Raw genomic sequence first — 115,343 nt, forward strand, 5'->3', positions numbered from 1 at the left:
CTTGCCAAGCCAAGGAGCGAGTGTTCTGGGGGAGGACATAGAAAGGATTGTAGCACGGGAGAGTGCATGGAATCAACGATCCTCTGTATTTAGTCTGTCTAATATAAGGGAGGGCATTTTCTAGATGTCGGAGCTGCGTGTGAAATCCCACCTTGATGAAGTTTCTGGGGTGATGGTGTTGGTGGGTAGTGTGCTTTTACTTAACTATTGATGAGATGATACAGATGGGTTTTGTTTGTGTATCCTATGATCTTTTGCTTTACGTGATAGGGGGGCTTGTTAGGGTGCTTGGGTATTTTTGAAGGGATGGCACTAGTAGAGAAAAAGATTGATACCCTGCAGGCTGTGGAACTCGGCGATGGGGTAGAAATTACTTTACGAGTGGCGGGGCCATTTGCTCGGGCGATGGCTTTGGTGATCGATTACCTGATCATTTCTGGGGTGTTGATTGTGCTGGGGATTGTGACTTCAATCGTGGCGATTGGGGCCAATGGGAATATTGCGACAGGATTGATGTTGCTGGCCTTATTTGTGCTTTCATGGGGGTATTTTAGTTTGTTTGAAATTGGCAAGAAGGCGGCGACCCCTGGCAAGCGTACGATGGGGATTCGGGTGGTGGATCGCTCGGGGAATCGGGCTAGTGGGGGGCAAGTATTGGTGCGGAATATTTTGCGTTATGTGGATATGTTGCCCGGCTTGCCTTCTGGGTCGATGGGGATTTTCATAGGGGGGTATGGTGCGGGTTTGATGACGTGTTTTTTATCTAAGAAGTTTCAGCGTCTTGGGGATCTGGTAGCGAATACCGTGGTGGTCTATGACAAGCCGGTGAAGCACGGGCAGTCCTTGTTGCCTCCCGCGTTGGAGTCGGTGGCTCCGCCTGTGGCATTGAACCGAGAAGAGCAGGCGGCGATCGCTGCATTCAAGAATCGTGCTGGCTTGTGGTCGGAAGAGCGCCGTATTGAGTTGGCCAATCACGCATCGACGGTGACAGGTGAGAATGGGCGTGCAGGCTTCACGAAGCTTTTGGGGATGGCGCATTGGTTAGATGAAGGGAAGTGATGAGATGAAGGTGCAAGATTTCGAAGAGCAACGGGCGGAGAAGTGGCGCGCCTATGATCTCAAAATGCAGGCTATAGAGTCAGCTAGAGACCGCAAGTTGCAGGATGTGGATGAGGTGCCTAAGATGATTCGCGAGCGTTGCCACGAGCTGACGCTTGCGCGTTATCGCATGTACGGCGAGACGGTCTGTGAGTATCTCAATGAACAGGTGATCCGAGGGCATAAGTTGCTGGCGTCGAACCCTGGGAGCTTTGTAGAGAAGTCGCTCAAGTTTGTGGCTGTGGAATTCCCTCAGGTGGTACGCCGTGAGTGGCGGCTACATCTTCTGTGTTGGGTGTTTTTTTTGGTGCCTCTCATCGGCATGTGGATTTCGATTTACCATGATTTGAATTGGGTGCGCAGCATTTTAGGCAGTGATGGGATGGCGAACATGGATGCGATGTATGGGAAAGGTGACGAGGCGAATTTAGACGGTCGCGATGAGGTTGGAGCGAACTTCATGATGTTTAGCTTTTATGTGAACAATAACATCGGGATCGACTTTCAGATCATTGCTGGCGGTATCCTAGCGGGTGTTGGTAGTTTGTTTATTTTATTGATGAATGGCTTAGGCATCGGCGGGGCGATGGCGTATGTGATTGAGTATGGTGACCCGGTGAAGTTCTTCAGCTTTGTGTCTGGACATTCATCGTATGAGCTTGTGGGGATGGTGGTTGCAGGAATGGCGGGAATGCGGATTGGTCTTGGCTTGCTCAACCCTGGGCGCATGACACGTGGAAGGGCATTGCTAGAGAGCGGGAAAAAGGGCTTACCCTTGGTGTACGGTGCGTTCTTGCTGACTTTATTAGCGGCGGTGGTGGAAGGATTTTGGTCGGCTCATGACTTTGCTCCATCGGTGAAGTATTCAGTGGGGATCGCTGGGTGGGTGGCGTTGGCCTTGTACTTTGGTTTTGCAGGAAGGAGGTCAGGTGCAGCTTGAGAAGGTGACTGCTGAGATTCGCCCGCGAGGCCGCTGGGAATCGATCGATCTAGGGTGTGCGCTGGTGCGTGCAAACTACGGTAAGGTCATGAGTGCTTGGCTGCTCACTGCAGTGCCTTTATGGTTTATCATCGTATCCCTGTGTCAGTTGATCTCGAATGCTGAAGTGGGGGCTTGGTTGGCGGGTGTGTTGTGTCTTTGGGTTGTGCCTTTTTGTGATCGCATTCCATTGTGGGTGCTAAGCCGCCGTTTATTTGGTGATGATCCGAGTTGCATGGATGTGTTGAAGTCGCTGCCAGGATTGTGGTCAAAGCGGTTGTTGTTGACTGTGTTGTGTGGGCCATTGGATCTGGGGCGTGGTTTATCTCAGCCGGTGATGCAGCTCGAGGGCTTGAAGGGTAAAGCTTACAAGCATCGCGTGCGAGTGCTGGCTCGCAATGGTGGCGAGGGGGCGAGCCAGGCCTCGATGATTGGGCTGGTCTTGGTTTTGGCCACGATGTTTTCGATGCTCTTTGTATTCTTCACCACGGTGGGCTTGTTTGGGGATGAGATTTTGATTGAAGAGTTTTGGGTAGACCATGTCTTGGGGAGTGATGCGGTGTTTATGCCTGCACCGTATGTATGGATTTTGGTGGGGTTGATGCTCTCAGCGATCACGGTGATCGAACCCTTCTGCGTGGGTGCGGGATTTGCCATCTATATCAATAGCAGGACGGTGACCGAGGGTTGGGATATCGAGCTGGCGTTCAAGCGCATGAGTGAGCGTGTGAACGGGATGATGCAGACTGCGGGTAAGGTGCTTACTCTGGTGATTGCTGCGGGGCTTTGTATTGGCGAGGCTTGTGCCTCAAATGAGCGCTTGGAGCGGGTGATGGCAGATGGTGACTTTGAGGTGCATACTGAGGTGATTGAGGTGCCTGTGGACCGTGAGCGATGGTCATGGTGGGATATCGGCGATGGTTGGCAGCTCGAAGGGTTGGGGGCGATTGCTAATGTGATATTTTACCTTATTGTGGCCTCACTAGTGGCGGGGTTGATCTGGCTTATTCATTCGAATCGGCACATTTTTTCAGGAGCTGCGATTGCGCAAGATGGGGGGAGAAGCAGTGCCAGGGTTCGTAGTGTGATGGGCATGGTGGTTTCTCCTGAGAGCCTGCCGGACGATATTGCTAAGGCTGCTAGAGAGGCCTGGGATACTGGTGAGCACCACCTGGCGATGAGCCTTCTCTACCGCGGTTCGATCTCTGCCTTGATTCATCAGGATGAGGTGGTGATCGAGAGTAGTGATACTGAGTCTGATTGTTTGCGCGCGGTGCTGGGTCATGTGGCGGATGCACGTGGGCAGTATTTTTCTAGACTCACACAGGCATGGATGCGGCTGGCGTATGGCAATATGCTGCCGAGTGACTCAGCGGCGGATGAGATGATTGGGGCCTGGCCATTTGGGAAGGAGCAAGGATCATGAAGTGTGTGGTGTTCCTTTTGTTGCCGCTCTTGTTGTTGTGTTCATGTAGTCGCGAGACTGAGGAACACGAAAATGTGTTGGGCTACATGGGACTAGCGCGCAAGAATCCCTTCCTTGCTGCCGAGCGTTATTTGCAATCGGATGGTCACATGGTGACAAGTAGCACTGGGGTGCTAAAGTTGGATGCCGCCGAGGCTACCGTGTTTGCTCCAGCGTCGAGTGTCCGCTCGGTGGCGGATGCTGAGAGGATTCTGGAATGGGTGGCTGAAGGGGGGCATTTTGTGTGCTTCTTGGAGCGGGCCGAGGATTATTGGAGTGATCTGGGTGAGTACACGGATCACGATCCCAGCACTTGGAAAGACGATGTGGGGGAAGACGATAGAGCGCTGTCTCTGGGATTGGTGAGGCTTTTTGCGGAGGTGGATATTGAGTGTGTGGCCTTGAACGAGGAAGCAGAGGAAGCAGAGGAAGCAGAGGAAGCAGAGGAAGCAGAGGAAGCAGAGGAAGCAGAGTTGCGCGAAATTGCTATGGGCACGAAGCTGCCCAATGCGCAGACGGTCATGATTGAGGTGGGGCTGGAGGCCGAGTATCAAGCGTTGTTAGGAGGCAGCATGGGAATGCAGGTGAAGGATGGGTATTATGATGGTGATTGGTTTGATAGTGGGCAGCAAGAACACCGTTTTTTGAGCCGTTTGTATGGATATATTGAAGATGAAGGTGTGGATCTGGGGCGGATGACCTTCGTGAGTGACGCGCGACTTTTCCGCAATCCTTATTTGGTGATGGGGCAGCATGCTGAGTTGTTGGATGTGCTTGCCGATGGCGATGGGTCGGTGGTTTTTTCCTTAGGCACGGTGCGAAGCTTTACTTCGATGTTGGGCGAGCATGCCTCTAAGGCGCTATGGTCTTTGTTGGTCTTGCTGGTGTTGTGGCTGTGGAAGAATTTGCCGCGCTTTGGCCCTATGCTGGATGTGCAGGCTGGTCATTCGAGGAGCTACTTGGAGCATGTGAGTCAGGTCGGGAGATTCTTCTGGCGCCACCAACGTGCAGACATTTTACTGAAGAGTCTACGCGGCGCCGCGTTGCGTGGTGCGGGCCAATCTCACATCGAAGAAATGGACTCCGATGTGCTAGCAGAACGACTTGCTGAGAAGGCGGGGGTGGAGCGGGACTTGCTTCATGAAGCGCTGCATGCTGAGCAGATCAAAGACGCCAATGACATGGTGCGGATTACGAAAATTCTACAAAACCTATTGAAACAATGATGAATGATTCCGAAGAAGTTCAGGCTGCTGTGGCGCAGCCTGCGAACGATGTGCAAGAGCTAGGCTTGTTGGGCTTGGTGCAGCAACTAAAGTCTGAGCTGCGCAAGGTTGTGTTTGGCCAAGACTTGATCATCGATCAGGTGATTGCCACGTTTTTAGCTGGTGGTCACGTGCTGTTGGAGGGGAAGCCTGGCTTGGGGAAAACCCACTTGGTGGTGGCCTTAGCGCACACCTTTGGTGGGAGTTTTGGGCGGGTTCAGTTCACCCCGGATTTGATGCCGGCAGACGTGACTGGCTTCACATTGTTTGATATGAAGAGCCAGGTGTTTCAGGTGCGAAAGGGCCCAATCTTTACCAATCTTTTGCTGGCGGATGAGATCAACCGATCTCCAGCCAAGACTCAGGCGGCTTTGCTGGAGGTGATGCAGGAGCGTCAGGTGACGATTGATGGTGAGACCTTGTCTTTGGAGCCTCCATTCATGACTCTGGCAACTCAGAACCCGATTGAACAAGAAGGGACCTACCCGCTACCTGAAGCGCAGCTGGATCGTTTCTTGATGAAGGTGGTGATGGATTACCCGAGCCCTGAAGACGAGGCTCGGGTGGTGCAAGACGTCACCAGTGGTGCTGGGCTTCGGCCGGGTGCGGTGGCGCAGCTTTGTTCTCCCGCCGACATTCTGGCGATTCAGAAAACTGTGGCACACATCAAGTGTGTGGATGAGGTGGTGGAGTATGCGGTGAATATCGTGCGTGCGACGCGTGGTACTCAGGGCATCAGCCTGGGGGCGGGCACCCGTGGTGCGATTAGCTTGGTGCGCATTGCAAAGTCCTACGCTTACATGGAGGGGCGTGATTATGTGGTGCCTGATGATGTCAAACAAGCGGCCCTACCGGTATTGCGTCACCGGGTGCAATTGGCTGCTGAGCTGGTGATCAGCGGGCAAAAAGTAGATGATGTGCTCAATAAGATTGTGGCCGCTGTGGAAGCTCCACGTCAGTAATCGATGAGCGACCCTATCCACGTGCTTGCCATGAGCGGCTTGAGCTCCTTCCTGATCGGGGTGATTACCTACGTGGGGCCATTGTTGTGTGTTCTCGTCTTGTGGAGACGATACAGCTGCAAGCCAACGGCTCTGTCTGTGGCTGTCGGGGGGGGATGGTTTCTGTTGGGGGTGTTGGTGTCGATTGTGCCAGGGCTGGAGCTGCTTTGGTGGATTGCATTGGCGCTATGGGCTGGCTTGATGGTGATTGATTTGTTGGTTTTATTACGGATGGCTCCACTCTCGGTTGAACGGGTACTGCCCGGCCGTTTTGCCATCAATCAAGAGGCTGAAATCACGTTGAAGCTGATCAATGCATCGCGCCTTCCGCTGCGCCTTCGCGTGTACGATGGGTTGCCAGAGGTGGCTGAGGCGCAGGGGCTGCCTTGGCTTGGCAAAGTGGATGCTCGCGCTTACGCAGAGATCAGCTACAATGGGCTGTTTCGAAAGCGTGGTGAGTGGCAAGTGGATGCTGCGCACATTGAGCATTCTGGCGCCTTGGGTTTTTGGAGCCGACAAATTCGAGCGGGTGAGGTGCAATCGACTCGTGTGTATCCTAATTACGAGCCGGTGATTCAGTTTTCACTGTTAGCGATGGAGAATAAGCCGGAGCAAATGGGAATTGTGATGAAAGACCGGGCTGGCATGAGCAAGGAGTTCCATCAATTAAGGGATTACCAGCTGGGTGATACGCTTTCGAGTGTGGATTGGAAGGCTAGCTCTAAGAAGCTCCAGTTGATTAGCCGTGAGTTCCAAGAGCAACGCGATCAGACTTTGATTCTCGCTGTTGATTGCGGCCGGAGGATGCGGGCGATGGATGGTGATATCCCTCAATTTGACCATTGTTTGAATGCGATGCTGTTGCTGGCCTATGTGGCGCTGAAGCAGGGCGACAAAGTTGGGATTTTGAACTTTGGTGGCGAAGATCGCTGGTTGGCTCCAGTGAAGGGGATTCATTCGATGACGGCGATTCTCAACCACCTGTATGATTACCAAACGACGACTGCACCCAGTGACTATGCCGAAGCGGCTGAGCGTCTATTGATGCGTCAGCAGCGACGCTCGATGGTAGTTTTCCTGAGTAATGTGCGTGGTGAAGACGGTGCCGACTTGATTGATCCGCTGCGTCAGGTGCGGATGAAGCATGTGACGCTCTTGGCAAACCTGCGTGAGGCTGAAGTGATGCAGCGGCTGGATGAGGAAGTGCGGGGCTTGGATGATGCGCTCGCCGTAGGAGCCACGCAGCTGTACCTTGATGAGCGTGCGGCGTTGCTCAAGCAGCTAGAGCAGCATGGCATCATCGCACTAGATGAAACTGCGCAGGAGCTCCCCATCGCATTGTCAAATGCTTACTTGATGATGCGCGACGCAGTTTGAGGGGCGTTCGAAAAATGCGGAAAAAGCTTCATCCTGATCGAGCATCTGCTTATGGTGTCGGCGTGCTTCAGATTGTCTTTAATGAAATTAGTGCTGCGGAGATGTCGCAGTTGGATACTTTGGATCAATTGGACTTATTGAGTTCTTTCCAGGTGACTGAGGAAAAGCTGACCAACCTAGATGGTGGTGAGTTTGCAAAGCTTGAGCGCGATGGGGTTTCGCTGTATCGCTTCCGCGCCGACGAGCATCGTATTTACTTTGGGGTGAAGGATGAGAGTGTGATTGTGTACCGTGTGCTCAGCAAGAACACGCTGAGCGATTTCTTGTTCCGTTCGAAGATGCCGCTGAGTGAGGATGAAGCAGTGGTAAACTCGAAGCACTTTTGGAAGTTGATCGACGAAGGTCGTAAGGCTCGCCAAGTCTAGAGGCAAGTTGCCGATGCTCACGCCCTCCAGTCGCAGACGGAGGGCTTTTTTGTGCCAGAGACCCAGCTTGTATTTAGGTGCCTTGCTCGGGGCTGGGTGCTGCTGAGACAATGCGTGCTTCCCAAATGAAGCGGCGAAAGAGCACTTTGAGCGCTGCGGTCAGAGGGACGGCAAGCAGTGCTCCGATGAAGCCGCCTAGGATCAGCGACCAGAAAAGCATGGAAAAGATAACGGTCATCGGGTGCAGGCCCACGGAGTCACCCACGATTTTCGGTGCTGTGACCATCGAGTTGATTTGTTGGACAATGAGGAAGATGGCGACGACGGCGACGACGTAGATCCAGGGATTGTGCCCGAGCAACCAGCTCAGGGACTCACGGTTGGCCTCTTGGTTGAAGTGGACGTAGGCGATCAGGCAGGATGGGATGAGGCAGAGGATGTTTCCAATGAAGGGGATGACGCCGAGGATGGCCATCGCCACACCGATGACGAGAGCGTAGGGGAGACCAAAGAAGAAGAGAGAAATGCCAACCAACAAGCCATCGATCAGAGAGACCAGGATCTGCCCTCGGAAGAAAGAAATGAGGTAGCCATTGATCTCCTGGAGGGTGTCGACCACTTCATTTTTGAATTCTGAGGCGCGCAGTGGGACGTACTCGTGCCAGTGGGCCTTGATCGCGGATGACTCTTTGAGGAAGTAATATAGATAGATTGGCACCATGACGACACCAACGACAAATCCGAAGGTGGTGAGGATCGAGCGGGTGCCTGCTAGGATGAAGCGGTTGAGGTACTCAGTGATTTCTTGGGCATGTGAGGTGAGGTGGTAGGCGATGTTGGTCTCACTGAATGGGACATCGAGTTCGGTCGCTTGGGCTGGCTCGGAAGAAGGGATGGTTGTGCTTGGGGGCGACTGAGTAAGTTCGGAGTCATAGGGTGCTAGTGCCCAGTCCGCCGCTGGCTTGATCCAGGAGATTTGGCTCAACTCGGTGATCGTCTGAGTCACGTTTTGGCCCATGCTGGATTCTCCTTCTGATTTTTCGAAGAGGTCTTTCGCTTGGTTAACGATTGGAGGCACGGTGATCAGCAGCATGATGACGATGAACACAGTGAAGGAGCTAAATACGGTGATCACGGAGGTGAGGCGGCTCATGCCTTTGCGCTGCAGCCAGCTGACTACGGGGTCGAGCAAGTAGGCGATCACGCCAGATACCGCTACGGGCAGAAGGACTGGCTGGAGGTAGGTGAGCACATCGCCGATAAGCCAAATGAATCCGCAGAGGATGGCTCCGAGGGTGCAGATGCTCAGGCCAGTGAGGGCGCGCCAGAGGGTACGCTTTTGGAAGGTGGACGGGTATTCAGTGCTCATATGTGATATGTCGCTAGAACTTAGCTACACATCTTATGCACTGATGTTAGTGAGCAATCAAGCGCTTACTAACAGGCGACGGTGTCGCGTGAATCAATGATCGTGATTGCCTCTTCCTTCTTGAACATCTTGGCGAAGGTGCTGCCCATGTTGGCCGCTTCGGTGAGCGTTTGGGTGGTGGCGACGTCGGAGACATTGCCGTTGTCGTCGTATTGGACGCGGAATGGCGGGACGAATCGTTCGCTGAAGGCATCGGGTACGAGCATTTCTGAGACGTACTTGATCTGCGGGAAGTGCGCGTCGCAAAGCTGTTGCAAGGCTGCATGGAGTTCATGCGGGACCACTGAGTGGAATGGCATGACCTCGGTGATTTCTTGGTCACTACCGACGACATCGAAGGCGTAACTGAAGTCCGATGGGTCGGCAATCAAGCTGATGCTGATTTCCTTGCCTTCATATTCGAAGTCGAGGCGCACGCCCACATTGTAGAGTTGGAAGTCTAACGGGGACTCGAAATCGAGCAATGTGACATCCATGCCAATATCGCAGCCGAGGGCGCACTTGGTGAATTCGGAGAACACAGGAATGATGATATCATCGGTGATGCGTTCCATCTCAGAGCAACCAACAACGAAATTTTGACGCAACACAATCTGTGCATCGATTTCTTTTTGAGTGAGCTGGGGGTCTTCAGCTGTGTTGTCTGTGGTTGCCATTGGTGAGAAAGTTTCGAACCTGTGTGTCTCGAATTAAGTTATCGAATATATAATTTAGCACAAAAAATCTAGAACGAAATCATTAAAATTTGATCTCGCTTAGTTGGTTGCCACATTTGAACATCCGTTTGTCTTATTCGGGGTGGCAGCGGTATTATTTGATTGTCTATCGTTGAATAAAGCCTGATTGTGTATGGTGTCGCGGGGACTCGCCCGTTTGACACTGCATATTGCAGTTGCAATTATGGGTATTCTCGTCGTATGTGGTGCCCAGATGCACATCACCCTCTGAGCCTCAATATGTCTACTGCAGAACAAGTTCCTAATTTCGAAGATCTTTATCTAGGTGGCGACGACCAGTCGCTCCGCGATGAAGAGGCGCGGTATAAGCAAGCCGTGCGAATCGGTTTTGTGGAGATGGAGCGTATCGTTGAGGAAGTGATTGTGCCAGAGTTTGAGAAAGTGGGAGAGATCCTCTACGATGCTGGCTACGCTCTGGAGTTGGTGGTGTTTGATACGGATTCTCATGTGTCTGAGGATCTTTTTGTGTGTGGTGCTGGATTGCACGTGCGGGTAGCAGGAGTGGACCGAGCGATCGTTTACACCGGTGATCCCTATCGTTTTGAATTCACGCTGCAGACACTGGACTGCACCGGCAATGTGGAAGAACGCAATGTGGAATACCACAAGCTCAACCCGTATTGGTTTTACAAGAGCATCTTAGATTTCCTTGATTTGACCTTCCCAGACGTGGATTTTTCCAAGTATGTGGAGCTTGAGGAAGATCAATGGCAGCTGATGGAGGGGCCGTTCACGGTTAAGCTCAAGCCTGATGATGGAGACGAGCAAGTGATTGCTCAGTCGGCGACGATTGAGGAAGCGATGCAGATGGCGTCACGTTTTTGCGCTGGTTTCACTACGGAAGAGATGTTGATTCTGGAAGATAGCCAGGGTCGCCAGATTTGTTAAGCGATTCGATGGACTGGCAACAACGCTATGTAGCGGGCGACACACCTTGGGATAAGGGGATGTGCTCTCCGGGGTTGAAGGATTTGATTCAGTCGAAGCCGGTATTATTTGGCGATGATGCGCGTGTTTTTGCGCCTGGCTGTGGTTTTGGGCACGATGTGCGAGAGCTCGCTAAGGTGAGTGGTTTTGTACAAGGGGCTGACATATCGGAGTTTGCTGTTGCGCGTGCACGCAAGGAAGCGCCAGAGAATGTGGCGTTTGATCAATTGGATATTTTTGACCTGCCTGGGTCGATGCATGGAAGCTATGAGATGGTGTGGGAGCACACCTGTTTTTGCGCGATTGCTCCGGAGATGCGCCAGCAATACGTGGAGTCGATGTGGCAGTTATTGAAGCCGATGGGGATGGTGCTGGGGGTGTTCTTTGTGGATCCGAATCGGGGCTTTGATGGCCCGCCGTTTTTGTTGCAGCGCGATGAGGTGATGGCGGCATTTTCCAGCCACTTTGTGCTCGAGTGGGATGAGGAAGCCGCGACTAGTTACCCTGGTAGAGAGGGCCGAGAACGTTTGATGCTTTTCCGTCGCCTCGCTAGCTGCGGAGAGTGAGCTTTGGCTCCCTCATTTGAGAGAACGGTAGACTTTTTGGGGTCGCTTGGCTGAAACCGCTAGATAAATTTTAATCTGGGGACATAATGGTGGTATGTCGATGCAGCTCAGCCGACTCAGTGAGTCCAGTAAGCAATTGTTGTTTGACGCGATGTTCGGTTTGGAAAAAGAACATGTGCGTGTGGATATGGATGGGAAGCTGGCGCGCACGGCGCACCCGGCAGCGTTTGGTGACAAGCTGGACAATCCATACATCACGGTTGATTTTGCGGAGAGCCAGCTGGAGCTGATCACTCCGCCTCTGGAGTCGACTCATGAGGCGTTGGGGTTTCTGGAGACTTTGCAGGATGTGGTGGTCGAGCATCTCGATGGTGAGTTACTGTGGCCACAAAGCATGCCGCCGGAGCTCCCGGAGTCCGCGGAGGAGATACAGATTGCGGACTTTGGAGATGAGGGCAAGGATCTCAGTGCTTATCGGGATTTTTTGGCTGATGCTTATGGGCGCAAGCGGCAGATGATTGCTGGGGTGCATGTGAATATGAGTTTTTCTGAGCCCTTGTTACGCGCTTGGTTTGATGATTTCGCTGGCCTTGATGAGGATTATGAGGGGTTTCGTGAGCGGGTGTACTTGAGGGCGCTTCGCACGATGCTCAAGCAGCGTTGGATGATGTTGGCGCTTTTGGGAAATAGCCCGGTGATGCATCTCAGTTATGCGGAGGTCTGTGGTGACTTTCCGGTGCTTGGGGCGGAGCTTTGTGGCAACGACCGCAGCGTGTCGATCCGAGCCAGCCTGTGTGGTTACCGCAACAACGAGGAATTTGTACTCGATTATAGTAGCGTGGCATCGCTGGAACAAACACTTGGTGAGTTGGTTGATCACGGTAGATTACATTCAGCGAAGGAGCTCTACAGTCCGGTGCGTTTGAAGAAGTCTCCAGAGACTGGGAGGATCACTCATCTCGAATTCCGCATGCTAGATTTAGATCCATCGGTGAAGGTGGGGGTTCGAGAATCAAGCCTTCACTTGCTCCACGCTTGGATGATTCAGGGGGTCTTTTCTGAGGAAGGTGCTGACTTGAGTGTCGAGGCTCAATTACGAGCTACGGCGAATCAATACGCCTGTGCTTGCTGTGGATTGCATGGGGGACTCAAAGATGTTGATGGGCGTGAGTACGGCGAGGGTGAGGCTCAGGCTGAGCTAGTTGCCATGCTGCAGCGCTTGCTGGAATTAACGCAGCTAAACCCCACTCAGGGATATGCCTACCGTGAGTCTCTGGAGCTTTATCAATCATGGTTGGAGATGGAACGTCACCCGCTACGTGAGCATGTCCGCGATCAGTCGCACGCTCAGGGATTCATCGCTTACCACCGAGATTTGGCCATGGAATATCGGCGCGAGAGTCTTGAGCATGGTTTTGGCTTCAAGGGGATGGGGGCGGTAGAGCTTTCCACTCAGTTGTTGTTACGCGATGCGGTGCGGCGCGGGGTGCGCTTCGAGTGGATGGATCGTGCTGAGAACTTTGTCCGATTGTCACAGGGGGGGCATGAGGAGTATGTGCAACAAGCGACCAAGACCTCGCGCGATCGCTACAGCGCGATCTTGATGATGGAGAATAAGTTGGTGACGAAGCGGGTGCTTGCTGCTGCTGGGATGCTAGTGCCACAGGGGGAGGTCTATGCTGATTTGATGCATGCCTTGTCTGGTTTTGGGAGCTTTTCGGGAATCCCTATCGTGGTGAAGCCAAAGACTACGAACTTCGGGCTCGGTATCACCATTTATCCAGAGGGCGCGAATAGCCAGCAATATGAAGAGGCGCTGCGGTGTGCCTTTGCGGAAGATTCCGAGGTCTTGGTAGAGCATTTTGTCGAAGGGAAAGAATATCGATTTTTTGTGATCGATGGGAAAGTGCACGGGGTCTTGCATCGCGTGCCGGCCAATGTCATCGGCGACGGGGTCGCCAGCATCGGGCACTTAGTCGAGCGAAAGAATCTCGATCCCATGCGTGGGGTGGGCTACACTCGACCGCTGGAGAAAATTGCTCAGGGGCGTGAGGAAGAGATCTTTCTCGCGCAACAAGGGATGGATTTTGAGAGCATCCCGGGGAAGGGGCAGCAGGTCTTTCTTCGTGAAAATTCTAACATCTCTACTGGTGGAGACAGCATCGACTACACGGATGAGATGCATCCCACATACCTAGCGCTCGCGGCGCAAGCTGCGGAGGTGATGGGGGTTGCCATTGCCGGTGTGGATATGATGGTACACGATCATGCGGCGGCTGCTAATGGCATGAATTATTCGATCATTGAGATGAATTTCAATCCAGCGATTCATATCCACTGTTACCCACACCTTGGGACGAATCGACAACTTAATTCCAAGTTATTAGACTTCTTGGGCTATTAAAGAGGTCGGAGGATTCGATGGTGTGCGCGGGTGTTTGTTTCATTGTAAATTATTCAATGTTAGTAACTTGTTGAGGTGTTGGGAAGGTGTGTTTATACTAACGTTTGAAAAATCCTCCCTAATTCCCCCCTATCATCTAGGTTCGTCCTCGATAATGCTGCGCTTACAATCCCAGGGTTCCCTCACTTGGGGGTAGGCGCAGCCTCTTGATGGTGACGGTTTAAGCATTCTTGCTGAGGCTCAGGTCTCAGCTTTTTCGGTCCTGCTAGCGGTTGGTACAGATGCTGTGGTTTTTCCCTATATTTGCTTTGATCCGTAGCGGAAGCGGTATAGCAAAGGGGCATGGCATCCGAGGCACATGACATCGTAGGTATTGATCTGGGGACTACCAACTCAGTGATTGGGGTGGTGGAGAGCGGGTTTCCTATTTTACTAGCTGACGCCAATGGTAGTCGCATCACGCCAAGTGCGATTCATTATGATGGAGATGATGTGGTGGTGGGGGCTGATGCGCTGCGCCAGCGCGGGATTTCTAGGCAGGTGGTGACGAGTGTGAAGCGCTTCATGGGAAAGCGTTATAGTGAAGTGGCTGACGAGGATTCTCATTTGAAGGTCGAGCAGGCAGCGGATGGTGGTATTTTGATTTTAGGGCGCAAACCAGAGGAGCATAGTGCCGAAATCATCGCGACATTGAAACGCCTTGCTGAGGCACAGCTCGGCCGCGAGGTGAAGCAGGCTGTGATCACGGTGCCGGCGTACTTCAATGATGCTCAGCGCCAAGCTACCAAGCTGGCTGGTGAGCTTGCAGGTCTTGAGGTGATGCGCATTGTGAGTGAGCCCACTGCTGCAGCGTTGGCATACGGTTTGGATAAGTTGGGGGATTCCTCCAAGGTGGCGGTGTATGATTTTGGTGGAGGCACCTTTGACGTTTCTGTTTTGGAGATGCGAGACGGAGTCTTTCAGGTTCTGGCGACAGATGGAGACACTCAGCTGGGTGGCGATGACATTGATCACGCCTTGGCGCAATGGATCTGGCAGCAGGCTGGTGATGCATCAGAACTGCAAGCTTATGAGCTCGATCGATTGCAGGGCGAGGCCCGCAAAGTGAAGGAAAGTCTTTCGAAGGAGGAGACGCATAGCTTACAAATCCCATTTTTTAGAGAAAACCTCCATCTAGAGCTGGCGGTCACTCAAGAGCAATTTGAGCGCGTGGTGGCTGGGGTGATCCAGCGTACGGAGTCACATTGCCGCCGAGTCTTGAATGACGCAGGAGTGGAGTCTGTAGATCTCGATGCGGTGGTGCTCGTGGGGGGGAGTACCCGTATTCCTGCTGTACGCCGCTTGGTGGAGCGAGTCTTTGGCATGAAGCCGGATCTGAGTCAGCATCCTGACGAGGCGGTGGCTTTGGGAGCGGTGATTCAAGGAGGTGTGCTTTCTGGGGCTTTGCGCGACATCGTCCTGCTCGATGTGACTCCCTTGAGTCTGGGGATTGAAACGTTTGGAGGATTGATGAATGTGTTGATTCCACGGAATACCACAATCCCATGCAAGGCGGGTGAGATGTTTACCAATGCGGTGGCGAACCAGAAGGAAATGTGTGTTCGCGTGCTGCAGGGTGAGCGTGAGATGGCACGGGATAACTGGGAGCTGGGCCAAGTGAATGTGCTGTTTGAGCCAGCGAGGAAAGGTCAGGCCCGGGTTGGCGTCCAGTTCGCCATCGATGAAAATGGCATCCTTGAGGTGCTCGCGCGCGACACTCAAACCGGCAAAGACACGTTGCTGCAGATTGATAGCGCCGCAGTCGATGTGGATGATCAAGCGGTAGAAGATATGGTCAGCGAGAGCGTCGATTATGCCTTTGACGACATGGCGGAGCGTGTGTTCACCGAGGCAAAGCTGAAAGCTGAGGAGCTCCTCCCTGCAGTGGATGTGGCGATGCAGCAGCTTCAGGAGGAATTATCGGAACAAGACGTGGTGGAGATTCACGCTTCGGTAGAAGAGGTGCGACAGGCGATGGTGGCTGGAGAAGCAAATCGTTTGAAGGCTGCGGTTCAAGTGCTCGATAAGGCCACAGAACAAATGGCTGCTATTTTAGTCGAAAAAGCGATGGAAGCCGCGTTGATGCAATCTTTAGAAGAAAATTAATTGCCCTCAATCGTTGATGGAATAAGGGATTCAGAGTGATCTAAAAAAAAGATCACATTTTTTCTCACAAATTAGACAAAGAAACAAATCATGGGCGCTTCTTTGTTGTAGTTATTCATAGCGAGGATAGCGGGGGTGAGAGCCCCACAGTCCAAACTAATTTTTCATGTGTAGGTAATAAGCTCGTCCTGAGCAATCGGGGCGGGCTTATATCGTTTTAGGGTCTTAAGTTTTTGGAGTGTGAATGGGTAGTCTTAGGGGTTGCCTTTAGAGGGAAATCGGTGCAAGTTTGCGGCGCCGTACACACACAGACGATATGGGAAAGACACTTTACGATAAGACCTGGGACGCGCATAGCGTGGGAATCTTGGAGGATGGACGCACACAGTTGTTCATTGGTTCACATTTGATTCACGAGGTGACCTCGCCGCAGGCCTTCGGTATGATCCGAGACCTAGGAATGAGTGTGAAATTTCCGAATCGCACCTTCGCGACGGTGGATCACATTGTGCCCACTGACAATCAGCAGCAGCCCTTCCAAGACAACCTGGCTGAGGCGATGATCAACGAGCTGAAGAAGAATGTGGAAGAGTATGGCATCAAGTATTTCTCATTGAGTACAGGGATGCAGGGTATCGTCCACATGGTGGGGCCCGAGCAAGGGATCACCCAGCCAGGTACTACGATTGTGTGTGGAGACTCACACACGGCGACCCACGGGGCCTTTGGGGCGATTGCCTTCGGTATCGGTACCACTCAGGTGCGTGATGTGCTTGCGACTCAGACGCTGGCGATGGCCAAGCTTAAGGTGCGCCGCGTCAATGTGAATGGCAAGTTGAAGCCTGGAGTGTATGCGAAAGATGTGTCTTTGCATATCATTCGTCACCTTGGTGCCAAGGGGGGGATTGGATTCGCCTACGAATACGGCGGCGATGTCTTTGATAATTTCACCATGGAGGAGCGCATGACGGTCTGTAACATGGCGATTGAAGGTGGTGCTCGCTGTGGATACGTGAATCCGGATGCAAGCACATTTGAATACCTTAAGGGGCGCCCGTACGCTCCTAAGGAAGATGAATGGGATGCTGCGGTGGAGCGTTGGAAGGGCTTTGCCTCCGATGCCGATGCTGATTACGACGACGTGGTAGACTTTAACGCAGAAGACATTGAACCAACCGTGACTTGGGGGATTTCACCTGATCACGGGGTGGGTGTCTCTGAGCTCATTCCAGATCCAGCCAAGGCTAAGACGCCGGAAGAGAAGGCTAGTATCGATGAGGCGCTTGCGTACATGAAGCTGCCAGCGGGCACTCCCGTGAGTGAGATTCCGGTGGATGTGGCCTTCATTGGTTCCTGCACGAATGGCCGCCTTTCAGATTTCCGTGAGGCAGCAAAGCTGCTCAAGGGGCACAAAGTCGCAGATGGGGTGAAGGCAATTGCCGTTCCCGGTTCGCAGATCACGGCGCACCAATGCGAGCAAGAAGGAATTGCTGAGGTGTTCCGCGAGGCTGGTTTTGAATGGCGTCATGCAGGTTGCTCTATGTGTCTTGCGATGAACCCAGACAAGTTGGTAGGAGATCAAATTTGTGCGAGTTCCTCGAACCGCAACTACAAAGGCCGTCAGGGGTCACCCACAGGGCGCACGATTCTCATGAGCCCTGCGATGGTGGTGGCTGCGGCTGTGAATGGCAAGGTGAGCGACGTGCGCGCCCTCAGTGCCTAAGTCCTAGCTGCTGGGGTTGCTCAGCCTACAAAATATTTTTCACCCCCTCTGGATGTTCCAGCTGGGGGTCTTTTTTTGTCGTGAAACGAACTTATTTGGGGCTTTTAAAACGATTTGTTTAAGAGCTTCTCATCAGGAAAATGCAAAGTGTTCTTTTTTTGAAAGAAGTGATGAGTACGCTTGCGTATTAAATCACATGTAAGAGGCAATGCGCTTCTTCATGTTTTCATTGTGTAGGATACAAAGCCGTTTCGGAGAGCGATCTCCGGAGCGGTTTTCTTTGTTTTTGGGAGGCTTTTAGCTGTGGAGATGATTCTGGAGGTAGGTGATTTCTGACAAGTGGGGGCTGAACGCGCTGATGCTCTTCAGGGTTTCTCTCGCCGTGGGAATCTCAATCTGCTCTCTCTGAATCTGAAGGAGGTCTCTGGAGAAGCCTCGCTCAGGAAATTCTTGTTCGGTGAGGTGGAGGCAGGCCCAGGCGCGGGCAATCCGTAGTTCTGGTTGTGCTTGCTTGGGGTTCATGCGCGTGGCGAGGTGCTGGAAATGCCGCACTGGGTCGCCAAGGAAGTGCTCATCACGAGCATGCTTGATCATCCAAAGGATCGCATCGTAGGGGATCGGGTGGCTATCGAGTATGGAGTGGTTGTCTGGGAGTACAGCCATCATTGCTTTGTCTAGCTGGAGGATGGCTTGAGCGGGCTTTTCATGGAGCCATTGCGATTGGGCTAGCTCGAGGCAGCTAAAGTAAAAATGAGGGCCACATTCTTCTCGATGCACACGCGTGTGTGTGACGGGAACTGGGCTGGAAATCTCGGGTAGCAAAGGGCAGGGTGCTGGCGCGTGACTCGGCATGGCGTGACGATACCCCAGTGCTGCTGAAGATGGAATGCGTAATGTAAATGATGCTTGTTGTCTGCGGGGCGATGATAGATGCTGTCTGCAGCGAGCAATGAGTGACAATTTAGAAGATCTCGAACAGTGGGGAGAAGACGTCATTTTTGGGCGTGTGAAGGGCTTTCGCGCCTCTCTCATGCGTTGCTTTTTGCGTGTGTTGTCTTGGGTGTACCGCTTTGGGGTGAAGCAGCGCCTTCGCCTATATCGTTCGCATTGGAACCAGCCAGTACAACTTGGCACTACTGTGATTAGCATTGGCAATATTACGGTGGGAGGTACCGGCAAGACGCCTGTGGTGGAGTTGTTTGCCAAAACACTGCGTGACCGAGGGCGCGATGTGGCGATCCTTTCACGTGGGTACAAATCAAAGAAGCTAGATAGCCCGCAGACCTGGCGCAGCCGTGAGACTGGCGAGGAAATTCCTGAGGAAGATATGCCTAGAGTGGTGAGTGCCGGTCGGGGCCTAGAGTTGGACGTGCAATATGCTGGAGACGAACCATACATGCTGGCCAAGAATCTCGATGGCGTGGCAGTGGTGGTGGACAAAGATCGTGTGAAAGGCGGGCGCTTTGCGATTTCAGAGTTGGAGTCTGATTTGTTGTTGCTGGATGACGGTATGCAATTTCTGAAGCTAGGCCATACGATTGATGTGGTGCTTGTTGATTTTAATGCTCCATTCGGGACGGGTGCAATCCTGCCGCGTGGTACCTTACGCGAGCCGCCGCGCAATCTTTGCCGGGCGGATTACGTGTTCATCACGAAGTGCTACAAGGCGGGGAATACTGAGTTGATAGAAAAGATCCGTAAGTACAATCCAGTCGCTGAGATTATCGAGTGCACTCACGGGCCGCAGTACATTGAGAATGTGTTTACCGGCGAGGTGCTGCCTTTGGATTTTTTGAAGGGCAAGTATGTTGCTGCAATCAGCGGGATTGCGGTGCCGCAGAGCTTTGAAGAAAAGCTCACCGACTATGGGGCGAACGTGCTATTCCATCGCACCTACGCTGACCACCATTCCTTTAGCCAGAAAGATATTGATCGCTTCATGCGCCGCTGTGTCAGACGAGATGCCGATATCATCGTGACCACGGAAAAGGATGCTGTGCGTTTTCCGCGTCCTGAGGAAATGGATGTGGAGGTCTACTTCCTACGCATCGAGGTGGATATCCTCAGTGGGCAGGAGGTCTGGGATAAGTTGGTCGATCGTGTTTGCGGCGAAAAGATGCCCATTGATCCCCTGTTGATCAACGAGCGCGCTTTTGCTTCCTGATAGATTTTCCAAATTTTACAGGCTAGTATGTTAGGCTCAATTGTTGAGTCCTATGGAAAAACAAGATTTAGTTCATCTGCTGAGAGCTGCTGGAAAAATTACGAATTCTCGAGAGATTTACGTATTTGGCTCGCAGGCGATTCTGGCGGCAGACATTCACCATCATGAAATTTTACACCGTTCAATGGAAGCGGGTCTGGCGGTGCCAGGCGACAATGGATGCATGCCAATTTAGTCGCTGAATGGGATGAGGTGGCGCGTTTGATGAGCAATCATCCGTTTGCATGCATTATAGACCAAAAGAGGCGTCAGGAAATCCTCTATGGTGTGCCACTTGATGGGAACCAGCCCACGAAGTGGCGTGACTTCGGCTTGGCCGATTTAGCTTAACTAAATGCAGCAGCTAAGTCAGCGAGGGAGTCGCCGTCTGGCTTGTCAGCATCGGCGATGGCTTTTTTCTGTAGCTCGGTGATTTGTTGAACACCCTCGGTAGCGAGCTCAATCATTTGTGCCATTTGTTGGGCGCTGAAGGTGGCTTCTTCGCCGGATCCTTGGAGTTCCACAAAGTTGAGGTCCTCAGTCATGACGACATTGAAGTCGACGCTGGCATCTCGGTCTTCAGGGTAGTTCAGGTCGAGCACCGCGGTGTCTTTGTAGATTCCGGAGGAAATCCCTGCTACCAATTGCTTGAGTGGGGATTTCTTCAACTTCCCTTCGGCTACTAGCTTATTGAGGGCAATCGCCACTGCGACACAGCCTCCGGTGATGGACGCAGTGCGTGTGCCGCCGTCGGCTTGGAGCACATCGCAGTCGATCCAGAGAGTGCGGTGGCCAAGTGCTTTGAGGTCGACCACCGAGCGGATGGATCGGCCAATGAGGCGTTGGATTTCAGAGGAACGTCCATCGAGCTTACCCCGCGTGATGTCGCGTGCTTTGCGGTCCAGGGTTGAGTATGGGAGCATGTTGTACTCGGCAGTGAGCCAGCCACCTTTGACTTTTTGGTATTTCATCCAGCGCGGCACATCCTCTTCGATGGTGCAGGCGCAGATCACGCGTGTGTCACCGAAAGAGACGAGCACCGATCCGTTGGCATGGGGCGCCACGTTGGCTTGGAAGCTGATCGGGCGAAGGGCATTGTTGGCTCTGCTGTCTGGACGCTGCATAGTCACAGTCATACTGAAGATGCCCGAGGATTCAAGGAAATTGGGAGGCTTCTTGGCGTCAATAATGGGGGTGAAAAGCGCCGAATTACTTGAGGCTTTCGAGTGTGTTGGAGATTGATTCGATAAAGACTTTGGCGGCGGGATTGGGGTGCGTGCTCGGGCGTGTGATGAGCTGCACGCTACGCGAGGCGTCTGTAATTTCTTCCACGCTGATGCTGGGGGGGATGGGACGTGGCACAGCCATGGAGGGGATGATGGCGGAGCCGACACCGGATTCTATCAAGGACAATAAGGTGGCGATCTGATCGCAGACGATTCGGTGTTCGATCGTCGGGTCACAGTAGGCGAGGGTTTGATCTCTGAGGCAATGTCCGTCTTTGAGGGTGAGCATGTAGTTTTCCTCACCGCTATCCTGCATGGTGGGGCTCACGGTGTAGAGTTTTTCATTGAAGAGAGGGATTTCTTCGAAGTGGGAAGCTACGGATTTATCTAGGGTGTTGAGGTCGCTTGTGATCGCGAGATCGAGGTGACCTTGGTGTACCTTACGGGCGAGTTCCTTGGTGGTGTCCTCGTGGATTTTTAGTTTGATCTCTGGGTGTGCCGCGATGAAGGGGGGGAGGATTTTGCTGGTTAAAAAGGGAGCAATGGTGGGAATGATGCCGAAAGAGAGATTTCCTTGTTTTAGCAATTCGGTTTCAAGCAATTCCGCTTCAATACTGCGTGTCTGTTGTAAAATGAGCTTGGCTCTGCCTAGCAATCTTTCACCGATATCTGTCATGGTGAGCGGGCGGGTGTCTCGGTTGATGAGCGGGAGACCAACGGAATGCTCGAGGCTTTTGATTTGCTGGCTTAGAGCGGATTGGGTGATGCCTAGTTTGTCGGCTGCGTTGGTGAAGTGGCGAAATTCTGCTAATGCTTCGAGGGCTGAAAGTTGCGAAGTGGTTAAATTGATAGCCATTGGGTGGGGTCTAGGTGCAGGTTTGGGGTGATTTAGCTATTAGTGTTAGCTTGTGCGTGTGCGAGCTATCATTAGTTAGTTTTATTCCATCGGAACTGTAAAAAATTGTATGGAATGGCACAAAAATAGCCACAGTTTTGCCGTGGCTATTCAGGCATTGAGGGGGGCTTGATTCAACGCTTTCTGCGCAGAGTGACTGCGGCCAGGCCAAGTCCGAGCATTACCGTACTGCTCGGCTCTGGGATCACGTCGACAGCCATTACGTTGGTAATCTGATCTCCTGCGGCCGTGGCGATGAAGACGTTGACTTGCCCGCCTGGGGACACGTTGTTGACTTCCTCTAGTGTGGTCAAACTGTCGAGAGTGACTATAGGGCTGCTTGGGATGTTGATGGTAGTGAAGAGCGTGGCATTAAAGTCACTCACATTATTAATCACGAAGCGCACGTGGAGGTCTGGACCATCGATGTCACCGCCGGAGAAACCACGCTGCACTTGAGATGTTTCGAAGTCCCAATCCTGAGTTAAACCACCCACCCGTTCAGCATTTACAGAAATGGTTGGGCCTGAGGCTCCAGTGAATTCGCTGCCGCCTAATCCGGTGTAGGCGTCTTGGAATACCAGTTTGTAGCCGTTCGTGCCGATGGTTGAGGAGCTTCCGTCAGCGACGGTGAAGGAAAGAGGGGCTGTGAGAGTGATGCCTGTCAGGTAGCCACCGGAAGAGGTGAATAGGACAGCTGAATGGGAGAGGGAACTGAGGCAAGCTAGTGCGCCTAGCGTGAGAAGATGAGGGTATTTATTCATGGTGATTGAGGGTGAATCACGGTGAATATAACCTATTGATCACTCGTTAGTCTAGATGAATGTCAATCAGTCGTTGCAGCATGCTCACGAGAGTTTGGCCTGATCCCTTAGTGCTCCGCGTGCATGCATGCGCTCTAGGCGTAGTGATTCATCTATCTCAAGGTGGTGGATCTCAATCTGGCACCCGTCAAAGCGTTCAGCAAGTAGGGCCTGCCATTTTGCTTTGTCGCGAAGCTCAGTGGTGAACGGGCCTGCTAGGATGACGTCGGTGTGAGCTAGGTTGTCGTCGGCGAGCTGAAACAATGTCTCGTAGACGGGCTCTCGATACGTGGTCTTATAGAGGGCTGAGTCACGATCGTGTGGGTCGAGTCCAGCAGCGCGGTGAGCTGCTTGGATCATCAAGTCCGTGGCTGAGTCACTATCAAAATAGGCAGCGTGGATTTGCTTTGCTAATTTTTTAGCAAAGGTGGTTTTTCCTGAGGCGGGAAGGCCACATACAATGTGTAAGCGGTGCATCGTGTTGTGTTGGGTGAGCAATGGCTGAGTGCATTGCTATTCTAAATGGAAAATCATGGATCGCATTGTAAAACTCAATGGAAATGTCATTATTGCACTCGGTTTGAAACTTTGTTTGAAAATAGTCATAACGCGTCACATGTTGTGCTTATTGTTTATTTTCATCCTAAAAACTATCCACTGCTAGATTGAGTGTAAGTTCACGATGACTATCTAGATATGCATAGTACTTTCGACAGCTTGTCAGCGTGAGTTGAGCCTTTTGGATCAGTCTGAAACCTTAGTTTAGGGTGTTTGATGGAGAGATGTGGTCTTTTGTTATGTGTTTGATTGTGCCTTATGTTGTGGAATTGTGATTTGGCTTTATGGTCCTTGTCTAATTTTTTCTCAGGACTGTCTAATTTTTTAGTGTGATACCTTTCACGGTGGCTTGTCATTTTTTTGTGTGTCATAAATCGTTCGAGTAGTGATTCTAATACTAGTTATTATGGTCGGTGTTTAACGAAAACACACAAAACTTAATTTTTTCTTAATGTTTTTTAGCTATATTGAGGGCGTCTTCAGGAGTTCCTTTTGGAGGCACAATCATTCAACACAAGTAGACACCCCACCCCCGAACTTTCTATTCATGGCGATGATTGCATGAAGTATAATAAACAATCAAAAATACCCCTTTGAAAATCTGAGCATCGACTCTGGGAGGAAGTCTAGCCAGATTGATAAATGCGATGGCACAAGGATCTGATCCTTGTGCCATCTCTGTTTATTATGGTAGATTTGAGGATCGTGTGATCAGTCCACGTAGGTGATTTTTGAGTGTTTTGAGCTGAACGAGGATAGGATGAAAGTATTGATAGCGGAGAGTGATAGGCAAATGCGCGAGCAACTCGTAAGCAGCCTAAGGCAAGCCAAGTATGTGGTAGATGTGGTAGGCGACGGCGAGGAAGCGTTGTACATGATGAAGAACTATCCCTATCTGGTGGTGCTTCTCGCAGATGATTTAAGGGGGGAGGGTGCTTTAGATGTCTTGAAGCAAGCACGCGCTGCCAAGGTGCGCAGTTGTATTATGATGCTGGGCGCGACAAAGAGCCCAGCGGTGCGTGTTCAGGGCTTGGATAGTGGGGCTGATGACTACATGGTCAAACCGCCTAACCTCGAAGAGCTAAAAGCACGTGTGCGCGTGATGGTGCGCAGGCAAAGTCTTGAGGGGAATTCATTGATCAAAGTTTCGGATGTGGAGTTTGATCAGAATTCGGGCCGAGTGATGAAGGGTGGCGAGGAGGTGTTGCTCACTGGGCGTGAGTTTAAAATTTTGAAGGTGCTCTTAATGCATCTCGGCACAGTGGTGCCCAAGTCCTTGGTGTATGACGCGATTGAAAGTGAATACGAGCACTCGATGTCAAACTTGCTCGAAGTGCACCTGTGTAGTTTGCGTAAAAAGCTTGGGAAGGACTTTATTCTGACCTTCCGTGGGCGAGGTTACATGATCGATCGAGATTAAAAAAATACCCTGAGCGGGCAATGCCACTCAGGGTATAGATTCTGATAATACGTGTTTGAAAGCGCGAGCTACGTCTAGACGCGGCGCTTGCGCTTGAGGTTGATCTTCGCAAGGTTTTGAGCGATGACACCTTGGAGGTGAGCAAGCTCTTCGAGGTCCTTGCTGTGATCGAGACCTTTGAGTGCCTCTTCAGCGCGCTCTACAGCGGCTTGGGCAGTGGCTTCATCAATTTCTGCTTCGCCAAGAGCCATGTCTGTGAGGATGGTGATCTTGTCGTCAGAAACTTCAGCGAAGCCGGAGCCGATCGCAAGTTCGTGAGAAGCACCGTCTTTTTGGTAACGGAGTTCACCTGGTGCGAGAGCAGTGACGAGCGCAGCGTGCAAATCAAGCACACCGATCTCTCCTTCTGCTGCCGGAAGATAAACGTCGGATACCTTTTCAGAGAGCACTTTTTTCTCAGGAGTTACGATTTCGAGATGAAGCATGATTTAATTTGTGATTTGTAATTTGTGATTTGAGATGAGCTGACGACCAGTGATCGCCAGCTGTGCTCAAATTAGTCGCGGGATACCTTGTCGATGGAGCCCTTCATGTAGAAGTTGGACTCAGGTACGTCATCCCACTTGCCGTCGAGGATCTGTTCGAAGCCTTCGATCGTTTCTTCGATGGATACGTAGACACCAGGAACGTTGGTGAATACTTCACCCACGAAGAATGGCTGAGTGAGGAAACGCTGGATCTTACGTGCGCGGTATACAGACATTTTATCTTCGTCAGATAGTTCGTCCATACCGAGAATCGCGATGATGTCTTGAAGATCTTTGTAGCGCTGAAGCACGCCTTGTACGCCACGAGCTACGTTGTAGTGACGCTCGCCTACTGTGTCAGGAGCAAGTGCCTTAGAGGTAGAAGCAAGTGGGTCAACCGCAGGGAAGAGAGCTTGTTCTGCGAGGGAACGCTCAAGTACCACTGTTGCATCAAGGTGAGCGAAGGTGTTTGCAGGAGCTGGGTCAGTCAAGTCATCCGCAGGAACGTAAACCGCCTGGAGGGATGTGATGGAACCCTTTTTCGTAGAAGTGATTCGCTCCTGGAGTCCTGCCATTTCCTCAGAGAGAGTTGGCTGGTAACCCACAGCAGATGGTGTACGGCCGAGAAGCGCGGACACCTCAGATCCTGCCTGAGAGAATCGGAAGATGTTGTCAACGAAGAGAAGAACGTCCTGACCTTCTTGGTCACGGAAGTACTCAGCCATGGAGAGAGCTGAGAGTGCCACACGGAGACGTGCTCCTGGAGGCTCGTTCATCTGACCGTATACGAGAGCAACCTTGGAGCCTTCTGGCTTGAGAACTGGTGTGCCGTCAGCATTGATGATTGGCTCGCCGTCTGCGTCTTTTTCGACTGCGATCACGCCAGATTCGATCATTTCCCAGTAAAGGTCGTTACCCTCACGGGTACGCTCACCCACACCTGCGAATACGGAGTAACCACCGTGTCCGAGAGCGATGTTGTTGATGAGCTCCATGATTACCACGGTCTTACCAACACCAGCACCACCGAAGGCGCCAACTTTACCACCCTTGAGGAATGGGCAAACAAGGTCGATTACCTTGATCCCTGTCTCGAGGATTTCAGTGGAGGATGCTTGGTCTACAAGCTTAGGTGCTGGGCGGTGGATGCCTGTGCGCTTGGATGCGTCTGCAAGTGGCACGTTTTCATCAACGAGCTCACCGGTGACATTGAAGATGCGGCCGAGAACTTGCTCGCCCACTGGTACTGTGATTGGTGCGCCAGTATCAGTGATCTTCATGCCGCGCTTGAGGCCGTCAGATGTGCTCATTGCAACAGCACGAACCCATCCGTCACCAAGGTGCGACTGCACCTCGAGTACGAGCTTGGTTTCTGTACCAGCGAAGTCGTATGTGACTTCGAGAGCGCTAAAGATGTCTGGAATGTTTGCTGCGTCCGAGAAGTCGGCGTCGATGACCGCACCGATGATCTGAACGATTGTTCCTACGTTACTCATGGTTTTGTTGTATTATCAGTTAGTAAATTTAGTAAAAGTGATCAGAGAAGTGATCTGGATTATTCCATTGCCTTCATGGCAGTGGTGATTTCGAGAAGCTCGGCGGTAATGGCTGCCTGACGAAGCTTGTTGAATTCTAGTGTGAGTGCGTCTTGCATGTCCTTCGCGTTGTCGGTAGCCGCTTTCATGGATACCATACGAGCTGAGTGCTCGGATGCGCGTGATTCTACGAGCATCTGATAGACTTGGAAGTTGACGTACTGTGGCAGGAGGGTGTCGAGCACCTTGGCCGGTGATGGCTCGAAGGTGTATTCTTTTTCAAGAGCCTTATTTTTATCGGTTTCACCGACGGCTCCTTTACCGACGCCTTCGTAGTCTTGCTTTTCGCCGAGGCTTGTGGACTCGATAGGGAGCAGCTGAACCACTGTAGGAACCTGGAGCATGGTCGACTTGAAGTCGTTGAATGCAACCTTCACACAATCGTAATCACCACTGAGGAATTTCTCAGTGAGAAATTTGGAGATTGGGCGGGCCTCTGCAAATGGCACAGGGTCCTTCACTACGAAGTCGGCCTTGGTGTCATTGCCAGACTTAGCCAAGCTGATACGCAGTTTACGGCCAACAGTGACGTATTCAGTCTCATTTGTATGTTCCTTAACAACCTCTTTCAAGAGATTGCCGTTGAAACCACCACAGAGACCTTTGTCTGCTGAGATGACGAGTGTGAGTGTCTTCTTGCCATCGCGCTTCTCAAGAAGTGGGTGAGCATTTTCATCCACATTTTCTTTGAGGTTTACGAGGACCTTGTTGAGCTCATCTGCGTAGGCACGACCAGCGATTGCTTGGTTCTGAGCCTTTTTCATTTTGGCTGCAGCAACAAGCTCCATCGCGCGTGTGATCTGCGCTGTGTTTTTTACCGATTTGATTCGGCGACGAATGTCTCTCAGATTTGCCATTGTTTTTCTTAAGTAGCGTCTAGCGAGTAGCTATTAGCGAGTAGTTAGAAAGACGGACGCCGCGCTTGCGGCGTCCTCCTTAATTGGAAATTACTTCCAAGATCCTTTGAAGTCTTCGATAGCCTGAGTGAGGCCAGACTTGACTGCGTCAGTGATCGCTTTGTCGTCAGCGATGAGCTGAAGAACGTCTGCTTTGCGCGTGTTGAGGAATTCCTCAAGTGCTGCTTGGCATTCGCCCATACGCTCCACGTCCACATCGTCGAAGTAGCCGTTCTGCATTGCGAAGAGAACAGCAACCTGGAGCTGCATGGACATTGGTGAGTATTGGTTTTGCTTGAAGAGCTCAACAATGCGCTGACCACGTTCGATTTTCGACTTTGTCGCGTCATCGAGGTCAGAACCGAACTGGGCGAATGCCTGGAGTTCGCGGAACTGAGCAAGGTCAAGCTTGGTGGTACCAGCAACTTTCTTGGTGGCCTTTGTCTGAGCGGATGAACCCACACGAGATACGGAAAGACCCACGGAGATCGCTGGGCGGATACCTTGGTTGAAGAGGTCAGTTTCAAGGAAGATCTGACCATCAGTGATGGAGATCACGTTGGTTGGGATGTATGCGGATACGTCACCAGCCTGCGTTTCAATGATTGGAAGTGCTGTGAGTGAACCGCCACCTGCGTTCTCAGAGAGACGTGCAGAACGCTCAAGAAGACGGCTGTGAAGGTAGAAAACGTCACCAGGGTATGCCTCACGACCAGAAGGACGCTTAAGAATGAGGGAAACCTGACGGTATGCTACAGCGTGCTTGGAAAGGTCATCAAATACGATGATACAGTCGCGGCCTTTGTCCATGTGGTATTCAGCTACTGCACAACCGGTGTACGGTGCGAGGAACTGGTTGGCTGCGGAGTCAGATGCGGATGCGGAAACGATGGTCGTGTACTCCATGGCGCCAGCCTCTTCGAGAGTGGCGATGGTACGAGCTACGTTGGACTGCTTCTGGCCGATTGCGACGTAGATACAGTACATTGGCTTGTAGCCAGGAAGTTTACCAGCTTCTGCAGCTTTGTTCTGGTTGGACTGAGAGATGATGGTGTCGATGGCGATGGTAGTCTTACCTGTCGCGCGGTCACCAATGATAAGCTCACGTTGGCCACGGCCGATGGGCACCATGGCGTCGATGGCCATAATACCAGTCTGCACTGGGACAGAAACGGACTTACGCTTAATGATACCAGGAGCGATTTTCTCAACTGGGTAGTCGACTGTGTCTGCGACTTCGCCTTTGCCGTCGATCGGTGCACCGAGGGTGTCGATCACGCGACCAAGAAGGTTTTCACCAACTGGTACAGAAAGGAGTTCACCTGTGCACTTACACTCATCACCAGCTTTGAGGTCGCGGTAGTCACCGAGGAGAACCACACCGACTTCACCTTCTTCAAGGTTGAGTGCGAGACCGGTAATTCCGCCTGGGAATGAGATCATTTCGTTGAGTTGAACGTCGCTGAGACCTTCTACTTTTGCGACACCGTCACCGATTTCACGGATGGTACCTACATTGCTTTTACCGACGGATGTCGATACGTTTGCGAGCTCTTGTTCGAGTTCCTGAAGAATGCTGCTCATGGCTTACTTATTGGTTAGATTGGTTAAATTACCCTAGTGTGGGATTCGTTTATTTGGATTTGGTTAAAACGCATTGGCGATGTTTTCGAGGCGGCTCTTGATGGTGCCGTCCCAAACGTCATCACCCTTGCGGATGCGAATTCCACCCAAGAGGGCAGAGTTGACTCGGTATTCGAATGTGAGGTCGTCGCCGAACTTGGCTGTGAGTTTGGTCACGATGCCTTGTTTGGTGGTGGTATCGAGTTCTGCAGCGCTATCCACGGTGACGTGTTTGGCTGCGAGGTCGATTTCAAGCAAGCGCTTGAGAGTGACCAAGATTCCACGGAAGTTGCGCGGCTTACGTTCTGCAATTGTTTTAACAACTTTGCTGAACTTGGCTTCGTCCACTTTGCCGTCTGCTTTGCAGAGGTTGTAAAGTCGGCGTGCAGCTGCTGCGGCGTCTTTAGATACTTTCATGGTTTGATAGGTTGGCGATCGACGTTCAAAAAGTGTTTGGTGAGATTAGCCCTCGACGCTTGCGAGTGCTTCCTGGTTGATGCGCTTGTTGTCTTCTTCAGTGAGCACCTTGCCTGTGACAGCAGCGGTGGTTGAAGCAACGAGCTTGCCGAAGTCCTGCTTGAGCTCAGTGACCATTTGTTCGCGCTCAGCTTTTGCGTTAGCTTCAGCTTTAGCGAGGATGTCCTGTGCTTTGTTGATTGCTTCCTGTGTCTTCTCTTCTGAGAGGGCAGCAGCGCTTTCTTTAGCTTCTTCGATGAGGCGTTGTGCATCAGCATTGGCTTTCTCAAGAGCAGCTGCGGTGCGCTCTTCGGAGTCGGCCAATTGGGTCTCGATGCGCTTTAGCTTTTCTTCACCTTCTGCAATACGCTTTTTGCGCTGTTCAAGCATTGCGGTGATTGGGCCAAAGGCAAACTTCTTAAGAACAAAGATCACGATAGCGAAGTTGATAAGCTGGAACGTGAAAAGCTTCCAGTTTACGCCGAAAGTGTCGAGTAGGTTAGCGTCGGCTGCAACGTCTGCACCTGCTGCTGCAAGAATTGTGATCATTATCGTAAAAGTTTTGGTGATGAAGTGTTGGGTAGAAATCCGCTGCCGCTCATCGTGCGGCAGCGGATGAATAAAGTGTTTCCGTTACTGATTACTTAGCAAGGAACAATGTGAGGATGAAGATACCTTCACAAAGTGCTGCAAGAATGATGGAAAGAGTAAGGATTGGGCCAGCTGCGCCTGGGTTGCGACCAGTTGCTTCTGTTGCCTTGAATCCGATGAGGCCGATGCCGAGTGCTGCGCCGATTGCTGCAAGTGCGATGGATGCGAATTTAGTTGCCATAATATTATGTATTCTATTTTTGTTTTGTTGTTGTGTTCATGGCCTCCTCCACGGTCGCTATGCTATGGATCCGAGGCCTGAGAGTGTTTAAGAATTAGTGTGCGTGCTCGTCGTCGTGGTCGTCGTGCTCACAGATGAGCTTGAGGAATACCGAGCAAAGGAGGGTGAATACGAGAGCTTGAACGCCACCCACAAGAAGCTCCATGAAGTAGAATGGAAGAGAGGTGAGCCAGCCGAACCAGCTTCCACCGATGAACATCAAGACTTCAAGTGTTTGCTCACCACCGTAGATGTTGCCGAAGAGTCGGAAGGAAAGTGCTACTGGGCGGATCGCAATGGAGACGATTTCAAGCACGCCTACCACGCCGAAGATGAAGATCATCAATACAGCCATGAGGCCATTAAATTTGCCTTTGGGGGCGAAGATGTGAGCGAGGAATCCCTTGAGTCCGTTCTCTTGGATGGCCCAAACGAACCAAAGTACGGCGAATGTGAATGCCATGGCTGCGGTCATGTTGACGTCTGCGTTTCCGCCGCGCATCAATGGTTCTGCAAAGTGACCATGTGAATCCATTCCCCAACCTAGGGTGCCTACACCTGGAAGGAGTCCGAGGTAGTTGGTGAGGATGATGAGAAGGAAAGTAGAGCCGAAGAACCAGAAGGTCTTCTTCACAAGGTGGTCACCAAGGATGCCGCCAAAGAAGTTGTAAAGGGACTCGATCACAAATTCAGCGAAGTTTTGTACTCCAGCAGGGACCACGGTGATTTTCTTGGCAGCGATGCGGCAAAAGAGGGTGATGAGAGCAACCGCAATCCAGACACTCACGGTGGAGTTAGAGATGAACCCTGAGTCACGAAGCTCAATGGCTGTCTTTGGGAGAACTGGAGCTTCTCCGCCCGCTGCGCCTGCTAGGGAAGCGAGACCAAGGCTGGTGCCGAGGATAGCGAGGGTGCTGAAAAATGATTTGTTAGTCATGAGATTAGGTTGCCGGTTCGGCTAGCGCCATGTGCAATAACCTCCAAGCAACTATCGAGCAAGCCTATTTGTGAAAATTTTCACAAACTATCTACCCCTTCGGTGTAACTTGCTCAGGAGGAGTTTGTCACCCTCTGTTTCCGGCTTTCTCAGCGATGTCTGTATATCGTTAGAATTTAACTGTTCCGTAGTAAAATTGAGGGGCTTAATCTCTTGGTGAGATCTGTATGATAGCTGAGGTGCTTGTGGCCCAAGTGTTAGTGCGTAAATTTGTTAGTTTGGACTCCTAATCTAACGTTTTAGGAACATGAAATGTTAGCGCATTGATGGCAATTCCCGTGAATCCCTTGAGGAATATAGAGTTTTTCGCTTTTTTTACCTTTACAAGGTCGTGGATATCCGTGAAGAATGTAGCGCTATGAATAAAGCTGAACTTGTAGAAGCAATCCAAAACAACCTCGGGAAAGATGCAACCAAGCGCCTCGCTGAAGACGCACTTTCTGCTGTGCTCACCTCCATCACGGAAGGTGTAAAGAAAGACGGCAAAGTCCAACTTATTGGCTTTGGTACTTTCGAAGTAAAGACTCGCGCTGCGCGTAAGGGTCGCAACCCTAAGACTGGTGAAGAAATGCAGATCAAAGCCTCCAAGACTGTTGGCTTTAAGGCATCTTCATCCCTCAAAGGTTCCCTCTAATCACTACACATTAAGTGAATTTGTAAGCCCTCTTGCCTATTTGGCGAGAGGGTTTTTTTGTGCCTAGGCCTCAGCTTTAGAGTGGGAGCGCGAGCTCCAATAGTGCGGGGAGGATGCGCGGGGGCTAGCGTTCGAAGCGGCTCTCGTAGAGTTCTTTGAGGAGTTGCTCCACTGGGGTGACCTCGCCACTTTGTTCCCAGGTTTTCACCTGGTCTTGGAGTGCGGTGAGTGAGTGTTTTACTGCGGGGAGTTCTTTCTTCCATCGAGGGGTGTCTAGGATGAGGTTGAGGTAGCGATGGCCAAGCTGGTAGGCAATTTGGCGGTCGCTGGGTGAGTTCTCGGTAGCTGGAAGATTGCGTTCCCAGGTGATCTTGCAGAGCTCGACCATGGCTGGGGCTGAGACTTCTAATTGGGTGGTGTGGTTGGTGAAGATGTGGGTGTATTGCTCGATAGCTCCGTCGACGAGTTGGTTCTGCTGGTAGCTTTGGCCCATGAGTAGGCGCACGCGCCCTTTGTGTTTGGATTGAGGGAATGTTTCAAGGAAGGAGGCTGCAGCTTGCGTGAGTGGCTGGTGTTGCTTGAGGTGGCGTTGCGCTTCGATGAATTCGAGCTCCAGGGCTTCGGTGAATCGAGGGTTGTGGAAGTAGGCTTGGCTGTTTTGTCCCAGTTGCTTGAGGTTGCCCGGCTTGAGGGGCATGTCTTGGAGGCGCTTGCTCTGGATGGTGAGCATTTGAGTTAGGGCGCGTTGTTCTAGGGTGCCGTTGCTTTTGACTTTTGCTAGAACTGGTAGGCTCTGGGTGGCTCCGCGGGTGGAGCGGTTGAGTTCGCCGGCGAGGTCATTGAGCAAGTAGCTTGGTAGCCATTCCGAGCTCAACTGGTGTTGGAGAGTGGCGTGTATTTGACGGATGCTGGCAAGGTAGGCGAGTTTGGCGCCCCAGCTCGTTTTCTGCTTCTCTAGGTTGATGGTGTAATATTCCAGTAGGGCATGCAATGTGCAGCTAGCGGCTGTGGTGCTGAGGTTCTTGCTGAGTTCTGTGAGTAGGGCGTTGGGGGATGCTTCGCTAAGGTGTTCCCAAGTGCGGTGGCGGAAGGCGAGGTCCAGGCCGGCTTCGAATTGTTGCTCGATCGCATAGTCGATGCGTGCTTGTAGATCTTTGGAAGCTTCTGCTTGCTTGTCAGAGATGACGAGGCTGTCGTAGGCGATGCTGATGATTTGGCAGCCATACTCAGACTTGGGGAAGGCTTCGCGGAATGCTTGGTAGTTCTCTGTGATTTTTTGATGGTAGCTAGCTGGGTTGTCGAGTTCTTGCGTCTCGATGGCGTGGCTGAAGTGGAGCAGGAGTTCAAAGTACGCCTCTTGGTGGAGTGTGCTTTTGCCTGCTTCTTTGGCCAGGAAGATGGCTTTTTGGAGCTTGGCTTGCGCCTTGTCGTTTTGCTCAAGAACGGAATAGGTTTGTCCGAGGAGGATGAGGCATTTGATTTTTAGGGCCTTACATGCGGGGTTGCTGCTTAGCTCAAGGAGTGTATCTAGGGCCTCGTCATAGCGATCGGTGAGATAGTAGATGTAGGCCATTTGGTATTCGGTGGACTCTAGCAGTTCTGGCGTGCTGATCGCCTGGAGGAGTGTGAGGGCCTCGCTTGTTTCCAATAGCGCGACTTGGCTTCTGGCTGCTAGGTAGCGTAGTTGGTCTGCATCGCTTGCGTCTGGCCATTGTTGTAAATAGCGTTCAGCGATGGTGACGGCCTGGCGGTAGTTTTCATTCAGGAACTGGAGTGTGGTCTGGGCCTTCCATGCGGCCTGTTGCTGCGCGGGGCTGGGCTGTGGGGTGGCTAGGATGGATTCGGCCAGGAGCTCGGCCTTGGGGAGCTCTTGTTTGCTAATGTAGTAATCGAGTGCGAGACTCTGATAGCTGGCAAGGTTCTGCGATTGTTGGGCGGCGTTGAGTAATTCTGCTAGTGCGTCACTCATGTTGCGCGCGGGGTCTTTGAGGTAGTGGCTGAGGAGCTCAAAGGTGAAGCCGAGGGCGCTAGGGACTTCTTTGGATTTGAGTAGGGCTGTTTCTAGCAGTTCGCTTTGGGCGTCAGCTGGGAGTTGTCGTGCGAGTGCGGCGAACTGTTTGGCTGTGGGGGGGGATGCGCTGATGAGTACTGGGGTGCTGAGTAGCTTGCCCAGGTATTCTAGAGCTAGACTTGTTTGTTTGGCTTCAATGGCTGCGCTTGCGGCTAGGAAAAAGCTTTCTCGCAGTGGGCGGGAGCTCAGCAATGGATTGTGCTCGCGGAAGTATTGTTGGAATGTGCTCAGCGCTTGTTCCGCTTGTTTTTGTTCCAGCAGGTTTTTGGCGAGCTGAAACTGAGCTCTGAGACGGAGGCTGCCATTGTTGGTGTGTTTTAGTGCTTGTTGGAAGTTGGCCGTGGCTTTGTCTCCTAAATCTAATTCTACCAGGCACGAGGCGAGGGCAAAGTAGGTGGTGGCTTTTTTTTCTGCGGGGGTGGCGTCATCGAATGCGAGCACTTCACGTTGCAGCGTCTCGGCAGCGCGCATCCAATCTTTTGCTTCTAGTGCTTGGAGGGCGCCTGGGCTGAGGAGTTTCGCTTGGCTTTCCTGAGCCTTCAGTGGTGCGGTGAGAGCTAGGAGCGTGGCTCCGAGGCAGAAGTATAGCTTGCGAATAGGTAGCTGCATGATGGGGTGAGGTGGTTGATGCTTGCGCATGATGATGAACCAATAATCAATAAATGTTTAGGAAGAAAGGCAAGAGCTAGAATTTTCCTTGAGTTTGTTTGAGTCATGAGGATGCTGGTTAGCGTTCATGAATGCGAGAGAAATGAAGCTGGTGGTGGCCTGTGGTGGGACGGGTGGACATTTGTTCCCCGGGGTGGCTGTGGCTCAGGAATTGAAGCGTAGAGGGCATCAAGTGCGCTTGCTTATTTCTGAGAAGAAGGTCGATGCTCAGGCGTCATCAAAGTATGGTGATCTCGACTTTGATTCTGTGCCAGCAGTGGCGAAGCCCGCGACTCTTTCTCCGAAGATGATTCCCTTTCTATGGAAGCTTTGGAAAACCAAAGTACAGTGCCGGAATATTCTCAAACAATTTGGTGCGGATGCGGTGATTGGTATGGGGGGCTTCACCTCGTTGCCTCCTGTGATGGCGGCCAAACAGTTAGGTTTGAGAGCCTACGTGCACGATTCTAACGCCGTGCCAGGTAGAGCAAACCGCATGACTGCAAAGTGGTGTGATAAGGTGCTTCTGGGGATGGGGGAAGCCAAGTCATTCTTTCCGAATTCCGAAGTAGAAGTGACCGGTACACCAGTGCGTGAAGAGATGCAGCAACTTCCTAGCAGGGCTGAAGCGGCTGCTAGATTAGACATCGATCCTGAGAAGCAAACGGTGATGGTGATGGGTGGCAGCCAGGGAGCCAAGCAGCTCAATTCATTGGTGGTGGAAGCGGCGAGTGGGATGCCGAGCATCCAATTCGTGCACGTCACCGGGAATTTTGATTACGAGCGGGTGTGCGGTTTGATCTCTGAGCAGACAAGCAACCACAAGGTGATGGCATTCTGTGAGCAAATGGCAGATCTCTACGCTGTGGCAGATCTTGCGGTGATCCGTTCAGGAGCCTCCAGCTTGAGTGAAATTTCATACTTAGGTATCGCTTCATTGTTGGTGCCATATCCCTATGCTGCCGATGACCACCAGACGAAGAACGCGGAGGTGTTTGTGAAGGCTGGGGCGGCTAGTATGCTGCAGGAGTCGGAGATGGACGGTGGCGTTTTACTTGCAGAGTTGAATGCTCTTCTCAGTGATGAGGAGCGCCTGGAGAAGATGAAAAAGATGAGCCATGCTGCTGGGGTGCAAGATGCGACTGCTCAGGTGTGTAATGTGATAGAGGCAGGATAAGATGACTGAATTTAGTAAGAGATTGATGCAGCGCAACACGCCGGCCAGGGTGCACTTGATTGGTGTGGCTGGTTCTGGAATGAGTGGGCTTGCCACGTTGCTTTTGGAGATGGGGCATGCGGTGAGTGGATGTGATCGCGTGACGAGTTCCGAGACCGAACGCCTTCAGCGTGCGGGTTTGCAGTTTTCTAGCCCGCACAATGCCCTGTCGGTACAGGATGCGGAAGTGGTGGTCTATTCTTCAGCGATTCGTTCTGAAAATGTGGCTCTAGCTGCTGCCAGAGAGTTGGGCATTCCTACGATTCGTCGCGCTGAGTGCCTTGCGGCGATTTTGGCGACCAAGGATGGCGTGGTCATTTCTGGTACGCACGGAAAGACAACGACCTCTGCAATGAGTGCGCACTTGTTGCGTCAGGGGATTGAACAACCTTCACATTATGTGGGGGCTGAGATTCCAGTGCTGGGTTGCAATGCACACTGGGATGAGTCTGGAACGGTCATGGTTGCGGAGGGTGATGAGAGTGATGGCACACTCGTTCTCTATGCTCCAGAGCACAGTATCGTCCTCAATGTGGAAGAGGAGCACCTAGATTTTTACTCAGGCATCGAGCAAATCAAAGAGGTGTTTACCACCTTGCTGGATAAGACATCTGGTTCAATCATTTACTGTGGTGAGTGCCCTACTGCTACGGAGCTTTGTGCGTCACGCAGGGGAGCGATCTCGTATGGTTGGAATGATGCCGACTACGTCGCTGAAGAGGTGGTGGAGCAAGGCGGGCGCGTGAGTTTTAATGTCGTGGTGCAGGGGGAATTCCTGGGCCGTGTGGAGCTTGGGGTGCCAGGTAGGCATAATGTGCTGAATGCCATGGCCGCGATCGCGCTGGCGCGTGCTTGTGGTGTGAATATGGATGGTATCACTCGGGCCTTGGCGACCTTTGCAGGAGCGAAACGTCGCTTTGAGACCAAATACGTCAGTGATCAATTCCGCATCATCGATGACTATGGCCACCACCCGACTGAATTGGCGGCTACTTTGCAGACCGCGCGCTCTCTGCAGCCTAAGCGTCTGTTGGTGTTATTTCAGCCGCATCGATTCAGCCGCACGCAAAAGCTTGCTGCTGAATTTGGGGATGCTTTGCAACTGGCGGATCGAGTTTTTGTGACTGATGTTTACGCGGCGTCTGAGTCCCCAATCGAGGGCGTGGGCGGACAGACAATTGTCGATGCTGTGCATGCCGCTGGCGCAACCAAAGCAGAATTTGTTGGCGCTGTGCCACAGGCGCATTACGTGGTGGGCAATGCGCTTAAAGAAGGTGATGTGTTGATCACTCTGGGAGCTGGCAATGTCCACGAAGCGGGTACGAAAATCGCGAGAGATCTGACACTGCTAGAATCATTTAATCTGGGGTTTTCGGCGGATTCTCTGGTGGCCCGCCTCTACGAACCGATGCGTAAACACAGCACGATGTTGGTGGGTGGGCCGGCTCAGATTTGGCTAGAGCCTGGGACGACGGAGGTCTTTGCCCATGTGGTTAGCTTTTGTCGTGAGCGCGGGATCCCGCTGCGAGTGGTCGGCAGAGGCTCTAACTTGTTAGTCCGCGATGGGGGCATTCGCGGTGTGGTGATGCATCCTACTCGTGGGGAATTTGGAGAGGTCCGCGTGGAGGGAGATGTGATTCACGCTGGAGCTGGAGTGCGCTTCAAGAAATTGGCCATGGCTGCGCAGAAGGCCGGCCTATCAGGTTTTGAGTGGATGGAGGGCATTCCCGGGAATGTGGGTGGTGGCATGCGGATGAATGCTGGTGCCATGGGTACAGAGACCTTTGATCAGGTGGTGACCATGAAGTTGCTGATGGAAGATGGCGAGGTGCGTGAGCTGCGCGGCGATGAGATCGAATCACACTACCGCAATGTGCCAACTCTACGCCTCAACTATGTCCTTTCTGTTTGCTTTAAAGGGGTGCCAGCCCCAGCTGAAGAGATTGCTGAGAAGATGGAGGAGTCCATGCAGAAGCGTCGTCGAAGCCAGCCCCTCGCCGCTAGCGCTGGTTGTATTTTCAAGAATCCAGAGGAGATGCCGGCCGGTATGTTAGTGGACCGATTGGGTTTGAAAGAATCCTCCATTGGCAATGCCATGGTTTCTACGGAACATGGCAATTTTATCATCAATACTGGCAAAGCCACTGCTACAGAGGTGTTGGATTTGATTAAAACAATTCGAAAGAAAGCTCATGAGGAGATGGGGATCCAGCTAGATACCGAGGTGCAAATCATCGGTGAAGATGAAGCCCAATTCTAGAAAAGAAGAGAGAGAACGACTATGAATGTGAAGGAATGTAATTTGGTGGTGGCCATGGGTGGCCCGGGATCAGAAAAAGAAGTTTCGATGGCGACCGGGCAGGCTGTGGCTGGCGCCCTGCGTGAAGCTGGCTGTAAGGTGGAAGAATTGGTGGTGGAGACCCACGATGTGACACTGCCGGAGCATGTGGATCTGGTGGTGAATACGATCCATGGTACCTTTGGCGAGGATGGACAATTTCAGTCTTTGCTCGAAGAGGCTGGTATCGCCTACACAGGAGCTGGCTCTGCTGCTAGTAAGCTGGCCTTTGATAAGGTGGCTAGCAAGGAGCGCTTTATCGCTGCTGGAGTGCCAACGCCGAAGTCAGAGATTCTCGATAGCAGCCAAGAGGTGAGGAAGCCAAGCTTTGACCTCCCCTATGTGGTGAAGCCTCCATGTGAAGGCTCAAGCGTGGGGGTGCACATCGTGCAGTCAGAGGAGGACGTGGAGCCTGCACTCAAAGACGCGGCAACATTTGGCGAGCAGATATTGGTGGAGCAATTTGTCGAGGGCAAAGAGCTCACTGTCGGTGTGCTTGGGGATGAAGTTTTGCCAGTGGTGCATATTGCTCCGCGCAGTGGCTTTTACGACATGGCCAATAAGTACCCTTGGATGACTGGCGATGGTGGCACGGATTATTACTGCCCTGCAGATCTGGATGAAACAACGACTGCTAAAGTGCAGAAGGCCGCTCTTGAGGCGCATCGTTCGTTGGGTATCGAGGTCTACTCACGGGTGGATGTTTTGCTGGGGACAGACGGTGAACCTTATGTGCTCGAGGTGAATACAATTCCCGGCATGACGGCGAGTAGTTTGTTGCCCAAAGCGGCTGAGCAAGCTGGTTATTCTTTCCCTGAGCTTTGCTTGAAAATTGCTGAGCTGTCAGCCCAAGTTGATAGGAATGGCTAGAAAAAAAGACAAGCGCGATGGGGATCGTTTTCTAACGGATGAGCGCAAGTTGTACTTGCGTGTCACCTCTCCGCGTATCGTCTTTTATCAATGTGCCGCGATCTTCAAGCGGCTTTTCAAGCTGCTTTTGGTGCTGGGTGTCATTGGGGGCTTAGTCTACTACCTCACCGACTCGATCACGAAGCATCTGAATACCAACGAGAAGTTCACCCTGCGCCATCTTGATTTTGAATCGAATGGCCACATGACTGCGGAGGAGGCTGCTCAGATTGCAGGTATCAGCCTCACAGAGTCGATCTTTAAGGTGGACATTGACGTGGCTGAACAACGGCTTCGTGAGCTCCCTGAAGTGGTGTCGGCCGAGGTGGAGCGTCGTCTCTATGACACGATCAAGGTGCGTGTGGTGGAGCGCGTGCCTGTGGCCTGGATTGAGAGTTCGCTTCTCAAAGTGAGAGGGAGGTCCCAGCAGGAAGGGCTTTTGGTGGATGAAAAGGGTGGGCTGTTTCTCTGTGGTGCAAGCCTGTGGAAGGTGGCGGAAGCTCTGCCTGTGATTGTGGTGAAGAAGGCTGACCCTGATGAATTCCCTCTAGGTGCTGAGATGTTGCACAAAGATGGCAAGCGCGCGCTCGATTTGGTGAACCGCGTGCAGCAAGTTCCCGAGAAAGACTGGGCACTTGATCGCGTGGAGGTACTCAACTTTTATAGCCTCAAGGCGACCAGCGATGATGGTGTGGAAGCCACCTTTGGCATGTATGAACATGAACGTCAACTTGAGGACTTGTTAGCGGCGCGACGGCATGCTAGGGAAACAGGTAGAAAGTTGGATTGGATCAATCTTCTCCCCGAACACAACATCCCAGGTGGTTTCAAGGTGCCAAAGGCCGTGCCAGTGGATGGAGTGAGTGAGGAAAACGACTAAGAATTGGTGACGAAGTAAATGGCAAAATCGAAGATCTATGTTGGCCTAGAGATTGGCACGAGTAAGACCTGTATGGTGGTGGGCGAAGTAAAGTCTGACCATACGGTGAAGATTTTAGGTGTCGGTGAGACGCCGACGACTGGCGTGCGCAAAGGTGAAATCACTGACATGCAGAATGTGCGTATCTGCGTGCGTGAGGCTCACCTCAAGGCTGAAGACGTGAGTAATGTCAGCATTGATAACATTCTGCTCGCGGTTACAGGCAAGCACATCATTGGTGAAAACTTTTCCGGCAAGTTACGCCTCGAAAATGAAGGTAGAGCGGTGACTTATGATGACATCGATGAAGTGGTAGAGCGCGCCCGCGATGTGGCGATCCCCGCTGATCATGTTTGCATTATGGATATTTTGCGCCAGTTCCGGATTGACGAGCACGACAACTTGATGACGCCGCTGGGCTTGATGGCAGAGACGCTTGAGGCGGATTACCACATTGTGCACGCCATCAAGACGCGCATCCAAAATAGCATCAAGTGCGCTCGCGAAGACAATTTGAATGTGGAGCAGGTGGTGTTTTCACCCATTGCATCGGCCTTAATCGCGCTGCCGATGCAGGCCAAGGAAGCTGGTGCTTTGGTGATTGATATTGGTGGTGGCACCACCGATTACGTGCTCTACCAAAACGGTGGCGTGGTGGCGTCTGGGTGCATTCCAGTCGGCGGAGACCACGTTACCAATGACATTCACATCCTATGCGAAATCCCGTTGTCGAAGGCGGAGAAGATCAAGTGCCTGGAGGGCGATGCTTCAGGGGATCCGGCGAAGTCTGTTGGCATGGCGACGATTCCCGACGAAAAAGGGTTTCAAGAGATTCAAATCTCACGAGATCTCTTGAATAGCGCGATCCATGCACGCCTTCATGAGGTGCTGAAGTTGGTAAAAGCAAAGCTACCTGCTGATGCCTTGCAGGATGTCGGCCATGGGGTCTACCTCACCGGTGGTACCAGCTTGATGAAGGGCTTTGGTGAATTGGCTAACAAGGTGTTCGATCTTGAGGTCTATCGACTTGAAGAGCCTCAGTTCAGCGAGATTCACGAGTATTACAAAGACCCACGTTACTCGACAGCGCTGGGCTTGATTCGTTACGCTCAGTACCGTGATGCCGAGCAACGCGATACCCGCGGCTTCCTCAGAAAACTCTGGGGCTGGGTTTGGGGGGCTTAGCGGATCAGTGCGAGTTTAGAGCTCCTCTTCGATGAAGTCGTTTAGCAGCTCTGTGAGGTCTTGAAGGGCCTCAAAGTACTCTTCCTCAATCCCACTGATGTATTCGGCTTCAGTGCTCGAGTATTGGCTACGATCTTCGATCGCAGCTTGGCACCATTGGCTGGCGTTTAAGGTGTCCACGATGGTGCTTGCTCCAATCAATTCAAAGGAGTTGATGGCCCGGCTGTGGTCGGTGCCACTCAACCAGAATTCATTCAGGCCCTCGCCCTCCGCGATGAGCTTCACGGTGTCGACCACATCAATCACGGCGCGTTCCTCGCGGCTTAGAGCTCTGTCATTAGATGCTTCCTCAAGCTGATCTACCAGCTCTTCGACTTCTTCACTCAATTCAATACTTTCGAACATGTTTACTATTGCTTGCTATGGGGATGCCGCAGCCAATGACAAAGCCGCGCCAGTGACCAGAACATTTTTGATGGTGGTCGATGATTCTCTCACTGGAGGCTATTCTATTTATAATCGTTGATTGGTTGTGCATCGTGTTCATTTAGATATCTAAATGTTTTATTCCCATCATTTAATGATGTTTACTAAGTGACGGTTCTCCCCTGATTTTCTGGGGTTTTATGATTTTTAGTCTGGTGCATTTATTAGGTGTATGTGGCTTAAGTAGAGGATTTTATTGACCGTGTTAGGTGATGTTGTTAAGTTGTTAGTAATCGTTATATTTAATGAACCCTCCCTTATTTTGAAAAACTACTCGCTACCCATCTTCTCGGCCCTCATCTGCTCATTGGTTTCTGTATCTTCCGCATTTGATCGAACGGTCCTGCCTATCAAGGCTCATGAGTTTCAGGGGGAAATTGGGAAAACGTATAAAGATTCTAAGCAAGATTTCCCTCGGACAGTGTCGGCTCCTGAGGGCGCTCCGAATGTGATCATCATCTTGCTAGACGACGTTGGGTTTGGGCAGATTGGCGTCAATGGGAGTCCCATACCCACACCTGAGTTGGATAAGTTGAGAGACAGCGGGGTGCTCTACAATCGTTTCCACACCACGAGTATCTGTTCTCCGACTCGCGCCTCATTGTTGGCTGGACGCAATCACCATCAGTTAGGCTTTGGTACGATCACTGAGATGTCTACGGGCTACCCTGGATACAACAGCATCATTCCGCCAGAAGCTGCGTTACTACCAAAGGTTTTAAAGTACAACGGGTATAGCACCTCGTTGTTTGGGAAATGGCACAACACGCCAGATTGGGTGGTGACCGAGATGGGGCCCTTTGACCTGTGGCCCACAGGCTTTGGATTTGAGCATTTTTATGGATTCCTTGGCGGGGAGACTAGTCAGTATCAGCCGCAGTTATTCCTTAACACCACAGCGATTGAACCCAAAAAGACGCATCAAGAAGGGTATCACCTGACTGAAGATCTCGTAGAAAAAGCCATGAGCTGGATGGATCAACAGAAGGCAATGGCTCCCGATAAACCGTACTTCATGTTTTTCTGTCCGGGCGCGGTGCACTCGCCGATCCATGCCCCAGAGGAATGGATTGCAAAATTTAAGGGGCAATTTGATGACGGCTGGGATGCGTTCCGTGAGAAAACATTCAAGCGCCAACTGGAGCTTGGAGTCATACCCAAAGACGCGAAACTCACCCCACGTCCTGAAGAAATCCCGTCATGGGATAGTATCCCAGAAGATCATAAAATGGTCTATGCCCGCCAGGCGGAAGCTGTTGCAGGTTACTTAGCCCATGCAGATCACCATATTGGTCGCCTCATCGACCATGCACATGAGTTGCCCGGGGGGGAGAATACACTGATCTTTTATATTACAGGTGACAACGGTGCGAGTCCTGAAGGGTCGATGACTGGAACTGACAACAACATGATGACTCAGAATGGGATGAAGGTGGACATCAAAGACCAGTTAGAGATTGTCGATGAACTGGGGGGGTATAAGCACGAAAACCACTACGGGGTACCGTGGGCGTGGGCATTTTCTACTCCCTTTCAGTGGATGAAAAGGGTGGCAAGCCACTATGGCGGTACATGCAATAGTATGGTGGTCCATTATCCTGGGAAGCTGGAGCAAACCGGGTCGGTTCGCCCTCAGTTTCATCATGTGGTTGATGTGGCACCGACAGTGTACGAGTTGGCAGGTATTCCTGCACCGAAGGAGGTGGAGGGGGCTCCACAGATCCCCCTCGCTGGCGTCAGTATGGCATACAGCTTTGAGGAACCAGACGCAAAGGACCAGCGAACCACGCAGTATTTTGAAGTCGAAGGCAGGAGGGCCATTTACCATGAAGGCTGGGTCGCGGCCGCGAGGCACAGCTTGCCCTGGGAATTGGTCAATGCCACAGGGGATTTCGAGAACGATACCTGGGAGCTCTACCATGTTGCAGAAGACTTTTCTCAAGCGAACAACTTAGCGCAGAAGCACCCTCAGAAGCTAGAGGAGCTGAAGCAAGTGTTCGCGCAAGAAGCTGAAAAATTCAATGTGTATCCACTGGATGACCGATGGGCTCAGCGGGCAATCAATCCACAGCGTCCGGCACTGACTGCAGGCGTTTATGAATTCACCTACACCCAAGACACGAAGAGGATCACGGAAGGCAGTGCTCCGCTCCTGTTTCAGCGCTCACACTCGATCACTGCAGATATCGAAGTAAAGGATGGGATGACAGACGGTGTCATAGCTTGCATGGGAGGGAGTACTGCAGGGTACAGCCTCTACATCAAAGATGGCCTCCTGTGCTATGAATACAACTACTACACCCGCGAATATTACCTCACGCAGGCCAAAGAAAAGATCAGTCCAGGCAAGCACACGATTCGGATGGAATATGAACAAGAGCCCTTCAGACCCTTTGTTGATACCACAGGCGGGACCGTGAAATTGTTTATCGACGATACTCTAGTGGCCACTGGCAAGACGGATAAGATGGTTTTTGCTCGATACGCTCTCACCGAGACATTGGATATCGGCCGAGACCTAGGAGCTTCAGTCTCCAAGCGCTATGAGGATCAAGCTCCCTTCGCATTCAGCGGAAAGATTCATCAAGTACATTATAAACTCTCGCCCACACGCCCAGAGATCACAGAAGGTGAATAGATAAGCGATTAATACTAGAATTATGGAAAATACCCCCCTATCACGCATCAATCTCTACGATAAGGTCAACGCCACCGTTTTGGGGTGGGTGACTTCGGAAATGCCCAAATTAAATCAGCTGCGCGCAAAAAATGCTTACAGCGATTCCCCCACGATGCCCGACCTGGTGGATATGCAGCTCAAGGTGGTGCAGATTGATGGCGTGAAGATCCGATACAGCCGCGTGGAGAATCCTGGTAAGCCCAAACTCGTCCTACTGAGCCCGTTCCCGCAGAGTATTGTCGGCTTTGCCACTATTTGGACAGCATTGACTCAGCGCTATGATGTCTTGGCGTACGACTTGCCCGGCTTTGGGATGAGTGAGGGAGGGGTGCCGTTTATGAATTTTAAAGCTCAAGGGGATTTCCTGCCCAAGGTGCTAGACCACTTTGAACTCAAAGATGTCCATTTGCTAGGCCCAGACGTTGGGATGCCGACCGCTCTCTACTATGTGGCGGTGCACGAGCACCGGGTGAAGAGTGTGATGATCGGTGATGGGCCGGGGATTGCGCCCTCGTCGAATGCCAGTGTGATTCGCAAGATGGTGGACTCGGCATTCTGGAGAATGGTATTTCGTGTCGCGGGCTCTGGAGCTTTGATCGAAGCTGGCACACGTATTTGTAACGTGAGGTACACACCGAATGTGTATGAGCTCTCTGACTACAAGAGGTCTTATCAAGGCAGGGTGGCCACTGTGTTAGAGTGGTTCAGAGGGTACCCTGAGAGCTTGGCCGTTCTGGATCCACTGTTGCATCAGGTTTCGGTGCCAGCGTTAATTTTTTGGGGGAGCGATGATGCCATCCTCTATGTCGACAATGGCGAGCGATTGCATGAAAGGCTGCCGAATAGCCGCCTCAAGGTTTTTGAAGATTGTGGGCATTTTGCCTACCAAGACTGCCATGAAGAGTTTGTTGGCATGGTGGAGTCATGGATAGAGGAACACGAAGGTTAAAGATTATCTACTACTGGAATGCGTTATTTATATTTTGTTATCTGTTGTTTTGGCATCGCGGCTACTGGAATTGCGGAACCTACGAAGCGCCCGAATATTCTGCTAGTTGTGAGTGATGATGTGGGCTTTTCTGATACGCAGCCATTTGGCGGGGAGGCGAAGATGCCAGCCTTGCAGCAACTGGCCGCTGAGGGGGTGATGTACACAAACTTTCACGCAGCTCCGAGTTGTTCGGTGACTCGTTCGATGTTGTTAACTGGTGCTTATTCTCACGAAGTTGGGATGGGGACATTCGACTACGCTGTGTATCCAGATGCTGTGGGGAAGCCCGGCTATGAGGGGTATTTGAATGACCGAGCCGTGACGGTGGCGACATTGTTGCGAGATGCTGGGTACAATACAATGATGGCCGGCAAGTGGCACTTGGGCAAGAAAGAGAAAAAGATGTACCCGCCTGCTCGAGGCTTTATGGAAAGCTACGGAGTGCTTAGTGGGGGCTCACACCATTACACCCGAGAAAGGATGATGCCTTTGCCAGTGGAAGAGGGGATGCCACCAAAGACGATAGAGCCAACCTACCGCAATGGTGTTCAAGTAGAGGACGCGTTTGTAGGTACCTTCTCCGATGATGTGTACACGCAGCAAATCATCGAGATGATGCAGAAGCATGAGTCTGACGGTAAGCCGTTTTTCGCCTATCTGGCACTGACAGCGCCACATTTTCCTCTGCAAGCACCCAAGCAAAAAATCGAGAAGTATGCGGCAACGTATTCCGAGGGCTGGGATGTGCTGCGCCAGAGAAGGTTCGAGCGCATGAAGCAACTCGGCGTGATAGATTCTGCCGCCCGATTGTCGACAAGAAATCGTTATGTCCAAGCATGGGACACGCTCACGAAAGAACAACAACTCTGGAATGCCAAAAAGCAGTCCATTGTGGCGGCCATGCTCGAAAAGACGGACGACAATATTGCGAAACTTGTCGAGTACCTCAAAGCCAGTGGTCAGTACGATAACACGTTCATCATCTATCTGTCAGACAACGGTGCCGACGCCCTTGACGTCCTGGGTGACAACAGTTCAGAAGCCCTTACGCAATGGATTAAGCACCACTATGACAACAGTTATGAGAACTTGGGCAACCCGGACTCCAATGTTTCCTTGGGACAAGGCTGGGCTTCCGCAGGGGTTGGAGGATTGTCCTGGTACAAGCTCTGGAATGGAGAAGGTGGGATCAGGGTGCCCCTGATTGTGAAGCCGCATAATCAGGTGAAAGTTGCTAGTTTGTTAGGTGGCAAAGAGGCTGGCCTGACTCAAGTCAGAGACATCGCCAACACTATTTTAGACTTGGCCAATGTGCCAGCCCCTCAGGGCGAATACAAAGGACGCTCGGTTGCCACCGCCAAGGGCACGAGTTTGTTGTCTCATTTACGTGGCGAATCCTCGCAAGTGCACCCTGATGATGAAGCGATAGCTTTCGAGCTTTTCGGAAGTGGCGTGTTGTTCATGGGAAACTATAAAATCATCAGAACCTCTGAAGGAAATGGTGGTGATAATCAATGGCACATGTACAATCTAACAATAGACCCCTGTGAGACGACGCCATTGGAGGGGGAAGAACCGAAGAGATTTCGAGTGATGATGGCAGCCTATGAGAAGTATGCAGAAGACTATGGAGTGATTGCGGTGGACCCAGCATGGAATGTTGGCAGAAGCATCAAATAATTTACCAAGCAAAACCCTAAACTATGAAAATGAATAAAAACAAAGTTGGATCGCTCTGCGCGATGATGATGAGTGTGATGGTGTCGCAAACTACCCTGGCGCAAAATCAGGGAGATTGGGCTGATTCTAAGCATGTGAGTGTTGCCGTGGAGCCGGAAGATAAATGGCAATTTACCGTGGCTCCTTACCTCTGGGCTGCTGGCATTAACGGCAAGATTGGGATCAATGGATTTGTCAGTGAGGCGGATGTGCCGTTTTCCAAGGTGTTCAAGTCACTCGACTTTGCCGGTTTTTTAGCGGGTGAGGCACGCAAGGGAAACTGGATTGTTCTCGGCGACTTCCAGTATGTGAAGAATAGCTTGAGCAACGATCTGACCCATGGCGGGCTGGGAGCTTCGGTAGACCTATTGTCAGAGCAAGTGAAAGTGGCGATGGCACTTGGATATGTGTTGTATGAGGACGAAGCGCATTTCTTGAGAGCGCATGTGGGCGCACAATATTCTTATGTGAATTCTGAGGTGACCTTCAACGGCCCTGGCCCCTTAGGTGGGTTAAAGTCTAGCAAAGGATGGGTAGATCCATTCATTGGGATGAAGTACGATTATCGTTTCCACCCGAAATGGTCGCTTGGTTTTCTAGGGGATGTGGGGGGATTCGGTGTGAGTTCAGACGAACTCTGGCAGCTCATGGGGATTGTAGCCTATGACCTGAATCCCAAGTGGAAGTTGCTCGCAGGTTACCGAATCCAGTCGATCGATTACTCTGAAGGCGGCTTCTTGTTTGATGTGGATACCGAGGGCTTCTTGCTCGGTGCGAAGTACCAATTTTAATGTAGAGTGAGTGCGCTTCTGGGGCTAACTCAGGAGGGTATTTAGATTGCCACGCCCATGGCTCATGTTCAATGAGTGTGGGCGTTTTTTCTGCGTAGTTTGAAGCGAGGTAGGTGACCTCGCCCGCATTTTATCCTTGTTGAGCGGAGGAATTCGCCAGCGTTTCCCAGCCTCATGGCCTTACGTCTGGCTTGGTCAGCTTTGTCACATTCAATAGAATTGTTTGACTATACCACGATATCTGCTGATCTAAGTGGAGCGTTCTTTTTGCGCGAAACCTTAAGTAATAACTATGAAGATTTGTTGTATTGGAGCTGGCTATGTGGGTGGTCCGACGATGGCCATGATTGCTGAGAAGTGTCATGATATCGAGGTGCATGTGGTAGATTTGAATGCCGATCGTATTGCTGCATGGAATAGCGATACCCTGCCAGTCTATGAGCCCGGGCTCTCAGAGATTGTAGAGCGACGTATCAACAAAAACCTTTTCTTCAGCACCGAGGTGAAGCCTACTATTAAGGATGCCGATGTGATTTTCATTTCAGTTGGCACACCGACCAAGAGTTATGGTGTTGGCGCTGGTAGCGCAGCGGATATGGGCTTTGTAGAAGGATGTGCACGCATGATTGCCGAGGTTTGCGAGGGTCCTAAGATTATCGTGGAGAAGTCTACCGTTCCCGTGCGTACCGCAGAGCTCGTGCAAGATGTGTTCAATGGTTATGACAAAGGGCACTTGTTCCAGATTCTTTCAAACCCTGAGTTCTTGGCAGAAGGTACGGCGATCTCCGACTTAGAGTCCCCTGACCGTGTGCTCATCGGTGGCGAAATGTCCGAAGCTGGTAAAGAAGCGATGGAGACCGTGGTCAGCGTCTACAATCGTTGGGTACCCCGCGAGCGCATCATCACCACCAATGTTTGGTCCTCAGAGCTTTCTAAATTGGTGGCCAATGCCTTCCTTGCTCAGCGCGTCTCCTCGATCAATTCCATTTCTGCCGTCTGTGAGGCCACTGGAGCAAACGTCGATGAGGTGGCCAATGCCATCGGCATGGATAGCCGAATTGGTTCCAAGTTTCTCAAGGCCTCTGTTGGCTTTGGTGGTTCTTGTTTCCAGAAAGATATTTTGAATTTGGTCTACCTCTGTGAGCACTTTGGGCTTCCTGATGTGGCCACATATTGGCGCCAGGTGCTCGACATGAATGATTACCAACGCCAACGTTTCACGCGCAACGTCATCCATAGTCTCTACAACACGGTGCAGCGCAAGCGGGTTGCCATCCTAGGCTTCGCCTTCAAGAAAGACACCAATGACACGCGGGAGTCAGCCGCCATATACATCTGCCGCGATCTCCTCGAAGAAGGGGCCAACATTGCAGTCTACGATCCACAAGTCTCCGCCGATGAAATTCACGGGCTCACCAGTGATAAAGTGGAAGTTTGTAGCTCTGCTGAAGAAGCGGTAGCTGGAGCACACGCGATTCTCGTGCTGACCGAGTGGGACGAGTTCAAGACTCTCGATTACAAGGCCATGTATGAAACCATGGTCAAACCCGCCCGCCTCTTCGATGGTCGTAATATTCTCGATATTGAAGCCTTGCGCGAATTGGGCTACGAAGCTTCTGGTATCGGCAAGGGCTAAAAGGCCCAACCATCCATGCAACAGCGGCGCACAGGCTTCATCCTTGTGCGCCCTTTTTTTGTCTGTTTTTCGTGAACAGGGTACTTTGGAGTTCTTAACTAAAGGACTCCAGCTCATTGAATTTTCGACGATTCTATGCCTCCTAGCTAGGGCGTGAAATCGGCGTTCTTGTGGCGAGTGACAAAATCTTCAATTTCAGGTGCAAGAATCCTTTACAAAAGCATTGGGAGTAGGCATGAACACCTCAATTTACGAACCAGTTTCATGCCTAAGGATACCTCGATTAAAAAAATTCTCGTGATTGGCTCAGGTCCAATCGTTATTGGACAAGGATGCGAATTTGACTACTCAGGCGTTCAGGCCTGTAAAGCGCTCAAGGAAGAGGGGTACGAGGTGATTCTCGTGAACTCCAACCCGGCCACCATCATGACCGACCCTGAGTTTGCCTACCGCACGTACATCGAGCCGATCACTCCTGAGGTTGTAGAAAAAATCATTATCAAGGAACAGCCAGACGCACTTCTCCCTACACTCGGGGGACAGACAGCATTGAACTGCTCCATGGATCTCTTCAAGTCTGGCACACTCGACAAGCACAAGGTGCGCATGATCGGAGCCAAGGCCGACGCCATTGATAAAGGGGAAGATCGCCTGCGCTTCAAGGAAGCCATGCTTAAGATCGGGCTCGACCTTCCTCAATCAGGCGTGGCGCACACCATGGAAGAAGCCCGCGAGATCGCCAAAGAAATTGGCTCCATGCCATTGATTATCCGTCCAGCATTCACCCTCGGTGGCACTGGCGGCGGAATCGCCTACAACGTGGATGAATTTGAAGAAATTTGTGCACGTGGCATCGACCTCTCACCGGTCAGCGAGATCCTTGTGGAAGAATCGCTTCTCGGCTGGAAAGAGTACGAGATGGAAGTCATGCGTGACTGCGCCGACAACTGCGTGGTGATCTGTGCTATTGAGAACTTCGATCCAATGGGTGTGCACACCGGAGACTCCATCACCGTGGCTCCAGCGCAGACCCTCACCGACCGCGAGTACCAGATCATGCGTGATGCCTCCTTCGCTTGTATCCGTGAAATCGGTGTCGAGACTGGCGGTTCCAATATCCAGTTCTCAGTGAACCCAGAGGACGGCCGCTGCATCGTGATTGAGATGAACCCACGTGTGTCGCGTTCCTCAGCACTTGCATCCAAGGCAACCGGTTTCCCAATCGCCAAGATCGCAGCTAAGCTCGCAGTCGGCTACACGCTCGACGAGCTGCGCAACGACATCACGCGTGAGACCCCAGCCTCATTCGAACCTACCATCGACTACTGTGTGACGAAGCTCCCACGCTTCACCTTTGAGAAGTTCACCACGGCAGACTCCGTGCTCACCACCCAGATGAAGGCAGTGGGCGAGGCCATGTCTATCGGAAAGACCTTCAAAGAATCGATGCAGAAAGCACTGCGTTCTCTAGAAACTGGCCGCTTCGGCTTTGGCTTCGATGGTAAAGGCGCCAAACAACCATCACGCGAAGACATCGAGCGTAAACTCCACGTTCCTAACGCAGAGCGTATCTTCTGGCTCAAGACTGCCTTTGACAACGGCTGGTCCGTAGAAGATGTCTTCGAAGCCACCTCCATCGACCGCTGGTTCCTCGAGAACCTCAAACAAATCGTTGATGAAGGGCTCGCGATCGCCAAGCAGGAAGACATCCTAGAGGATGCATACCAACTGCGTAAGGCAAAGAAGTACGGCTTCTCCGATTACCAAATCGCACACCTGCAGGGCTGCCATCAGGACGACGTCCGTGCGGCTCGTAAGAAGCACAGCGTGATTCCAACCTACCGCCTGGTTGATACCTGTGCGGCCGAGTTTGAAGCCTACACGCCATACTACTACTCAAGCTATGGTGATGAGAATGAAGCACGCGAGACAGATCAGAAGAAAATCATCATTCTCGGTGGCGGCCCCAACCGTATCGGCCAAGGAATCGAATTCGATTACTGCTGTGTGCACGCTGCCTTCGCGCTCAAGGAGCTCGGTTACGAGACAGTGATGGTCAACTCCAACCCAGAGACAGTTTCCACCGATTACGACACCTCAGATAAGCTTTACTTTGAGCCACTCACCCTTGAAGACGTGCTCAACATCTGCGACCAAGAGAAGCCAGACGGCGTCATAGTCCAGTTCGGCGGCCAGACCCCACTCAATCTCGCAGCAGACCTCAAGCGCCATGGTGTGCCAGTCATCGGAACATCACCTGAGTCCATCGAACTAGCAGAAGACCGCAAGCACTTCTCCGCACTCCTCGATAATATTGGCCTCAAGCAAGCGGAAGCCGGCACTGCAGTCACCCCGGATGAGGCGGTAGAAATCGCAGACCGTATCGGCTACCCAGTACTCGTTCGCCCATCCTTCGTCCTCGGGGGGCGCGGTATGATGATCGTGTACAATGACGACGAACTTCGCCGCTACATCTCCGAAGCCGCAGACGTATCACCAGACCGCCCTATCCTCGTGGATCGCTTCCTCGAAGGTGCGGTTGAGGTAGACGTTGACTGTATCTCTGACGGTGAAACATCAGTCGTGGGTGCGATCATGCAGCACATTGAAGCGGCTGGTATCCACTCGGGCGACTCCGCCTGTGTGATCCCTGCGCCATCACTCTCCGAGTCCATCACCGAACAAATCATGAAGGGTGCCAAAGACCTCGCTCGCGAGCTCGACGTACGCGGCCTCATGAATATCCAGTTCGCCGTAAAAGATGGAGAGCTCTACGTGATCGAGGTCAACCCACGTGCATCCCGCACCGTGCCATTCGTCTCAAAGGCGATCGGTATCCCACTCGCGAAGCTAGCCGCTAAGGTAATGGCGGGTAAGTCGCTGAAGGAACTTGGCTTCACTGAGGAAGTGCTTCCTGATCATTACTGCGTCAAAGAAGCCGTATTCCCATGGCCAAAATTCCCTGGGATCGACATCGTGCTCGGCCCTGAGATGAAATCCACCGGTGAGGTGATGGGCATCGATGCCGACCTAGGCCTCGCCTATGCGAAGTCTCAGATCTCCGCGTTCAACCCACTCCCAACCAGCGGCAACGTGTTCTTCTCCGTGAATGATCGCGACAAGCCACAGGCAGTAGGAGTCGCCAAGGAGCTCGTCGAGCTAGGCTTCACCATCTACTCCACTGGCGGAACCTACAAGTTCTTCCAAGACAATGGTATCAAGGTTGAACGAGTCTACAAACTCGCCGAGCAGAGACGCCCGAACGTGATCGACATGATGAAGAACGGAGAGATCTCCTTCGTTATCAACACACCAAGTGGTCACGAAGCGCGTGAAGATGAAATTCGCATCCGCTCCGGCGCTGTGGCGAACAAGATCTCACACTGCACCAACCTCGCTGCAGCAGAAGCATCCGTTCGCGCGATTCGCTCCCTTCAGAACGAGAAGTTCGAAGTGAAGCCGATCCAGGCATACCACGGCCTCATCTAGCAAACGCTAACAAGCAATACTCAATAAAAATGCGCAACGGTTCGCCGTCGCGCATTTTTTTATTGTCCATCAACTAGGCTTTAACACGCATGATTAACACGTATGGTGACAGGCTAGATCAAGGGCGCTGGCTACAAAAAAGCCACTCAGGTGCTTTCTGAGTGGCTTAGTGGATAGATAGTTTGGTGCTGCTTGAGCTTACTTTTTCTTGTAGACTGCGTCGGCGTCGTAGGTGTGAGCCTCGGTGATTTTGAGGGTCACTGGCTTTTTGTCTGCCTCCATGTCGATCTTTCGATAGAAGCAGGAATTACGGCCAGTGTGACAGGCTCCCGCACCTTGTTGGTCGACGTAGACGATGATGGCGTCTTGGTCGCAATCGGTGTACATTTCGATGACTTTTTGCGTGTGGCCGGAGGTGGCGCCTTTGTGCCAGATTTCTTGGCGGCTACGTGAGTAGTAGACGACTTCACCAATCTCGATGGTCATCTTGAGTGATTGCTCATTCATGTAGGCTAGCATGAGCGGCTTTTTGGTGATGTGGTCGATCGCGACGCATGGCATGAGGCCATTTTCGTCGAATTTTGGTGCGAGCTCAAAGCCTTCTTCCAGAGCCTTCTTATCGCCACGAAGTCCAAATTTGATGATGTCAGACATGGTTGTTGTGAGCGTTTGGATTCCTTATTCAGCAGAGAGCTTGAGACGCTCATCTGATGCTAGAAGGTCGGAGATAGAATCCCATCCGTCATCTGTTTGGATGTTGAATACGTTAAGGTAGAGACTGACGAGCTGAGCGTCGAAGGATTCAAGAAGCGTGTCTACTGCAGCGGAAAGTTTGTCCGCGTCGAGTGTTTCAGGGAGTGCGCCTTCCACGGAGCCTTTGCCGTCGTGCTCGATGTCCATGGCGTCACAGAACTTCACGAGAAGGTCTTGTTGGCCCTGCATGAAGTAGACTTGGAAGATGTGCTCGCCGACCATGTCGCTGGACTTGAGTTTGAGGGTCTTGTGTAGCCATGCGATTTGTTCTGCCACGGATTTCTTTTGGATGAAGACTGGGCGCAGCTTGCGCTCGTTCGCCAAAGTGGAGAGTGTGGTTTTGTACAAGTCGCGTTCTTCATCGCGCATCCACTGGAAGAGGTCAACAATGATGGATGGCTTGATGTTTTGGTAAATCTCGTATGCGTTCACGGTAATGAATTGGTTGCTTGTTCGGCGGGCAGTGAAGCAGTTCGCTGCAAGAGGTCAAGGGTAGAGAAGTGCTTGGTGTCTAGAAAATTACTTCCAAGACATGACCACGGCGGAGTCATCATCCTCTTCTTCACCGAGGGTCCAGATCAATGCCTTGCGGCCGCGGATGTCTTTAGCTGAGCTAGGCACTCCAGCTGGCTTACGGATTTCGCCGTCGTAGTCGCCATCGAGGATGACGTAGACGTCGCCGCCGAAGCTACAGAAGAAGCCATCGATGTCATCGCCGGAGCCGTAGCGGATACCATTGCGGTCATTCTTGGCGGTTGGGATTCCTTTGAGGTAGTTCTTGCCTTTGGTGTTACGTTCTTTGCGTTGACCTGCGAGCTCGCGCAGCATGTTGATGGTTTCGATATTACTAAGTTTGGTGTCTGAATTGGCTTCGCTGGGGAGGTAGTTGTAATCGCTGTAAAATTCAGTGATGGCGCTATCGAGCGCTTTGACGATGACACGGTTCTTTTCGATGTCGGCAGATTTCATGACTTTACCCGCGACTGGAAAGGAAACGGCGGCCAATACGGCAATGATGGCGATGACGACAAGCACCTCCACGAGTGAGAATGCCCTGCGTTGTTGAGATGGTAAGAATGAACGATAGGTTTTCATAATATGTAGTGCGAGAGACTATGCACTCAGCCACCGAGATTCCAATGAATATTTTGGCTCAAGCATGGAATCAAACGATTGCTGCTGTGCTACGGGGATCATCAACCGTTACTGCAGCTTGGAATTTCTGTGGTGTTGACAAGTCACGAATTGGCTCACTACATTGTAAATACAAAATCCTCGGCATGTGTCGGTGCGTCGATGACGCAAAATACGAAAAAAGTATTTCCACACTGACATCAAATCCATAGATTTCCTAACACCACATGAAAAACTCATTGAGAAAGCGAAATGCTACATCACCTTCTGGCTTTACTTTGGTAGAAATGCTGGTCGTTCTTGTGATTGTTTCCACCTTGATTGGCGTCGGCGCAAGCGTGATGAAAAAAGCCTCATCGGCCCAAGGCTCTGACACCGGTGCCACCATGGCGGAGAACCTCTTTTCTGAGGCTCGTAGTTTGGCGCAGTCTAGTGGTGCGGGAACGCGAGTGGTGATTTACAAGGCGGGCGGCAAGGGGGACGAGCGTGAGAAGCACCTGCGCTATATGGGCATTGTGCGCCAGATTCCTACGAACTCGAGTAACTCTGGCCAGCAATCATATCAATGGAACGATCAGCTGATTGCGCGAGGTGTTAGTCTGCCTCAGAATGTGTTTTTCAATGCGCGTCTCAGCGGCAACCCTCCAGAAATGAGCGTGAAGATTCCCGGCTTTAAGACACCGCAGCGATGCTATTACTTTGAGTTCAACTCTGAGGGCTTATTGGTGAACAATAGTGGCACCACGCCAGCCTCTTTCGTGGTGCAGGCAGGCGTACTCTACCCGAATGACGACCAACCTCGGGAAGCGAAGAAAGGTAGTCGCGACGTCTCAGGCTTCGCGATCTGGAAGCGCGGCAACACGAGCCTCTTCAGGAATCCCGATCAAATCCCGACGCTCGGCGATCGCGATCCGATGTTCTAATTTAAAGCACGCATTTGACACTGATGAAATTACAGAAATTCAAGCCACATTCGGGATTCTCACTAGTGGAAGTGGTGATCGCTATAGGAATTGTAGCGATCCTCCTGACCACATTCATGTCGGTCTTTGGTCCGGCACAACAGAAGATTGGTAAGGCACTATCGATTGCGGATGCAAACCGCTTGGTCTCGACCCTAGAGGGGGAGATGGCGACTTTGCGCCCTACTGAGCAAAGCGACTACGTAGCATCTGGCACTGGCGCATCTGCCTTTGAGAAAGCATTCCAGTGGATCAAAGATAGCCACAGCCCAAGCTCAGCTATCCTAGTCTACCAATATCAGGCACAGCCTGATTCTGAAAACAACGACGGCACGCTCAAGGCGGCTGCCAATCAGATGGTGGCCGATGATTCCTCACTTCCAGGCGTGGACTACATCACCCAGACGATCGCCCGGCGCATTGATAAAGCACCCAGCGGCACGCTTCAGGATGAACTCGTGCCCGGGGTAGTGGAAGGAAGAGTCTACGTGGTGCGGATGACACAACTCGTGCGCCAAAATGGAGCCATGGGGCTTGGCGACGCCGGCCGCATCCTCAATCAATCCAACAGCGGAAGTGGTACTGGAACGGAAGCATCAAGCACCGGCGATTATGATGAAGCGTTCATCGCATTCCGCGCCGAGTTTTTTGAACTCAATAATAATCTATACAGTTACGTGACCGGGGGAACCTGGGACTTTGATAAATTAGGAGCACCTGTCGTGTCTCAGAACATTGCCATCCGCCGATAAGACCATGATGAAAAATCAGAAACTCAGAAAAGGCTTCACCTTGGTTGAAGTGATGACTGCCATGACGATCACCACGGTGATCATCGCGGTGTTGGTAGGCATGACACGTATCTCCATGGATTCCTGGAAGGAAAGCCGCGATAAGACGCGTGCTGGCCGACTTGCTAAAGAGAGTCTTGAGCTGATGGCGCACGACCTCGAAAGCATGATCATCCGCTCAGGCAACACGTATGAATGGATGTACGCTAAGATGGACGGGAGTGGCGAGCTGGGGCCATCGCAGAATGCTGAGATCAAAAACCCGCTAGAGTTCAGCTTTTTCACAGCAGCGACAGATCGCTATGATGGCCAAATCGGCACCAACCAAGACAAGGGCGGAGATGTTTCTCTGGTTACTTACCGCCTGGCCTACCGCGATCAGCTAGATCCAGCGGGTAAGTCCTTTCCTGTCTACTCACTCTATCGCAACTTGGTGAACCCTGATGAGACTTTCGACACCTATCTCGCGCAGTCATCGATCCAATCACTGGTGAACGGAGCGGACGTGGTGAATGATACCAACAACTTCCTAGCGGAGAATATCTACAATCTCACTGTAACGTTCATCTTTGAATACACACTGAATGGCAACCTCACTCAAAAACGCATTCCCGTGATGCAGAGTGGCTCACAGTTCAACGAAGTGAGCGTGCGTGGTGACTCGATTGAGCCTCAGATCCTGCCCGACGACGCGCGCCTGACCTCGATCGAGCTCGGGGCCCTTGTGGTGAGTGATTCTGCGATGCAGGTCTTCAACAACAAGCGCTTCAAAGACAACGAAGCCTTCGCCGCTGCTCTCAAGGAAAATAGTTCCTACTTCACGAAGTCAGTGGCATTGCCGCGTCCGTAGCCAGCGGCGGGTTATTTGCCGAGCAGATCTTGCATCAGCGAGTCATCTAGCTCGGGCTGCATGTTACGGGTGTCTAGGATGCTATTGGCAATGCCGTGTTTTTTATCCTGCATTTTCTGAATCCTTTCTTCCACGGTGCCCGCGCAGATCAGCTTGTGCACCATGACCGGCTTTGTTTGGCCGATACGGTAGGCGCGGTCGGTCGCTTGGTTTTCCACGGCAGGATTCCACCATGGATCGTAGTGGATGATGGTGTCGGCCTCAGTGAGGGTGAGACCGGTGCCGCCAGCTTTGAGTGAGATCAGGAAGACGTCGATGCCGCCAGATTGGAATTCTTCCACCATTTCTTGGCGGTTCTTGCTGGCGCCGGTGAGCTTGAGGTAGCTGAGTTGTTTCTCGATGAGGACGGCTTCGATGAGGTCGAGCATTGAGGTGAATTGTGAAAAGATGAGGACCTTATGGCCCTCGGCCTTCAGGGTGTTCAACATGCCGCTGAGGTAGTCGAGTTTGGCAGATTCTGGGGTGTTGTGCTGAGCGCGCTCGGGCACCTGGCTGAGGTTCACGAGTGCTGGGTGGCAACAAACTTGGCGTAACTTGAGTAGGGCGTCGAGGAAGACAATCTGGGCTTCTTGGCCTCTAGCCGCCATTGCCTGGCGGACTTGCTTGTCCATGGCTGCACGCACGGTTTCGTAGAGGTCGCTTTGCGCTTCGTTGAGCTGGATGCTGTGTGGGATCTCGGTCTTTGGTGGGAGTTCTTTGGCAACATCATGTTTGGTGCGGCGCAGAATCAATGGAGCGAGCTTGTTCTGTAAGCGTTGGCGTTTGTCCTCATTGTGGTCTTTTTCAATCGGGTGGCGGAAGCTTTCATTGAAGGTCTCGCGGCTGCCGAGGAAGCCAGGCATGAGGAAGTCGAACTGGGCCCAGAGTTCGCCTAGGTTGTTCTCGATTGGTGTGCCTGAGAGGCAGATCTTGAGCGAGGCATCGAGTTGGCGCACGGCAGCTGAGACCTGTGCTCCAGGGTTTTTGATGTGTTGGGCTTCGTCGAGCACGAGGAGGTGGTAGGCGTGCTTCTGGTGCTGCTCGAGATCGCGGTGGATCAAGGCGTAGGAGCTGAGCACGAGGTCGTATTCTGCTATGCTAGCGAAGTTCGCATGGCGTTTTCCCCCTTGGAGGATGAGAATCTTGAGGCTAGGGGCAAACTTTGCCGCTTCGCGCTGCCAATTGACCACCACCGAAGTCGGCGCTAGGATCAAGCTGGGCTTGCCCGCGCTGCGGCCAGATTCGATTTCTTTTAAAAGATGGGTGAGTGTTTGTAATGTCTTGCCCAAGCCCATGTCATCGGCAAGCACGCCGCTGAGCTGATTGCTAGCGAGGAATTGCATCCAACGGAAGCCCTCGAGCTGGTAGTCGCGTAGCGTGGCGCGGAGAGTGGCTGGCACGGCGACATCCGCCTGAGCTTCGCCATTCTGTAGGGTGATGGCGAGGTCTGCGAGTTCTTCGGAACCTTCTATTGCGAGGTCTTCTTCGCGGCTGAGTTGGGCCGCTTCGAGCTTGCTCATTTTGATGGGGCCGTCCGTGAATTTGAATGAGAGGATTTCGCCCAAGTTGGTGAGCATCGTGCGGAAGCGCCCGACTGGTAGGACGAGGCCGCGGCCATCAGGAAGGTAGACCATGAATTCCTGCAGGGGCTGCATTCCTTCTGTGGCCTCAAGGAACTGATGCTTGAGGAGGGTGGCGAGGATAGGCTGGATTTCAAAGTCTTCACCATCAATGGAAAAGCCTGCGCTGAGGTTGAACCACCCTTGCGCTTCCTCAACCATTTCGGCTTTCCAATTTTCTGATTTAAAGATGAGTGGCTCGTGTCCGACATCGGGGGCGATATCTACCCGCCAGCCACGGCGCTCTAGTGGAAGGATCCCTTGAAAGCGGAAGCGTTGCCAGTAGAGGTCTGGGTGTGGCCACTGCTTGGTGTTGGGACGCCATTGAATCTGCTCAGGATTCTCAATACGAGCCAGAGCGCGCGCGAATTCTGAAGCTTTTCTGGGTTCGAGCTTGTAGGCGTAGAGTGTCTGGAGCGCCGTCATTTCTGCCTCACGGTCGCGTTTGATCTGCGTACCGTCCCGACTAATGGCTGGGGTGTTCCCTGAGGGATCGAGAGGAAAGCGCTCGCCTTGGTACTCGACATAGCAAAGTGCGTGCACAGAGCGCAGGGTGTCGTGGCTCTGCTGGCCTGTGACCCTTCGGAGTTCCATGAAGAAGGAAATTTCAGGGTTCTCAGGGCTGCTGGCTGGTGGGACAGCGGGTGTCTCGGTGACGACCATCTCCTGGGGTTCAGCTTCCAGAGATCCTTCTCCAAAGCTGATCGCGAGGCGCTCGCCTTTGCGTAGGTAGAAGAGTAAAGCGGCAGCGTGCTCGCAGTCGCTCTGAACCGCACAGGAGCAGGAGCAATCGGCCACCACGTCGAGGTCTTCTAGCCACAGGGCAACCGTGGTGACGACAGGGTCGCCTTGCTCGGGGGTCACTGTGGCCACGATTTCCGCGTCACCGGTATCGAGGAATTCACCTTTGACTGAGTGAAGGAGCTGGCGGTGTGCGATACGCTTTGCAGATACGGTATCCGCTGCGCTGAAGCTCGATTCCCAATCACTGGATTGGAGGTGGTCTTGGATTTGCTCTAGGTTGATGCTTGCTTCCATAGCGCTTGCTTGGCGTGAGCATATACTAGAGCGGATGGCTGGGCACAAAAAAAGAACGAGAAACCGGAATTTCTCGTTCTTTGTTGATTATGGAGTCGTGACTTCGGTGCCATAGGCTGAGCTCACGACTCTTGGTTTTTATCTAACTGAGGGGATGCTAGTAAAATGGTTCCGCTTAGGATGCGAGTTGTTCAGCGAGAGCTGCTTGGCTCGGTTGATCCATCTTTTGCAGGCTTTTGCGCATCTTGGTGAGCGCAGCATTCTGAAGCTGACGGATGCGTTCGCGTGTCACGCCGAATTCTAGTCCGATTTCCTCGAGGGTTTTCGGAGTTTGACCGGTGAGGCCGAAGCGAGCATCGATGATGCGTTGTTCGCGTTCATCCAGTTGGCCGAAGAGTTCATCAACCTCGGAGTGCATGTTCTTGTTTACCAAGTTCATTGCTGGGTCGACCATCTTTTCGTCGCTGATGATGTCTCCGTATTCGCCAGCTTCTCCTTCTAAGATGGGAGCATTGAGCGAAGTCGGGCGCTGAGCTGATTGCTTCAACAGAGCGAGCTTCTTGCGTGGAATGCCTAGCTCGGTAGCAAGTTCAGCATCGCTTGGTTCGCGGCCCAGCTCTTCAGCCATCATCGCAGCGATGCGGCGCATTCTAGAGATCTTATCGATCATATGAATCGGAAGGCGGATGGTTTTGCTTTGATTAGCAAGAGCGCGTTTGATGGATTGTTTGATCCACCAGGAAGCGTAGGTGCTAAGCTTGCCGCCAAGTTCTGGGTCGAATCGTTCGACAGCCTTCATGAGACCGATGTTGCCCTCAGAAATGAGGTCCTGCAGAGAGAGTCCGTAGTTGGAATAATCTTGTGCGATTTTAACTACCAAGCGGAGGTTTGCCTTGATCATCAGCGTGCGAGCATCCTTGTCGCCTTGCTTGATTTTGCCAGCTAATTCAACTTCCTGCTCTGGTGTCAAAAGATCGGTTTTGCCGATTTCATTCAAGTAGAGACGTAATGAAGTGTCACTTTCCTTTGTGTTCATGATTTTGGGTAGTTTGGAGTTTTCGATGAGGTCGGGTATCTTCCTCGGTTCTTACTCACTAAGCGTCTCAGTTGCGGAGACTTGTTTAAAAAATTAAAAAAGTTATTTAAAAAGTTAGATTTATACTTTGTTTGATTGTGAATCCCTTGATTTTACGTTGATTGAATTTAAAAGGATGTTTGAAAATGAGGCGGAAAAAAGAGGAGAGCAGTGCTGAATTGTCGGGGTTTGCAAATGCATCATTTTTCGAGTACAAGTGTGGTCAATCACACCGAGTGTGACGATGATGCTAAGAGGTTTATTCCAAGATATATTTGGTTCTGGTTCGGATGGGTTCGAAGCAGGAAAGAGCTTGCCCTCGATTGAGCTTTGCGACCAAGCGGGCGAGCTCGTAGCCTTGGATGCAATGATGGCGGAGGGGCTGACTTACGTTTTCTTTTACCCAAGGGCTGAGACGCCAGTGTGTACTGCCCAGGCATGCGGTGTGCGCGATGAACTAGCAGATTTTAAAACACGCGGCCTTCGCGTGGTCGGTGTGAGTGCCGACTCCCCTCATAGGCTGGCGGGTTTTGCCCAGCGCCATGGTTTTGATTACCCCTTACTTTCAGATCCCGAGGGGAAGGCGATGGAGGTCTTTGGGGTGAAGCGTGTCTTTGGCCAGTTTGCCTCGCGCCGTAGTTTTTTGGTACGCGATGGAGTGATCCTGTGGAAGGCTGACTCGAGTATCCCGTCGCGCCAGTTGGCGGAGCTGGATGCAGTGCTGCGCTCGCTTGAGCAAGAAAGCTAAGTGGCGCTAGTCTGGACGATCGAGCTGGAAAATCGAGGTGGTTTCGCAATACCAATTTGGCGAGGCCATGCGGCCGATGGGTGCGTATTGTGCTTGGTTGATTTTGGCGTCGTCTGGGTTGGCGATGCCATCTTGGACATGCACGGTGTGAACGAGGCCGATGATGAGTCGGTTTTGTCCGATTTCGAGGCAGCTGTGCTCGGAGCATTCCATGGCTACTGGGGCGGCCGCGATGCGCGGCACATCGATGGTGTCTGAAGCGGTGAAGTGTTCAGCACTGAGCTCTGGTATCTCGTAGGGCAGTGTGGCGGCGCTGTGATTCATTAGCTCGAGCATCGGCTGATCGACCATGTGCACCACAAACTGCTTCTGCCGCTTGATGTTACGTGCGGTGTCCTTGAGCTCACCAGGCCCTTTGTTGCCCGGCGCAAAGACAATCATCGGCGGGCGCGAGCCAAAGACATTGAAGAAGGAAAAAGGTGCAGCATTGACACTCCCGTCTTCATTCAGCGTGCTCACCCAGGCGATCGGACGCGGCGTGATCAGGCTGGAAAGAATTTGGTAGGCATTGGTGCGGTGCTCACCGTCGAGGTCAAAGGTTACTGACATGTCCACAAGCTAGCAAGCAGAGTATCCTTGCCAAGGGGAGAGTTGGGCCGCGTGACTAGCATATTGAACATGCAGGGGAGAGCGATGACTCTATAAATCGAGAGTCCATCTCAGCGCGGCTTTGATTTGTTCAAAGGGTTCGCCAAAAATCACCCCCACTTTGTCGCCTAGTTCATGATCTTGAATCGCCATAGACCCTGTACATTGGCATAGCTCTTTACTCTGAGGAAGTGTGAGCTAGGTAGTTCGATTTCGTATCCAGACCCACGATAGGCAGAGGTAACGGGAACCCAAAGAGAGAGTGCTCTGGGGGCGTCAGGATCATGTCGTGAAACAATAACCATCATGCGCACCTTCGCGCCCAATCCTAAGTCGACCCATTACACTTCCCCGGGTTTAGTCATCGTACAAGGAATCTAATGCTGCTTGTCGCTTGTCTGATGAACGTAAAATATCCTGATTGTCACTTGGTAGAACCACATCGAAGGGTAAGCCGCCTCTGAGCCTCACTTGCGCAAGGAACATGCGGATCGCTTCGGTGGTTGTGAGCCCCAAGGCATCGAAGACTTTTTCGGTGTCTTCTTTCAGTGCTGAACTCACTCGCGCTCTAACTACTGTATCTTGCATGAACTGAATGTAGCACAAATGAGCTACGTGTCAATCTAAGGTCCTTTCTCTAGCGGATGTGTAGAAAGGGAATCCTGCAAACCGTGTGATTTCTTCTCTTTGAAGCTCTACTGCCAAGAGCTCCGTTTCAAACATTTGGTGAGGGGGCCCTTCATAGATGATCAGAGAGTGAGCATTTTCCAGAGAGAGCCTGAGCTCCTTGGTGCTAGAAACGCTGGGTTGCGTGGGGAAAAAGAGAAGAGTTCCAAGGGCTGCGATGAGCAAGGCGACGATTGCAGCAAGAATTTAGAGAGCTTTCAAGAGGCAGGCGCTAGGGGTGGGGTGAGCAAAATGTATGTTTGGTGGTGCAATGTCACTGATTATGACCTTTTTCAGCATCGATCGATTTTTTGAGCCGGTCCATTTCTAACCTTAAGTTCTCAATTTCATTTTGTTGTTCTTTGAGCTTCCGTCTAACAAGGTCTAACGCTGTTGCCCCAACTACGAGGGTGCCGCAATAGACAACCCCGAGCTTCAAGTCGTAGAGAACTGCGATGAGTCCATAGCAGATGGTCACGAATACTAATAGTATCTGCTGTTTCTGAGTATCAGTTTTCATGTCAGGGATTTAAGTTAGCGTCAGTTTCAAACTCTCGTGTTCCAATATTTATTTGTTAGGGTGGGGGCTGTAAATGAAAAAGCACCGCCTCGAGGTGAGTGCGGTGCTTTTAAAAGTGAGTTGGTTGAGTGCCAGAGAAGCGATTAGCTGGTGGCCAATTGCTCGATGCGGAAGACCACGGGCTCGTCCTTCACGCAGTCGAGAGCTTCGCACTTGGCGAGGGTCTCGGTGAGTTTCCCGAATGGGCAAGTGTGGAGGAGGAAGACCATATCGCGGAATTCTTTGTCCGGATTCTCTGGGTCGACCGGTGAATGTGTTCCGGAGATTCCGATGCCGTCGTCTGCTAAGGTGTTGGCGATCTGGGCGATCACGCCAGGGCGATCGTCAACTTCAAAGCGCACGTAGTATGAGGTTTCGGTTTCTTCAATCGGAAGGAGTTTACCTGCGTCTGTGTATGGAAGGAATCCACGGTGACCTGCAGTGTGAACGAAAGTGTAGGCGGCTTCTACAAGGTCGCCGACCACTGAAGAGGCGGTTGGTTCCTTGCCGGCGCCTCTGCCGTAGAAGAGAGCTTCTCCAGATGCGTCGCCGCGGACAGCTACCGCATTGAAGACTCCATTGACAGAGGAAAGGATGTGGGATTTGGCAATGAAGGAAGGCTGGGTGCGTAGCTCGATGGCGCCGTCTTCATGCTCGCGAACCACGGAGAGAAGTTTGACCACGTAGCCTAGCTGGGTGGCAAAATCGATGTCGATGGTGCGCACGCGCTCGATCCCGCGAACGTAGACTTGCTCTGAGGGAATGGTGAATCCATAGGCGAGTGTGGCGAGAAGGATTGCTTTGTGTGCCGCATCCCAGCCGTTGACGTCGAGCGCAGGGTCTGCCTCTGCGTAACCGAGTTCTTGAGCTTCCTTGAGGGCGGTAAGGTAGTCGAGGCCGCCGCAGGTCATGCGTTCTAGGATGTAGTTGGATGTGCCATTGATGATGCCAGACATGGTTTCGATGCGGTTACCCACATAGGAATCCTGCACCGCTTTGATGACTGGAATACCGCCTGCCACTGCAGCTTCGAAGTGGATCGGGGTGTCGTACTCACTGGAGAGTTTGAAGAGCTCTTCGCCGCGCTCAGCGAGGAGTGCCTTGTTGCCGGTGACGACTGGCTTCTTGAGTTTGATTGCTTCGGCAACGATGTCGAATGCTGTGGTGGTGCCACCGATGAGTTCTACGACGATGTCTACATCTGGGGCATGGACGACTTCCATCCAGTCCGTGGTGAAAAGCGAATCTGGCGCATTGGGCACACGCTTTTTGGTAATGTCGCGCACCGCAGCTTTTTTGATGCTGAGCGAGAATGCGTCTTTGGCTCTGTTGGAGATGAGTTGGCTATTGCGTTCGAGTGCTTCCCAGACGCCTGTGCCAACGGTTCCAAAACCAGCCATGCCGATACCAATGTGATGCGTAGCCATAATGATGATAATTAAAAAAAATTTCTGCTTGATTGCTTCAAGCGCGCCCATGCTGCGGAAGAATTGCTATTAGTCAAAACATTATGCGCTTTTTTGAGTTTGTGTGGGATGTGGCCAAAAAATGACTGGCTCATGCACCGGAATGCATGAGCCAGTCGAGTATCTAGTAGCGCAACCACACATTGCGCTATCTGGCTGGCCCCACCGTGGGTACCCACCAGCTAGAAAGTGTTATTCGGAAGCTGTGTCGCCGCCGCCTTTGTTGTTGCACTTCTTTTTTCGGTGCATGGGAAATTTTTCTCCGGCGTCGCGCGCGAGTTGTCGTTCGTCTGCGCTGAGTTTGCCGTCGCCGTCGGTATCGTATTTGGCGAGGAAGGCCTCTTTGGCGGCCTGTTTTTCTTCATCGCTGAGTTTGCCATCACCGTCGGTGTCATGGCGTGCGATGAACTCTGCACGGCGTTCCTTCATGGCGGATTTTGCAGCAGCTCTCTCGGTTTCATCGAGTTTGCCGTCGCCGTCGGCATCAAATTGTTCAATGAGCTTGGCGCGCATTTTTTTGCCGTTGCGTTGTTTTTGATTGTTTTCATCTTGGGCGTGAGCGGCCCAAGGCATTGCGATCGCGGCGAGTGTTAAAATAATGGATGTCTTCTTCATAAGTTCGTATCGGATTCACGAACTGAAACTCTGCACCTTGGTAGAAGTTGCAAAAAAAAACACCCAGCACTTCTTGCGAAGGCTGGGTGGGTTGGTTTTCGAAGATGTATAGGGTCTGTTTAGGCGCCGGTTAGGAAGTTGATGACGTCGCCGTCCTGGACAACGTATTCCTTACCTTCTGCTCGTAGCGCTCCAGCATCGCGAGCGGCGGACACTGTCTTGTGCGTGACATAGTCGGTGTATGCGATGACTTCGGCACGAATGAATTGCTTCTCGAAGTCGGTGTGGATGACGCCGGCTGCGACTGGTGCTTTATCCCCTGCGATGATAGTCCATGCGCGGGTTTCTTGTTCGCCAGTGGTGAGGTAAGTGCGGAGGCCGAGGAGGTGGTACACGCCCTTAATCAGGGTTGAGACACCAGAGTCGGACACGCCCATGTCAGAGAGAAATTCTGCTGCTTCTTCACTGTCGAGGTCGATGAGTTCTTCCTCGATTTGCGCGGAAATCACGATGGCTTCTGCGCCGTGGTTGTTCTGAGCGTATTCGACTACCTTGGCAACGAGCGGGTGTGAGGATGGATCCTCAGTGGCTGTAGCGAGGTCGTCTTCTGAGACATTACAAGCAAAGATGGAGCGTTTGTTGGAGAGGAGGAAGAAGTCGCGAAGGAGGAGGCGTTCTTCGGGGGTGAGTTCGAGGGTGATGGCTGGATTGCCATCTTCGAGGTGTGGCATGAGTTTGTCGATGAGTTCGACTTCTGCCTTAGATTCTTTGTCGCCGCCTTTGGCTTTTTTGGCGCGCGATGCACGGCGCTTCTCCATGGCGGCCATGTCGGCGAGGATGAGTTCGCCGTTGATGATTTCGATGTCGCGAATCGGGTCGACGGAGCCGAGCTCGTGGATGATGTCGTCGTTCTCGAAGCAACGGATCACTTGGACGATGGCGTCGACTTCACGGATGTTCGCGAGGAACTTATTACCGAGGCCTGCTCCTTCTGAGGCACCTTCTACCAAGCCTGCAATGTCTACGAACTCGATTGCTGTAGGGATTTGTTTTTTCGAACCAGAAAGCTCGCTCAGAACGGCGATGCGCTCGTCTGGTACGGTGACGACACCGACGTTAGGATCGATGGTACAGAAGGGGTAGTTCGCAGCCTCGGCTTTGCGCGTGCGGGTGAGCGCGTTGAAGAGGGTGGATTTTCCGACGTTAGGTAGACCTACAATTCCTGCTTGGAGCATAATGAGGGACGCTAGTACGCGAATCAGAAGATGCAAGAAAATTGGTTTTCCATCTTTATCGCTAACTCCTTTAGTCTGCCTGCTCGATGTTACTCTTTGGCTTTCACCACAGGAATGTTGATGTGGGTCGGGTGCTCTTTGCTGAGGTGGATCGTGTTGGTGGCGACGGGGGAGTCGTTGAAGTTGTTTACCTGCTGGAAGGTGTTCGGGTGCACGTCGTACTTGATGCTGTTGCTGCTGGAGATTTGGACACCAATCTTGTGACCTTTATTGATCACGTAGGCGGTGCTCCAGAGGTCCATGTCCAGTTTGTAGACCTTGCCCTTCTCCATTGGCACTTCGTTATCGAGGCCTTGGTGGAAGCGTCCCATGACGATGGAGTCGCGGATGATGGCTTCGTAGCCGTCTGGGTAGATGTCGACGAGTTTGGCGGTGAAGGTTGTGTCCTCGACGTCGGAGCTGACGTAGAGCTCAGCCGTTACCTTACCGGTGATTTCCATCGCTTCGCTGAGTGGGGCTGAGCTGAAGTGCAGGATGTCCTTGCGGTCCTTGAGCTCACGCTGGTCACGCGGGCCCACCCCTTCATGGATGAAGACGTCGCCTCCTACTGAGGGTACAGGGTCGCGAGGGTCGTACTTAAAGCTGAGCGATGCCGCATCCTCTTTAGGTGCGTCCTTGCTCAGGCTGCCGTCTTGGTGAACGTAAAATGAAATATCGTCGTGCGGTACCGGCCATACATCGGTCATCTTGTACTCGTTGCCTGGAGCACCTGGTTCGCCACTGGCGCCCATGAGGTAGTAGACCATGCGGGATTTGCTGTCGCGGTATGAATCTGGATCGGCCATCACGTCGTTGGCTGTTGGAAGCGTCCATTCGGCTGGCACGGCTTTACCAGGGAAGGGCTTGCCTTTCATGTTACCGTGGCCGGAGGCATCGACCTGGATGTAGACGTGGCCGTCTTGGGCAAAGTCTTCAAAGTAATCGAGTGCTGATTCGGCGAAGATGTCGTACCAGCCAGTCTTGGCGACAAAGACAGCAGGATTGTTGTCGTTGGCTTTTTCGACTGTTTGAGCATAGCCGGCGCGGTCAAATGACTCCGTGACGGGCTTTGGCCAGTTCGGGACTGGGACGCCGCGCTGAGACATCCAGCGGTAGTGCATTTCACGGCGAACGCCATTATGGAAAGTCCAGTAGAGGTGGGCATTGCCACCACTCACGTTGGTGTCGGAAACGACGAGGTTTGGGTGGTTTGCGAGGTAGGCCATGTAGGCGGAAAACCCATGGCCGCTCTGCCCAAAGATGCCGATCTTTTGGTTGGACCACGGTTGTTTAATAATCCAATCGAAGGTGTCGTAACCGTCTTGAATCTCGTTGTCGAAACTCATGAGGTCAACGGTGCCAGCTCCCTCGGATTCGCCATCGCCGCGGAGGTCTTGGCAGATGTAGACGTAGTCGCGCTTGGCGTACTTGTGGGTATCGAAGAAAGCTGCAGCCCAGATGCCGTAAGCAGTGCGGCAAATCATCGTGTTGAACTTACCCGGCTTGTTGGGTCTGAAGATACCAGTGGCCAGCTTTACGCCGTCGCGCATCGGCACCATCACTTGCTCGTAGGTGTAGTTGCCGCCGAGTAGCTCGATGGCGTGGCCGATTGAGAATTCTTCTTTTTCCTTAGAGGTTAGAATTCCGTCTTTATTGAGGTCAGAGTCCGGGTATCTCTTCAAGAAATGTGCCGCGCCGGGCACCGGGGAGGGAAGCTCATCGGCGATTGCCAAGGGACTAGCGAGCATCACAGTGGCGAGCATCACGGTGAGTGACTTCATGAAACATTGCATGATGCAAGTTGTATTTTCTTATCCCCGCTACGGAAAGAACATAGCGCGTGGCTGGTATAAAATGGGGACTTGTTAGTAAGATCACCCATTCTCCCTCGGTTTGAAAAGAGCTCAAACCGAGGGAGGGTAAGGTTATGGGGGATAACAGCTTGTCGGGGGTTGTTGCGGGTTCAATTAGAGTGAGTCGATGGCGACGCAGCGTTTTTCGCGGATCGAGAGGTCTGCTGCTAGGCTGACCTTGAGGCTCTCCGTGGCGTCGTCGAAGGTGGAGTGGATACCATTGTGGTTGCCATTACGCAGTGCCTGGAGGAAGGCGGTGTTTTCTGCGATGAGCGGGTTGTCGGCTGAGAGGAGTTTCTCGCGATGTTGCGCGTTATGCTGGATTTCGAGGTCCATGCAATGGTTGCGGAAGCGGAAGGTTTTCTCGCGCGAGGCCATCTCGAGGTAGATGCCGAGTTCGCCGCCGCCGTGGGCGTGGCTGAAGCAGGAGGTCTGCACGGTGCCAATGGCTCCGGAGGCGAGGTGGAAGTTCATGACCATAGCGTCGTCGACATTGAAGTCATCGACCTCGGTGATGAACCCGCGAGTGGCGTAGGCGCTGACTTCGCTGATCTCGCCGCTGAGGTAGCGGATGCTATCGATGAGGTGGGTGGCTTGCTCGGTGAGCTGGCCGCCGGATTGCTCGCGACGTCTCCACCAATACGGGGGTGGAAGTTCGCCACTCCACGCGGCATTGATGAGGATCGACGTGTTGCTGGCGAAGTGCTCTTTGGCCTTGAGGATGTTCTCGCGGTAGCGGTACATGTAGCCCACGCTGACGATATTGCCTGCTTGCTTGAAGCAATCGTTGAGGCGGCTGGTGGTGGCGAGATCGAGAGCGATCGGCTTTTCAATGAAGAGACCTTTGACGTGTTCGGCGCAAGCGATTTCGATATCGCCGTGGAGGTGGGGTGGGAGGCAGATGTAGACGGCGTCGAGCTGCTCTTTGCGTAACATCTCGAGGTGGTTCTCGAAGGGGTAGTGGGTGATGCGGCCGTCGGCGAGGAGGTGCTGGATGCCCTCACTGCTGCGGCTGCTGATTGCTACGACTTCATTGCCGGGGACTTCAGCGAGGGCGCTGATGTGTTCCTGGGCAAAGCCGGAGCCGATAAATCCAATGCGTTGGTTCATGCTGTTCGTGCGTGAAGTTAGAGTGATGCAGAGGCGTATGATTCGATGCCAGCACCTTGGGCGCTCCGGCAGATAAATGCGGTGGTGTCTTTGCCTGTGGCCTTGGTGTAGGCTGCGATGGCATGGTCACAATATGCTTCTGCATCTGTGCTGCGCACGAGGTGGATGGAGATGCCTCCAAAGCCGCCGCCACTGAGGCGGGCACCTAGGCAAAGGGGAGACGCTGCTGCGATTTCGACGAGGGTGTCAAGCTCTGGGCAGGAGTTCTCAAAGTTGAGGCGCGAGCTTTCGTGCGAGGCGAAGAGCAACTTACCAAAGGCGTCGTAGTCGGCGGCGCTGAGGAAACTCTGCGCTTGGTGGACGCGGTCGTTTTCTCCCACAACGTGGAGCGCTCGCTTGTGGTCGTATTCTGCTAGGCTTGGCTTGGCTGCTTCTAGCAGCTCAAGGTTCACATCGCGCAGCGCCTGCACCTCTGGGTGTTCTTTTTGAATGGTTGCCACGGCGTCTTCACATTGTTGGCGACGCTCGTTGTATTCTTGGCTGAGGTCGTGGGCGACATTGGAGTTGATCACGACGAAGCTGAGCTCGCTTGGCAATGGGGTGTGGCTGATACTGATGTTTCGGTACTCGCTAACCACCATTTCACCGTCTTTGCCGGAGAGTGAAGTGAGTTGGTCCATGAGTCCGGTGTTGGCGCCGATGTAGTCATTCTCACAAGCCTGGCCGACTTGGGCTTTTTCCTGGGTGCTGAGGTCGAAGCCAAAGAGTGTGTCGATGCCGGTGACGAGAGCCATTTCGAGTGAAGCGGAGCTACTCATTCCTGCTGAGAGGGGGATGTCTGAGGTGATCAATGCCTGAAAGGCGCCGACTTTGTGATCGCGCTTTTGCAGCTCAGTGACGATGCCGCGCACGTAGTTAGTCCAGTCCTTGCTCGGCAATGGGGTGCTGATCGCGTCGAGCTCAAATTCGCGCACGCCGTCGCTCATCATTGGGCTGAATACTTGGCAGCGATTTCCTTCAATCTTCTTGAAGGAAATTTGGGTGCGACGGTCGACGGCCATGCTGAGCACGAAGCCTTCATTGTAGTCGGTGTGATTTCCTAAGATTTCGAGACGTCCTGGCGCCTGAGCGAGGAAGTCTGGTGCCGTGCCGAAGACTGTTTCGAACTGAATGATGTTTTCTTGAATCATGTTGAATTATTCGGTGCTGTTGGCCTCGGGGACAGGAGCCGGCGGGATGTTGTGGTCTTTGCTTAGTGCTGAGAAATCAGCAAATGCTCCGTAGATGATAAGGACGAGCACACAGAGTGCTGCGCCTACGGCTTTAGCGTGTTTCCAAGGGGTCATGTCCACGGCTTCCACGTCTTCCTGGATGAAGTCGCTATCGCGCGGCTTGACCAGGGTGACGATGAGCATGCTGAGTACCACGAGTGCAAAGCCGACGCCGAGAAAATGGAAATCGTTGAGCACATCGCCAGAGAGGAACTTACTGACGGATTCGCCGTCGGCCATCTTGGTGCCGATCGGGATGAAGTAGCCAAATGGGATGACGGTAAAGCCAACTGCGAGGCCGACCTTGGCAGCTAGTGGTGGTACGCGCTTGGTGAGCATTCCGACAAGAATGACGGCAAGCAAAGGGATGAAGTAGATGCCATTCATCTTCTGGAGGTAGCCGAAGAGGCTGTCTTGACCGGCAAGCATCGGGGCGATGATCATCGCGGAAATGGCAATCACGAGACCAAACCATTTACCGGATTTGACCAACTCCGCTTCGGAGGCTTCCTTGTTGAAGAAGTTTTTGTAGAAGCCGAGACTGAAGAGGGTGCAGGTGGAGTTGAGCGCTGAGTTGAATGAGGAAAGAATCGCGCCGATCATCACTGCGGCAAAGAAGCCTGTGAGCGGCTGAGGCAGCACGTCGCGGACGAGCATGCCGTAGGCGTCGTCATTGCCGACTTCGACCAGCTTACCATCTTGCATGACGCCATTGGCGTAGAGGTGGTAGGCGATCATGCCTGGGATCACCAAGTAAAGTGGGCCGAGGAGCTTGAGCCCACCAGTAAGAAGCACGCCCTTCTGGCCTTCCTGTAGGCTGGAGGCACCAAAGGTACGCTGGATGATTTGCTGGTTGGTGCACCAGTAGAAAAGGTTGAGCAACATCACGCCAGTGAAGATCGTGGCGACCGGGACGTTGTCTTTCTTTGCCCCCAGTGAGTTAAAGCGCTCAGGAGATTCTGCGGTGAGCTTGTTCCAGCCTGCAAGCATGCCTTCGCCATCTCCCACGGCGGAGAGGCCGAAGTAGGCGATCAAAAAACCGCCGATCAAAAGGCCGGCGCCATTCAGTGTGTCTGACACGGCGACCGTGCGTAGGCCGCCGAAGAGGGCGTAGATTGAGCCGATCACTCCAATGAGAATGACCATGAACCAGAGCACGCCAGTCTCGCTTTCAATGCCAGTCAGAGCCTGGACGTCGAGCATGGCAGAGAGACCCTTCGCGCCGGAGTAGAGGACGATGGGAAGTAGGATTACCGCGTAGGCGACGAGGAAGATCATGTCCACAATCGTGCGGGTGCGTCGGTCGAAACGGACTTCCAAGTACTGCGGTACGGTGGCAATACCACTACGTAGGAATTTGGGCAGGAAGAAGAGAGCCATAGCCACGAGCGTGACGACGGCAAAAACTTCCCAAACCATGACGTGGAGGCCGTGTTGGAAGGCGGCTCCATTCAAGCCCACGAGTTGTTCTGTTGAAAGGTTGGTGAGGAGCAGGGAGCCGGCAATGAAAGGGAAGGTGAGGCTGCGGCCGCCTAGAAAGTAGCCGTCGCTACTACCGTGGTCATCCTTACGCGTCATCAGCCAGGTGATCAAACCTACGAGGGCTGTGAAGAAAATGAAGGAGATCGTGATGCTATTCATGGATGGATTTTTTTAGGTTTGGGTCTTATGGCTTCACACGATAACTCTCAGGTTTACACGTGTAAAGTAAATCTCTAATGCTGAGCATTACAGTGGGTGGATCAAGGGATAGGGGGGAAGCTTTATGCCTGGGGGGGGCTGGCCACTGACTGGCGTTCAACCAGTTTGGGGTAGAATACCTTTTGGAGGGATTCTGGGCTCTCTTGGTTTTCAATGCAGGAGAGAAGCTTGCGTGCGGCTTGCTCCGAGACGTGGTTGATCTCGAGGCTCATGGTGGTGAGTGGTGGAGCGAGAATCTCGGTGAGGTCAATGTTATCGAAGCCGACGATCGAGATGTCTTGGGGGATTTTGAGTTCGAGCTCGAGGGCGGCACGGTAGAGTCCGATGGCAACGAGGTCGTTGAAGCAGAGGATCGCAGTGGGGCGAGTCTGAGCGTCACGCAGGAGTTCGAGCCCTGCTGCGTAACCGTTCTCTGAGGAGGAGCCGCAGGCGACGAGCGATTGGTCAGTTTCTTCAAGACCGTGTTCGCGCAGGCAGCGGAGAAAGCCTTCGCCACGTTCTTTGGAGGCAATAGAGATATCGGGGCCTGCAAGGTAGCTGATCTTGCGATGGCCTTTTTGGTAGAGGTGCTCTGTGGCATCGTGAGCGCCCTGCCTATTGCGGAAGCCGATGTAGCCAAGCTTGAGGTCGGCTGGTAGGCGGTCGAGCATGATGACTGGTATCTCCTTTTGGATGAAGTAGTCGAGCAGCTTGTAGGAGTTGTCCTCGCGGATGAAGGGTGAGAGGAGGAGTCCGTCGATATTATACGAGAAGAGCGTTTTGATGGCGGCGTCCTCGCGCTTTGGGTCCTCATTGGTATTGAGGAGGAGGAGGCTGTATCCTGAGCTGCTGACGACTTCATCGATGACCTTGATCATCTGCGAGAAGAAGGGGTTGGAGATATCGCGCACGAGCATTCCAATGAGGTAGGAGCGTTCCCCTTTGAGGGCAGCAGCCATTTTATTGGGCGTGTAGTTGTGTTCTTTTGCTTTAGCGAGTATTTCTTCACGGACTCTATCGGAGACACCTGACTTTCCATTCAGTGCAGCAGATACGGTTACGCGTGAGTAACCGCAGATCTCTGCGAGTTGTTTCATTGATAGCATGTTGGAGTCAGTTAGTGAGGAGTTAGGTCCAGCTGGTAGAGGAGATTTGACGCCAGAGAGATCTGGTCTGTCAACGTTGAAAGCGAGGCGGTCACCTCTCTTACTCTGAGATCATGTGGGCTTCTGGTGCTGGCTTGATACCGTGAAGCAGATGAGCAAATGCTTGCCAGTGTAGTCTCGTGAGGGCGGTTGAAAGGCTGTCTTTGGGGCTCAGGGTGCTCGGTCGTGGTGGCTCCGGGCTGGCTGAAAAACGCAAGGTGCTCGCGATGCTATCAAAGACTGCTTGGTAGAGTGTGGCCTGGTCGATTGGGGCCACGCTTGCTTCGGGCTGCGAGTCTTCTTCAGAGGGCTTGATGAGTACGGCGTCGACGAGTTTGATTTTATGCGAGGTGCTTCCTTTGTCGCTAGGGGCTTTGAGCCATACTTGGTGGCTAGGTTCTTTGTGTCGCCATACGATGTTGGGGATGACTAAGTAGCCTGAACCATCGCGGATCGACTGGAGTAGTTGCTTGGTGAACTCCTCTTTGTCAGTAAGTGATTCCTCTGGGACGGAGATGTGGACATCGAGGAGTAAGGAGTTGTGGGTGTCTGCCCACCAAGCTGGCTGGTGTTGAGCGAGCTGCAGAAGGCTTGTTTCAGCGAGGTGGAGTTCTTGCGTGTCGGGCTTCCCGGTGTCGATGGCACGTTCCCATGCGAGGGTGGCAAAGACTCGGTGCTCTGGGGTCTTGCTGAGTGACTTGGCGAGCTGGATGAAGCTTGCTGAGGAGAAGGAAGCGTGCTCGGTAAAGTGGTTGAGAGCAGGAGAGAATGCGAGACTTCCTATTGGGATCTCTGGGGGAGCAGGTTCCTTGGCAACTGGTGTGTCGATGCTTGGTATGTCGACAAGTTTGTGTTTTACCACCTTTGGTTTATCTGGGAGTGGAGGGTAGTTTTCCTTCCATGCAGCTACGGAGGTGTCGACAGCCTGTGCTGTGGGGGGCGAGGTGAAGTCGGCTTCGCGGATCGACAACCACGCGCCGGAGATAATCACTCCAAGGGCGAGCAAGGTGACGATATACCAAGGAATGCGCATGAGTCCTTAATGACTACAAGGATGTCCCGTGGAATCAAGACTGAGTTCCCAGGAAACAAAAAACGGCACACAGTACGAGTGACTGTGTGCCGTTTTCTCTAGAAAAGAGATGGAACCTTACTTCTGGTCTGCGGACTTCACGAGAAGAGCGCGCTTACCGATACGGTCACGAAGGTAGTTGAGCTTAGCGCGACGTACTTTACCGCGGCTTACTACTTCGACCTTGGCGATACGTGGAGTGTGTACTGGGAATACACGCTCGACACCTTCGCCGTAGGAAATCTTACGAACGGTGAATGAAGCATTCACGCTAGAACCTTTACGACCGATGCAGAGACCTTGGAAGATCTGGATACGCTCTTTACCACCTTCAACAACGCGAGTGTGTACCTTAAGAGTGTCGCCTACGTTGAAGTCTGCTACTTCGTCCTTGAGCTGTTCAGCTTCGATTTTGTCAATGATGTTCATCGGTTTACCTTCTTTGAAATGGATCGTGTCGCCTTCAGCGGCGAGTGCGGGGGCGGATTGCTACAGGAATCTCGCGGGGAATGCAACTGGTTTTTTACGAATGAAGTAAAATAATTGCCAGCGGATGATGAGATAAGTCGCTGGAGTCTGGGTTCATGGTGGAATCCAGAGTTGCTAAATTGAGCTACAGGGGATAGAGTCGCCGCAGTAAAAGTCAAGACCAAGCTGCTACCCTTTAAGTGATCTTAATTACTTCGATCCTTGGGCGAGGGGCTTGCCGTTACCAAATAGAAATTATGAGCCAAGACATTCAGATTACAGCGTACTTAAAGACATACTGCGGGTGGAGTGAGGGTGTGCGTGCCATCATGCGTAAATATGACCTCGCGTTCGAAGAAAAAGACATTATCAAGAATCCTGCGTTTCGCTGGGAGATGGAGCAGAAAAGCGGTCAGCCACTGAGTCCATGTGTCGAAGTGAATGGTACCATGCTAGCGGACGTCTCGGGAGACGAAGTGGAAGCTTGGATGATTGAGAATGGTTTCATTGCCCAGAATAATCAAGAGGCTGATTCGCCTACTGACTCAGCATGCACGGATGAACAACATGAGGCGATGGCGCGTGGAGAAATCCCAGGTACAACACAAAAAATTAAGTTTTTAGATTAAGTTAGATACTTGATAGAAATCTTTCTGGAGCCCTAGGTTTTTCTTGTGAAAGCCTAGGGCTCTTTGTGTTACGTGAGGGTGGTGATGGGGGTTTTCATCAAGTGATATTGAAAATAATGATCGACTCAATATCATACTTATATACGATGCTTCATCACGCTCTTGTGTCTAGCATATGTAGGGGCGTAAACACTGCAATTGAACCCATGAAAAACTACTCCTCGATTAAATCTTCGGCTCAGTTCCTAACTATTCTACTAGGGCTGAGCGTGGTACCCGCACATGCTGCATCCTATTATTGGGATACAAATGGCGCAACGGCTGGCTTTGGCGCAGCAACTGGCACTTGGGCTGACCCGACCGCTGGCCCAACGGAGGGTTGGTCCACTGACACAACAGGTGGATCTGCGATCAACTCGGTAACGACGACATCTAGCGATGACGTATTTTTTGGTACGGACACGGTAGGTCTGACAACTGGCACAGTCACCCTTTCAGGAGGACAAACTGTTGCAAATTTACGTTTCGGCAAGGCTTCAGGTGACATCACCTTGAGTGGTGACCAACTCACCATCGTAGGAGGTTTTCAAACGATTGCAGCCTCCTCTGGAGGAGGTACGGCATTGGGAAGTCACACGATCAATAATGACATTTTGATCGCAAGTGGGGCAGTAAATTTTGGTACCCAGAATACTGCGAACGAGCAGATTACTGCGAATGGTGTCATTAGTGGTGGTGGCTCTGTCTATTCTCGAGCGGTCAATAATTCGGGTGTGATCACCTTCACAGGCTTGAATACGTACACTGGTTCTTTTCAAGTGATTACAGGTCAGGCAAACGTCAATAGTGTCGCCAACATTGGAGTTGCATCGGCGATTGGTGCTGGCTCTATGGTGCAGCTCGGCGGTGGGGGCGGACAGGTTCCAAACTTCAACTACACCGGCGCGACTGCCGGATCAACTGATCGGGCGTTCAACATTAATTCATCGGGTGCGGCAACGATTATTGCCCAGAGTGGCGCGCTTGAGATTTCGGGAGCTGTCTCGTCTCTCCTTACGAACGGTCACCTCCAACTTTCTGGTACAGCGGACACTGGGGTGAATACCATTTCTGGGGTTATTTCTGATGGCACTGGTGACCTCAGGCTTACTGTGGGAGACAAAGCACCTACCAATGGTTCTACTGAGGATAGTTACTGGAAACTCTCCGGAGACAACACCTACACTGGCAGAACCATCCTATCAGCAGGTACCTTGGAAGCTGACCATGTCAATGCTTTGGGTGTTGGTGGCGACATCGAATTTGAAGGTGGTACTCTTAAGTTCACATCAAACAGCGCTGCAGCTGACTACAGCTCGCGCATTGTGAACAGTTCTGGTGATCTGAACATCGACACCAATGGACAGAATGTGACCTTTGCCACAGCCATAGCCAACAGCAACACCGGGGACTTGGTCAAGGAAGGTAGTGGGACACTCACCATACAGATTGACAGTGCGCATGGTGGTAGCACCATTGTGAATGGTGGAACACTTCAGATTAAAAATATTGCTGACTTGTCTCAACCATCCCAGTCAAATTTTGAGATCAACAATGGAAGTACTTTAGAGCTGGAGTCCAGCATTGGAGGCAACAACCGCACTGTGTTTAACGCGAAGACAGTGACCTTTGGCAGTGCTGGCGGTGGTACCTTAGACTTCAAAGGCGGTAACAACTTATTGCAGGGAACCGGACACAATATCGTCACCACTGGAGGGGCAAAAAATACGGTTTCTTCCACCAGTGGTGGATTCATGAACATGCAGAGCACTGGGGTTGTGAACTTCAATGTGGCTGATGGCACCGATGACGTGGATCTCGAGCTTTCAGCGACCTTTGCCAATGGCTCAATCAATAAAACTGGTGCTGGTAAGATGGCGGTGACTGGAACGCATACCCAGGATGGGAATATCACCATCGGTGCTGGCACCCTAGAAGTTGCTGGTAATGCGGCGCTGAACGGTGGTAGCTACGCTGGCAACATTGCCAACAGTGGTACCTACAGCCACAATAGCACAACAAATCAAACCATCAGCGGGATCATCAGTGGTACTGGTGACCTTGTGAAAGATGGCACTGGTGACCTCACCCTCACTGGAACCAACACCTACACTGGCAGCACGACTGTCAATGGTGGGCTTTTGGATATCGATGGCGACAATTCCTTGGTTACCGGCTTAACCACTGTAAATACTGGTGGTGCACTAGGTGGTGTAGGAACTATCGGCGGTGATGTACTTGTCAATGTAGGAGGTCAGCTCGATCTCACAGATCTTTCGATCGCAGCCGCATTGACCATTGATGGTAACCTCAACCTCGAAGATGTGGATACTGGAGCCTTGAAGTTTGAATTGGGAACTCCTGGAGCTGGCGACATGATCACAGGGATTGATGCCTTGTTGATTGATGGTTTACAGCTCGATAGCTTTGCATTCACCGACTTAGGTGGTGTGGCTGAGGGGTTATACACCTTGTTTGATGCGACAACGGTTACCGGTTCATTGGGAACTGGTGTCAACGGTACGCTCTTTGGTTATGATGCGAACCTCAGCATCGACGGAGCGCAGAATGTGGTTCTCCAGCTTACTACTGCTGTACCAGAACCATCCTCAGCTGTGATGCTTGCGCTTGGCGCTGGTGGCCTTTTGATGCGCCGCCGCCGCAACGCTTAATTCAAGTTTTCTCATTTACTTTCCTGTTCAGTGGTAGCGTCGCGTGACGATGGCTAGACTGAGCAGGGAGCTGAGAGGCATAAGGATCGCTGCAAGGAGTGGCGACATGTGACCCGAGCATGCGATACCTAGAACCATTAGGTTGTATATGATGGTGTATGCAACGAGGGTCAGCTTGCGTCTGCGACGTTGGGATTTGATGTCAAAGAGCTTTGCCAGAAAGCCCATTGATTCGTCGGTGAACAGGAAGTCTACGTCACTGGTGAGCATATTGATATTGGCAAAAGGTGCCCCACTTAGAGTGGCGCGCTGAAGCGCGGGCAAGTCATTCACACCGTCGCCAATGTAGAGAACGGGGCTGGGGTGCTCTTCGAGCTTCTGAATGGCCAGTTCTTTCTCCTGAGGCATTAATCCTCCGTGGTGTTCGGCGATGCCGAGCTTGTTGGCGAGGCGCTCGACGCGTTCTGGGCTGTCGCCTGAGAGGATGCTGGGCGCGTTGGGTAGGAGTTTCTTGATTGCGGTGACCGCGGTGGCAGCCGATTGACGTGCTGCTTCGTGGAAATGGAAGTCACAGATGACTGCCTCATTCAGTCGTAGCTGGCAGTGAAGTTCTTCAGTATGAGAGCTGTGGTGCCCGCGACCGAGGAAGTAATGGTCTCCATTAGCCAGCTTCAAGCTCGTACCCATGCCTGCGGTTTCGTCGGCGCCTTCAGGGATCGATGTGTTGGTGATGCCAGCCTTGATCAAGGCGGAGAAGATGGAGCGGCTCAAGGGGTGGTGGGAGCGCTTTGTGAGTGTGAATAGTGCTTCTTGATGGCAGTGGGGGAGCGCATGTAGCTGCTCGAGATCGACCAGTTCAGGCTTGTCTAATGTCAGGGTGCCAGTTTTATCGAAGACGACTTTATGGACTCTATTGAGGTTTTCCCAGAAGCGGGTAGTCAGAGGGAAAATGCCAAAGTGGTGGGCGAATTCCGAGCTTCTAGTGTCGAGTAAAGGGAGGGCCAAGCCGATACCACACGGGCATGAGACCACGTAGATGGAAATCAATACTTGTAATGCTTTGACCCAGTCTTGGGTGAAGTACCACCATGCGGCACTGGCCAGCAGGCCTGCGAGGAGAATGATGCCGAGATAGATTTGGATCGCGCGTTGTTGTGGCTGATTGTCCGTTTGGTCGACCTGGCGTGATTTTGAGCTGAGCAGGGTGTTGATGGCGCTGTCTTTACTGCTTGCTTCGTTGGTCTGAATCTCAATCGTGTTCGAGCTTTGGTTGACCGCGCCGGCTGGTAGAATGGCGCCGTGCTGGAAGCATTGTGAGCTTGGCTCCCCGGTAAGCCAGGCGAGAGAGATATCAGCTTTATCCGAGAGTAGACTTGCTTCGAGCGGCACCACGGTTCCCGGCGGTATCTGCAGCACGCTATCTTCATCAATGTCTTCGGTGTCGATCTGCAGGCCCTCACGAGAGGTGTAGAATTCAGGAATTGTGGTGTCTGCTTGAAAGCGGCGATTTGCTCGATTCAACGAGGTGATTTGTACCTGCTTTCCCGTGAGCATGAGGAAGGTGAATATTGCGACAAAATCGAAGTAGAATAGGTTTTCGTGGTCGGCTGCCCAACCGACGATGGAGCCGATGTAGGAGATGATGAGACCCAGTGAGATCGGGAGATCCATGTGGATGCCGCCCAGGCGCAGGGCTGTCCAAGCGCGCTTAAAAAAGTATGAGCCACCAATGAGAAGCGCCAGTGTCGATGAGGCTACCGAAATGGTGGTGAGCAGGCTGGATAGGTCTTCACTTGTTTCCATGCCATTGTAGCGCGGTAGGGTGAAGGCCATGGTGTTCATGGCAAGCGCGCCGCAGATGCCTAGCCGAACAACGAGTGATTCGGTAACGCCCTGGTGTTTGCCGAGCTTTTTAGGAAGGACCTCATAGCCTAGCTTGAAGAGGGCGTCGGCAAGCTCGGAGATATCGGTTTGATTCGCTTGGTAGCTGAGCTCAAAGGAACCGTTGGCATTGTTGGCGCGTGTTTCGATAACGCCTTCGTGTTGTTTTGCTGCAGTTTCAACCAACCAGACACAGGCCATGCAGGACATGCCGCTCAGGCCAAGGTCTAGAGTGATGAGCTCGAGGCCGTCATCGACCTTTTGTTGTTCGGCTTCCTTGAGCCAAGTCCAGTCTTTTTGCTGGAAGGGACGTTCACGAAGAGGGGATAGGGTGTCGTTCGATTTGAGATCGTAGAATAGTCCCATCCCTCCTTCGTGGATCAATTGGAAGACGCTTTCACATCCGCGGCAACAGAAGCCATCATCGGAGTGCAGTACTGGAGAGGAGCAATGTTTACAGGTGTGGGACAAGGACGCGGTGGATTAAAGGTGAGGCGTGAAAAATGGGCTCGTCTAGCGAGCAGAACCAGAGTCCGGGCAACAAGACGGGAGCTTGGTGCGATCAATCTCACGCGTGATTGTGGTGCTCTGCTCGGACTGTTCTGCAGCCGGCTTGTTTTCCGCTTGAGCGTCTGTGATGAATGGGAGTGTGCCCTGGAGGCGGATGGCTAACATCACGGTGATGACGACTAGAAAGCTTTTGCGCAGGCGGTTGCGCCATGGCCCTGGAATCCACTTGGTGAGGACGTGAGTGGATGATTGCGCGGCCCAAAGTAAGGGTACGGTGCCCAAGCTAAAGCACAAGGCGAGTTGCGCACCGGTGAGTGCAGAGCCTGAAAGTAACGAGACCCCAAAGATGAGGTAGAGTGGGGTGCAGGGTAGACAGGGTGAAATGAGCCCGAGTAACCCGCCCGCCACACCAGGTGGCTTGTCTTGCGCCCAAATTTTCGCCTTGTAGTAGGGCCGAGCAAGAAAGCGTAATTGCGGGATTTTGATGATGTTTGGGAAGGCCGTGATGATCAGAAAGGGGATCATCAACCATGGCAAGATGACGGCGGGTGAGTGGAAAAAGTAGCTGAGTGGTTGGTGGCCGATGGCGCCTGCCAACCCTCCAATGAGGGTGTAGGAGGTGATGCGGCCAGTGTGGTAGAGCAAGGTCTCTAGAAGTGCGTGGTCGCGGTTTTTAGCACGGCTGGTGACCGAGCACGCAAGGGGGCCACACATCCCCACGCAATGGAGGCTGGTGGCGATTCCCGCGCTCAGGGCAGCGATACTACTCATTTCAGTCATAGGAACGGTGTGTTTAGCTATTGGCGATACGGATGATGGTGAACCATGCTCCGATGAGAAGTAGGTGCATTAGTATAACCCAGAACCAGAGGCTTTTGGTGAGTTCGAGTAACTTCATTTTTGTGAGATGTCTTCTTTGTAAAGTGATGGGTTGGGCCCAAGGAAGCGAGCGGCAAGCTTCTGAGAGGAATCGTCGTCTGCTGTGACTTTGAATTCGATGTCCAATGGCCCGTTGTATTCAGCGATAGGTGAGAGCACCGAGAGGGTGATCGAATCGTTTCCTAGGGCGCTGACTTCTAGTGTGCGATTCTCGACATTGAGGCCCGCGTGCTCTGAGTCTAAGAGCTCGATGGAATAAGTCGCGCTGCGGTTGCGCTTGTTGGTGATGTGGATGACAAAGGTGTTGCGGACGCCTTCTGCGCTTGCGCTGTAGGTGGTCTGACGCATGCGCGTGAGTCCGGCATAGAAGGGCTTTGCTTTGCTCACGAAAGTGGCACTAAGGGCTCCTAGGCCGAAGAGGGTGAAGACGAGGTAGAGCAGGATGCGCGGTCGGATGATCTTGCGCTTGCCAGTATTGATGCCGGCGCTGGAGTCATAACGGATCAGCCCGGTAGGGCGCTTTACTTTGCGCATGATGTCATTGCAGGCATCGATGCAGGAAGAGCAAGCCACGCATTCGAGTTGCAGGCCATTGCGAATATCGATGCCGGTTGGACAGACTTGGACGCAGCGGCGGCAATCGATGCAGTCGCCTTTCTCAGATGTGTCATTCTTGCGGATTTTACCACGAGGCTCGCCACGTTGGTCGTCGTAGAATACTGTGACCGTTTGGTCATCAGTGAGCGCCGACTGGAAGCGCCCGTAGGGGCAAAGGATGATGCAGAATTGCTCGCGGAACCAGCCGAAGCAGAAGGTGAAGATGCCGGTGAATGCGAGGATGAAGAGGAACTGGGAGATGTGTTCTCCCGGTGATTGGCGCATGTTCTCCCAGACCTTGGGAATCGAGATGAAGTAGGCCAGGAAAATGTGCGCCAGGATGCAGGAGGCGATGATGTAGAGCCCCCATTTGGAGATGCGTTTGAAGGCTTTGCTTGAGCTCATCGGCGCGGCGTCGAGCTTGCGGCGTTTGGGTGCATCACCATCGATGAAGCGTTCAATTCTGCGGTAGAGGTGTTCGAGAAAGACAGTGTAGGGGCAGAACCAACCGCACCAGACGCGACCTACCAATGAGGCGAGAACGAAGAGTGCGAAGGCTAGCCCAGAAACAAGGAAAAAGAAGACCCAGAAGTCTTGTGTCAGCAGGGTGAGTCCAAAGAAGTGAAAGCGTCGTTCGGCGAGGTCAATAAACACCGCAGGATATCCATTGATTTGAATCCAAGGTAGAATGATGTAGACGGCGATGAGAGCCCAAGCGGTGAGGCGGCGGCGGATGGTGAAGGAACCCTTCACATCGGCTGGGTGGATGTTGAACTTTGAGCCGTCTTTGTTGATCGTTGAGAGGCTGTCTAAGTTCGGTGCTTTTTGGTGCTGATCCACAGATGGAATTTGAAATTGATAGGGTGGTTGAGGTGAGGTGCCCCCGCTACGGTATGACACCCCACCTCGTTTGGGAGGAATTGGTTGAAATCGGTTTATTCCTTGTAGGTGGCAAAATCGTCAGGATTTTGCTCGATCAAGTAGGCGGTGACTTGCGCGACTTGCTCGGCGCTGAGGCCTGATTTCCCCCAAGCCACCATTTTTAGGCCATTGAGGCCATTGCTGCCCTCTGGAGTGCCGTCGTTGATGATTTTAAAAACATCCATGGGCTTGCCTCCATAGAACCACTCACCATCGTTGAGTGGGCGGCCTGTGGTGCCGCCATTGGCTGCGAGGTCAAGGCCGTGGCAAGCGGCACACATCTTGGAGTAGATGTCTTTGCCGGCTGCTACCACGCTGTCGTCAGTGGCCCACTGATTGACCAGTGTGTTGTCGTCCATATTGTTGAGCAGCTGCTGGAGGGCGGATGCGCGTTGTTCTTCGATTTTGGCGACACGCTCATCCATGACTTTGCTTGATGATGGTAGTAGGTCGAGGGTGTAGTAGAGGGTGTAGTATATGAAGAACGCAGCGATGGCTGCCCAGAGGGTGAAAAGCCACCAGTTTGGGAGCTTTTGATCGTACTCTTGGATGCCGTCGTACTCGTGGGTTCGGAGTACGATTTCACCTTTTTCGCGAGCATAGTCTGCGCGCTTGATTGCTTCATTTGACGTGATTTCGTCTGGTTCCATTTTGTCCATGTGTGAGAAGATGGTTGGAGTTTAATCGTCGAGTTCGATGGCGTTTTTGGCGATCTCTTGAGCCTTATCTTTATCCATCTTGATGGCGTAGACCATGTTGAAGACAAAGAGGCCGAGGGTGAGCAAGAAGAAGGTGATCTGAGCGAGCTGCTCGGGGTTCTCTAGAACGTATTGTTTGAGCATGGATCTGATGGGTTAGCGTTGAGCGGTTGCTTTTTTCATTTTGCGGTCAGGGTCCTCGAAGGGTGCCGGTGCCGGTTCCTTTGGCTTGCCGTCCTCGTCGAGTGGCACTTCCCAAGCGCCTAGCTTCTGCATGTAGGCGATGAGTGCCACGATTTCCTTTTCAGCCAGCTTTGCTTCGATTTCGCTGCGGTCCATGTCGTTGCTTGCCCATGGAATGAATGGGTTCTGATTGACGATGGACTTGGAGATTTCTAGTGCTTGATCGTAGGCGTGTTGTTCGATCTCATCGTCGGTCATGGTTGGGTAGGGAACATTGAGCATCGCCTGGACTTTGATCTTTTTCGGGAGCCCTTTGATATCGGTTTCTTTTGACACCAGTGATGAATAGGATGGCATGTTGGATTTCACGTCGATATCACGTGGATTCATGAAATGACGGTAGTGCCAGAAGTTGTCGCGAATTCCTTGGCGCATGACCTTGGAGCCATCGACGATGTCGCCACCCTCACGAGCGAGGTCTGGACCGGTTCGCTTGGAGCCCCATTGGAATGGGTGGTCGTAGAGCGATTCACCCAAGCGTGAGTAGTCGCCATAGCGCACGTAATCGGTTTCCAGCATGCGAATCATCTGGGAGTGGCAGTTGTAGCACCCTTCAGCCACGTAGATGTCGCGCCCTGCGAGTTCAAGTGGGGTGTAGACCACTTGAAGGCGATCATCGATAATCTCCGCCTTGGCCGTGAGAGTGTTGGGGATGATCTGCACTGCGCCACCAATGGCTGCGGCAAAGAAGGTGACGATGGTGAATGGTAGGTAGTTGGCCGTGATGGTTTCGTGCCAATCTGCCCAGGTCTTGGCGTTGCGCTTGAAGCGGACAAACGACAGGACTCCGAAGAATAGGAGGCCGGCAAGGGCGAACCAATTCCCTGGGCTGGTGACCCAGAAGACGAGGGCGAGGATGAAGCCAAGCACTGCAGCGAATGGATCTTGCTTGACTACCGTGCCGACGGTGACGCGGTCTACTTCGGAGCGCTGGCGCACCACGACTTCGACTTGTGCGTCAACTGCTTTTCCTTGCTTACAAGTCATGAAGAGGTTGTAGGCGAGAAGGAAGAAGCCGAGAAGGTAGAGTGTGCCGCCGAGTGAGCGGGTGACAAGCATGAGTTGTGCTTCATCGAGTGTCTCGACGAATTGCTTCACCACATAGCCATTCTGCGTTTCATTGAGTGCGAGTGATTGGCCAATGCCTGCTACCCACATGGAGGCGATGTAGAGCAGGATGCCGATGAAGCCGATCCAGAAGTGTGCGTTGGCTAATGACTTGGAGTAGAGTTCGGTCTTCCAGAGGCGCGGTACGAGCCAGTAGAACATACCGGCGGCCATGAAGCCATTCCAGCCGAGGGTGCCTGAGTGTACGTGGCCGATGGTCCAGTCGGTGTAGTGCGAGAGAGCATTCACGGACTTGATTGAGAGCAGTGGCCCCTCGAAGGTGGCCATGCCGTAGAAGGTCACGGCTGCAGCGAAAAACTTGATGACCGGATCGGTTTGTAATTTGTTCCAAGCGCCACGGAGCGTGAGTAGTCCATTGAGCATGCCGCCCCATGATGGCGCCCAGAGGATGACCGAGAAAAGCATCCCGAGTATTTGCAGCCACTCAGGGAGAGCGGTGTTGAGCAGGTGGTGTGGGCCAGCCCAGATGTAGATGAAAACCAGGGCCCAGAAGTGAATAATCGATAGGCGATAGGAATAGACCGGGCGGTTCGCAGCCTTCGGCAGGAAGTAATACATGATCCCAAGGATCGGGGTGGTGAGGAAGAAGGCCACGGCATTGTGCCCGTACCACCACTGCACCAGTGCGTCCTGGACCCCGGCAAAGACTGGGTAACTGTGCGTTAGACTGGTGGGGATTTGTAGGTTGTTCACCACATAGAGCATGGTGATAGTGATGATGGTCGCGATGTAGAACCATAGAGAAACGTAGAGCGATTGTTCGTTACGTTTGATGAGGGTCCAAAAGAAATTCCATCCAAAGATCAACCAAGTGATGGCCACCAATAAGTCGATAGGCCAGATGAGTTCAGCATATTCTTTTCCCTGAGTGAGGCCGAGCGGGAGGGTTACTGCGGCGGCTACAATGATCAATTGCCATAGCCAAAAGTGCAGGCGAGTCAGGGTGTCTGAGGCGACACGGCAGCGACAGAGGCGCTGGGTAGAATAGTAAATACCGGCGAACATCATGTTGCCAACAAAGGCGAAGATCGCAGCATTGGTGTGCACTGGGCGGATGCGGCCAAAGGTGATGTAGGGGATGCCTTCGCTCTCTAGTGTGCCGCCAGAGAAGAACTCAATGATCGGGCGCAATGCAGCCGAGTCGCGGATGAATTGCCATGAGATGTTGAGTTGAAGCGAGGCTAGAACGCCCGCAGCCATGCCGACGAGGCCCCAAATGATAGCTGCCCAGATGAAGTAGCGGACGCACTTGTCGTTGTAGGTGATGGTAGTTTGATTCATGTCGGAATCAGTGGTGCTTGTTTTCGGTATTTGTGTGGTGATCTTCATCGTCTTCCAATAGTGGGAGGAGCGCAGAACGCTCCGTACTATTACCTTTTTTCCTCCACGACTCGGCTGCAAAGCAGACAATGAAGATCCCCGCTAAAAGCAGTGATATGAAAATTGTGAGATGAAGGACAGGCATGGAAATGCTGAAGATTGCGTTAGGGGTAATGTGGCAAAACAGGAACTCGGATACTTAGCCAATCTTGCACATCACCGTATAAGATATGCGATGTGTACTCGCAGGGAAAGATAAAAGGATGGCAAAGTTGTTAGTTTTCACATGTCTGGATTTCATCTAGATGATTTATTTAGAATGTTTTGAAGTGATGGGGTGTTAGGTGTGATCTGGCGTTTTCCCAGTAGTTAGGTGCTTGTGTGATCGAGTGCAAATTGAGGTATTTTTCATTCCCCATTTTGCTCATGCTCTGCTAGCAATTGGGCATGCGGATCATAGCTGGGACAGCAAAGCGGAGGGAGATCAAGGTGCCGAAGGCTGTGGTGCGGCCAACCACGGATAGAACGCGTGAGGCCTTGTTCTCGATGTTGCAGCACCATACTGCCGAGGCAAAGGTGCTTGATCTCTTTGCAGGAGCAGGATCACTGGGAATGGAGGCGCTCAGCCGAGGTGCGCAAAGCTGCGATTTCGTGGAGCAACAGGGAGCGTGTCAGAAGGTGATTCGTGAAAACTTAGCAAGCCTTCAATTGCCTCATGGGCAGGTCATTGGCATGGACGTACTGACTTTTGTGAAGCGCAACCAGAGCGTGTACGACATTGTGTTTGCCGACCCTCCGTATTACAAGGTGCCTGGTGACCGCGACTTTGCATCGGAGCTCTTTGAGATGCCTGAATTGCTTCGAGCCTTGGGCGAGGGTGGTCTTTTTGTTTTGGAGGTAGATGTGAAGCATGAGCCAGAGATTCCGAAGAGCTGGGAGTTAGTGGATCGCCGGAAGTACGGTGGTTGTTCGATTCTTATTTTACGAGCCCAGTCATGATGCGTTGTTCTCTTGGTTTTTCTGTGCCGCAGCGCTTGTTGCATCTTGGGTACAACTTGTTGCTCCCAGTGGTGTTGCTGCTTGGCGTGGGGCCGTGGTTGTTGAAAATGAGCAAGCGAGGCGGCCTGAGTATGCGTCTACTTGAACGTGTGGCGATCTATGATGATGAGGCGGAGTTCGCGCTTGGAGGTGTGGTTTATGTGCATGCGGTTAGCGTTGGGGAAGTGATGGTCGCTCTCAAGCTGATCCGGGCCTGGCAAGGTATTTACCCGAATGAACGCTTCCTTTTGGTGCCAACGACTTCCACTGGATATGATGTGGCGCTTCGTATGGCGCCTGCGAATGTTTCCGTGGTCTATAGTCCTGTGGACTTACCTTGCGTGATTCGTCGCGTGCTTAAGCGCTTTGAGCCGAAGCAAATCGTGCTGATGGAATCGGAGTTGTGGCCGAACTTGCTGGTAGAGGCGCGGCGTGCAGGTGTTCCCGTTTCCGTGGCGAATGCCCGCCTTTCTGAGCGTTCTGAATCGCGTTACACCAAGTTTGCTTGGGCGAGTGCTGGGTATTTTGCATTATTCAATAGATTCGCAGTGCAGGAAAGCCGCGACGTGGCGCGGTGGCGTGGCATTGGAGTCCCGGCTGAGGCTATTGAGGTGACGGGAAGTGTGAAGTTTGATCAACAAGGCGCCGATGCAGTGGAGGCTATCAATGAAGCCTTCCAAGAGATGCTTTCTGGGCTGTCTTCAGGGAAGCGGGTGGTGATGGCTTTGTCCACCCATGCGGGTGAGGAGGCCTTGATTGGTGAGGCTTGTATCGACTTGGAAGAGGTGTTTTATGTGGTCGTGCCGAGGCATGCCGAGCGTCGTGCGGAAGTGAAGCTGGAGCTTGAACAGCTAGGGTATGAGGTGGTGTTGCGGAGTGAACTTGAGCAGGTAGGCGGCTCCCGCCCAGCTTGTTTGGTGATCGATAGTACTGGAGAGATGAGAGACTGGGTTGCGCTGGCTGATCTCGCTATTGTTGGTAAGAGCTTTATCGGTAAGGGAGGGCAGAATCCCTGTGAGGCAATCGCGGCATCAGTGCCCGTCATCGTGGGGCCGGCGATGAATAACTTTGAGCCACTCGTCAGTATGCTGCATGAGCGGTCAGCGATTTTTCTTGCTCAGGCTAGTGTTGCGAGCCTTCGTTCGACTGTCTCAGTTGCTCTCCAAGACCGCGCGCAGTCAGAGGCTATGGTGTCTCGAGCGCAGGCAGTGCTCTCTGCACACGACGGCGCTACATTGCGGACTGTCGAGGCGCTACGCATTGGCTCGTCATGAATGAAAAAGGCGCACCATTTGGTACGCCTTCGCCATGATGAAGTGCTGTGACACGCACAGCATGTGCTTAGACGCCTCAGCCCAAAGCGCAGGCCTCGGGCCTCTGCTTGGCGGGTCGGTTCCATGGCATTTTTGCTAAGAGGATACCCATGCCGCAGAAGCCTGTGGCTCCCGCAATGAAGAGCCCTGCGCCGGTGCCTACGAGTACCCAGGCCCATGAGCTGGATACAAAAATGGCTAGAAGTGCCGCAGTGAGGTTGATCGTGCTGACGCAGAGGTGGACTTGTCGAATGAGCGGGATGCCGCTAGGTGTGCTACGTACCACCGGCTGGCCAGCTGATTCCCACCCCATAAGAGAGCCATCGAGTTGTGCTAGCTTGAGATTAGAGCCCGCCAGTTCGGAGGCTGCTTTTTGACAACGAGCTCCTGAGAGGCAGGTTAAAACGACTTGCTTCCCTTGTGACTTGAAACTGATCTCGGATGGGTTCAAGGAACCTAATGGATGGTTCTGAGCTCCCAAGATATGCGCTTCCTCAAACTCTGAAGGCGTGCGAACGTCGACCAAGTAATAGTCTTCTGGGCTTTGAGTGAAATCTGAAATAGGGATCGTTTGCATTTGTGTTGTTGCGGTTGTTGCATTATAACTATATCACGATTTAGGAATATGCAAGAGCTTGGAGTAAAAAAAAGAATGACAGAGGCTCAACTTGAGCAGGTGGCGGCGATGTTTAAGGTGCTCTCGGAGCCGGCTCGCCTGCGCTTGATCTCTTGCCTGATGGCGGGCGGGCAGAGTGTGACTTCTTTGGTCACGCTCAGTGGATTGAAGCAATCGAATGTTTCGAAGCATCTGAAGATCCTCTGTGAGGCCGCTCTTTTGTCGAAGGAGAAGCAAGGGAACTTTGTGATTTACGCGATTGCCGAGCCCTTACTCTATGAGTTGTGTGGGCTGATGTGCCAGCAAGTGGAGAAGTCTGCTGAGGAACAACTGCGTAAATTGACTTCTGGCTAATCGCTCAGCAGGATTTGTGGCATTGGCGGATCAGGCCTTCAAGGTATTGAGTGATTTCAATCAATCCTTCGGTGTATTTGTTGTCGGGGAGGCCATGGAGCTTGGCTCTACCGTCTTCTAGCATCTGGCTAGCAGTATCAAGTGAATCTTGAATCGCGGCTGTGTAGGCGGTGTTGCCAACGAGTGATTCGAAATCGAGAGGGCGTTCCGCTTTGATGTCGTTGGTCAGCTGCTTCTTGGTTTCGGGACTGGCTGATTCGAGGAGTTTGAGTAAAGGAAGGGTGAGTTTGCCTTTCTCTAAATCCGTTCTGAGAGTTTTTCCGACGGTGTCTTCTGATCCTACAAGGTCGAGGCAGTCGTCGTAGATCTGGAATGCTGTGCCGAGGTTTAGCCCAAATGCGTAGATGTTTGCTTCAGTGGCTTCATCGGCACCAGAGAGTGAGGCAGAGATGCTGGCCGACGCTGCAAAGAGAGCGCCAGTTTTCATCGCGATGATGCGGAAGTATTCATCGACGGAAAGCGAGATGTCGAAGCGTTTTTGAGTCTGCAGAACCTCACCTTGGCAGACTTCTCGGGACGCCTTGCCTACTTTGGCACAGATCTCAATCTTTCCAAACTCCGTGGCAAGCAAGAGTGAGTGGGAGAATAGCGCGTCTCCTAGCAGGACCGCCATGCCGTTGCCCCATTTGGCATTTGGTGTGGCAATTTTGCGGCGAGTTTCGGCTTCGTCGATGACGTCATCGTGCACGAGTGTGGCCATATGGATGAGCTCGAAAATCACGCCAATCTTGAGATTGTCGTTGTTGATTGAGCCAAGTGCACCGCCTGCGAGAATCGCGAGTGCTGGGCGGATGCGTTTGCCGCTGGTGTTGCAAATGTAGTCGATGTAGGCTTCGATTTCAGGGTCGAAGGCGCGAACTTGCTCACTGATTTGTTTTTCGACCTGTTTGATTTCTTTACGAACAAGGTCGAAAGCCAGGCGGCTTTTTTGATCAGAAAATGGTTTAAGAAGAGCCATGAGTGAGCCAGATGCTATCAGTTTGCGCTAGAAGCGACGTATGTGCGGATTCTTCACAGTCATGAGTCAGATGCAACAGTAATCGTGAAGATTAGGACTGGCCAAAGAAATATCGCGCACTTTCAAGAATCCCATGCGCGGTCTCGGAAATACTGAGGCCGCTGGTCTGCAGTCTGAGGTGTGCAGCATCTTTGTAGATGGCATTGCGTTCGTGCAGCATGCTCTCAATCGTCTCGCGAGGATTCTCAGTTTGGAGGAGCGGACGGTTGGTGGATCGTGCTGTGCGTTCGAGAATGGAATCTGGGGTGGCGTCAAGCCAGACAACATAGCCGAGCTCGCGCAGTAGTTTGCGATTTTCTTCGCGCAATGGTAGCCCGCCGCCGGTGGCAATGATGTGGTGGTCAAGGCAGTCGCCAAGTAGCTTCTGCACTGCGGCTGTTTCACAGTCGCGGAAGTAAGGTTCTCCTTTGAGTGAGAAAATATCGGAAATGCTAATTTGTTGTTCTTCTTCTACGACGGCATCAGTATCGATCAATGGGTATGAAAGTAGCTGGCCCAGCTCTCGGCCGATTGTGGACTTACCGGAGCCCATGAAGCCGACAAGAATGATGTTCTTGGCAGGTGGGCAACACGGTGAAGCTTCTTCAGGCATAATCGGTGGATCCAATGAATCGTAGAGGACGCGCCGAGTAGATCAGATTCTTCAACAGATGCGAAGTAAATCTTTTAGTGATTGTCTCCAAAGGAAGAGTTGGCCTCGCCACGAGTACTTGGAGTGTTGGTGATCCACGGCCGTGATGATCCCTTGCTTGAGGTTGTGTTCAATGACGTTGTCTTTATCCTGAATGAGTTCTTTGTTGATGCTTTCTGGGCAAGGAATTCTTAGTTCGCAAATGGTGATCTGGTGATCTTGGAGTGATTTACGGTGGCGATCTAGGGCGTCGCGGATGCCACAACAGGGCGACTTAAGTTGACTCAAATGCTGCTCTGGAGGGAGCATGAGTGTGGTCGGGCGATGGAAGTTGGTGGTGCGGAATGTCTGACCATCGTTGGTGCGGCTGATCAGGCTAAAGTAGGAATAGGTCACGTGTCTGTGGATGCACAAAGTGATCGTGGCGCTGAGCCTGAGGTGTGGGTTCCAAAAGACCAAGAGGTGCTGATTGGAGGGGGCGCCTTCCCAGTGTAGTTTGGAACACGGCTCGAATTCATAGGCTTCGAGCTGTCTGATCGCGAGTTCGGCACCGGGGAAGTGTTTCATGGATGGTAGGTCTTCCTCGGTCAGTTTGTTCCTGATCGGGAGGCGCAGGTTTTTTGTTTGGAGCGCAATGGGAAGGAGAGGGAAAGCCAGCCAGGCTAGAGCTCCTAGCGCTGCGATGAAGTATGAGTCGGTGATCAGCAAGATCATGGTGATCGTCGCAACAACATAGAGTAAGGTGCCCAGTCGGCGAAGCCTGACTGGTTGGCAGGAGCGGAATGCATAGGCCAAGAGAAAGAGGCCGATTATGGTTAGAGTGTCTCGCATGATTCAGAGGGGAGGATTGGCTCGTGGCGAACCAACTACTGGAGCAAGTACGTTCAGGTTAGCTAATTATGCAAATAGAGAGAAGAAGTTTGTTGCTCTAGATAGGGGGCACGGCATTCATTTCCAATGGTTTACTATCATGATGTTAAATCCATGAGGCGGGTTTCGCTTGTCGTAGTGGAATATTCACATGGCCCGTTGACTGGAGAATCGAGCCAAGGTTGAGCTTGAGATGATAAAGGTCTCTTGAAGCTAAGTATACAAATACAGGTGCTTTTACTTAAGTGAAATGTGGGAGGCTGGTCTATTTATTTAGAATGTTTCTGCCGATGACCATGGTGCCAATCACCCAGAGGATAAGGGCTAGCAACAACCCACCTGGGCCAAAGTTGGCCACCACAAAACCACCAAGCAGGATGCTCGAACCAAGTATGTACTTTTTATTCTTCATCAAAATAAGTCCACGAACCTTTGAGAGTTTGATCGATGGAGCAAAATAATCGAGTGTTAAGTGATTGTTTTTGTTAGATTTATGAATGAGTTGAGTAATTGGTGTTGATTGAAGTTTTATGTTTGTTAGGTAAGTGGAGCACATACATAATAATATGAAGAAACTACTATTATCTTTATTGGCTTCTACCTCAATAGCTATGGCTGGAGATGTTGATTATTCTGAGAAGAAAGACTACTTGGACACGCATTTTGTGACGGCCTCTGTGGGTTACATCGATAATCTCGATGTGCCGTATTATTCCATTCGTTTGGGTGGAGAAGTTGGGCCTCAAGGGAACCTCTACTTTCAAGTGCTTGGTTTCACAAAAGATGAGACATTTGCTTTTGATGGTGGTTCAGCTAGCCAGAACTATGACTTTATTACCTATGGGATTGGTTATGAGCATCTCTTTCCGGTGAGTGAAAAGGCGGCATTCACATTGAATGTCAGCGCAGGTGGTGTTTATGGAAACTATGATTGGGCGATCGATGGTCAGCCTGTAGATAGTCTGCAAGGGAATGCCTTCAGTGCGGATGGAGGTCTTGGATTTAAGTACTGGTTGACCGAGAACTGGGTGCTTGGTGTGGCGGGTCGTCTTTTCTGGCTGGGTGACTACAAAGATGGCGGGTTCACCGATAGTTCGGGTCAGGATTACTACTGGGAGTTGAAGCATCGTGATATCTATTATGGTGCTGAGTTAGGCTTAACATATCGCTTCTAAGTCGTTACCAGATTAGATTTAATTGAGGCCACCTTGGTTGACACCGGGGTGGTTTTTTTGTGCGCAGAGAGGGATGTAAAAAAGCCGCAGCTTGTGAGGCTGCGGCTGATGGAGATGTGGGTGAAAACTGGGGCTGAGCGAAAGAGGCTGGAAGCCTCTTCTGCAACTTAGTTTGCCACGATATTGACGAGGCGGCCAGGGACGACGATGACCTTGCGGATCGTGTTGCCGTCGGTGAAAGATTTCACCTTTTCGTCGTCTAGGGCGATGGCTTCGACATCCTCTTTGGACGCGTCCTTGGAGACCATGAGTTTGGCGCGTACCTTGCCATTGACTTGTACGACGAGCTGGATTTCTGATTCTACGAGGAATTCCTCATTGAATGTTGGCCAGGTTTGCTCAGAGAGCAAGTTGGCAGTTTTCAGTTGGCAGTTTTCAGACTGAGCCTGGCTGCCTGCGTCAGCATTCTTTTCTGAACACTGAACACTGAACTCTGACACACTTTGCAGCTGTTGGTTGATTTCCTCGGTGATGTGTGGAGCGAATGGGTTGAGCACCTTGAGGAAGTCGACGAGGAGGCTCGTTGGGATCTTCTCTGCCTTGGTGAAGGCATTGGTGCAGATCATCATCTGAGAGATCGCGGTGTTAAAAGACATGGATTCAATGTCTTCGCCGACTTTCTTGATGGTCTCGTGCACCACCTTGAGGAGCGCCTTGTCGGTCGCTGCTTCATCCACCACTTTTTCGGAGAGTTCCCACTCGCCGGCTTGGTTCTGAGTGAAGACGGCGCGCCAGACTTTGCCGAGGAAGCGGGAGACGCCTTCCACGCCTTTCATTTGCCATGGCTTCACCTGAGTGAGTGGGCCCATGAACATCTCGTAGAGGCGGAGTGAGTCGGCTCCGTATTGTTCGACGACTTCGTCTGGGTTGACGACATTGCCGATGGATTTGGACATCTTCTGTCCATCTTCACCGAGGATGAGTCCTTGGTTGACGAGCTTTTGGAATGGTTCGTTGGTGCTGAGGTGTCCGAGGTCGAAGAGGACCTTGTGCCAGAAGCGTGCGTAGAGTAGGTGAAGTACGGCGTGCTCGGTGCCGCCTACGTAGAGGTCGACGCCGCCTGGGTTGTCATTGCCGCCCATCCAGTATTCTTCAGCCTCTTTGGAGATGAATCGCTCGGAGTTGTTTGGGTCGCAGTAGCGGAGGTAGTACCAACATGAACCCGCCCACTGAGGCATGGTATTGGTCTCGCGCTCGGCGGTCTCGGAATACTTGATCCAGTCGGTAGCTTTCACCAAGGGGCCGCGTGGGTCGCCGGTTGGTTTGAAGTCTTCCATCTCTGGCTGGAGCAGTGGAAGCTCGCTTTCATCGAGCACCCTGTGTTGGCCGTCTTCCCAGAGCACTGGGAAGGGCTCGCCCCAGTAACGCTGGCGGGAGAAGAGCCAGTCGCGGAGCTTGAAGTTGGTCTTGAAGGTGCCTTTTTTGTTGTCGAGAAGCCACTTGATGATCGCCTTCTTGGCGTCCTTGGTCTTCATGCCATCGAGGAAGCCTGAGTTGATGGACTTGCCATTGCCGGTGAATCCCTGCCAGTCGACTTTCTCGTCATTCGGTTGAACTACTTGAAGGATCGGAAGTTCAAACTTGGTGGCGAATTCGAAGTCGCGCTCGTCGTGTGCTGGTACCGCCATGATGGCGCCCGTGCCGTAGCCCATCATCACGTAGTCGGCGATCCAGACTGGGATCTGCTCGCCATTGACCGGGTTCGTCGCGTACGCGCCAGTGAAGACGCCGGACTTGTCCTTGTTGAGGTCGCCGCGTTCGAGGTCGGACTTGGAAGCACAGGCTGCGATGTAGGCATCGACCTCATCTTGCTGATCTGCAGTGGTAATTTTAGCAACAAGATGGTGCTCGGGAGCGAGCACCATGTAAGTGGCGCCAAAGAGGGTGTCGGGGCGGGTGGTGAAGACGGTCACTTCGTTGCCTTCGATATCGAAGTTGACGTCAGCACCGGTGGATTTGCCGATCCAGTTGGTCTGGAGGGCTTTGATAGAATCTGGCCAGTCGAGTGGCTCGAGCTCGTCGATGAGGCGCTGCGCGAATTTGGTGATGCGGAGCATCCATTGCTTGAGCGGGCGGCGCTCGACGGTGTGGCCTTTGGCTTTCCATTCTTCCACTTCCTCGTTCGCGAGAACCGTGCCGAGGTCAGGCGACCAATTCACGGGTGCTTCGGAGATGAAGGCGAGGCGTTGCTCGTCGATCTCTTCGCGAGTGAGGCCTTTGGCTTCGAGCTCGGAGATTGGTTTGGCTTTCTTTTCTTCCTCGCAGAAGTAGGAATTGTAGAGTTGGATGAAGAGCCACTGGGTCCACTTGACGTAGCCGGGGTCGGTGGTGTTGATTTCACGGTCCCAATCGTAGCCGAAGCCGAGCGACTTGAGCTGCTTGCGGAAGTTGTTGACGTTTTGTTCGGTGGTGATGCGCGGGTGCTGGCCGGTTTTGATCGCGTATTGTTCCGCTGGAAGGCCGAAGGCATCCCAGCCCATCGGGTGGAGGACGTTGAAGCCATTCATGCGCTTGTAGCGGCCAAGGATGTCAGTCGCGGTGTAGCCTTCTGGGTGGCCAACGTGGAGGCCGGCGCCAGACGGGTAGGGGAACATGTCGAGGACGAAGTACTTTGGCTTGGAAGCATCAAAGTCCGCATCGCCTGGGTTTGCGGTGCGGAAGGTCTTGTTGTCGTCCCAGATTTGTTGCCACTTTGGTTCGAATGCGTCGAATGGGAATGGTTTCATTGGATTGATGGAAAGAGTGGTTGGTGAAGAAGGTGAAGCGTCTCTCGGACGAGCCCTATCGATTTGCTGCAGAGTGGTGTAGCGGATGTGGGGCGATGGTAAAGCGTTTTCGCAGCATGCCTGATGGCGGGGAGGTCTTCAGTTGGCAGTGTTCAGACCAGCACGATGGTGTCCTACGAAGCTTCAGCGAAGAAGGAAGCCTCATCATATCCCAGAGCGGGAGCAAGCTCCCTGCACTCAGAGAATAGGAACCCTGGGTTTCGGCGTGCTGGAAAAATACTAGCTACCTGCTAGACTCTCAAAAAAACATCACAACTTTGATCACTCATAGCAGGATCAATACTGACGCTATCTTCACTAGATCTATTGCACCAATGAGAGATGAAAACTTTGGGGTTCGGAGTATGATCCTGATTGAGTGTAAAGGTCTTCAATAAACCATTTAGTGTTTTCTTTTCGCAAAATTACAGAAACAGTTCGTTGGTCACCTGGGTACTGGGTGTCAGGGCCCCATTTATAAATGACATCCACAACTGCTTTATCTATTGTGATAATAACGTCGTTAATACCTTGCGCCTTGTATGAACTTACGTGGGAACCTCCAATTACATAAGAGGTCGGTAAATCCCAAGCGCCAATCATGCTGGTTTTGTGAGATGGTGTAACTGCGTGATGGTGGCCACTAGGGTGCTTAAATGCTTTGTTTCTTTGGCTATACTGTAGCGCAGCAGTCTTGATCTGAAATTGTAAAGATGCTGAAAAGTATTTTGAGCAAAATCTGTCTTCGTAGAGAAAATTGCGATTGTAGTCTGAGGCAAATACTTCAGCCATGAATGCCCGAGTGGTTTGTAGAGGGCTAGCAAATCCATCGGTTTCCCTTCTAGCTTTTATGATTTCCTGCCGATCAATTTTGTCCCAGAGTGTATGAGCTTCAGGGTAACCGCTGGTATGCTGGCTAATCCGGTTTGAACATGATGTTACGAACAATGCCGCGGTGATTAAAAGTATTCTGATCAACATGTTTTTTAGAGTTCTACCGTCCACCAAATGCAAAGTGATAGAAAAAAATCTCAAAAAGATGTCACAAATCGCATCGCTCAGGTCAATAGCTTGTGAATATGATGGCAGTAAGAGTGATAGAAACACCAGATAGGCAGGAGGCATTTGCAGCGATGGCGCGTGAGCAACATCGGGAGCTGCTCATTTATGCGCGAGTATTGACGCGCAATGAAGAGCAAAGCCGCGACCTCGTGCAGGAGAGCTTTGTGGCCGCTTGGCAACACATGGATCGCTTCGACGTGAGTAAGGATGTGGGGCCGTGGCTAAGGGGGATTGTGAGAAACAAGTGGAAGGAAATGTTGCGTAAAGCGAGCTGGCAAGTGGCGCTGGATGACGATGGTCTGGAGGCATTGGAGTCGGGGTTGCTGGGCTGGCAGGAACTGCGTCGGGATGGAGGCCCGGGGGTGTTCGTGAAATTAGAGGGATGTTTAGAGAAATTGCCGGAGGGGCTCTCGGCCTCAGTGCAGCAATTTTATTATGAGGAAAAGAGCAGCGAGGAGGCGGCCGCCAGCTTGGATATAGCCAGTGGCACCCTGCGCAAGCGCCTCGAACGAGCACGCCAAGCATTGCGCGATTGTCTTGCCAAGTAACACAACACAGAAAGGAAACAAATTTGATGGATAAGCATAAGGATCAGAACGATCGATTGATGGATGAATTGCTCAAGGAACACGCCAAGCATGGCACCGGCAATGACGAACAATTTTTGAAGGAACTGGATGAGAAGATTGCGGGCGCAGCAGTCGAGCAACCGACGCGCAAGAAAACCTGGGGTTCCCCCGGAGTGCGTTGGGCGCTGGGGACTGGAATTGCTGCTTGCGTGGCCATTGGGGTGAGTGTGTCGTACCGATCTAGCCAGATTGGGGATGACGCTGTGGTTGCGTTTCATGCTGAGGAACAGCTTGAGCTTCACCGGGAGTCCGTGGCGGAGTTACAGGAGGTTCCTCATAAAAAAGCATCACCCCAAGCGCTTTCTGACCTGAAGCAATCAAGGTCTGTCGGTGCGATGGATGTTCCTGCCGTTGAATTGTCGGTGGATGGTGTGGCGCTCGATTTTAATGCTGATGGATTCGCTGATGCTAGGAATGAATCAGATGTGCTTGCTGGTTCTTGGGCTGGGAAAAAAGCCAAAATAGCTCAATGCCAAGCAGAACCAAAGCCTACCGCCGAGGCTGTCGGGGTTCCGCGCGGAAGGGTGCTCCCTCATCCACCACATCCGGGGGGAACCTTGGGTTCTGCTGAGAAGTATGGTGGTTTGACCGACAACCCATGGAAGGCGCCGGTGGATGAGCGCTCGTCACTTTCCACCTTTGCGGTGGATGTGGACACCGCGAGCTACACCAACATCCGACGCATGATCCGCGATGGGTACAATATCCCAGCGGACGCGGTGCGGATCGAGGAAATGGTGAATTATTTTGACTACCAATACGCGCAGCCGACAGACAAGCATCCCTTCGCGGTGCATGTGGATGCTGGAGCGGCGCCTTGGAACCCTGCGCACAGGCTGGTGCGGGTGGGATTACAGGCTAAGGATATCGTTCGTAGCGAGCGCCCCGCGGCGAACCTCGTGTTCTTGCTCGATGTGTCGGGCTCGATGTCGAGCGACAACAAGCTGCCGCTGCTCAAGCGTTCGATGCAGTACTTGTTGGAAGAATTGGATGCGGACGACTCGGTGAGCATCGTGGTCTACGCCGGTTCTTCTGGTCTCGCCTTGCCCGCCACCAAGATGGACGACCGCGGTCGTCAGGCGGTGCTGGCGAAAATGGACAGCCTCAGTGCCGGTGGTTCTACTGCGGGTGGTGCGGGCATCAAGCTTGCCTACAAGGTGGCGCAGGAACAATTCGTGAAAGGCGGGGTGAATCGCATCATTCTAGCCACCGATGGCGACTTCAATGTGGGTGTCTCCGGCACCGATGCCTTGACCAAGTTGGTCAAAGAAAAAGCGAGGGGGGGAACTTACCTCTCGGTCTTAGGTTTTGGTCACGGCAACATCAACGACGCGATGTTGGAGTCGATCACCAACAACGGCAATGGCAACTACCACTATATTGATAGTATTAAGGAAGGCCGCAAGGTCTTGCTCGAGGACATGATGGGTACCATGGTCACGGTGGCGAAAGATGTGAAAGTCCAAGTACAGATGAACCCTAGCAAGGTGAAGGCCTACCGCCTCATCGGCTACGCCAACCGCATGCTGCCGCCCGAGGCATTTCTTGATAAAAAGGTGGATGCTGGCGAGATAGGCGCTGGGCACACAGTGACTGCGCTGTATGAGGTCATTCCCGCCGATGGCAAGCCCTTCAAGGCTGGAGTCGATGCCGGACGCTACTTTGAAAAAGTGGAAAAGCAGCCGACCGCAAAGGTGAAGCAAAGCCCAGAGCTCTGCCACGTGAAGCTAGCCTACAAGCAACCGGAACAAAAAATGGACGATGAGAGCACCTACCTCGATGTGCCATTCACGGATGCCGGAGCAAGCCTAGGTTCTGACGACCATCGCTTCGCCAGCGCCGTGGCACTCTTTGGGATGACCCTGCGCGACAGCGAGTACAAAGGCAGTGGCGATCTCGCCATGGTGCTCGACCTCGCCAAGAAAGCCCAGGGCGCCGATGGCAAAGGCCAACGCGCCGAGTTCATCGAGCTGGTGGAAAAGCTACAGCAGGCTGAGTAAAGGCTACAGCGTTCAGGCTATACGAAGCCTCTGCTGCCGTGATGGTGGTAGAGGTTTCATTTTGCTCCGTAGAAATAAGAATACCGAAGTTCAAGTATAGTTGGAGGTCTTGGTGATTAAGGTTAGTCAATTAGCTTGGCGGAATGTCTTGTTGCGGCAGGCAATAGCGGCGCCTTTGAGTTAAGGCAATAGGTGCTGAGGCGGATCTTGATAGGGCGGTATTGCCTGTGGCCTTGTTGAGTTCTGTCTTGTTGGTTATGGCTATGTCTCACTCTCCATGAGTGATACAAAACACCATCACCCTCATGAAAAGAATCCTCCCATTTCTTCTCGTGGTCGGTATGAGCACGGTCGCTCCCGCGACTGTGACACTGCATACCGATTCTCAGAGAACAAACCATCTATTCATTGATACTTCCAGTGGAGCTTCGTTGTCCGAGTTGCACTCAATTGCCTTATGGCAGCTAGATCCAATGAGCTCGTGCTCCATCATTGAGCTGAAGCCCCGTACGACTGGCCCAGCTGCCAGGACGCTTGAGCCGGACATCTACCATGAAATGGTGCTCGATGCCACAGCCGTGCCTGAGCCTTCTACCACCACATTCCTAATGGGATCTCTAGGCTTTCTGTTGAGTCGTCGCAGGAGGACAAGCTAGGCTGTACAGGGGTTCTCTTATCCTTACCCTGATGAGTCGGGAGAGCTGAGCTGTGGCGATGGAATTCGAGGAAAGTCGTCCTTTTCAGTCGCGTGGTTCTCTGTATCTTAGAGATCAATTATGCGTGACATTGTGTATTTTGACCTGGAGACCCAGAAGAGCTTTTCAGCCGTTGGTGGTGCGAAAAATAAGGCGAAAATGGGGGTGTCTGTAGCAGTGACGTATTCTACCAAAACCGAAGAATATCGCGTCTTTGGAGAGGATGACATGGACGCTTTGGTGCAGCAGCTTATCCGTGCCGATTTGGTGGTGGGCTGGAATCACATCCAATTCGATTACCCGGTGCTGCAGGGGTATACGATTTATGATTTAGAAACGCAGACGATGAATCTGGACATGATGCTAGATCTAGAGCGCGAGGACAAGCTAGGGTTTCGTCTGAAACTCGACTCAGCGGCAAAGGTGAGTTTAGGTATGGGGAAGACAGCAGACGGCCTTGACGCTCTCCGCTGGTGGAATGAATACAAAAAAACTGGTGACAAAAGCTTCGTGATGAAGATTGCCGAGTATTGTTGTTTTGATGTGAAAGTGACCAAATGTGTCCACGAGTATGGACTGGAGCACGGAGTGATTCGCTACGAGGACAAAGCAGGCAACCCTGCTGAAGTGCCCGTGGAGTGGGCTTAGCCTGGCTGCTGCGCGTATGGTGCATACGAGCAGGGCATCTTTGTGAAAGCTATTTGAGTAATTTGAATGTGACCTCCACGGTGCTGGAGACTTCGAGTGTGCCCGGGCTTGTCGAGCTTGAGTTCGCACCTTCTGCAAATGAATCGGCTTTGAGCATGCGAGGCGCTGCGTGGCTTTGATGTTCGGCGATCTGAAGGGGTGGTCCGATTCTAGAGCCGAGAGCTTCTGCAAGTGACTTCGCTTTTTGTTGTGCGTCTTTGACTGCTAAGCCTCGCAGCTCAGCCTGCGCGGCTTTGCTGTCCTTGAGTTGGTAATCCACGCTTTGGATGCTGACCTTACCGAGTTTAGCGGCACCTTTCCAGAGCGGTTGGTAGAGGCTGAAGTCCTTGAGGATGAAGCGTACTGTGGTGGCGGCGACATAGCCTTCTTTGATGCGCTCGCGATTGCGGTAGACCATATTCTCTCCAAATTCCATCTGGCTGGTCTGGATGGCATTTTTTTCGAGCCCTTGTTCGTTGAGGAACTTGAGGAGGCTGGCTGTGATTTTTAGGTGTTCATCGGCAACAGCTTCGAGCTCTTTTCCGCGATTCTCCACTTTCATGGTCCAGAGCATTTGGTTGGGAATGAGGCGTTTACTTGCGCTACCAATCACCTGCACATTGGCGAGGCCGCGGATGTCATCGGCTGCTTGGGTGACCATGGGGATGATGAGAAGCGAGAGACAGGGGATTAGGGAAAGGATTCGAGATCGCATACACCTTACGTTCTGTTGGCCAGAGTCGGAGGTCAATGCAATTCATCCTAGGCGAGCGAGGGATCAGCCGCTATGGCTTGGTCATGGCACAGGCATTGTGGATGAGATTGCGTGATGAGCGCTGGGCGGATTATCAAGTGGCAAGTGGTGAGGCTAGCGCCTTGCCTAAGTTGCTACAGGACCTTGCTGGGCGCAAGAAGTCACGGGCCATGAAGGCAGCACATCAGCTCTGGGTGATGCTGTGTAAGGGCGAGCTTCAGTCTGCGGCGCTGGTGGTCTTGCCGTACCTATTTGAGTGCCTTGATATGGCGGCGGAGGATGTGCAGTTTGAGATTATTGATATTCTCAAATCGTGTCTTGCGAAGCATCAGGATCTCGACTCTGAGGGTTCTACCCAATTTGCGGAAGCTCTGAAAGCGGGAGGGGTGGCGATGAGCGGCACGGTGCAGCGCAGCCGTGGTGATGTGCGCGTCTATCTCGAAGACGTGCAGGCTCAATGCCTGGCGCTCTAGAATAAAAAAAGCGCCCACCTTGTAGGGGGCGCTTGGCGTTGAACAGTGGGGGGCTGACTCTATGAGCCTCGGCTAGTGGGTCACGCGGGTGCGGCCGCCTCCGCCGAGGATGCGCACCTTGTCGCCGACGTTGAAGCGTTCATTTGGGTTGAACGCTTGCACGACCGACATGCTTCGGCCGTTGTCGAGCTGGACGTTGATTTCGACACCTTGTTCGGAGCCGAGAGCTTTTGAGGTGTGTGAACCTACTGCGGAACCTACAGCTGCACCGGCAGCAGAACCTGCGGCGCGAGACCATCCGTCATCGCCGAGTTCATGACCTAGGATGCCGCCTGCGATGGCTCCGACCCATTTGCCTGTGTCTGCGTCACCCTCGATCTTCACATTGCGAACAGAAGTGACTGTGCCGGTAAGTACCGACTGGGCTCTGCCAGCTTCTCCTCGTTGGTAAGTGTCGCCTGTGATGGAATTTTGAGCACAGGAGCTAAAAAGAAGGGAGGAAGAGGCCGCGATGGGTAGGAGAATGATCCATTTCATGGTTCTAGGCTAACTTAGCATGGGAATTCTGCAATGTTGATTTCTCTAACTCTGACAGGGCTTTATTTTGAGCGGCTGTGAGCCGCCACTCTTTACTATTGGTGTTGGTTGGGGCAATGGGGGTGGACGGAGATGACGTGGCTTTTGAGCCGCCAGAATGGTGGGAGTTTTTTATCGCGTCTAGGTGTTGGGTGACCGGGTTCAGGTTCGATCTTGAGTATTTAACGAATCGATCATGTTTTACCTTGATAGATTAGGGGTTCTCGGACTGAATGTGTGTCTGTCATTAAGGAAGCAATATGGAGTCACTGGAAGATAAAATTGGATACAAGTTTCGCAATTCATTGCTACTGGCTGAGGCTTTGACCCATCCGAGTTTAGCGTATGAGACGCAGCGACCCCACTTTGACAACCAGCGCTTAGAGTTTCTGGGGGATGCCGTGTTGCAATTGGCTCTGACTGACCACCTATACCAACTTTTCCCAGGATTTACCGAGGGAGATTTGACGAAATTGCGAGCGCGCTTGGTTTCTAAGGATGCGTTATTTCATTTTGCTGGCCAGATTGACTTGGGCACTTTTGTGATGCTTGGGCGTGGTGAGGAAGCAAGTGGTGGGCGTACTAGAGCATCGACGTTAGCGGATGCCTTTGAAGCGCTATTGGGTGCTATTTATCTGGATGGTGGCTTTGAGGTAGCGCGTGATGTGGTCCTGAAGGTGACGAGTGACGAGCTTGATAAAATAACGACGAAGCCTGAGGAGAAGAACCCTAAGGGCTGTCTCCAGGAGGCCTTGCAATCGATTTTCCCGGAGAGTCCTGTATACCAATTAGTCAGCGAAGAAGGTCCAGATCACGACAAAAGCTTTGTGGTCGAAGTTCACTGGCAAGGGAAAGTGTTGGCACAGGGCGGTGGCCGCAATAAAAAGCAGGCTGAAGCAGCAGCTGCGAACCAAGCTCTCAAAGATAAAAGCTGGAAGAAGTGATTTTTTCGCGACTTTCTTACGTAGCTTGCAGACAGTGAGTGGTATACGATTGGTTACAGCATTTGGCTGGATGTGACAGAAATGTGAACGGAAGTTTTCAGGAATTTGTTGGTAATTTCGGTTTTGTGCGTTTATTGCCATTCAACCTTCATTTTTTGCGGAGCGTGGCTTCCCATCAGTGATAGGTTCAAATCCAAAGGATACAACAACACATTATGTTCAATAATTTCCCATTCCACCGCGTAAACTGGAAGACCAGCCTCTTCCTCATATTCACCACGCTTTTTGCATTAGTAGGTACCCCATGGTACTTCCTGGCCTTTGAGCTCACCACCCAAGAGCTGATCTTCCAGCTCAGTTGGTTCTTCTTCTTCTGTGTCGCCACGATCATGAGTATCACTCTAGGCTACCACAGACTATTCTCTCACCTTTCTTTCAAGGCGAAGTGGCCAGTGCGCCTCGCCACGCTTGTCTTTGGTGCTGCTTCATTTGAGAACTCCTGTCTCAGCTGGGCATCAGATCACCGCCATCACCACAAGAACTGCGACCACGACGGCGATCCTTATGATATTTCCCGTGGTTTCTTCTACGCACACGTAGGCTGGTTGCTCTTCAAACTCGACCCTATGCCATTGCAAAACAACGTGAACGACTTGAAGAAGGACAAGCTTGTGATGTGGCAGAATAAGTGGGTGCATCTTATTGGCCTCATCGTAGGTCTAGTGATTCCGCCGATCGTTGGTTATCTATTTTTCGGTGCCCAAGGAGCACTCGGCATGTTGATCCTTACCGGGTTCCTCCGCATCGTGGTGGTGATGCATTGTACCTTCTTCATCAATTCACTATGCCACACCATTGGTAAGCGCCCATACAACTCTGATAACTCGGCACGCGACTCTGGGATTATGGCCGTGTTCACCTGTGGTGAAGGGTATCACAACTACCACCACTCCTTTCAGCATGACTACCGTAATGGCGTGAAACCATGGCAGTTTGACCCGACCAAGTGGATGATTTGGATCCTCTCCAAGCTGGGCTTGGCTTCGAATCTTCGTCGTGTGCCACAGGAGAAAATCCTTCTCGCTGAAATGCGTGAAGCGCAGCGACTCATCGAGAAAAAGCGCGAGAATGCGGGTCTCAACCAAGACGCTCCACAAGAGGCTTGTGCAGCGCGTCAGCGCGCTGAGGAAGTTCTTGAAGGCTTTGCCTCTACCATCAGTGACCTCTATGCTACTGTGGAAAAGTCCCTGGCTGACAAAGCAGCTCTCTCCAAGGCTAAGCTCACGGAGATCGAGGGTGACATCCATAGCGTGGTGCGCAAGATCAGCCAATTCAAGCCAGTGCTGGCGAAGGCGAAATAAGCACAGCACAATTCAACTTACCAACACCTATGAGGCTCATGCTTTGTAGGTGTTTTTTTGTGCTACGTTTGGGGAGGGTTAATACGTCACGAAGGCGATCGATCCTTGACCGTGAGAGGGGGATTTAGCAGAGTGCGCGGCATGACGCCTAGCCAGTATCAATTTGCACGCAACCTCCTCTTCAAGCTTGATGCAGAGACCGCTCACCATGTGTCTCTGGATTTGTTGAAGACTGCTGAAAAGGTGGGGCTGTTGAAGTTTTTTTCAAGCAAGCCACCGCAGAGCGAACCGGTTGAGTGCATGGGTTTGCAGTTTCCGAACCCGGTGGGTCTTGCTGCAGGGCTGGACAAAGAAGGAGCGGTGATCGATGCGCTTGGTCGCTTGGGCTTTGGTTCGGTAGAAATCGGCACGATCACCCCCAAACCTCAACCAGGTAATCCCAAGCCACGCTTGTTCCGCATTGTGGAGGAAGAGGCGATCATCAACCGCATGGGATTTAATAATGTGGGGATCGAGCAGGGAGTGGCTAATGTGAAATCATCCAAAACTTACCAAGGCATTGTGGGTTTCAATATTGGCAAGAACAAGGTGACGCCGAACGAATTCGCGATTGATGATTACACGCGGGCATTGCGTGGTTGCTGGGGTGTTGCGGACTACGTGACGATCAACATTTCTTCACCCAACACACCAGGCCTGCGCGACTTGCAGGCGGCTGACGACACTGCCCGATTGCTTGAAGCGGTAAAGAAGCAACAAGCGTCCCTAGAGGAGGAATCAGGAGTGAAGATGCCGATCGCCTTGAAGGTGGCACCTGACATGGGGAGTGAGCAAATCGAAGAGCTCTCCAAGGTCTTTCTCAATGGTGGTCTCGAAGGGCTAGTGGCCACGAATACCACGATCAGTCGTGAGGCTGTACTCGGTAGACCGCATGCGCAAGAAGCAGGCGGGCTCTCAGGTCGACCTGTGACGCAACGTTCTACTGAGGTGATTGCGGAGTTTTATAGCCATCTTGGTAAAGAAATCCCAATCATTGGAGTCGGTGGAATCATGACCCCTGAGGACGCGATCGAGAAATTTGATGCAGGTGCAAGGATCGTACAGCTCTACACGGGCTTCATCTACCATGGCCCGCCCTTGGTGCATGCCATCCTCAATAAACTTGCGTCGAAGTAAGTTCTGCGTCATAAATGTTTCTAACCATTTATGACTATGAAACGCATTATTATTTCACTCGGAGCCCTCACGTCAGCCTTTGCCTTTTCTAGCTGCCAGCCAGCGAACAACGCACAGGCGAATGCGGGTACAGGTGCTCTACTCGGTGCTGTAGCAGGTGGCATTATTGGGCATCAATCTGGTAGTGCTGCAGAAGGGGCCGCCATTGGTGCAGCCCTTGGTGGCGCAGGTGGCTACGCGGTTGGTAATGAAAAGGACAAACGTCAGCAGCAACAATACCAACAGCCACAGCCGCAGGGTAGCTACTAAGTGAGCCTTCCAGACACCTAACCATTCGATCAGGCATTGCAATGTTGCGATGCCTTTTTTCTGGATCGGCAGCTCGTGGGAATAAGTTCGCTGTGGATGCTATCCTATGATTACAGATTCTAATACTATACACCCCATGAATTCACGTCAGACACTTCAATCGATTCTCCTTTTCTTCGCTTTATTGATCTCGCCAGCGATGGCACAATTTGGAAAGCCCCGAGTGCAAGGGGAAGTGATTTCCGAATTTACTCAAGTGCAGCCCGGGCAAGAATTCCGAGTAGCAATGAAGCTCAAGCACGACAAAGGATGGCATAGTTATTTCGTGAATGACGGGATTGGCAATTCGATTATCCCTGAGCTCAGCATCGAAGTCCCGGAGGGTTGGAAGTCGGGGGAGCTTCAATTTCCTGCGCCGCATGAGTTCGACTTTGCGGGTGCCAAAGTCTATGGTTACGAGGGGGAGCATTATTTTATCAAGACGCTCACCGCCCCAACGGAATTAGCCGCTGGAAGCACAGTTGAAATTCCAGTGAAAGCGTCATGGCAGGCATGTGACAATACATCCTGTTTGCCTCCCAATAGCAGTGCGGACACCCTGATCTTGAATGTGGGGGCTGAGCCGGTAGCCAACGCAGCCTTCTCCTCATTCAAGGAGTATGCCAAGAAATACTTCCCCAATCCCGTCTTGCCCAGCGACTGGGAAGTGAGTGCGGCTGAATCTGCAGACGGTGGAATCACCTTATTCATCGAGGGAGAGCTTCCTGAAGGTAGCCATTTTTACGAGTTGGATAAGCAGATTGATGTCCAAGCTGCGCGCACACACACTGCGGAAGGTGACGTGCACCGTTTCGCGGGTAAGCGGAATATGGGCAATGCGCTTGGTGGTGAGGCTGGCCCCCAGCTGGAGCGCTTGCGTGGGATTCTCCACAGCCCAAGCTCCTTGGGAGAAACTGGAAATCAGACATTCCTGATTGACGTTCCTTTCGGAGGAGGCGGGTCTTCCTCTTCGGCTGTAGCTGCGGGTGATGCTGAAAAACCTGCCGTAGAAGCGGACGGCCTAGCCACTCCATTGGTTTTTGCTTCATTGCTGTTGGGTGGCCTGATTCTCAACCTGATGCCTTGTGTGTTTCCGGTGATTGGCCTGAAGATTATGGGCTTTGTCCAGCAAGCGGGCGAAGATACGAAGAAAATCAAGCTGCACGGACTCACTTTCACTGTTGGTGTTTTATTGAGCTTTTTGGTCCTTGCTGCTGTTTTGTTTCCGCTGAAGGCCACGACGACATTGGGAGCGCAGCTTCAAGAACCTTGGGTAGTATTCTCGGTTTTGATTGTGATGTTCATGTTGGCTTTGAGTATGGCTGGTGTGTTTGAGATCGGGGCGACCGCGACTTCTGCAGGCGGCTCGCTTACGCAGAAGGATGGCCTGGCTGGAAGTTTTTTCTCTGGTGTGCTTGCGGTGGTGATTGCCACACCTTGTTCCGCTCCATTTCTCGGGCCGGCTATTGGTGCGGCATGGAAGTTTAATGGGCCGCTCTTCTTCATGGCATTACTGACAATGGGCGTGGGTCTCGCGCTTCCGTATATCACGTTGTCGTTCTTCCCAAGTTTGGTGAACAAATTGCCTCGCCCAGGAGCCTGGATGGAATCGTTCAAGCAAGGAATGTCCTTTTTACTTTTCGCCACAGCTGGCTACTTGCTATGGATTTACAACGCGCAAGTGGGGGATGTGGGGCAAAAGGGGCTCGCTGTGATGCTGGGGCTCACACTCTTTGCTACAGCGGGGTGGATCTACGGTCGTTGGAACACGCTGGCCAAACCGGCGAAGACACGTGCGATTGCTAAGTTGCTAACCATCTTGTTTTTTGCGGGAGGTTTCGTTATCGCCATGCCCCCGAAGGCGCAAGACCCAGAATTGGCTGCAGCCGAAGCCGCTGTACCTGAAATTCTATGGGAGAAATGGACGCCTGAAAGGGAGCGCGAACTTCGCGACGCGGGTACTCCAGTTTTCGTCGATTTCACTGCCAAATGGTGCCTGACTTGTCAGACGAATAAAGCGACAGCATACACCGCGGAGGTGCGTCAATACATCCATGACAATGGTATTGTGACGCTAAAGGCGGACATGACATCGTCAAATGCGGAAGCAACCAAGGCGATCCATGCGTTGGACCGTTCCGCGATTCCTGTGAATGTGTTGTATGCTCCCGAGGATACGAAGCCTCACGTCACTAGCGAGGTGCTGCGCCCAGGATACTTGCTCGATTTCTTCCAAGAGCGTATCGAGAAGTAGGGGGGCTAAAAAAACATGCCACTGAGCTCGAAAACCCAGTGGCATGCACCTTACTATCTAACTAATGGAAATACTTGTTTGTTTAGAATGTGAACACGGCATCGACAGTGATGCGTGATTTCATTAGCCCGTTTTCTTCATCGGTGAGAGGAGCTTCGTAGGCGGCACCTACGTTGAAGCGGTCGGTGAATTTGTAACGTGCTCCGGCGGCCAAAGTGACTGCGTCTTTATTGAGTTTGCCATTGCTGGCCCCTAAGTTGAGCAGGTCGCTACTATCAAATTCAACCAGAGGCCCTAAGGGAGCCCCTTGGCCTTTTCCTTCCGAGAGTACGCGGAACCAATTGAGTTCGATTAGAGGGACAAATTTTTCGGTGACGTGGTAACTCACGTGGCCGCTCATGAAACCAGTGGTGGATTCTTCATTGCTATCGAAGGGTAGGTGCACACCCGCTGAGCCGGAGAACTGCCATCCTTTGTGCAGCTTTAATCCAGTAAGAAGTAGGTTGGTGGCGCCATTCCCATAGCCTTGGAACACATCACGGTTGCCAGTAGGAACCTCAAGTACCGCTGAGCCGGAGAGGGCAAATTGCTTTTCGTGATCGAGAATGAAGGCATATTTTAGACCCGCAGCAAGGTTGGCGAAGCCGTTGGTTTGTTGCAGGGTTTGGTCTGGGTTGAAATCAATGTAGCCATCCTTGGTGGCGATGAGCGAGAGTCGCTCGTTGAAGGCGAATTCAAATTGCACGGCAATGAGGTTCAGGTCGCCACCCACTGGCACTTGAGTGCCCGCTGCGTTGACTTTGTTTGGGTGTTGCTGGTGCATGAAGATCGGGTGGATGTTGGTCTTCGGTACCGCGCTACCATGGTAAGTTGGGTTGGAAATCGGTAGAATCGCATCTGCGAACCCGTTCATCGGGGTATCCGGTACCGTGACGAGGGGAGTGCCCGCCTGAGTGGCAGCAGTGGCACATGCGAGGAGGAGTGTTGGGAGTATGTGTTGTTTCATAGTTTTCGTTTTTATGTGTGTGTTCTGCTGAGGTTCTATCCTCAGATTGATACACGTTAGCCTAACGATAAATGTTAGGACTCAGCGTTTCTTATACACGATTGAGGCATAATCTGCAAAGTGTAATCCTAGTTGGCACAGTTTATTAATCTTTATGGAAAGGACTGCATGGAGTTGCAGCATAGTGTCTACTATGTTAATTTCAGGAATTGATATGGGGGGGCTAGCGAATACATCTAGATTGAAAGCGGATGAGCAAGATCTGATCTACAATCGTCTGCTAAGTTCTGAATTGTTTCAAATCTACCGGCAGGCTTTTGAGCAGGTGACTGGGCAGTCGATGGCTTTGATCCACCCTAACATTGCAGAGTCTCCTGATTCTGAGGCGAAGCATTGCACGAATGAATTTTGTAATTTGATGCTCGAGCTCGATGTCTGCAAGGAACGTTGCAGGGAGCACACCCTGGATCTTTCGAAGCGGATTGATCATCAGGCTGTGACCGCAAAGTGTGATGCGCAGATTACCACCACGTTGATTCCAGTTCAGAGTAAACATGGCCTGGTGGCTTATCTACGCGCTGGCCAAGTGCGTATGAGCCATGAAGAAATGGATCCAGAGTTTTTTCTCAAGACATCGCAAGGGATGCCGCCGCGAGTGGCACGTGCGATCCTCACAAGCTTTCATCGATCTAAGGTCTACACGAAGGGGGATTACCAAGCGCAGTTGACGCTCTTGGGAGCATTCGCGATTCAACTGGGAGATCTAGCAAGCCAGCAGCTTATCGGCCCAACGAACCGAGGCGAAGAGTTGATTCAAAAGCTCAAGACATACATCAATCGTCACTTGAGTGAAAAGCTTACCTTGCAGGTTCTATCAGACCATTGCAAAGTGACTCAGACATATCTCTGTAAGCAATTCAAGAAGGTGACTGGTTTGACTATTATTGAGTACATCAACCGTCACCGGATTGAAAAGGCTAAGGACATGTTGAAGCAAGAAGAATTGAAGGTGATCGAGGTTGCATACGCCACCGGCTTTCAGTCTCTCTCGCAGTTCAATCGGAGCTTCCAGCGATACGCTGGTCAGTCGCCCACGAAGTTCAAATCCTCACTGACACCGCAGATCACATGAAATCATTCATCACCGTATTGCTAGGTTTAGCAGCCTTACTTAGCCTCGGGGCTTGTGTTTCTCCGCAAGCTAATGACCCATTGGCCCCGACGGAAGCCATGGCTTCCGAGTCTGGTTATCCAATCGATGACCTTGGGAAGGGCTATGCGATATTCCAACGCCAATGCACGCAGTGTCACGAGCGTCGAATTCCCAATGAAATCCCGACCAAAGAGTGGAAGCACATTGTGCCTGGGATGGCTTGGAGCGCGGGCCTTTCCAAGGAAGAAGAACGACTTGTGACCGAGTACATTATTGCCGCGAGCCGCGTCAAGCAACCGCTCTAATCGAGTGGCTTGCTCGTCGGAAAAAGGTTGAAAGTTAGGGCATTCGCCTATCTATTGCCCCTCAGATGTTCGAAGTAAGGGAAAAACCTCAAATGGTGGAACGCGCACTTTTGGTGCGACTTTCGTTCAACCGTCGTGATCAGGATGAGGATATCAGCCTCCTCGAGGAGCTGAATGAACTTGTCACTACATTGGGTGTGGGCGTGGTGGATATGAATCTGGCGCATTCTCGCTCGATGCATAAAAAGTACCTATGTGGTACCGGTAAGGCCGCTGAGATTGTGGAGCTGGCTCATGCCCATGAGTGCGATTGTATCGTCTTTGACAACCAATTGGCACCTTCACAGCAACGTGAATGGGAGGAGCTTTCACAGATTTGTGTGATCGACCGCGAGGAGGTGATTCTTGATATATTTGCCCAACGAGCACAGACGAAAGAGGCCCGCCTGCAGGTGGATCTTGCGCGGATGCAATACGCGCTCCCGCGCATGGCGAGGATGTGGGGGCACCTCGACCGTGAAGGTGGTGGTGGCTCAGGAGGCGGCGGTGCCTCACGTGGTATGGGGGAGCAGCAGATTGAGGTGGATAGACGATTGGCACGCAAGCGCATCGATCGCACCAAGCGTGAGCTCGAGGCCGTACGCACTCAGCGCGCGACGCGACGCAAGGACCGCGAGAAAAACGACACAGCGCACGCCGCGATTGTGGGTTATACCAATGCGGGGAAATCTACGCTGATCAACCGCTTGTCTGGGGCCGACATTTTTGCCAAAGACATGTTGTTTGCTACCCTGGATACGACCACTCGGTCCATCGAGCTTCCTGACGCGCAGACACTATTGCTCACCGATACGGTGGGATTTGTGCGCAACCTGCCTCACCGCTTGGTAGAGGCGTTCAAAGCCACTTTGGAGGAAGCTGTGTTGGCTGACTTCTTGATCCACGTATTGGATGCTAGTGACCCGCGTGCGATAGAATTTTTTGAAACTACGATGCATGTGCTCGGCGAATTGGGTGCCTCTGATAAGCCGATGCTTACGGTTCTTAACAAGGTGGACGCCCTTGAAGACTCAGGTGTGTTAGCGAGTTTGGAAGATAGATTTCCAAATACCATTTGTATCTCAGCCAAGCGTAATGTAGGAATCGACAAGCTCTTGCATAAATGCACTAGCATGTTAGGCGACCGAGTGCGCCGCGCTAGCTACCGCATCCCTCAGAGCCGCGGTGATCTCAGCGCCCTCATTCACAACGAATGCAAGGTGTTGCACACGGACTATGAGGGGAATGACATTCTCATCACTGCAATCGTACCGAAAGCAGTGGAAGGGAGGCTCGAGAGCTTTCGTATATAGAATAACCCCATCCCCACCTATGATTCGCCCACTTTGTCTCATTTTAATTCTTGCTAGCTCTTGTGCTTTTGCTCAAGACGTGCCGCCCGTGAAGCCGACCGAGCAAGCAGCAGCTCCAGTAGTTCAAAAAGCGGCTTCAAAGCAAGTTGAAGTTTCAGCCAAGCGCCTACGCATCGCCACACTGCAGATCTTCCTCGATCAAGAGGCCTTTGGTCCGGGTGTCATTGATGGCAAGATTGGTACCTTTACCGAACGTGCCATTGAGACATACATCGATAGCAAGGGACTGAAGTCAGAGAGCGAACTCTACCAGCTTTCTCAGTCATCCGTGAGTCAGCCGTTGCAGAAGGTCATCGTGCCAGACGCCGCCCAAAAGTATGTCGATACGGACTTTCAATACGGTGACGATCGCGTCTATCAAGCGAGTCGCAAGGATATGCCATACCGCTCCGTCGGGGAATTTATGGCTGAACGCTACCACACGACTGTGGAGTATTTGATGCACTTGAATGGTCGCTCCAAGATCAACAATGCCTTTAGCGGAAAAGAATTGGTGGTTCCTAATATCAATCCATTCCGCATTGAAGCCATGTCCATTGGCCGAGGCTTCGGAAAGGATCCGATCCTCAGTGCGCGCTGGGCGGTCGTGGATACTGGAGATCGCCAGATTCGCATCTACGAACCACTCAGCATCCACCCTCCTGAAACAAAGGGTGGGTTCTTTGGTTTATTTAAGAAAAAGCGTCAAGAGACTCTCGAGTATGGCTCGCCTGATGTGAAGGTGGATCTTACTGCTGCAGATGAGGCTGGTGCCACCCTAGTGGCCGCATTTCCAATCACTCCTGGCAAACCGCAATTCATTCGTCGCGGCACTTGGAAGATGAAAAACTCGGTGCAGTTTCCGACGTGGCGTTTTGATGACGCGCTTTTGAAGACGGGTAAATATAGTAAAGATGGCCTGGTGATTCCTTCGGGGCCCAATAGCCCAGTGG

102 protein-coding genes (1 of these 102 running past the window's edge) are annotated in these 115,343 nt (G+C 52.3%); 51 read left to right on the forward strand and 51 right to left on the reverse strand.

The genetic code is table 11. From position 1 onward, the window contains the following. The first annotated feature begins 306 nt into the window (after positions 1-306). The 7 genes from F454_RS14560 to F454_RS0107460 are packed head-to-tail and all read left to right on the forward strand — an operon-like array spanning position 307 to position 7,610. Entirely contained in the window at positions 307-1,059 is a 753-nt protein-coding gene (locus F454_RS14560) for an RDD family protein (protein ID WP_018970013.1), read from the forward strand. Positions 1,060-1,063: 4 nt separating this feature from the next. Beyond that, positions 1,064-2,038, forward strand: a complete 975-nt coding sequence (locus F454_RS0107435) for a stage II sporulation protein M (protein ID WP_205619003.1) — start codon at positions 1,064-1,066, stop codon at positions 2,036-2,038. After that, positions 2,004-3,503 (forward strand): DUF4129 domain-containing protein, encoded by a 1,500-nt coding sequence (locus F454_RS0107440; RefSeq protein ID WP_156817190.1) that lies wholly within the window; start codon positions 2,004-2,006, stop codon positions 3,501-3,503. Before F454_RS0107435 ends, F454_RS0107440 begins: the two co-directional genes overlap by 35 nt. Further along, on the forward strand, positions 3,500-4,768 hold the full coding sequence (locus F454_RS0107445; protein WP_018970016.1) for a DUF4350 domain-containing protein: 1,269 nt from the start codon (positions 3,500-3,502) through the stop codon (positions 4,766-4,768). Before F454_RS0107440 ends, F454_RS0107445 begins: the two co-directional genes overlap by 4 nt. After that, a complete protein-coding gene (locus F454_RS0107450; protein WP_018970017.1) occupies positions 4,765-5,769 on the forward strand; it encodes an AAA family ATPase in 1,005 nt (334 codons plus the stop codon). The genes F454_RS0107445 and F454_RS0107450 overlap by 4 nt, the downstream gene beginning before the upstream one ends. A gap of 3 nt (positions 5,770-5,772) precedes the next feature. Further along, positions 5,773-7,185, forward strand: coding sequence for a DUF58 domain-containing protein (locus F454_RS14565; RefSeq protein WP_018970018.1), 1,413 nt, complete (start codon positions 5,773-5,775; stop codon positions 7,183-7,185). Positions 7,186-7,199: 14 nt separating this feature from the next. Further along, the gene (locus F454_RS0107460) at positions 7,200-7,610 is read left to right on the forward strand and encodes a hypothetical protein (protein WP_018970019.1); all 411 of its coding nucleotides are present in this window, start codon (positions 7,200-7,202) and stop codon (positions 7,608-7,610) included. A gap of 73 nt (positions 7,611-7,683) precedes the next feature. Here the strand turns inward: F454_RS0107460 and F454_RS14570 are convergent, their stop codons facing one another. Both F454_RS14570 and F454_RS0107470 read right to left on the reverse strand, forming a co-directional pair. Further along, on the reverse strand, positions 7,684-8,979 hold the full coding sequence (locus F454_RS14570) for an AI-2E family transporter (RefSeq protein WP_018970020.1): 1,296 nt from the start codon (positions 8,977-8,979) through the stop codon (positions 7,684-7,686). A 68-nt stretch (positions 8,980-9,047) separates the two neighbouring features. After that, on the reverse strand, positions 9,048-9,695 hold the full coding sequence (locus F454_RS0107470; RefSeq protein ID WP_018970021.1) for a hypothetical protein: 648 nt from the start codon (positions 9,693-9,695) through the stop codon (positions 9,048-9,050). A 300-nt stretch (positions 9,696-9,995) separates the two neighbouring features. Between F454_RS0107470 and F454_RS0107475 the strand changes: the two genes are divergently transcribed. The 5 genes from F454_RS0107475 to leuC all read left to right on the forward strand — a co-directional run bounded on the left by F454_RS0107475 (position 9,996) and on the right by leuC (position 17,541). Next, positions 9,996-10,664, forward strand: a complete 669-nt coding sequence (locus tag F454_RS0107475; RefSeq protein WP_156817191.1) for a hypothetical protein — start codon at positions 9,996-9,998, stop codon at positions 10,662-10,664. Positions 10,665-10,672: 8 nt separating this feature from the next. After that, entirely contained in the window at positions 10,673-11,269 is a 597-nt protein-coding gene (locus F454_RS14575; protein WP_018970023.1) for a methyltransferase domain-containing protein, read from the forward strand. A gap of 94 nt (positions 11,270-11,363) precedes the next feature. Beyond that, positions 11,364-13,673 carry a bifunctional glutamate--cysteine ligase GshA/glutathione synthetase GshB gene (gene gshAB / locus F454_RS0107485; protein WP_018970024.1) on the forward strand — a complete coding sequence of 770 codons (2,310 nt, stop codon included), beginning with the start codon at positions 11,364-11,366 and terminating at the stop codon, positions 13,671-13,673. 342 nt (positions 13,674-14,015) lie between these two features. Then, the gene (locus tag F454_RS0107490) at positions 14,016-15,818 is read left to right on the forward strand and encodes an Hsp70 family protein (RefSeq protein WP_018970025.1); all 1,803 of its coding nucleotides are present in this window, start codon (positions 14,016-14,018) and stop codon (positions 15,816-15,818) included. 316 nt (positions 15,819-16,134) lie between these two features. Continuing rightward, complete coding sequence (gene leuC / locus F454_RS0107495) at positions 16,135-17,541, forward strand: 3-isopropylmalate dehydratase large subunit (protein WP_018970026.1); 1,407 nt, start codon at positions 16,135-16,137, stop codon at positions 17,539-17,541. 297 nt (positions 17,542-17,838) lie between these two features. Here the strand turns inward: leuC and F454_RS15735 are convergent, their stop codons facing one another. Then, the gene (locus tag F454_RS15735; RefSeq protein ID WP_018970027.1) at positions 17,839-18,393 is read right to left on the reverse strand and encodes a hypothetical protein; all 555 of its coding nucleotides are present in this window, start codon (positions 18,391-18,393) and stop codon (positions 17,839-17,841) included. Positions 18,394-18,490: 97 nt separating this feature from the next. On the opposite strand from F454_RS15735, the gene lpxK reads away from it, so the two are divergent. Then, the gene (gene lpxK, locus F454_RS14585) at positions 18,491-19,705 is read left to right on the forward strand and encodes a tetraacyldisaccharide 4'-kinase (protein ID WP_018970028.1); all 1,215 of its coding nucleotides are present in this window, start codon (positions 18,491-18,493) and stop codon (positions 19,703-19,705) included. A gap of 52 nt (positions 19,706-19,757) precedes the next feature. Then, on the forward strand, positions 19,758-19,940 hold the full coding sequence (locus tag F454_RS16325) for a hypothetical protein (RefSeq protein ID WP_156817192.1): 183 nt from the start codon (positions 19,758-19,760) through the stop codon (positions 19,938-19,940). Between the two features lie 151 nt (positions 19,941-20,091). Here F454_RS16325 and rph read toward each other — a convergent pair whose 3' ends face one another. The 4 genes from rph to F454_RS14590 all read right to left on the reverse strand — a co-directional run bounded on the left by rph (position 20,092) and on the right by F454_RS14590 (position 23,145). Further along, on the reverse strand, positions 20,092-20,880 hold the full coding sequence (rph, locus tag F454_RS0107515) for a ribonuclease PH (RefSeq protein WP_240471549.1): 789 nt from the start codon (positions 20,878-20,880) through the stop codon (positions 20,092-20,094). Between the two features lie 73 nt (positions 20,881-20,953). Beyond that, on the reverse strand, positions 20,954-21,826 hold the full coding sequence (locus F454_RS0107520; RefSeq protein WP_018970031.1) for a LysR family transcriptional regulator: 873 nt from the start codon (positions 21,824-21,826) through the stop codon (positions 20,954-20,956). A 173-nt stretch (positions 21,827-21,999) separates the two neighbouring features. Then, complete coding sequence (locus F454_RS0107525; protein WP_018970032.1) at positions 22,000-22,629, reverse strand: PEP-CTERM sorting domain-containing protein; 630 nt, start codon at positions 22,627-22,629, stop codon at positions 22,000-22,002. A gap of 84 nt (positions 22,630-22,713) precedes the next feature. Further along, the gene (locus F454_RS14590; protein ID WP_018970033.1) at positions 22,714-23,145 is read right to left on the reverse strand and encodes a P-loop nucleotide/nucleoside kinase family protein; all 432 of its coding nucleotides are present in this window, start codon (positions 23,143-23,145) and stop codon (positions 22,714-22,716) included. Between the two features lie 841 nt (positions 23,146-23,986). On the opposite strand from F454_RS14590, the gene F454_RS0107535 reads away from it, so the two are divergent. Then, positions 23,987-24,646: a winged helix-turn-helix domain-containing protein gene (locus F454_RS0107535; RefSeq protein ID WP_026292779.1), complete on the forward strand. Its 660-nt coding sequence runs from the start codon at positions 23,987-23,989 to the stop codon at positions 24,644-24,646. A 74-nt stretch (positions 24,647-24,720) separates the two neighbouring features. Here the strand turns inward: F454_RS0107535 and atpC are convergent, their stop codons facing one another. The 8 genes from atpC to F454_RS0107575 all read right to left on the reverse strand — a co-directional run bounded on the left by atpC (position 24,721) and on the right by F454_RS0107575 (position 31,551). Further along, positions 24,721-25,131 carry an ATP synthase F1 subunit epsilon gene (gene atpC / locus F454_RS0107540; RefSeq protein ID WP_018970035.1) on the reverse strand — a complete coding sequence of 137 codons (411 nt, stop codon included), beginning with the start codon at positions 25,129-25,131 and terminating at the stop codon, positions 24,721-24,723. Between the two features lie 71 nt (positions 25,132-25,202). Further along, positions 25,203-26,669, reverse strand: a complete 1,467-nt coding sequence (atpD, locus tag F454_RS0107545) for a F0F1 ATP synthase subunit beta (protein WP_018970036.1) — start codon at positions 26,667-26,669, stop codon at positions 25,203-25,205. A 59-nt stretch (positions 26,670-26,728) separates the two neighbouring features. Then, on the reverse strand, positions 26,729-27,625 hold the full coding sequence (gene atpG / locus F454_RS0107550) for an ATP synthase F1 subunit gamma (RefSeq protein ID WP_018970037.1): 897 nt from the start codon (positions 27,623-27,625) through the stop codon (positions 26,729-26,731). Between the two features lie 90 nt (positions 27,626-27,715). After that, positions 27,716-29,248 (reverse strand): F0F1 ATP synthase subunit alpha, encoded by a 1,533-nt coding sequence (gene atpA, locus F454_RS0107555; RefSeq protein ID WP_018970038.1) that lies wholly within the window; start codon positions 29,246-29,248, stop codon positions 27,716-27,718. A gap of 63 nt (positions 29,249-29,311) precedes the next feature. Beyond that, positions 29,312-29,704, reverse strand: a complete 393-nt coding sequence (locus F454_RS0107560) for a F0F1 ATP synthase subunit delta (RefSeq protein ID WP_018970039.1) — start codon at positions 29,702-29,704, stop codon at positions 29,312-29,314. A 45-nt stretch (positions 29,705-29,749) separates the two neighbouring features. Then, complete coding sequence (gene atpF, locus F454_RS0107565; RefSeq protein ID WP_018970040.1) at positions 29,750-30,292, reverse strand: F0F1 ATP synthase subunit B; 543 nt, start codon at positions 30,290-30,292, stop codon at positions 29,750-29,752. 91 nt (positions 30,293-30,383) lie between these two features. Beyond that, positions 30,384-30,575 carry a hypothetical protein gene (locus tag F454_RS0107570; RefSeq protein ID WP_018970041.1) on the reverse strand — a complete coding sequence of 64 codons (192 nt, stop codon included), beginning with the start codon at positions 30,573-30,575 and terminating at the stop codon, positions 30,384-30,386. Positions 30,576-30,669: 94 nt separating this feature from the next. Continuing rightward, complete coding sequence (locus F454_RS0107575; RefSeq protein ID WP_018970042.1) at positions 30,670-31,551, reverse strand: F0F1 ATP synthase subunit A; 882 nt, start codon at positions 31,549-31,551, stop codon at positions 30,670-30,672. A gap of 418 nt (positions 31,552-31,969) precedes the next feature. Here F454_RS0107575 and F454_RS0107580 point away from each other — a divergent pair, with 418 nt between their 5' ends. Next, on the forward strand, positions 31,970-32,245 hold the full coding sequence (locus F454_RS0107580) for an HU family DNA-binding protein (protein WP_018970043.1): 276 nt from the start codon (positions 31,970-31,972) through the stop codon (positions 32,243-32,245). Between the two features lie 124 nt (positions 32,246-32,369). On the opposite strand, the gene F454_RS0107585 is transcribed toward F454_RS0107580, so the two are convergent. Further along, entirely contained in the window at positions 32,370-34,955 is a 2,586-nt protein-coding gene (locus tag F454_RS0107585) for a tetratricopeptide repeat protein (protein WP_018970044.1), read from the reverse strand. A gap of 97 nt (positions 34,956-35,052) precedes the next feature. On the opposite strand from F454_RS0107585, the gene murG reads away from it, so the two are divergent. From murG to ftsA, 5 genes are read left to right on the forward strand one after another with little or no spacing between them, the layout of a single operon-like run. Beyond that, positions 35,053-36,141, forward strand: coding sequence for an undecaprenyldiphospho-muramoylpentapeptide beta-N-acetylglucosaminyltransferase (gene murG, locus F454_RS0107590; protein WP_018970045.1), 1,089 nt, complete (start codon positions 35,053-35,055; stop codon positions 36,139-36,141). 1 nt (position 36,142) lies between these two features. Next, positions 36,143-38,440: a UDP-N-acetylmuramate--L-alanine ligase gene (murC, locus tag F454_RS0107595; RefSeq protein WP_026292782.1), complete on the forward strand. Its 2,298-nt coding sequence runs from the start codon at positions 36,143-36,145 to the stop codon at positions 38,438-38,440. A 21-nt stretch (positions 38,441-38,461) separates the two neighbouring features. Next, entirely contained in the window at positions 38,462-39,388 is a 927-nt protein-coding gene (locus F454_RS0107600; protein ID WP_018970047.1) for a D-alanine--D-alanine ligase family protein, read from the forward strand. Next, positions 39,381-40,307 carry a cell division protein FtsQ/DivIB gene (locus F454_RS15740; RefSeq protein WP_018970048.1) on the forward strand — a complete coding sequence of 309 codons (927 nt, stop codon included), beginning with the start codon at positions 39,381-39,383 and terminating at the stop codon, positions 40,305-40,307. Before F454_RS0107600 ends, F454_RS15740 begins: the two co-directional genes overlap by 8 nt. 18 nt (positions 40,308-40,325) lie before the next feature. Beyond that, on the forward strand, positions 40,326-41,531 hold the full coding sequence (gene ftsA / locus F454_RS0107610) for a cell division protein FtsA (RefSeq protein WP_018970049.1): 1,206 nt from the start codon (positions 40,326-40,328) through the stop codon (positions 41,529-41,531). Between the two features lie 15 nt (positions 41,532-41,546). Here ftsA and F454_RS0107615 read toward each other — a convergent pair whose 3' ends face one another. After that, a complete protein-coding gene (locus F454_RS0107615) occupies positions 41,547-41,936 on the reverse strand; it encodes a DMP19 family protein (RefSeq protein WP_018970050.1) in 390 nt (129 codons plus the stop codon). 343 nt (positions 41,937-42,279) lie between these two features. Between F454_RS0107615 and F454_RS0107625 the strand changes: the two genes are divergently transcribed. From F454_RS0107625 to carB, 6 genes are all read left to right on the forward strand, one after another. Continuing rightward, entirely contained in the window at positions 42,280-44,655 is a 2,376-nt protein-coding gene (locus tag F454_RS0107625) for an arylsulfatase (protein WP_205619004.1), read from the forward strand. 22 nt (positions 44,656-44,677) lie between these two features. Next, a complete protein-coding gene (locus tag F454_RS0107630; protein ID WP_018970053.1) occupies positions 44,678-45,646 on the forward strand; it encodes an alpha/beta fold hydrolase in 969 nt (322 codons plus the stop codon). Between the two features lie 18 nt (positions 45,647-45,664). Next, entirely contained in the window at positions 45,665-47,368 is a 1,704-nt protein-coding gene (locus F454_RS0107635; protein WP_051083291.1) for an arylsulfatase, read from the forward strand. A gap of 23 nt (positions 47,369-47,391) precedes the next feature. Beyond that, the gene (locus tag F454_RS15745; RefSeq protein ID WP_018970055.1) at positions 47,392-48,198 is read left to right on the forward strand and encodes a hypothetical protein; all 807 of its coding nucleotides are present in this window, start codon (positions 47,392-47,394) and stop codon (positions 48,196-48,198) included. Between the two features lie 292 nt (positions 48,199-48,490). Continuing rightward, positions 48,491-49,834, forward strand: a complete 1,344-nt coding sequence (locus F454_RS0107645; RefSeq protein ID WP_018970056.1) for a nucleotide sugar dehydrogenase — start codon at positions 48,491-48,493, stop codon at positions 49,832-49,834. Positions 49,835-50,098: 264 nt separating this feature from the next. Next, a complete protein-coding gene (gene carB / locus F454_RS0107650; RefSeq protein ID WP_018970057.1) occupies positions 50,099-53,323 on the forward strand; it encodes a carbamoyl-phosphate synthase large subunit in 3,225 nt (1,074 codons plus the stop codon). A 198-nt stretch (positions 53,324-53,521) separates the two neighbouring features. Here the strand turns inward: carB and hisI are convergent, their stop codons facing one another. The 3 genes from hisI to F454_RS15750 all read right to left on the reverse strand — a co-directional run bounded on the left by hisI (position 53,522) and on the right by F454_RS15750 (position 55,171). Then, complete coding sequence (hisI, locus tag F454_RS0107655; protein WP_018970058.1) at positions 53,522-53,977, reverse strand: phosphoribosyl-AMP cyclohydrolase; 456 nt, start codon at positions 53,975-53,977, stop codon at positions 53,522-53,524. A gap of 24 nt (positions 53,978-54,001) precedes the next feature. Then, a complete protein-coding gene (locus F454_RS0107660; RefSeq protein ID WP_018970059.1) occupies positions 54,002-54,508 on the reverse strand; it encodes a hypothetical protein in 507 nt (168 codons plus the stop codon). A gap of 87 nt (positions 54,509-54,595) precedes the next feature. Further along, a complete protein-coding gene (locus F454_RS15750; RefSeq protein ID WP_018970060.1) occupies positions 54,596-55,171 on the reverse strand; it encodes a type II secretion system protein in 576 nt (191 codons plus the stop codon). A 266-nt stretch (positions 55,172-55,437) separates the two neighbouring features. On the opposite strand from F454_RS15750, the gene F454_RS0107670 reads away from it, so the two are divergent. The 3 genes from F454_RS0107670 to F454_RS0107680 are packed head-to-tail and all read left to right on the forward strand — an operon-like array spanning position 55,438 to position 57,813. After that, entirely contained in the window at positions 55,438-56,133 is a 696-nt protein-coding gene (locus F454_RS0107670; protein WP_083912927.1) for a prepilin-type N-terminal cleavage/methylation domain-containing protein, read from the forward strand. Between the two features lie 23 nt (positions 56,134-56,156). Next, on the forward strand, positions 56,157-56,924 hold the full coding sequence (locus F454_RS0107675; protein ID WP_018970062.1) for a type IV pilus modification PilV family protein: 768 nt from the start codon (positions 56,157-56,159) through the stop codon (positions 56,922-56,924). A 4-nt stretch (positions 56,925-56,928) separates the two neighbouring features. Then, complete coding sequence (locus tag F454_RS0107680; RefSeq protein WP_156817193.1) at positions 56,929-57,813, forward strand: PulJ/GspJ family protein; 885 nt, start codon at positions 56,929-56,931, stop codon at positions 57,811-57,813. A gap of 11 nt (positions 57,814-57,824) precedes the next feature. On the opposite strand, the gene F454_RS14610 is transcribed toward F454_RS0107680, so the two are convergent. After that, positions 57,825-60,509, reverse strand: coding sequence for a DEAD/DEAH box helicase (locus tag F454_RS14610; RefSeq protein WP_018970064.1), 2,685 nt, complete (start codon positions 60,507-60,509; stop codon positions 57,825-57,827). 175 nt (positions 60,510-60,684) lie between these two features. Next, on the reverse strand, positions 60,685-61,545 hold the full coding sequence (locus tag F454_RS0107690; protein ID WP_018970065.1) for a sigma-70 family RNA polymerase sigma factor: 861 nt from the start codon (positions 61,543-61,545) through the stop codon (positions 60,685-60,687). Between the two features lie 283 nt (positions 61,546-61,828). Between F454_RS0107690 and F454_RS14615 the strand changes: the two genes are divergently transcribed. Next, the gene (locus F454_RS14615; protein ID WP_051083292.1) at positions 61,829-62,332 is read left to right on the forward strand and encodes a peroxiredoxin; all 504 of its coding nucleotides are present in this window, start codon (positions 61,829-61,831) and stop codon (positions 62,330-62,332) included. Between the two features lie 6 nt (positions 62,333-62,338). Here F454_RS14615 and F454_RS0107700 read toward each other — a convergent pair whose 3' ends face one another. From F454_RS0107700 to rplS, 13 genes are all read right to left on the reverse strand, one after another. Beyond that, on the reverse strand, positions 62,339-62,941 hold the full coding sequence (locus F454_RS0107700) for a flavin reductase family protein (protein ID WP_018970067.1): 603 nt from the start codon (positions 62,939-62,941) through the stop codon (positions 62,339-62,341). Between the two features lie 396 nt (positions 62,942-63,337). Continuing rightward, a complete protein-coding gene (locus tag F454_RS14620; RefSeq protein ID WP_018970069.1) occupies positions 63,338-63,568 on the reverse strand; it encodes a type II toxin-antitoxin system RelB/DinJ family antitoxin in 231 nt (76 codons plus the stop codon). Between the two features lie 352 nt (positions 63,569-63,920). Then, positions 63,921-64,166 (reverse strand): hypothetical protein, encoded by a 246-nt coding sequence (locus F454_RS0107720; RefSeq protein ID WP_018970071.1) that lies wholly within the window; start codon positions 64,164-64,166, stop codon positions 63,921-63,923. Positions 64,167-64,309: 143 nt separating this feature from the next. Continuing rightward, positions 64,310-65,632 carry a homoserine dehydrogenase gene (locus tag F454_RS0107725; RefSeq protein WP_033367683.1) on the reverse strand — a complete coding sequence of 441 codons (1,323 nt, stop codon included), beginning with the start codon at positions 65,630-65,632 and terminating at the stop codon, positions 64,310-64,312. A gap of 231 nt (positions 65,633-65,863) precedes the next feature. Then, positions 65,864-66,286 (reverse strand): EF-hand domain-containing protein, encoded by a 423-nt coding sequence (locus tag F454_RS0107730; protein ID WP_018970073.1) that lies wholly within the window; start codon positions 66,284-66,286, stop codon positions 65,864-65,866. 119 nt (positions 66,287-66,405) lie between these two features. Beyond that, on the reverse strand, positions 66,406-67,521 hold the full coding sequence (gene ychF, locus F454_RS0107735; protein ID WP_018970074.1) for a redox-regulated ATPase YchF: 1,116 nt from the start codon (positions 67,519-67,521) through the stop codon (positions 66,406-66,408). An 89-nt stretch (positions 67,522-67,610) separates the two neighbouring features. Continuing rightward, complete coding sequence (locus F454_RS0107740; RefSeq protein ID WP_018970075.1) at positions 67,611-69,353, reverse strand: CocE/NonD family hydrolase; 1,743 nt, start codon at positions 69,351-69,353, stop codon at positions 67,611-67,613. A gap of 174 nt (positions 69,354-69,527) precedes the next feature. Continuing rightward, a complete protein-coding gene (locus F454_RS0107745; protein ID WP_018970076.1) occupies positions 69,528-70,523 on the reverse strand; it encodes a Gfo/Idh/MocA family protein in 996 nt (331 codons plus the stop codon). A 17-nt stretch (positions 70,524-70,540) separates the two neighbouring features. Continuing rightward, positions 70,541-71,713 carry a galactokinase gene (gene galK, locus F454_RS0107750; protein WP_018970077.1) on the reverse strand — a complete coding sequence of 391 codons (1,173 nt, stop codon included), beginning with the start codon at positions 71,711-71,713 and terminating at the stop codon, positions 70,541-70,543. A 6-nt stretch (positions 71,714-71,719) separates the two neighbouring features. Then, the gene (locus tag F454_RS0107755) at positions 71,720-73,435 is read right to left on the reverse strand and encodes a solute:sodium symporter family transporter (RefSeq protein ID WP_018970078.1); all 1,716 of its coding nucleotides are present in this window, start codon (positions 73,433-73,435) and stop codon (positions 71,720-71,722) included. A gap of 122 nt (positions 73,436-73,557) precedes the next feature. Continuing rightward, positions 73,558-74,571, reverse strand: a complete 1,014-nt coding sequence (locus F454_RS0107760) for a LacI family DNA-binding transcriptional regulator (protein ID WP_018970079.1) — start codon at positions 74,569-74,571, stop codon at positions 73,558-73,560. 109 nt (positions 74,572-74,680) lie between these two features. Then, positions 74,681-75,652, reverse strand: a complete 972-nt coding sequence (locus tag F454_RS0107765) for a hypothetical protein (protein WP_018970080.1) — start codon at positions 75,650-75,652, stop codon at positions 74,681-74,683. A 117-nt stretch (positions 75,653-75,769) separates the two neighbouring features. Next, the gene (gene rplS / locus F454_RS0107770; protein ID WP_018970081.1) at positions 75,770-76,120 is read right to left on the reverse strand and encodes a 50S ribosomal protein L19; all 351 of its coding nucleotides are present in this window, start codon (positions 76,118-76,120) and stop codon (positions 75,770-75,772) included. Between the two features lie 296 nt (positions 76,121-76,416). Here rplS and F454_RS0107775 point away from each other — a divergent pair, with 296 nt between their 5' ends. Beyond that, the gene (locus tag F454_RS0107775; protein ID WP_018970082.1) at positions 76,417-76,788 is read left to right on the forward strand and encodes a glutaredoxin family protein; all 372 of its coding nucleotides are present in this window, start codon (positions 76,417-76,419) and stop codon (positions 76,786-76,788) included. 206 nt (positions 76,789-76,994) lie between these two features. Next, positions 76,995-79,499 carry a beta strand repeat-containing protein gene (locus tag F454_RS0107780; RefSeq protein WP_018970083.1) on the forward strand — a complete coding sequence of 835 codons (2,505 nt, stop codon included), beginning with the start codon at positions 76,995-76,997 and terminating at the stop codon, positions 79,497-79,499. 27 nt (positions 79,500-79,526) lie between these two features. On the opposite strand, the gene F454_RS0107785 is transcribed toward F454_RS0107780, so the two are convergent. The 6 genes from F454_RS0107785 to ccoN form a co-directional block, all read right to left on the reverse strand. Then, positions 79,527-81,851, reverse strand: a complete 2,325-nt coding sequence (locus F454_RS0107785) for a heavy metal translocating P-type ATPase (RefSeq protein WP_083912929.1) — start codon at positions 81,849-81,851, stop codon at positions 79,527-79,529. Positions 81,852-81,893: 42 nt separating this feature from the next. Further along, positions 81,894-82,661, reverse strand: a complete 768-nt coding sequence (locus F454_RS0107790; RefSeq protein ID WP_205619005.1) for a sulfite exporter TauE/SafE family protein — start codon at positions 82,659-82,661, stop codon at positions 81,894-81,896. A 123-nt stretch (positions 82,662-82,784) separates the two neighbouring features. Further along, the gene (gene ccoG, locus F454_RS14625) at positions 82,785-84,206 is read right to left on the reverse strand and encodes a cytochrome c oxidase accessory protein CcoG (protein WP_033367686.1); all 1,422 of its coding nucleotides are present in this window, start codon (positions 84,204-84,206) and stop codon (positions 82,785-82,787) included. A gap of 95 nt (positions 84,207-84,301) precedes the next feature. Beyond that, entirely contained in the window at positions 84,302-84,946 is a 645-nt protein-coding gene (locus tag F454_RS0107805; protein ID WP_018970088.1) for a cbb3-type cytochrome c oxidase N-terminal domain-containing protein, read from the reverse strand. A gap of 21 nt (positions 84,947-84,967) precedes the next feature. Beyond that, positions 84,968-85,129 carry a hypothetical protein gene (locus F454_RS16330; RefSeq protein WP_018970089.1) on the reverse strand — a complete coding sequence of 54 codons (162 nt, stop codon included), beginning with the start codon at positions 85,127-85,129 and terminating at the stop codon, positions 84,968-84,970. 12 nt (positions 85,130-85,141) lie between these two features. Further along, entirely contained in the window at positions 85,142-87,637 is a 2,496-nt protein-coding gene (gene ccoN, locus F454_RS0107815; protein ID WP_026292787.1) for a cytochrome-c oxidase, cbb3-type subunit I, read from the reverse strand. A 486-nt stretch (positions 87,638-88,123) separates the two neighbouring features. Here ccoN and rsmD point away from each other — a divergent pair, with 486 nt between their 5' ends. Both rsmD and F454_RS0107825 read left to right on the forward strand, forming a co-directional pair. Next, positions 88,124-88,675: a 16S rRNA (guanine(966)-N(2))-methyltransferase RsmD gene (gene rsmD / locus F454_RS0107820; RefSeq protein ID WP_018970091.1), complete on the forward strand. Its 552-nt coding sequence runs from the start codon at positions 88,124-88,126 to the stop codon at positions 88,673-88,675. Then, positions 88,672-89,988 (forward strand): 3-deoxy-D-manno-octulosonic acid transferase, encoded by a 1,317-nt coding sequence (locus F454_RS0107825; protein ID WP_018970092.1) that lies wholly within the window; start codon positions 88,672-88,674, stop codon positions 89,986-89,988. The genes rsmD and F454_RS0107825 overlap by 4 nt, the downstream gene beginning before the upstream one ends. Positions 89,989-90,064: 76 nt before the next feature. Here the strand turns inward: F454_RS0107825 and F454_RS14630 are convergent, their stop codons facing one another. After that, positions 90,065-90,604, reverse strand: coding sequence for a rhodanese-like domain-containing protein (locus F454_RS14630; RefSeq protein ID WP_018970093.1), 540 nt, complete (start codon positions 90,602-90,604; stop codon positions 90,065-90,067). 48 nt (positions 90,605-90,652) lie between these two features. On the opposite strand from F454_RS14630, the gene F454_RS0107835 reads away from it, so the two are divergent. Beyond that, entirely contained in the window at positions 90,653-90,997 is a 345-nt protein-coding gene (locus tag F454_RS0107835; protein ID WP_018970094.1) for an ArsR/SmtB family transcription factor, read from the forward strand. A gap of 4 nt (positions 90,998-91,001) precedes the next feature. Here F454_RS0107835 and F454_RS0107840 read toward each other — a convergent pair whose 3' ends face one another. From F454_RS0107840 to F454_RS16335, 4 genes are all read right to left on the reverse strand, one after another. Then, positions 91,002-92,015 carry a polyprenyl synthetase family protein gene (locus F454_RS0107840; RefSeq protein ID WP_018970095.1) on the reverse strand — a complete coding sequence of 338 codons (1,014 nt, stop codon included), beginning with the start codon at positions 92,013-92,015 and terminating at the stop codon, positions 91,002-91,004. Between the two features lie 91 nt (positions 92,016-92,106). Next, positions 92,107-92,667 carry a shikimate kinase gene (locus tag F454_RS0107845; RefSeq protein WP_018970096.1) on the reverse strand — a complete coding sequence of 187 codons (561 nt, stop codon included), beginning with the start codon at positions 92,665-92,667 and terminating at the stop codon, positions 92,107-92,109. Between the two features lie 51 nt (positions 92,668-92,718). After that, positions 92,719-93,537 (reverse strand): hypothetical protein, encoded by an 819-nt coding sequence (locus F454_RS0107850; protein ID WP_018970097.1) that lies wholly within the window; start codon positions 93,535-93,537, stop codon positions 92,719-92,721. Between the two features lie 304 nt (positions 93,538-93,841). After that, entirely contained in the window at positions 93,842-93,988 is a 147-nt protein-coding gene (locus F454_RS16335) for a hypothetical protein (RefSeq protein ID WP_156817194.1), read from the reverse strand. 154 nt (positions 93,989-94,142) lie between these two features. On the opposite strand from F454_RS16335, the gene F454_RS0107860 reads away from it, so the two are divergent. Further along, a complete protein-coding gene (locus F454_RS0107860) occupies positions 94,143-94,751 on the forward strand; it encodes a hypothetical protein (RefSeq protein WP_156817195.1) in 609 nt (202 codons plus the stop codon). A gap of 167 nt (positions 94,752-94,918) precedes the next feature. On the opposite strand, the gene leuS is transcribed toward F454_RS0107860, so the two are convergent. Both leuS and F454_RS0107875 read right to left on the reverse strand, forming a co-directional pair. Then, on the reverse strand, positions 94,919-97,537 hold the full coding sequence (gene leuS / locus F454_RS0107865; RefSeq protein WP_018970100.1) for a leucine--tRNA ligase: 2,619 nt from the start codon (positions 97,535-97,537) through the stop codon (positions 94,919-94,921). Between the two features lie 363 nt (positions 97,538-97,900). Then, the gene (locus tag F454_RS0107875) at positions 97,901-98,557 is read right to left on the reverse strand and encodes a hypothetical protein (protein WP_156817196.1); all 657 of its coding nucleotides are present in this window, start codon (positions 98,555-98,557) and stop codon (positions 97,901-97,903) included. Between the two features lie 98 nt (positions 98,558-98,655). Between F454_RS0107875 and F454_RS0107880 the strand changes: the two genes are divergently transcribed. The 4 genes from F454_RS0107880 (at position 98,656) to F454_RS0107895 (ending at position 102,610) form a co-directional block, all read left to right on the forward strand. Further along, the gene (locus F454_RS0107880; RefSeq protein ID WP_018970103.1) at positions 98,656-99,186 is read left to right on the forward strand and encodes an RNA polymerase sigma factor; all 531 of its coding nucleotides are present in this window, start codon (positions 98,656-98,658) and stop codon (positions 99,184-99,186) included. Between the two features lie 26 nt (positions 99,187-99,212). Next, positions 99,213-101,267, forward strand: a complete 2,055-nt coding sequence (locus F454_RS14635) for a vWA domain-containing protein (RefSeq protein ID WP_018970104.1) — start codon at positions 99,213-99,215, stop codon at positions 101,265-101,267. A 305-nt stretch (positions 101,268-101,572) separates the two neighbouring features. Continuing rightward, positions 101,573-101,923 carry a PEP-CTERM sorting domain-containing protein gene (locus tag F454_RS0107890; protein WP_018970105.1) on the forward strand — a complete coding sequence of 117 codons (351 nt, stop codon included), beginning with the start codon at positions 101,573-101,575 and terminating at the stop codon, positions 101,921-101,923. A 120-nt stretch (positions 101,924-102,043) separates the two neighbouring features. Continuing rightward, positions 102,044-102,610 (forward strand): ribonuclease H-like domain-containing protein, encoded by a 567-nt coding sequence (locus F454_RS0107895; RefSeq protein ID WP_018970106.1) that lies wholly within the window; start codon positions 102,044-102,046, stop codon positions 102,608-102,610. Between the two features lie 49 nt (positions 102,611-102,659). Here F454_RS0107895 and F454_RS0107900 read toward each other — a convergent pair whose 3' ends face one another. Then, a complete protein-coding gene (locus F454_RS0107900) occupies positions 102,660-103,310 on the reverse strand; it encodes an SIMPL domain-containing protein (protein WP_018970107.1) in 651 nt (216 codons plus the stop codon). Positions 103,311-103,399: 89 nt separating this feature from the next. Between F454_RS0107900 and F454_RS0107905 the strand changes: the two genes are divergently transcribed. Continuing rightward, the gene (locus tag F454_RS0107905; protein ID WP_018970108.1) at positions 103,400-103,876 is read left to right on the forward strand and encodes a hypothetical protein; all 477 of its coding nucleotides are present in this window, start codon (positions 103,400-103,402) and stop codon (positions 103,874-103,876) included. Positions 103,877-103,948: 72 nt separating this feature from the next. Here the strand turns inward: F454_RS0107905 and F454_RS0107910 are convergent, their stop codons facing one another. Then, positions 103,949-104,413, reverse strand: a complete 465-nt coding sequence (locus F454_RS0107910) for an outer membrane lipoprotein (RefSeq protein WP_018970109.1) — start codon at positions 104,411-104,413, stop codon at positions 103,949-103,951. A gap of 299 nt (positions 104,414-104,712) precedes the next feature. On the opposite strand from F454_RS0107910, the gene rnc reads away from it, so the two are divergent. From rnc to F454_RS0107935, 5 genes are all read left to right on the forward strand, one after another. Beyond that, positions 104,713-105,396 carry a ribonuclease III gene (gene rnc, locus F454_RS0107915; protein WP_018970110.1) on the forward strand — a complete coding sequence of 228 codons (684 nt, stop codon included), beginning with the start codon at positions 104,713-104,715 and terminating at the stop codon, positions 105,394-105,396. 215 nt (positions 105,397-105,611) lie between these two features. Beyond that, on the forward strand, positions 105,612-106,757 hold the full coding sequence (locus tag F454_RS0107920; protein ID WP_018970111.1) for an acyl-CoA desaturase: 1,146 nt from the start codon (positions 105,612-105,614) through the stop codon (positions 106,755-106,757). A 141-nt stretch (positions 106,758-106,898) separates the two neighbouring features. Continuing rightward, on the forward strand, positions 106,899-107,933 hold the full coding sequence (locus tag F454_RS0107925) for a quinone-dependent dihydroorotate dehydrogenase (protein ID WP_018970112.1): 1,035 nt from the start codon (positions 106,899-106,901) through the stop codon (positions 107,931-107,933). A 36-nt stretch (positions 107,934-107,969) separates the two neighbouring features. Beyond that, a complete protein-coding gene (locus F454_RS14640) occupies positions 107,970-108,242 on the forward strand; it encodes a glycine zipper domain-containing protein (protein WP_018970113.1) in 273 nt (90 codons plus the stop codon). Positions 108,243-108,378: 136 nt separating this feature from the next. Next, positions 108,379-110,535: a protein-disulfide reductase DsbD family protein gene (locus F454_RS0107935; RefSeq protein ID WP_018970114.1), complete on the forward strand. Its 2,157-nt coding sequence runs from the start codon at positions 108,379-108,381 to the stop codon at positions 110,533-110,535. Positions 110,536-110,617: 82 nt separating this feature from the next. Here the strand turns inward: F454_RS0107935 and F454_RS0107940 are convergent, their stop codons facing one another. Beyond that, positions 110,618-111,541, reverse strand: coding sequence for a transporter (locus tag F454_RS0107940; RefSeq protein WP_018970115.1), 924 nt, complete (start codon positions 111,539-111,541; stop codon positions 110,618-110,620). 193 nt (positions 111,542-111,734) lie between these two features. On the opposite strand from F454_RS0107940, the gene F454_RS0107945 reads away from it, so the two are divergent. From F454_RS0107945 to F454_RS15755, 4 genes are all read left to right on the forward strand, one after another. Continuing rightward, positions 111,735-112,673 (forward strand): helix-turn-helix domain-containing protein, encoded by a 939-nt coding sequence (locus F454_RS0107945; protein WP_169334347.1) that lies wholly within the window; start codon positions 111,735-111,737, stop codon positions 112,671-112,673. Beyond that, entirely contained in the window at positions 112,670-112,999 is a 330-nt protein-coding gene (locus F454_RS0107950; protein ID WP_018970117.1) for a c-type cytochrome, read from the forward strand. Before F454_RS0107945 ends, F454_RS0107950 begins: the two co-directional genes overlap by 4 nt. Positions 113,000-113,064: 65 nt before the next feature. After that, positions 113,065-114,351 (forward strand): GTPase HflX, encoded by a 1,287-nt coding sequence (gene hflX / locus F454_RS0107955; RefSeq protein WP_018970118.1) that lies wholly within the window; start codon positions 113,065-113,067, stop codon positions 114,349-114,351. Between the two features lie 19 nt (positions 114,352-114,370). Then, positions 114,371-115,343 carry the 5' portion of a L,D-transpeptidase gene (locus tag F454_RS15755; protein ID WP_018970119.1) on the forward strand. The gene runs 167 nt beyond the window's last position, so 973 of the gene's 1,140 nt are visible here — the first part of the coding sequence; it begins with the start codon at positions 114,371-114,373; its stop codon lies off the right edge, out of view.

It is taken from the genome of Rubritalea marina DSM 17716, assembly GCF_000378105.1.
GTDB lineage: Bacteria > Verrucomicrobiota > Verrucomicrobiia > Verrucomicrobiales > Akkermansiaceae > Rubritalea > Rubritalea marina.

Bases quoted from the DNA above. Each gene is read 5' to 3' on its own strand.
- atpD (WP_018970036.1), bottom strand. From the start codon at position 26,669: ATGAGTAACGTAGGAACAATCGTTCAGATCATCGGTGCGGTCATCGAC.
- hisI (WP_018970058.1), bottom strand. From the start codon at position 53,977: ATGTCTGACATCATCAAATTTGGACTTCGTGGCGATAAGAAGGCTCTG.
- F454_RS0107910 (WP_018970109.1), bottom strand. From the start codon at position 104,413: ATGAAATGGATCATTCTCCTACCCATCGCGGCCTCTTCCTCCCTTCTT.
- F454_RS14575 (WP_018970023.1), top strand. From the start codon at position 10,673: ATGGACTGGCAACAACGCTATGTAGCGGGCGACACACCTTGGGATAAG.
- F454_RS0107490 (WP_018970025.1), top strand. From the start codon at position 14,016: ATGGCATCCGAGGCACATGACATCGTAGGTATTGATCTGGGGACTACC.
- F454_RS0107860 (WP_156817195.1), top strand. From the start codon at position 94,143: ATGAAGAAACTACTATTATCTTTATTGGCTTCTACCTCAATAGCTATG.
- F454_RS14570 (WP_018970020.1), bottom strand. From the start codon at position 8,979: ATGAGCACTGAATACCCGTCCACCTTCCAAAAGCGTACCCTCTGGCGC.
- F454_RS0107670 (WP_083912927.1), top strand. From the start codon at position 55,438: ATGAAAAACTCATTGAGAAAGCGAAATGCTACATCACCTTCTGGCTTT.
- F454_RS0107535 (WP_026292779.1), top strand. From the start codon at position 23,987: ATGAAAGTATTGATAGCGGAGAGTGATAGGCAAATGCGCGAGCAACTC.
- F454_RS0107585 (WP_018970044.1), bottom strand. From the start codon at position 34,955: ATGCGCAAGCATCAACCACCTCACCCCATCATGCAGCTACCTATTCGC.
- F454_RS0107890 (WP_018970105.1), top strand. From the start codon at position 101,573: ATGAAAAGAATCCTCCCATTTCTTCTCGTGGTCGGTATGAGCACGGTC.
- F454_RS0107950 (WP_018970117.1), top strand. From the start codon at position 112,670: ATGAAATCATTCATCACCGTATTGCTAGGTTTAGCAGCCTTACTTAGC.
- F454_RS0107470 (WP_018970021.1), bottom strand. From the start codon at position 9,695: ATGGCAACCACAGACAACACAGCTGAAGACCCCCAGCTCACTCAAAAA.
- F454_RS0107925 (WP_018970112.1), top strand. From the start codon at position 106,899: ATGACGCCTAGCCAGTATCAATTTGCACGCAACCTCCTCTTCAAGCTT.
- F454_RS14565 (WP_018970018.1), top strand. From the start codon at position 5,773: ATGAGCGACCCTATCCACGTGCTTGCCATGAGCGGCTTGAGCTCCTTC.
- gshAB (WP_018970024.1), top strand. From the start codon at position 11,364: ATGTCGATGCAGCTCAGCCGACTCAGTGAGTCCAGTAAGCAATTGTTG.
- rnc (WP_018970110.1), top strand. From the start codon at position 104,713: ATGGAGTCACTGGAAGATAAAATTGGATACAAGTTTCGCAATTCATTG.
- F454_RS0107845 (WP_018970096.1), bottom strand. From the start codon at position 92,667: ATGCCTGAAGAAGCTTCACCGTGTTGCCCACCTGCCAAGAACATCATT.
- F454_RS0107875 (WP_156817196.1), bottom strand. From the start codon at position 98,557: ATGTTGATCAGAATACTTTTAATCACCGCGGCATTGTTCGTAACATCA.
- F454_RS0107895 (WP_018970106.1), top strand. From the start codon at position 102,044: ATGCGTGACATTGTGTATTTTGACCTGGAGACCCAGAAGAGCTTTTCA.
- F454_RS0107880 (WP_018970103.1), top strand. From the start codon at position 98,656: ATGATGGCAGTAAGAGTGATAGAAACACCAGATAGGCAGGAGGCATTT.
- leuC (WP_018970026.1), top strand. From the start codon at position 16,135: ATGGGAAAGACACTTTACGATAAGACCTGGGACGCGCATAGCGTGGGA.
- F454_RS0107730 (WP_018970073.1), bottom strand. From the start codon at position 66,286: ATGAAGAAGACATCCATTATTTTAACACTCGCCGCGATCGCAATGCCT.
- F454_RS0107460 (WP_018970019.1), top strand. From the start codon at position 7,200: ATGCGGAAAAAGCTTCATCCTGATCGAGCATCTGCTTATGGTGTCGGC.
- lpxK (WP_018970028.1), top strand. From the start codon at position 18,491: ATGAGTGACAATTTAGAAGATCTCGAACAGTGGGGAGAAGACGTCATT.
- rsmD (WP_018970091.1), top strand. From the start codon at position 88,124: ATGCGGATCATAGCTGGGACAGCAAAGCGGAGGGAGATCAAGGTGCCG.
- F454_RS0107475 (WP_156817191.1), top strand. From the start codon at position 9,996: ATGTCTACTGCAGAACAAGTTCCTAATTTCGAAGATCTTTATCTAGGT.
- F454_RS14620 (WP_018970069.1), bottom strand. From the start codon at position 63,568: ATGCAAGATACAGTAGTTAGAGCGCGAGTGAGTTCAGCACTGAAAGAA.
- F454_RS0107850 (WP_018970097.1), bottom strand. From the start codon at position 93,537: ATGCGAGACACTCTAACCATAATCGGCCTCTTTCTCTTGGCCTATGCA.
- atpC (WP_018970035.1), bottom strand. From the start codon at position 25,131: ATGCTTCATCTCGAAATCGTAACTCCTGAGAAAAAAGTGCTCTCTGAA.
- atpA (WP_018970038.1), bottom strand. From the start codon at position 29,248: ATGAGCAGCATTCTTCAGGAACTCGAACAAGAGCTCGCAAACGTATCG.
- F454_RS0107920 (WP_018970111.1), top strand. From the start codon at position 105,612: ATGTTCAATAATTTCCCATTCCACCGCGTAAACTGGAAGACCAGCCTC.
- F454_RS0107725 (WP_033367683.1), bottom strand. From the start codon at position 65,632: ATGGCTACGCATCACATTGGTATCGGCATGGCTGGTTTTGGAACCGTT.
- F454_RS0107905 (WP_018970108.1), top strand. From the start codon at position 103,400: ATGCAATTCATCCTAGGCGAGCGAGGGATCAGCCGCTATGGCTTGGTC.
- F454_RS15745 (WP_018970055.1), top strand. From the start codon at position 47,392: ATGAAAATGAATAAAAACAAAGTTGGATCGCTCTGCGCGATGATGATG.
- F454_RS0107755 (WP_018970078.1), bottom strand. From the start codon at position 73,435: ATGAATAGCATCACGATCTCCTTCATTTTCTTCACAGCCCTCGTAGGT.
- F454_RS16330 (WP_018970089.1), bottom strand. From the start codon at position 85,129: ATGCTCAAACAATACGTTCTAGAGAACCCCGAGCAGCTCGCTCAGATC.
- F454_RS0107940 (WP_018970115.1), bottom strand. From the start codon at position 111,541: ATGAAACAACACATACTCCCAACACTCCTCCTCGCATGTGCCACTGCT.
- F454_RS15740 (WP_018970048.1), top strand. From the start codon at position 39,381: ATGGCTAGAAAAAAAGACAAGCGCGATGGGGATCGTTTTCTAACGGAT.
- F454_RS14615 (WP_051083292.1), top strand. From the start codon at position 61,829: ATGATGCTAAGAGGTTTATTCCAAGATATATTTGGTTCTGGTTCGGAT.
- F454_RS15750 (WP_018970060.1), bottom strand. From the start codon at position 55,171: ATGAAAACCTATCGTTCATTCTTACCATCTCAACAACGCAGGGCATTC.
- F454_RS0107790 (WP_205619005.1), bottom strand. From the start codon at position 82,661: ATGAGTAGTATCGCTGCCCTGAGCGCGGGAATCGCCACCAGCCTCCAT.
- rplS (WP_018970081.1), bottom strand. From the start codon at position 76,120: ATGAACATCATTGACAAAATCGAAGCTGAACAGCTCAAGGACGAAGTA.
- F454_RS14610 (WP_018970064.1), bottom strand. From the start codon at position 60,509: ATGGAAGCAAGCATCAACCTAGAGCAAATCCAAGACCACCTCCAATCC.
- F454_RS0107835 (WP_018970094.1), top strand. From the start codon at position 90,653: ATGCAAGAGCTTGGAGTAAAAAAAAGAATGACAGAGGCTCAACTTGAG.
- F454_RS15735 (WP_018970027.1), bottom strand. From the start codon at position 18,393: ATGCCGAGTCACGCGCCAGCACCCTGCCCTTTGCTACCCGAGATTTCC.
- F454_RS0107840 (WP_018970095.1), bottom strand. From the start codon at position 92,015: ATGGCTCTTCTTAAACCATTTTCTGATCAAAAAAGCCGCCTGGCTTTC.
- F454_RS0107560 (WP_018970039.1), bottom strand. From the start codon at position 29,704: ATGAAAGTATCTAAAGACGCCGCAGCAGCTGCACGCCGACTTTACAAC.
- ychF (WP_018970074.1), bottom strand. From the start codon at position 67,521: ATGCTCCAAGCAGGAATTGTAGGTCTACCTAACGTCGGAAAATCCACC.
- F454_RS14640 (WP_018970113.1), top strand. From the start codon at position 107,970: ATGAAACGCATTATTATTTCACTCGGAGCCCTCACGTCAGCCTTTGCC.
- F454_RS0107570 (WP_018970041.1), bottom strand. From the start codon at position 30,575: ATGGCAACTAAATTCGCATCCATCGCACTTGCAGCAATCGGCGCAGCA.
- F454_RS14635 (WP_018970104.1), top strand. From the start codon at position 99,213: ATGGATAAGCATAAGGATCAGAACGATCGATTGATGGATGAATTGCTC.
- F454_RS14590 (WP_018970033.1), bottom strand. From the start codon at position 23,145: ATGCACCGCTTACACATTGTATGTGGCCTTCCCGCCTCAGGAAAAACC.
- F454_RS0107825 (WP_018970092.1), top strand. From the start codon at position 88,672: ATGATGCGTTGTTCTCTTGGTTTTTCTGTGCCGCAGCGCTTGTTGCAT.
- F454_RS0107520 (WP_018970031.1), bottom strand. From the start codon at position 21,826: ATGGCTATCAATTTAACCACTTCGCAACTTTCAGCCCTCGAAGCATTA.
- atpG (WP_018970037.1), bottom strand. From the start codon at position 27,625: ATGGCAAATCTGAGAGACATTCGTCGCCGAATCAAATCGGTAAAAAAC.
- F454_RS0107630 (WP_018970053.1), top strand. From the start codon at position 44,678: ATGGAAAATACCCCCCTATCACGCATCAATCTCTACGATAAGGTCAAC.
- F454_RS0107780 (WP_018970083.1), top strand. From the start codon at position 76,995: ATGAAAAACTACTCCTCGATTAAATCTTCGGCTCAGTTCCTAACTATT.
- murC (WP_026292782.1), top strand. From the start codon at position 36,143: ATGACTGAATTTAGTAAGAGATTGATGCAGCGCAACACGCCGGCCAGG.
- F454_RS0107635 (WP_051083291.1), top strand. From the start codon at position 45,665: ATGCGTTATTTATATTTTGTTATCTGTTGTTTTGGCATCGCGGCTACT.
- ftsA (WP_018970049.1), top strand. From the start codon at position 40,326: ATGGCAAAATCGAAGATCTATGTTGGCCTAGAGATTGGCACGAGTAAG.
- F454_RS0107680 (WP_156817193.1), top strand. From the start codon at position 56,929: ATGATGAAAAATCAGAAACTCAGAAAAGGCTTCACCTTGGTTGAAGTG.
- hflX (WP_018970118.1), top strand. From the start codon at position 113,065: ATGTTCGAAGTAAGGGAAAAACCTCAAATGGTGGAACGCGCACTTTTG.
- F454_RS0107745 (WP_018970076.1), bottom strand. From the start codon at position 70,523: ATGAACCAACGCATTGGATTTATCGGCTCCGGCTTTGCCCAGGAACAC.
- F454_RS0107690 (WP_018970065.1), bottom strand. From the start codon at position 61,545: ATGAACACAAAGGAAAGTGACACTTCATTACGTCTCTACTTGAATGAA.
- F454_RS0107645 (WP_018970056.1), top strand. From the start codon at position 48,491: ATGAAGATTTGTTGTATTGGAGCTGGCTATGTGGGTGGTCCGACGATG.
- F454_RS0107720 (WP_018970071.1), bottom strand. From the start codon at position 64,166: ATGAAAACTGATACTCAGAAACAGCAGATACTATTAGTATTCGTGACC.
- leuS (WP_018970100.1), bottom strand. From the start codon at position 97,537: ATGAAACCATTCCCATTCGACGCATTCGAACCAAAGTGGCAACAAATC.
- F454_RS0107445 (WP_018970016.1), top strand. From the start codon at position 3,500: ATGAAGTGTGTGGTGTTCCTTTTGTTGCCGCTCTTGTTGTTGTGTTCA.
- ccoN (WP_026292787.1), bottom strand. From the start codon at position 87,637: ATGAATCAAACTACCATCACCTACAACGACAAGTGCGTCCGCTACTTC.
- F454_RS16335 (WP_156817194.1), bottom strand. From the start codon at position 93,988: ATGAAGAATAAAAAGTACATACTTGGTTCGAGCATCCTGCTTGGTGGT.
- F454_RS0107525 (WP_018970032.1), bottom strand. From the start codon at position 22,629: ATGAATAAATACCCTCATCTTCTCACGCTAGGCGCACTAGCTTGCCTC.
- F454_RS0107900 (WP_018970107.1), bottom strand. From the start codon at position 103,310: ATGGTCACCCAAGCAGCCGATGACATCCGCGGCCTCGCCAATGTGCAG.
- carB (WP_018970057.1), top strand. From the start codon at position 50,099: ATGCCTAAGGATACCTCGATTAAAAAAATTCTCGTGATTGGCTCAGGT.
- F454_RS0107700 (WP_018970067.1), bottom strand. From the start codon at position 62,941: ATGTCAGTAACCTTTGACCTCGACGGTGAGCACCGCACCAATGCCTAC.
- F454_RS0107675 (WP_018970062.1), top strand. From the start codon at position 56,157: ATGAAATTACAGAAATTCAAGCCACATTCGGGATTCTCACTAGTGGAA.
- F454_RS0107575 (WP_018970042.1), bottom strand. From the start codon at position 31,551: ATGACTAACAAATCATTTTTCAGCACCCTCGCTATCCTCGGCACCAGC.
- F454_RS0107580 (WP_018970043.1), top strand. From the start codon at position 31,970: ATGAATAAAGCTGAACTTGTAGAAGCAATCCAAAACAACCTCGGGAAA.
- F454_RS0107765 (WP_018970080.1), bottom strand. From the start codon at position 75,652: ATGCGCATTCCTTGGTATATCGTCACCTTGCTCGCCCTTGGAGTGATT.
- F454_RS0107805 (WP_018970088.1), bottom strand. From the start codon at position 84,946: ATGGACAAAATGGAACCAGACGAAATCACGTCAAATGAAGCAATCAAG.
- F454_RS0107935 (WP_018970114.1), top strand. From the start codon at position 108,379: ATGAATTCACGTCAGACACTTCAATCGATTCTCCTTTTCTTCGCTTTA.
- F454_RS0107740 (WP_018970075.1), bottom strand. From the start codon at position 69,353: ATGCAATGTTTCATGAAGTCACTCACCGTGATGCTCGCCACTGTGATG.
- F454_RS16325 (WP_156817192.1), top strand. From the start codon at position 19,758: ATGGAAAAACAAGATTTAGTTCATCTGCTGAGAGCTGCTGGAAAAATT.
- rph (WP_240471549.1), bottom strand. From the start codon at position 20,880: ATGACTGTGACTATGCAGCGTCCAGACAGCAGAGCCAACAATGCCCTT.
- F454_RS0107945 (WP_169334347.1), top strand. From the start codon at position 111,735: ATGTTAATTTCAGGAATTGATATGGGGGGGCTAGCGAATACATCTAGA.
- F454_RS0107615 (WP_018970050.1), bottom strand. From the start codon at position 41,936: ATGTTCGAAAGTATTGAATTGAGTGAAGAAGTCGAAGAGCTGGTAGAT.
- F454_RS14560 (WP_018970013.1), top strand. From the start codon at position 307: ATGGCACTAGTAGAGAAAAAGATTGATACCCTGCAGGCTGTGGAACTC.
- atpF (WP_018970040.1), bottom strand. From the start codon at position 30,292: ATGATCACAATTCTTGCAGCAGCAGGTGCAGACGTTGCAGCCGACGCT.
- murG (WP_018970045.1), top strand. From the start codon at position 35,053: ATGAATGCGAGAGAAATGAAGCTGGTGGTGGCCTGTGGTGGGACGGGT.
- F454_RS14630 (WP_018970093.1), bottom strand. From the start codon at position 90,604: ATGCAAACGATCCCTATTTCAGATTTCACTCAAAGCCCAGAAGACTAT.
- F454_RS0107775 (WP_018970082.1), top strand. From the start codon at position 76,417: ATGAGCCAAGACATTCAGATTACAGCGTACTTAAAGACATACTGCGGG.
- F454_RS0107600 (WP_018970047.1), top strand. From the start codon at position 38,462: ATGAATGTGAAGGAATGTAATTTGGTGGTGGCCATGGGTGGCCCGGGA.
- galK (WP_018970077.1), bottom strand. From the start codon at position 71,713: ATGATTCAAGAAAACATCATTCAGTTCGAAACAGTCTTCGGCACGGCA.
- F454_RS0107450 (WP_018970017.1), top strand. From the start codon at position 4,765: ATGATGAATGATTCCGAAGAAGTTCAGGCTGCTGTGGCGCAGCCTGCG.
- F454_RS0107760 (WP_018970079.1), bottom strand. From the start codon at position 74,571: ATGAAACAACTCGCAGAGATCTGCGGTTACTCACGCGTAACCGTATCT.
- F454_RS0107435 (WP_205619003.1), top strand. From the start codon at position 1,064: ATGAAGGTGCAAGATTTCGAAGAGCAACGGGCGGAGAAGTGGCGCGCC.